Annotated in this window: 107 protein-coding genes and 1 pseudogene (1 of these 108 running past the window's edge); 27 read left to right on the forward strand and 81 right to left on the reverse strand. The window is 44.4% G+C overall.

Annotated elements, in window-relative coordinates:
• Positions 1–71: 71 nt before the first annotated feature.
• The 5 genes from MKY44_RS16690 to MKY44_RS16710 all read right to left on the reverse strand — a co-directional run bounded on the left by MKY44_RS16690 (position 72) and on the right by MKY44_RS16710 (position 3,721).
• Positions 72–293 carry a hypothetical protein gene (locus tag MKY44_RS16690; RefSeq protein WP_062328309.1) on the reverse strand — a complete coding sequence of 74 codons (222 nt, stop codon included), beginning with the start codon at positions 291–293 and terminating at the stop codon, positions 72–74.
• 18 nt (positions 294–311) lie between these two features.
• Entirely contained in the window at positions 312–1,577 is a 1,266-nt protein-coding gene (locus MKY44_RS16695; RefSeq protein ID WP_341007923.1) for a YncE family protein, read from the reverse strand.
• 174 nt (positions 1,578–1,751) lie between these two features.
• Positions 1,752–2,609: a Cof-type HAD-IIB family hydrolase gene (locus MKY44_RS16700; protein WP_036613500.1), complete on the reverse strand. Its 858-nt coding sequence runs from the start codon at positions 2,607–2,609 to the stop codon at positions 1,752–1,754.
• 74 nt (positions 2,610–2,683) lie between these two features.
• Positions 2,684–3,142: an SMI1/KNR4 family protein gene (locus MKY44_RS16705; RefSeq protein WP_036613499.1), complete on the reverse strand. Its 459-nt coding sequence runs from the start codon at positions 3,140–3,142 to the stop codon at positions 2,684–2,686.
• A 57-nt stretch (positions 3,143–3,199) separates the two neighbouring features.
• A complete protein-coding gene (locus tag MKY44_RS16710; protein WP_341007924.1) occupies positions 3,200–3,721 on the reverse strand; it encodes a GNAT family N-acetyltransferase in 522 nt (173 codons plus the stop codon).
• Between the two features lie 220 nt (positions 3,722–3,941).
• On the opposite strand from MKY44_RS16710, the gene MKY44_RS16715 reads away from it, so the two are divergent.
• Entirely contained in the window at positions 3,942–5,099 is a 1,158-nt protein-coding gene (locus tag MKY44_RS16715; protein ID WP_341007925.1) for a S8 family peptidase, read from the forward strand.
• A gap of 120 nt (positions 5,100–5,219) precedes the next feature.
• On the opposite strand, the gene MKY44_RS16720 is transcribed toward MKY44_RS16715, so the two are convergent.
• The 11 genes from MKY44_RS16720 to MKY44_RS16770 form a co-directional block, all read right to left on the reverse strand.
• The gene (locus MKY44_RS16720; protein ID WP_341007926.1) at positions 5,220–5,618 is read right to left on the reverse strand and encodes a RidA family protein; all 399 of its coding nucleotides are present in this window, start codon (positions 5,616–5,618) and stop codon (positions 5,220–5,222) included.
• A 314-nt stretch (positions 5,619–5,932) separates the two neighbouring features.
• Positions 5,933–7,375, reverse strand: a complete 1,443-nt coding sequence (locus MKY44_RS16725; RefSeq protein WP_341007927.1) for a 6-phospho-beta-glucosidase — start codon at positions 7,373–7,375, stop codon at positions 5,933–5,935.
• A 34-nt stretch (positions 7,376–7,409) separates the two neighbouring features.
• Positions 7,410–9,323, reverse strand: coding sequence for a beta-glucoside-specific PTS transporter subunit IIABC (locus MKY44_RS16730; protein ID WP_341007928.1), 1,914 nt, complete (start codon positions 9,321–9,323; stop codon positions 7,410–7,412).
• A 445-nt stretch (positions 9,324–9,768) separates the two neighbouring features.
• Positions 9,769–11,664, reverse strand: a complete 1,896-nt coding sequence (locus tag MKY44_RS16735; RefSeq protein WP_341007929.1) for a beta-glucoside-specific PTS transporter subunit IIABC — start codon at positions 11,662–11,664, stop codon at positions 9,769–9,771.
• 167 nt (positions 11,665–11,831) lie between these two features.
• Complete coding sequence (licT, locus tag MKY44_RS16740) at positions 11,832–12,674, reverse strand: BglG family transcription antiterminator LicT (protein WP_074095537.1); 843 nt, start codon at positions 12,672–12,674, stop codon at positions 11,832–11,834.
• Positions 12,675–12,898: 224 nt separating this feature from the next.
• A complete protein-coding gene (locus MKY44_RS16745) occupies positions 12,899–13,201 on the reverse strand; it encodes a hypothetical protein (RefSeq protein WP_341007930.1) in 303 nt (100 codons plus the stop codon).
• Positions 13,202–13,260: 59 nt separating this feature from the next.
• Positions 13,261–13,821, reverse strand: coding sequence for an AAA family ATPase (locus MKY44_RS16750; protein ID WP_341007931.1), 561 nt, complete (start codon positions 13,819–13,821; stop codon positions 13,261–13,263).
• Positions 13,822–13,986: 165 nt separating this feature from the next.
• The gene (locus MKY44_RS16755; RefSeq protein ID WP_341007932.1) at positions 13,987–15,075 is read right to left on the reverse strand and encodes an acyltransferase; all 1,089 of its coding nucleotides are present in this window, start codon (positions 15,073–15,075) and stop codon (positions 13,987–13,989) included.
• Between the two features lie 140 nt (positions 15,076–15,215).
• A complete protein-coding gene (locus MKY44_RS16760) occupies positions 15,216–15,755 on the reverse strand; it encodes a GNAT family N-acetyltransferase (RefSeq protein ID WP_341007933.1) in 540 nt (179 codons plus the stop codon).
• A complete protein-coding gene (locus tag MKY44_RS16765; protein ID WP_341007934.1) occupies positions 15,730–16,203 on the reverse strand; it encodes a putative immunity protein in 474 nt (157 codons plus the stop codon). The genes MKY44_RS16760 and MKY44_RS16765 overlap by 26 nt, the downstream gene beginning before the upstream one ends.
• Positions 16,204–16,318: 115 nt before the next feature.
• Complete coding sequence (locus tag MKY44_RS16770; RefSeq protein WP_341007935.1) at positions 16,319–19,039, reverse strand: family 78 glycoside hydrolase catalytic domain; 2,721 nt, start codon at positions 19,037–19,039, stop codon at positions 16,319–16,321.
• A gap of 134 nt (positions 19,040–19,173) precedes the next feature.
• Here MKY44_RS16770 and MKY44_RS16775 point away from each other — a divergent pair, with 134 nt between their 5' ends.
• Entirely contained in the window at positions 19,174–20,058 is an 885-nt protein-coding gene (locus MKY44_RS16775; protein ID WP_341007936.1) for an AraC family transcriptional regulator, read from the forward strand.
• A 9-nt stretch (positions 20,059–20,067) separates the two neighbouring features.
• On the opposite strand, the gene MKY44_RS16780 is transcribed toward MKY44_RS16775, so the two are convergent.
• The 8 genes from MKY44_RS16780 to zwf all read right to left on the reverse strand — a co-directional run bounded on the left by MKY44_RS16780 (position 20,068) and on the right by zwf (position 30,609).
• Complete coding sequence (locus MKY44_RS16780) at positions 20,068–20,634, reverse strand: 5' nucleotidase, NT5C type (protein WP_341007937.1); 567 nt, start codon at positions 20,632–20,634, stop codon at positions 20,068–20,070.
• 168 nt (positions 20,635–20,802) lie between these two features.
• A complete protein-coding gene (locus tag MKY44_RS16785) occupies positions 20,803–22,266 on the reverse strand; it encodes a glycoside hydrolase family 1 protein (protein ID WP_341007938.1) in 1,464 nt (487 codons plus the stop codon).
• A 49-nt stretch (positions 22,267–22,315) separates the two neighbouring features.
• Positions 22,316–24,235 carry a beta-glucoside-specific PTS transporter subunit IIABC gene (locus tag MKY44_RS16790; RefSeq protein WP_341007939.1) on the reverse strand — a complete coding sequence of 640 codons (1,920 nt, stop codon included), beginning with the start codon at positions 24,233–24,235 and terminating at the stop codon, positions 22,316–22,318.
• Positions 24,236–24,367: 132 nt separating this feature from the next.
• Positions 24,368–25,222 carry a BglG family transcription antiterminator LicT gene (gene licT / locus MKY44_RS16795; RefSeq protein WP_036613466.1) on the reverse strand — a complete coding sequence of 285 codons (855 nt, stop codon included), beginning with the start codon at positions 25,220–25,222 and terminating at the stop codon, positions 24,368–24,370.
• A 324-nt stretch (positions 25,223–25,546) separates the two neighbouring features.
• Positions 25,547–26,650 carry a metallophosphoesterase gene (locus MKY44_RS16800; RefSeq protein ID WP_341007940.1) on the reverse strand — a complete coding sequence of 368 codons (1,104 nt, stop codon included), beginning with the start codon at positions 26,648–26,650 and terminating at the stop codon, positions 25,547–25,549.
• A gap of 246 nt (positions 26,651–26,896) precedes the next feature.
• The gene (gndA, locus tag MKY44_RS16805; RefSeq protein WP_341007941.1) at positions 26,897–28,315 is read right to left on the reverse strand and encodes an NADP-dependent phosphogluconate dehydrogenase; all 1,419 of its coding nucleotides are present in this window, start codon (positions 28,313–28,315) and stop codon (positions 26,897–26,899) included.
• Positions 28,316–28,383: 68 nt separating this feature from the next.
• Positions 28,384–29,049, reverse strand: a complete 666-nt coding sequence (fsa, locus tag MKY44_RS16810; RefSeq protein ID WP_341007942.1) for a fructose-6-phosphate aldolase — start codon at positions 29,047–29,049, stop codon at positions 28,384–28,386.
• 36 nt (positions 29,050–29,085) lie between these two features.
• Positions 29,086–30,609: a glucose-6-phosphate dehydrogenase gene (gene zwf, locus MKY44_RS16815; RefSeq protein ID WP_341007943.1), complete on the reverse strand. Its 1,524-nt coding sequence runs from the start codon at positions 30,607–30,609 to the stop codon at positions 29,086–29,088.
• Positions 30,610–30,721: 112 nt separating this feature from the next.
• On the opposite strand from zwf, the gene MKY44_RS16820 reads away from it, so the two are divergent.
• On the forward strand, positions 30,722–31,606 hold the full coding sequence (locus MKY44_RS16820; RefSeq protein WP_341007944.1) for a LysR family transcriptional regulator: 885 nt from the start codon (positions 30,722–30,724) through the stop codon (positions 31,604–31,606).
• 96 nt (positions 31,607–31,702) lie between these two features.
• On the opposite strand, the gene MKY44_RS16825 is transcribed toward MKY44_RS16820, so the two are convergent.
• The 7 genes from MKY44_RS16825 to MKY44_RS16855 form a co-directional block, all read right to left on the reverse strand.
• Positions 31,703–33,715: a chemotaxis protein CheA gene (locus tag MKY44_RS16825; RefSeq protein ID WP_341007945.1), complete on the reverse strand. Its 2,013-nt coding sequence runs from the start codon at positions 33,713–33,715 to the stop codon at positions 31,703–31,705.
• Positions 33,716–33,729: 14 nt separating this feature from the next.
• Complete coding sequence (locus MKY44_RS16830; RefSeq protein ID WP_017687852.1) at positions 33,730–34,155, reverse strand: chemotaxis protein CheW; 426 nt, start codon at positions 34,153–34,155, stop codon at positions 33,730–33,732.
• Positions 34,156–34,179: 24 nt separating this feature from the next.
• On the reverse strand, positions 34,180–35,769 hold the full coding sequence (locus MKY44_RS16835) for a methyl-accepting chemotaxis protein (RefSeq protein ID WP_341007946.1): 1,590 nt from the start codon (positions 35,767–35,769) through the stop codon (positions 34,180–34,182).
• A 548-nt stretch (positions 35,770–36,317) separates the two neighbouring features.
• The gene (locus MKY44_RS16840) at positions 36,318–36,998 is read right to left on the reverse strand and encodes a hypothetical protein (protein ID WP_341007947.1); all 681 of its coding nucleotides are present in this window, start codon (positions 36,996–36,998) and stop codon (positions 36,318–36,320) included.
• Positions 36,999–37,205: 207 nt separating this feature from the next.
• On the reverse strand, positions 37,206–37,802 hold the full coding sequence (locus MKY44_RS16845; RefSeq protein WP_341007948.1) for a cupin domain-containing protein: 597 nt from the start codon (positions 37,800–37,802) through the stop codon (positions 37,206–37,208).
• Positions 37,803–37,940: 138 nt separating this feature from the next.
• The gene (locus tag MKY44_RS16850) at positions 37,941–38,897 is read right to left on the reverse strand and encodes an aldo/keto reductase (RefSeq protein WP_341007949.1); all 957 of its coding nucleotides are present in this window, start codon (positions 38,895–38,897) and stop codon (positions 37,941–37,943) included.
• Positions 38,898–39,032: 135 nt separating this feature from the next.
• Positions 39,033–39,839: a helix-turn-helix transcriptional regulator gene (locus MKY44_RS16855; protein WP_341007950.1), complete on the reverse strand. Its 807-nt coding sequence runs from the start codon at positions 39,837–39,839 to the stop codon at positions 39,033–39,035.
• A 161-nt stretch (positions 39,840–40,000) separates the two neighbouring features.
• On the opposite strand from MKY44_RS16855, the gene MKY44_RS16860 reads away from it, so the two are divergent.
• The 3 genes from MKY44_RS16860 (at position 40,001) to MKY44_RS16870 (ending at position 43,189) form a co-directional block, all read left to right on the forward strand.
• Positions 40,001–41,539 carry a hypothetical protein gene (locus tag MKY44_RS16860; protein WP_341007951.1) on the forward strand — a complete coding sequence of 513 codons (1,539 nt, stop codon included), beginning with the start codon at positions 40,001–40,003 and terminating at the stop codon, positions 41,537–41,539.
• Positions 41,540–41,810: 271 nt separating this feature from the next.
• Positions 41,811–42,419: a CPBP family intramembrane glutamic endopeptidase gene (locus MKY44_RS16865; RefSeq protein ID WP_341007952.1), complete on the forward strand. Its 609-nt coding sequence runs from the start codon at positions 41,811–41,813 to the stop codon at positions 42,417–42,419.
• Between the two features lie 23 nt (positions 42,420–42,442).
• The gene (locus MKY44_RS16870) at positions 42,443–43,189 is read left to right on the forward strand and encodes a MerR family transcriptional regulator (RefSeq protein ID WP_341007953.1); all 747 of its coding nucleotides are present in this window, start codon (positions 42,443–42,445) and stop codon (positions 43,187–43,189) included.
• 243 nt (positions 43,190–43,432) lie between these two features.
• Here MKY44_RS16870 and MKY44_RS16875 read toward each other — a convergent pair whose 3' ends face one another.
• The 7 genes from MKY44_RS16875 to MKY44_RS16905 all read right to left on the reverse strand — a co-directional run bounded on the left by MKY44_RS16875 (position 43,433) and on the right by MKY44_RS16905 (position 49,112).
• Positions 43,433–44,785: a glucoamylase family protein gene (locus MKY44_RS16875; RefSeq protein WP_341007954.1), complete on the reverse strand. Its 1,353-nt coding sequence runs from the start codon at positions 44,783–44,785 to the stop codon at positions 43,433–43,435.
• 289 nt (positions 44,786–45,074) lie between these two features.
• Positions 45,075–45,566 (reverse strand): hypothetical protein, encoded by a 492-nt coding sequence (locus tag MKY44_RS16880; RefSeq protein ID WP_341007955.1) that lies wholly within the window; start codon positions 45,564–45,566, stop codon positions 45,075–45,077.
• Positions 45,567–45,653: 87 nt separating this feature from the next.
• Positions 45,654–46,025, reverse strand: coding sequence for a hypothetical protein (locus MKY44_RS16885; RefSeq protein ID WP_341007956.1), 372 nt, complete (start codon positions 46,023–46,025; stop codon positions 45,654–45,656).
• A gap of 84 nt (positions 46,026–46,109) precedes the next feature.
• Complete coding sequence (locus MKY44_RS16890) at positions 46,110–46,490, reverse strand: hypothetical protein (protein WP_278294514.1); 381 nt, start codon at positions 46,488–46,490, stop codon at positions 46,110–46,112.
• 18 nt (positions 46,491–46,508) lie between these two features.
• Positions 46,509–47,252 (reverse strand): hypothetical protein, encoded by a 744-nt coding sequence (locus MKY44_RS16895; protein WP_341007957.1) that lies wholly within the window; start codon positions 47,250–47,252, stop codon positions 46,509–46,511.
• Positions 47,252–48,559, reverse strand: a complete 1,308-nt coding sequence (locus tag MKY44_RS16900; RefSeq protein WP_341007958.1) for an SPFH domain-containing protein — start codon at positions 48,557–48,559, stop codon at positions 47,252–47,254. The genes MKY44_RS16895 and MKY44_RS16900 overlap by 1 nt, the downstream gene beginning before the upstream one ends.
• A gap of 283 nt (positions 48,560–48,842) precedes the next feature.
• Positions 48,843–49,112 carry a DUF6809 family protein gene (locus MKY44_RS16905; RefSeq protein ID WP_341007959.1) on the reverse strand — a complete coding sequence of 90 codons (270 nt, stop codon included), beginning with the start codon at positions 49,110–49,112 and terminating at the stop codon, positions 48,843–48,845.
• A gap of 253 nt (positions 49,113–49,365) precedes the next feature.
• Here MKY44_RS16905 and MKY44_RS16910 point away from each other — a divergent pair, with 253 nt between their 5' ends.
• Positions 49,366–50,346, forward strand: a complete 981-nt coding sequence (locus MKY44_RS16910; RefSeq protein WP_341007960.1) for a serine hydrolase domain-containing protein — start codon at positions 49,366–49,368, stop codon at positions 50,344–50,346.
• 86 nt (positions 50,347–50,432) lie between these two features.
• Here the strand turns inward: MKY44_RS16910 and MKY44_RS16915 are convergent, their stop codons facing one another.
• Both MKY44_RS16915 and MKY44_RS16920 read right to left on the reverse strand, forming a co-directional pair.
• On the reverse strand, positions 50,433–51,455 hold the full coding sequence (locus MKY44_RS16915) for a serine hydrolase domain-containing protein (RefSeq protein WP_341007961.1): 1,023 nt from the start codon (positions 51,453–51,455) through the stop codon (positions 50,433–50,435).
• Positions 51,456–51,598: 143 nt separating this feature from the next.
• Positions 51,599–52,192, reverse strand: coding sequence for a TetR/AcrR family transcriptional regulator (locus MKY44_RS16920; protein ID WP_341007962.1), 594 nt, complete (start codon positions 52,190–52,192; stop codon positions 51,599–51,601).
• Between the two features lie 184 nt (positions 52,193–52,376).
• On the opposite strand from MKY44_RS16920, the gene MKY44_RS16925 reads away from it, so the two are divergent.
• On the forward strand, positions 52,377–53,315 hold the full coding sequence (locus MKY44_RS16925) for an alpha/beta fold hydrolase (protein ID WP_341007963.1): 939 nt from the start codon (positions 52,377–52,379) through the stop codon (positions 53,313–53,315).
• Between the two features lie 141 nt (positions 53,316–53,456).
• Here the strand turns inward: MKY44_RS16925 and MKY44_RS16930 are convergent, their stop codons facing one another.
• Positions 53,457–54,185: a DUF1361 domain-containing protein gene (locus tag MKY44_RS16930; RefSeq protein WP_341007964.1), complete on the reverse strand. Its 729-nt coding sequence runs from the start codon at positions 54,183–54,185 to the stop codon at positions 53,457–53,459.
• Positions 54,186–54,214: 29 nt separating this feature from the next.
• Entirely contained in the window at positions 54,215–54,751 is a 537-nt protein-coding gene (locus tag MKY44_RS16935; RefSeq protein ID WP_341007965.1) for a hypothetical protein, read from the reverse strand.
• A 361-nt stretch (positions 54,752–55,112) separates the two neighbouring features.
• On the opposite strand from MKY44_RS16935, the gene MKY44_RS16940 reads away from it, so the two are divergent.
• Entirely contained in the window at positions 55,113–55,754 is a 642-nt protein-coding gene (locus tag MKY44_RS16940; RefSeq protein WP_445670691.1) for a spore coat protein, read from the forward strand.
• Positions 55,755–55,995: 241 nt separating this feature from the next.
• A complete protein-coding gene (locus tag MKY44_RS16945; protein ID WP_341007966.1) occupies positions 55,996–56,949 on the forward strand; it encodes a hypothetical protein in 954 nt (317 codons plus the stop codon).
• Positions 56,950–57,049: 100 nt separating this feature from the next.
• On the opposite strand, the gene MKY44_RS16950 is transcribed toward MKY44_RS16945, so the two are convergent.
• The gene (locus MKY44_RS16950; protein WP_341007967.1) at positions 57,050–57,985 is read right to left on the reverse strand and encodes a sigma-70 family RNA polymerase sigma factor; all 936 of its coding nucleotides are present in this window, start codon (positions 57,983–57,985) and stop codon (positions 57,050–57,052) included.
• Positions 57,986–58,019: 34 nt separating this feature from the next.
• Positions 58,020–58,466, reverse strand: coding sequence for a carboxymuconolactone decarboxylase family protein (locus tag MKY44_RS16955; protein WP_017687833.1), 447 nt, complete (start codon positions 58,464–58,466; stop codon positions 58,020–58,022).
• Between the two features lie 409 nt (positions 58,467–58,875).
• Between MKY44_RS16955 and MKY44_RS16960 the strand changes: the two genes are divergently transcribed.
• A complete protein-coding gene (locus MKY44_RS16960) occupies positions 58,876–59,922 on the forward strand; it encodes an aromatic ring-hydroxylating dioxygenase subunit alpha (protein WP_341007968.1) in 1,047 nt (348 codons plus the stop codon).
• A gap of 466 nt (positions 59,923–60,388) precedes the next feature.
• Here the strand turns inward: MKY44_RS16960 and MKY44_RS16965 are convergent, their stop codons facing one another.
• Together MKY44_RS16965 and MKY44_RS16970 are read right to left on the reverse strand one after the other, a co-directional pair.
• Entirely contained in the window at positions 60,389–61,234 is an 846-nt protein-coding gene (locus tag MKY44_RS16965) for a cupin domain-containing protein (protein WP_341007969.1), read from the reverse strand.
• A 149-nt stretch (positions 61,235–61,383) separates the two neighbouring features.
• A complete protein-coding gene (locus tag MKY44_RS16970; protein WP_341007970.1) occupies positions 61,384–62,436 on the reverse strand; it encodes a leucine-rich repeat domain-containing protein in 1,053 nt (350 codons plus the stop codon).
• A gap of 102 nt (positions 62,437–62,538) precedes the next feature.
• Here MKY44_RS16970 and MKY44_RS16975 point away from each other — a divergent pair, with 102 nt between their 5' ends.
• Positions 62,539–62,898, forward strand: a complete 360-nt coding sequence (locus MKY44_RS16975; protein WP_341007971.1) for a hypothetical protein — start codon at positions 62,539–62,541, stop codon at positions 62,896–62,898.
• Positions 62,899–63,000: 102 nt separating this feature from the next.
• On the opposite strand, the gene MKY44_RS16980 is transcribed toward MKY44_RS16975, so the two are convergent.
• The 7 genes from MKY44_RS16980 to MKY44_RS17010 are packed head-to-tail and all read right to left on the reverse strand — an operon-like array spanning position 63,001 to position 68,048.
• The gene (locus MKY44_RS16980; RefSeq protein WP_341007972.1) at positions 63,001–63,606 is read right to left on the reverse strand and encodes an SMI1/KNR4 family protein; all 606 of its coding nucleotides are present in this window, start codon (positions 63,604–63,606) and stop codon (positions 63,001–63,003) included.
• 21 nt (positions 63,607–63,627) lie between these two features.
• Positions 63,628–64,050, reverse strand: coding sequence for a hypothetical protein (locus MKY44_RS16985; RefSeq protein ID WP_341009880.1), 423 nt, complete (start codon positions 64,048–64,050; stop codon positions 63,628–63,630).
• Positions 64,051–64,082: 32 nt separating this feature from the next.
• Entirely contained in the window at positions 64,083–65,384 is a 1,302-nt protein-coding gene (locus MKY44_RS16990; protein ID WP_341007973.1) for a hypothetical protein, read from the reverse strand.
• A gap of 21 nt (positions 65,385–65,405) precedes the next feature.
• On the reverse strand, positions 65,406–66,140 hold the full coding sequence (locus MKY44_RS16995) for an SMI1/KNR4 family protein (RefSeq protein WP_341007974.1): 735 nt from the start codon (positions 66,138–66,140) through the stop codon (positions 65,406–65,408).
• Positions 66,141–66,185: 45 nt separating this feature from the next.
• Positions 66,186–66,746, reverse strand: coding sequence for a hypothetical protein (locus tag MKY44_RS17000; RefSeq protein ID WP_341007975.1), 561 nt, complete (start codon positions 66,744–66,746; stop codon positions 66,186–66,188).
• On the reverse strand, positions 66,743–67,393 hold the full coding sequence (locus MKY44_RS17005) for a hypothetical protein (protein WP_341007976.1): 651 nt from the start codon (positions 67,391–67,393) through the stop codon (positions 66,743–66,745). Before MKY44_RS17005 ends, MKY44_RS17000 begins: the two co-directional genes overlap by 4 nt.
• Positions 67,394–67,439: 46 nt before the next feature.
• Positions 67,440–68,048 (reverse strand): hypothetical protein, encoded by a 609-nt coding sequence (locus MKY44_RS17010; RefSeq protein WP_341007977.1) that lies wholly within the window; start codon positions 68,046–68,048, stop codon positions 67,440–67,442.
• Between the two features lie 277 nt (positions 68,049–68,325).
• Between MKY44_RS17010 and MKY44_RS17015 the strand changes: the two are divergent.
• Positions 68,326–69,318, forward strand: a pseudogene (locus MKY44_RS17015) (multicopper oxidase domain-containing protein).
• A gap of 56 nt (positions 69,319–69,374) precedes the next feature.
• Positions 69,375–70,037, forward strand: coding sequence for a Crp/Fnr family transcriptional regulator (locus tag MKY44_RS17020; protein WP_341007978.1), 663 nt, complete (start codon positions 69,375–69,377; stop codon positions 70,035–70,037).
• A 153-nt stretch (positions 70,038–70,190) separates the two neighbouring features.
• Here the strand turns inward: MKY44_RS17020 and MKY44_RS17025 are convergent, their stop codons facing one another.
• On the reverse strand, positions 70,191–70,913 hold the full coding sequence (locus MKY44_RS17025; RefSeq protein ID WP_017687819.1) for a ZIP family metal transporter: 723 nt from the start codon (positions 70,911–70,913) through the stop codon (positions 70,191–70,193).
• A 177-nt stretch (positions 70,914–71,090) separates the two neighbouring features.
• Here MKY44_RS17025 and MKY44_RS17030 point away from each other — a divergent pair, with 177 nt between their 5' ends.
• The 6 genes from MKY44_RS17030 to MKY44_RS17055 all read left to right on the forward strand — a co-directional run bounded on the left by MKY44_RS17030 (position 71,091) and on the right by MKY44_RS17055 (position 74,888).
• Positions 71,091–71,792, forward strand: a complete 702-nt coding sequence (locus MKY44_RS17030; protein ID WP_341007979.1) for a Crp/Fnr family transcriptional regulator — start codon at positions 71,091–71,093, stop codon at positions 71,790–71,792.
• A 301-nt stretch (positions 71,793–72,093) separates the two neighbouring features.
• Positions 72,094–72,327 (forward strand): DUF2249 domain-containing protein, encoded by a 234-nt coding sequence (locus MKY44_RS17035; protein ID WP_036613358.1) that lies wholly within the window; start codon positions 72,094–72,096, stop codon positions 72,325–72,327.
• A gap of 17 nt (positions 72,328–72,344) precedes the next feature.
• Positions 72,345–72,719 carry a hypothetical protein gene (locus MKY44_RS17040; protein WP_341007980.1) on the forward strand — a complete coding sequence of 125 codons (375 nt, stop codon included), beginning with the start codon at positions 72,345–72,347 and terminating at the stop codon, positions 72,717–72,719.
• Positions 72,706–73,311: a DUF2249 domain-containing protein gene (locus MKY44_RS17045; RefSeq protein ID WP_341007981.1), complete on the forward strand. Its 606-nt coding sequence runs from the start codon at positions 72,706–72,708 to the stop codon at positions 73,309–73,311. Before MKY44_RS17040 ends, MKY44_RS17045 begins: the two co-directional genes overlap by 14 nt.
• Positions 73,312–73,324: 13 nt before the next feature.
• The gene (locus tag MKY44_RS17050) at positions 73,325–74,557 is read left to right on the forward strand and encodes a hypothetical protein (RefSeq protein ID WP_341007982.1); all 1,233 of its coding nucleotides are present in this window, start codon (positions 73,325–73,327) and stop codon (positions 74,555–74,557) included.
• Between the two features lie 31 nt (positions 74,558–74,588).
• Positions 74,589–74,888 carry a metal-sulfur cluster assembly factor gene (locus MKY44_RS17055; protein WP_036613395.1) on the forward strand — a complete coding sequence of 100 codons (300 nt, stop codon included), beginning with the start codon at positions 74,589–74,591 and terminating at the stop codon, positions 74,886–74,888.
• A gap of 228 nt (positions 74,889–75,116) precedes the next feature.
• Here the strand turns inward: MKY44_RS17055 and MKY44_RS17060 are convergent, their stop codons facing one another.
• The 9 genes from MKY44_RS17060 to MKY44_RS17100 form a co-directional block, all read right to left on the reverse strand.
• Positions 75,117–75,458, reverse strand: a complete 342-nt coding sequence (locus tag MKY44_RS17060) for a cupin domain-containing protein (RefSeq protein WP_341007983.1) — start codon at positions 75,456–75,458, stop codon at positions 75,117–75,119.
• A gap of 143 nt (positions 75,459–75,601) precedes the next feature.
• Positions 75,602–77,560, reverse strand: a complete 1,959-nt coding sequence (locus MKY44_RS17065; protein ID WP_341007984.1) for an ABC transporter permease — start codon at positions 77,558–77,560, stop codon at positions 75,602–75,604.
• Positions 77,535–78,305 (reverse strand): ABC transporter ATP-binding protein, encoded by a 771-nt coding sequence (locus MKY44_RS17070; protein WP_341007985.1) that lies wholly within the window; start codon positions 78,303–78,305, stop codon positions 77,535–77,537. Before MKY44_RS17070 ends, MKY44_RS17065 begins: the two co-directional genes overlap by 26 nt.
• Positions 78,306–78,494: 189 nt before the next feature.
• Positions 78,495–79,493 carry a sensor histidine kinase gene (locus tag MKY44_RS17075; RefSeq protein WP_341007986.1) on the reverse strand — a complete coding sequence of 333 codons (999 nt, stop codon included), beginning with the start codon at positions 79,491–79,493 and terminating at the stop codon, positions 78,495–78,497.
• Positions 79,490–80,203: a response regulator transcription factor gene (locus MKY44_RS17080; RefSeq protein WP_341007987.1), complete on the reverse strand. Its 714-nt coding sequence runs from the start codon at positions 80,201–80,203 to the stop codon at positions 79,490–79,492. The genes MKY44_RS17075 and MKY44_RS17080 overlap by 4 nt, the downstream gene beginning before the upstream one ends.
• A gap of 83 nt (positions 80,204–80,286) precedes the next feature.
• The gene (locus MKY44_RS17085; protein WP_341009882.1) at positions 80,287–81,261 is read right to left on the reverse strand and encodes a sugar kinase; all 975 of its coding nucleotides are present in this window, start codon (positions 81,259–81,261) and stop codon (positions 80,287–80,289) included.
• Between the two features lie 71 nt (positions 81,262–81,332).
• Positions 81,333–82,376, reverse strand: a complete 1,044-nt coding sequence (locus MKY44_RS17090; RefSeq protein WP_017687811.1) for an SPFH domain-containing protein — start codon at positions 82,374–82,376, stop codon at positions 81,333–81,335.
• 456 nt (positions 82,377–82,832) lie between these two features.
• Positions 82,833–87,209, reverse strand: a complete 4,377-nt coding sequence (locus MKY44_RS17095) for a glycosyl hydrolase 53 family protein (protein WP_341007988.1) — start codon at positions 87,207–87,209, stop codon at positions 82,833–82,835.
• A gap of 256 nt (positions 87,210–87,465) precedes the next feature.
• Positions 87,466–88,182 carry a YceI family protein gene (locus tag MKY44_RS17100; protein ID WP_341007989.1) on the reverse strand — a complete coding sequence of 239 codons (717 nt, stop codon included), beginning with the start codon at positions 88,180–88,182 and terminating at the stop codon, positions 87,466–87,468.
• Positions 88,183–88,374: 192 nt separating this feature from the next.
• On the opposite strand from MKY44_RS17100, the gene MKY44_RS17105 reads away from it, so the two are divergent.
• The gene (locus MKY44_RS17105) at positions 88,375–89,061 is read left to right on the forward strand and encodes a response regulator transcription factor (protein WP_076250048.1); all 687 of its coding nucleotides are present in this window, start codon (positions 88,375–88,377) and stop codon (positions 89,059–89,061) included.
• Positions 89,046–90,512 (forward strand): HAMP domain-containing sensor histidine kinase, encoded by a 1,467-nt coding sequence (locus MKY44_RS17110; RefSeq protein ID WP_341007990.1) that lies wholly within the window; start codon positions 89,046–89,048, stop codon positions 90,510–90,512. Before MKY44_RS17105 ends, MKY44_RS17110 begins: the two co-directional genes overlap by 16 nt.
• 105 nt (positions 90,513–90,617) lie before the next feature.
• Here MKY44_RS17110 and MKY44_RS17115 read toward each other — a convergent pair whose 3' ends face one another.
• A complete protein-coding gene (locus MKY44_RS17115; RefSeq protein WP_341007991.1) occupies positions 90,618–91,430 on the reverse strand; it encodes an AAA family ATPase in 813 nt (270 codons plus the stop codon).
• A 346-nt stretch (positions 91,431–91,776) separates the two neighbouring features.
• Between MKY44_RS17115 and MKY44_RS17120 the strand changes: the two genes are divergently transcribed.
• Together MKY44_RS17120 and MKY44_RS17125 are read left to right on the forward strand one after the other, a co-directional pair.
• A complete protein-coding gene (locus MKY44_RS17120) occupies positions 91,777–91,929 on the forward strand; it encodes a DUF1540 domain-containing protein (protein ID WP_076209985.1) in 153 nt (50 codons plus the stop codon).
• Positions 91,930–92,131: 202 nt separating this feature from the next.
• Positions 92,132–93,589, forward strand: coding sequence for a 4-hydroxyphenylacetate 3-hydroxylase family protein (locus MKY44_RS17125; protein WP_341007992.1), 1,458 nt, complete (start codon positions 92,132–92,134; stop codon positions 93,587–93,589).
• Between the two features lie 20 nt (positions 93,590–93,609).
• On the opposite strand, the gene MKY44_RS17130 is transcribed toward MKY44_RS17125, so the two are convergent.
• Genes MKY44_RS17130 through MKY44_RS17140 form a run of 3 tightly spaced genes read right to left on the reverse strand, consistent with a single transcriptional unit; the run spans position 93,610 to position 95,493 of the window.
• Positions 93,610–94,176, reverse strand: coding sequence for a nitroreductase family protein (locus tag MKY44_RS17130; protein ID WP_341007993.1), 567 nt, complete (start codon positions 94,174–94,176; stop codon positions 93,610–93,612).
• Positions 94,177–94,228: 52 nt separating this feature from the next.
• On the reverse strand, positions 94,229–95,035 hold the full coding sequence (locus tag MKY44_RS17135) for a hypothetical protein (RefSeq protein WP_341007994.1): 807 nt from the start codon (positions 95,033–95,035) through the stop codon (positions 94,229–94,231).
• 5 nt (positions 95,036–95,040) lie between these two features.
• Positions 95,041–95,493 (reverse strand): flavodoxin, encoded by a 453-nt coding sequence (locus tag MKY44_RS17140; RefSeq protein WP_017687802.1) that lies wholly within the window; start codon positions 95,491–95,493, stop codon positions 95,041–95,043.
• A gap of 294 nt (positions 95,494–95,787) precedes the next feature.
• On the opposite strand from MKY44_RS17140, the gene MKY44_RS17145 reads away from it, so the two are divergent.
• From MKY44_RS17145 to MKY44_RS17155, 3 genes are all read left to right on the forward strand, one after another.
• The gene (locus MKY44_RS17145; protein WP_017687801.1) at positions 95,788–96,651 is read left to right on the forward strand and encodes a class I SAM-dependent methyltransferase; all 864 of its coding nucleotides are present in this window, start codon (positions 95,788–95,790) and stop codon (positions 96,649–96,651) included.
• Between the two features lie 2 nt (positions 96,652–96,653).
• Positions 96,654–97,385 (forward strand): RluA family pseudouridine synthase, encoded by a 732-nt coding sequence (locus MKY44_RS17150; protein WP_341007995.1) that lies wholly within the window; start codon positions 96,654–96,656, stop codon positions 97,383–97,385.
• A gap of 193 nt (positions 97,386–97,578) precedes the next feature.
• On the forward strand, positions 97,579–97,923 hold the full coding sequence (locus tag MKY44_RS17155) for an MGMT family protein (protein ID WP_341009883.1): 345 nt from the start codon (positions 97,579–97,581) through the stop codon (positions 97,921–97,923).
• Positions 97,924–98,032: 109 nt separating this feature from the next.
• Here MKY44_RS17155 and MKY44_RS17160 read toward each other — a convergent pair whose 3' ends face one another.
• From MKY44_RS17160 to MKY44_RS17225, 14 genes are all read right to left on the reverse strand, one after another.
• Positions 98,033–99,544 (reverse strand): DHA2 family efflux MFS transporter permease subunit, encoded by a 1,512-nt coding sequence (locus MKY44_RS17160; protein WP_341007996.1) that lies wholly within the window; start codon positions 99,542–99,544, stop codon positions 98,033–98,035.
• Positions 99,541–99,987, reverse strand: coding sequence for a MarR family winged helix-turn-helix transcriptional regulator (locus tag MKY44_RS17165; protein ID WP_036613308.1), 447 nt, complete (start codon positions 99,985–99,987; stop codon positions 99,541–99,543). The genes MKY44_RS17160 and MKY44_RS17165 overlap by 4 nt, the downstream gene beginning before the upstream one ends.
• Before the next feature lie 275 nt (positions 99,988–100,262).
• Positions 100,263–100,703: a MarR family winged helix-turn-helix transcriptional regulator gene (locus tag MKY44_RS17170; RefSeq protein ID WP_036613306.1), complete on the reverse strand. Its 441-nt coding sequence runs from the start codon at positions 100,701–100,703 to the stop codon at positions 100,263–100,265.
• 228 nt (positions 100,704–100,931) lie between these two features.
• Positions 100,932–103,394 (reverse strand): DNA gyrase subunit A, encoded by a 2,463-nt coding sequence (gene gyrA, locus MKY44_RS17175; protein ID WP_341007997.1) that lies wholly within the window; start codon positions 103,392–103,394, stop codon positions 100,932–100,934.
• Positions 103,395–103,406: 12 nt separating this feature from the next.
• A complete protein-coding gene (parE, locus tag MKY44_RS17180; protein ID WP_221820406.1) occupies positions 103,407–105,386 on the reverse strand; it encodes a DNA topoisomerase IV subunit B in 1,980 nt (659 codons plus the stop codon).
• A gap of 76 nt (positions 105,387–105,462) precedes the next feature.
• On the reverse strand, positions 105,463–106,452 hold the full coding sequence (locus MKY44_RS17185; RefSeq protein WP_036613298.1) for an ABC transporter permease: 990 nt from the start codon (positions 106,450–106,452) through the stop codon (positions 105,463–105,465).
• Positions 106,445–107,410 (reverse strand): ABC transporter ATP-binding protein, encoded by a 966-nt coding sequence (locus MKY44_RS17190; protein WP_105599344.1) that lies wholly within the window; start codon positions 107,408–107,410, stop codon positions 106,445–106,447. The genes MKY44_RS17185 and MKY44_RS17190 overlap by 8 nt, the downstream gene beginning before the upstream one ends.
• Positions 107,411–108,280, reverse strand: coding sequence for a GDSL-type esterase/lipase family protein (locus tag MKY44_RS17195; protein ID WP_341007998.1), 870 nt, complete (start codon positions 108,278–108,280; stop codon positions 107,411–107,413).
• 293 nt (positions 108,281–108,573) lie between these two features.
• The gene (locus MKY44_RS17200) at positions 108,574–109,389 is read right to left on the reverse strand and encodes a CAP domain-containing protein (protein WP_341007999.1); all 816 of its coding nucleotides are present in this window, start codon (positions 109,387–109,389) and stop codon (positions 108,574–108,576) included.
• A 259-nt stretch (positions 109,390–109,648) separates the two neighbouring features.
• The gene (locus MKY44_RS17205) at positions 109,649–110,107 is read right to left on the reverse strand and encodes a GNAT family N-acetyltransferase (protein ID WP_017687788.1); all 459 of its coding nucleotides are present in this window, start codon (positions 110,105–110,107) and stop codon (positions 109,649–109,651) included.
• Positions 110,097–111,284, reverse strand: coding sequence for a formate-dependent phosphoribosylglycinamide formyltransferase (gene purT, locus MKY44_RS17210; protein WP_047843517.1), 1,188 nt, complete (start codon positions 111,282–111,284; stop codon positions 110,097–110,099). The genes MKY44_RS17205 and purT overlap by 11 nt, the downstream gene beginning before the upstream one ends.
• 252 nt (positions 111,285–111,536) lie before the next feature.
• Entirely contained in the window at positions 111,537–112,559 is a 1,023-nt protein-coding gene (locus tag MKY44_RS17215) for an NAD(P)/FAD-dependent oxidoreductase (RefSeq protein ID WP_341008000.1), read from the reverse strand.
• Positions 112,560–112,621: 62 nt separating this feature from the next.
• Positions 112,622–113,611, reverse strand: coding sequence for an ABC transporter substrate-binding protein (locus MKY44_RS17220; RefSeq protein ID WP_341008001.1), 990 nt, complete (start codon positions 113,609–113,611; stop codon positions 112,622–112,624).
• Between the two features lie 131 nt (positions 113,612–113,742).
• Positions 113,743–115,343: the 3' portion of an AraC family transcriptional regulator gene (locus MKY44_RS17225; RefSeq protein ID WP_341008002.1), read on the reverse strand. 40 nt of this gene lie beyond the right edge of the window; 1,601 of the gene's 1,641 nt are visible here — the last part of the coding sequence; its start codon lies beyond the right edge, outside the window — the gene reads right to left on this strand; its stop codon occupies positions 113,743–113,745.

Consider the following 115,343-nt stretch of genomic DNA (forward strand, 5'->3'; position numbering starts at 1 on the left):
AGACACCTCCATTGAGGAGATGCCTGTTCCATTCTGATCTGATCATTCAAGACTCACGATTCTCCTTATCCTCAGAGAAACGGATTCCTCTTTATTTCAGATCCAATTTTTTCGCTCACTTCGTTCTCTGTGTCACTCAACATCTGATCTGAAGATGGCACAGTTGAATAATCGTCCTGTAATACAATTACATACATCCCCTTACCTGGAATCCTAACTTGGCATACAGAATTTTCTTTGTTCATGGTGATCAGCTGCTCCATTAAGTCTGATGCCGTTATAACTTCTTTCATCCGAATCCCCTCACCTTTCTACGGATTTACACCTACTGCGAACGGACGTGCCCCCACCGGAATAGTAGCAATCACCGTATTTGTTTCGCCATCGATCACAGAAATGGTATTGTCATCTTGATTGCTTATATAAACTCGATTGGTTAACGGATTGGCGCCCGCTCCGTTTGGATTAATTCCGACAGGAACAGTAGCAATCACCGTATTGGTTAATCCACTAATTACTGAAACATTATCCGTATCTCGATTTGGTACGTAAATGGCGTTTGTGGAGGTATTAACCGCTACTTCAGCTGGCGTAACGCCGACCGGAATGGTATCAATTACGGTATTCGTCACACCATCAATAACGGAAACCGTATTACTGGTAAAATTCGATACATAAATACGGTTGGTGGCTGGATTGACCCCTACACGGAATGGATTAACCTGAACGGGTATCGTAGCAATCACTGTATTGGTTACTCCATCGATCACAGACACAGCATCAGAATTAAAATTTACTGCATAGATCCGATTGGTTAAGGAATTGACGCCTATACCCGTTAAAAAATTGAGTCCCGGAATAGTAATAGTATCAATCACCGTGTTGGTCAATCCATCAATAACGGTTACATCTTCAGTTGTATCCAATGAATTAAAATTTGCCGTATAAATAGCATTGGTCGCTATATCGACCCCTACGTCACCTGCCTCACTCCCAACCGGAACAGAGGCAATCACAGCGTTGGTTAAACTATTAATGACGGAAATGGTATTGCTGCTTCTGTTTGCGACATAAACACGACTCGTTAATGGATTGACATCAATCCCTGCAGGATTCGTCCCCACAGGAATGGTAGCAATCACCGTATTCGTAGCGCCATTAATGACGGAAACATCATTACTATTAAAATTGGCTACATATATGCGGTTGACTGACGTAGTATTCCCCTCTATTTCAAGTTCGGAAGAAACTAATCGATGTGCGGCAATAAGCTGGCCGGTTTCATTTTTGCCCCACACTGAAATCTCCGTCTGCTCTATAGCTACACCTTCAACTGTAAAGACAAACTCAAACGCATCAAGATTGGCAAAATAAGTTCTTGTAACTACCTGATCCGGATCAATTGAAATCTGCTCGCTGACATATAAAGTTCTCGTAGTGGTCAAATTATACCCTTGTATCAAAACAACGGATCCATCCAGAGAATTTCTGTTATCAATTTTAACTGTAACTTGTTGTGTTGGCCTTACATCACTGACAGCATTATTCTCGATAGGTCCGGTTGACAGAATGGCCATTTCGATTCTCTCCTTCACTTAGATGTTATGGTTTGATTACAACCCTTTTGTGAAAATATAAATTGATCTGTTTAAACAAAAAAAGACCCTGCAATAATATATGCAGGGTCTAAAATAAGGTTTGGGACAAAGGGTGTACGTATTAACTGTTTTCCAGATTGCCTCATTTCTTTATCAAGTGATCAATCCATACTTCACAAAACTATGATACAATCCATCTTCCTCGACTGTTCCAGTAATATCATCTGCAATGGCTTTGAGACCTGGCTTCGCATTACCCATGGCAATTCCGATGTTACAAAATTCCAACATCTCGGCATCATTCATGCCATCACCGATGGCAAATGTATCTTCTTGGGACATGCCCAGATGCTTCAGCAGATCAGCGATCGCAATGGCTTTATGAATGCCAGGGATCATCAGTTCACCACTTCCTTCACCAAAGATTGGCACAGTGCACTGAATGACTTCGAATTTCCCTTCAAACTCTTGCTTGATCCGCTCAAACGGGATGGCTGAGCTCTCCAAGAAACATACTTTGTTCACATCATCCTTGTACAGGTCGGCCTCTCCATACGTTAATCCGGCAATAAATGGATGCGGCTTCAACTCTTTCTTCTCTCTGGCTACAGGGTCATTCTCCACATCACCATAGATACGGCGTTCCAGATGAGGTTGAAGATTGCTACTCGCATACAATGCCGAATTGGATTCAAGGTAGAAGTCAATGCCGTTTTCATTGAAAAAATCGACCATATGTCGAACATCTTCCGCTGTTACCCTTTTGTGATATAACACATCCTTGCCAAACTCCACATAACCTCCACCTGCACCAATCAGACCATCGAATCCGACATCCCAGATGGAATCATAAATTTCTGCTTTGGATCGGCCTGTACATAAATAGAGCAGATGTCCGTTCTCTCTGGCCTGTTTACAAGCCTTCTGTGCTGACAACGGAATGTTTCCATCATCGTCGACCAATGTGCCATCAATATCAATAAAAACAATTTTTCGCTTCGTTTCGTTCATCTGCCTAGCCCCCATCATGTATGTTGTTTATGTCTAACCGAGCGAGTGCCGACAGGCATTTTCCTTTTACAAAATTACCTATTCCGTGGTGTTCGCTGATCGATCAACTTCTCCAAAAATTCGGCAAAAGAATCCGCGTATACTTCAGGTTCCCCATTAAAGTAATCCAAACGCATCACTTTGTACTCTCCAAGGTGATCTGCCGTCCGCGTATCAAAATAGTAATATTCATCTTCGTCCGGTACAAACAGTTCCAGCTTCCCTTCCTTCTTCGCGTCTTCGTCGGCAAGTCGGTATCTATACAAAATATCAGTGTCCGCATACTCTCGGTGTTCTGGAGGCGATATGGTCAGAATTCCGGTTCCACTTAACATCGCTATACCATAATTCAGAAGCCACCAGCGATAGGACGGAGGTAAAGGAAAGCCCAACTCCTGTTCAATTTCGGTAATCCAGCTCTCTTGAACTTGATGATTCGGGAACCAGCGTATAACCTCGGTATGCTCCAGTTTCTCAATCAGACTTGAATACATGGATAGATCTCCCCCATTACCATCATAATGTCATTTTCCTTCAATAAATTCCAATGGTTACTTACATGCCAACTTGTCCATATGTACGGTTTGCCAGTCATCATCCTGCTCAGCAATAACCGTAAACCCTTGGCGTTTCCAAAAATCTACGGCTCCTGGCAAGAAGCGATGTGTATGCAAATACAGCGTCGTATAGTGCATATCCTTTACCACGCTCTCCAGTTCGTTCATCAACATCGAGCCAATGCCAAACCTACGATACGCGGGATCTACATAACATTTTACTATTTCGGCAGCCGATTGAGCTGCATATCGACCTTCCACAGCTTCAATACGTCCATCATATGGTAATATCCCAATAGAACCGACGATCCCCGCATCCCCCATCATTGCAACAAGAAAGATCGAACCATCTGAGTCCAGATAATGTTCTCTGAACTGCTCGAAGTCCACAGGCAATTTCGTATGATCCATCATCGGAAACACTTCTTTGCGTACACGCATGGCAAAATCAATGGCATCCTCAATCTGGTGTACCTGAACTGGTGTGACTGTCGGTATATTCTGAAGTTGTGTCAATGAAACCACATTCCTTATCCTCTGTATTAGGAGCCACCTCTCGGCCCTGCCTTAAATCTTGTTCATGCCAAAGCGGCTCTCTTCATATCATCTTACCGAATTTATCCCTTCCTATCAATCTATCTACACTACTATCCAAATTGCAAGAGTGCCCGCGCAGTCTAATAGAGTTCGCATACGATAAGGCGTGTCACAATTCATATTGGAGGGATAAACGCTCATGTGGTTATGGTTAGGTGTTTTTGCTTTCATTTTGCTAGTAATCGGGTTCGTGTATCGTTATCTGGACCAACTTGCCGAGAGCAAGTTTCACCCTCACGCTCCCAAGCAGCTCTTAGTCAAATTCAAGGAAGGGACAACCGAGGATGAGATGCACACCCTTCACAAAAAAGGGAGATGTAAAGTCGCTGAGACCTATGAAGATTTAGGCTGGTACCGTGTGGAATCCCGCAAAAAAATGCACAGAATGCTGAAACATTACAAAGATCATGAGCTTATTGAACATGCAGAGCCGAATTACCTCGTTGAAGCATCCTTCACTCCTAATGACCCTTTCTTTCCTTATCAGTATAACCTGTCCAAAATCAATGCACCCGCTGCATGGGATATTACTCAGAGTAACAGCTCTGTCAAAATCGCCATTATCGACACCGGTGTACAGCTAAACCACCCAGAATTGGCTTCCAAGCTCCTCCCCGGTTATGATTATGTTGATTATGATAACATCCCTGAGGATGGGAACGGCCACGGCACCCATGTAGCCGGGATCGCTGCCTCCGTTACCAACAATGGTGTGGGCATCGCAGGCGCTGCACCACTCGCATCCATCGTTCCGCTCCGGGTACTGGATAACAACGGACAAGGAACGATAGGTAATGTCGGTAACGGGCTTGTCTTTGCTGCCAATAACGGTGTACAGGTTGTTAACCTGAGCCTTGGTGGGCCGATGGGAAATGCTTTCCTTCAAGCTGCCGTACAGTATGCTTGGGATCGTGGAGCTGTGATTATTGCCGCAGCTGGTAACGACAACACTTCATTCCCAATCGTACCCGCCTCGTATCCCAACGTGATTGCTGTCGCTTCAACCAATCCCTCCGATCTCAAATCCAATTTCTCCAACTATGGCTCTTGGGTGGATATGGCCGCACCGGGTGATACCATTCTATCCACATACGTGGGTGGTTCCTATGCCTACCTTAGCGGTACGTCCATGGCTGCCCCTCATGTGGCTGGAGTAGCTGCACTTCTTGCTGCACAAGGAAAAACAAATGCTCAGATTCGGGATGCGCTGTGTTTCGCTTCTGATCCGGTATCAGGCTCCGGGATCTACTGGACATATGGTCGACTGAATGCTTATCAGAGCTTGCAGGTGCCATAATACACCTACTATCGCTCATAATTGCACACATGGCATATCCTTTCCATTTTTCACAAATAAAAAAACGAAGGGGCATCTGTAAGTGAGATGCTCCTTCGTTTGGTTAGAAAGTATTCGATGTTACACTTTTGCTGCCCAAAGCTCTATTTCAATTTTAATCTCTGGTAGACCTAATGCCGTAATATATCCAATCGTCATTGCAGGATAATCCGTACTAAATAATTGTCCCCACTCGGCATATAAGAAATCCCAATCGATTTCCTCGGTTGCCCATACGTTCACTTTGATAATATGTTCAGCATCTAAGCGCTCAGATTCGAGCACTGTTTTAATATTATTAAATGTATTAATGACTTGCTCATTCAGACTCTCTGGAAAGAGTCCATTATGATCTGCTCCAATTTGACCCGAAGTCACAAATAATTCTGCATTCCTCGGGATTCTTGTAATATGCGTGTACTGACCTACAGGAGCTGGCATATTTTCTGGATTTGTTCTAGTAATTTTGTCAATATTCATCTGGATTACCTCATCATTCTTAAGATTTTTCTGCGTTATTTCCTAGTTTTCCTCCGATTTTGGGCAGACTTCACCCTTGGAATAGATTCTAGAAAAAGACAGCAGTGGAGTATCCATATCCCGAAGATATAAACGCAAGTGATTTTTTCTTCATGAGTGGATGCTCCTCCCTTCTTAAGTGACAAGATTCTCTTAATCTCTTTATTATATCTGAAAGCCACATCATGGGTCAAATTCATCCCCTCATAAACAAAGAGCAATCCCGTAATAACGAGACTGCTCTTTGTCTATTCTATAGCGCCGGAGACCTTGTATCAGAAATATTGTGCGCCATTACTCGCAATGACATCTTTGTACCAGTGAAAACTCTTCTTTTTCACTCTGCGAAGTGTGCCCGTACCATCATTATTTCGGTCTACATAGATATAGCCATAACGTTTCTTCATCTCTCCGGTACCCGCACTGACCAGGTCAATCGGTCCCCAGCTTGTGTAACCTATGAGCTCTACACCGTCTTGAATCGCTTCAGCCATCTCGGCAAAATGACTATTCAAATATTCGATGCGATAGTCATCTTCAACAGAGTCATTATCTAACAACACATCTGTTGCCCCAAGTCCATTTTCTACGATAAACAAAGGTTTTCCATAGCGGTCATGAAGCTGATTACACGTAATCCGAAGCCCCTTCGGATCAATGGTCCATCCCCACTCGGAAGCTTGCAGATAAGGGTTCTTCACCGAACCAAATACATTGCCTTCTGTCGAATCTTTCAAAATCTCAGGGTCCGTACTGGTGCACCGGCTTGCGTAATAGCTAAAACCGATATAGTCGACCGTGTTCTGCATCAAAATATCTGCATCTTCCGGTTGCATGTCAATCCAAATGTCATTTTCTCTGAAAAATCTTTTTGTATAACCCGGATATGCTCCCTTCGATTGTACGTCGATGAAGAAGAACGATTCACGATCTTTCTCCATAGCCTTCCACACGTCATCCGGGTTAGAGCTGTATGGATACACCATTCCAGCGGCTAACATACAACCAATCTGTGCACCCGGAATGATCTCATGACAAGCCTTAACAGCAAGCGCACTCGCTACCAATTCATGATGTGCTGCCTGATACAGGACCTGATCTTTGTTTTCACCATCCTGCAGAACAATACCCGCTCCAATGTACGGGAGATGCAGCAACATATTGATCTCATTAAACGTCATCCAGTACTTCACTTTATTCTTGTATCGATTGAATAGCGTCGTCGCATATTTCTCAAAGAAACCAATCATCTTGCGATTCTTCCAACCGCCGTAAGTCTCGACCAGATGTACAGGTACATCGAAATGGCAGATCGTTACCACAGGTTCAATGTTGTATTTTAATAACTCATCAAAGACATCATCATAAAATTGCAAGCCTGCTTCGTTTGGCTCCGCTTCATCACCATTAGGGAAAATCCGTGCCCAGGCTATGGAAAGCCTGAGGCACTTAAATCCCATTTCTGCAAATAACGCAATATCTTCCTTATATCGATGATAGAAGTCAATGGCTTCATGTGAAGGATAGAATTCCCCTGTTTTTGGTTCATACGAATCCAGGTTACCCAGAGCAATATTCCATCGATTGGCACCAATCGGAATCAGATCTACCGTTGTTAAACCTTTGCCACCTTCCAGATAAGCACCTTCCAATTGATTCGCTGCGGTTGCTCCTCCCCAGAGAAAATTCTCCGGGAAGGCTGTAAACTTTTCATTCATTGAGGAGTTCCTCCTTAACCATCCTTAGTTTCAATTAGCTTAATACCGTGATCAATTTATCTTTCTCATGAACGGATGCATCTTTTGTTCCTACAACGTCCAGATAATTTGAAGTATTAGTAACAATGATCGGTGTAACCGTCTCATACCCTGCATCCTTAATGGCTTGCAGATCAAACTCAACAATCAGGTCACCTGCGTTAACACGGTCTCCATCTTTCACATGGGTTGTAAAATGTTGACCTTTCAGCTTGACCGTATCCTGTCCAATATGGATCAGCATCTCTACACCATCATCGCTTACAAGACCAATGGCGTGTTTGGTACGATATACGGTTTGAACAACACCTGTGATTGGAGATACCACTCTACCACTGGTTGGACGAATTGCAATCCCTTTACCCATGTGCTCTCCTGCAAACGTTACGTCATTAATTTCGTTCAGTGCAACAACTTCACCAGCCATCGGGCTTACAATTTCGTATCTGCTGTTCGGATTTGGATCAAGTACTGGAGCTGGAGCTGGTGTAGCTTCTACTTTGTCTTTAAATCCAAACACGTACGTCAAGACAAAACCAACGATGAATGCTACCAATACTGCAACGATGGACATATAGAATCCGGAATCAGGACCTGCTTCTTTGTTGATAAAGCTTGGAATACCGAAGATACCCAGTCCACCAAAGACGTAAAGCTTTGAGCCCGCCCATCCTAAAATACCACCACCGACAGCACCACCAATACAACTCATGATAAACGGCTTTTTCAATGGAAGAGTTACGCCATAGATTGCCGGCTCAGTTACTCCGAATATACCGGAAATAAACGCTGGAATGCTTAATGATTTCAACTTGGAATTTTTTGTTTTGAGCAGAACTGCAAGTACTGCACCCGTTTGGGCAAAGGAAGCGCCGAAGGACATTGCAAGAACTGGATCAGCCCCCGATGTACTTAAGTTAAGAAGCATAACTGGTACAAGTCCCCAGTGAAGTCCAAACAGTACTAGCACTTGCCAGAATCCGCCGAGAACCAAACCTGTAATAATCGGACTCAATTCATAGATACTTGTTGTACCTGCACCAACCAATTGACCAGCCCATGTGGCTATTGGACCAATTACAATGAAGGTTACCGGAACAATCACGAGCAAAGTGAAGAATGGAACCAAGAATGTGCTAACGACTTTAGGAATGATGTTTTTGAAGAATCTTTCAATCTTAACAGCGAAGAACGTAGCAATAATGATCGGAATAACCGATGTTGAGTACGTCATCAATATAACCGGAATACCTAAGAACGTAATGTGAATCGGTGATTCAAACAATGTACCTGTGAACAAAGTGTATAGTGGATCTCCTGCAGTCAAACCGGACAGCGTAGGATACACTAACGAAGCACCTATCGCCATACCCAGGAACGGTGAACCCCCAAATTTCTTGATAGCCGTGTATCCAAGGAAGATCGGGAAGAAGTAGAACAGTGAATCACCAAGTGCATTCAGCAAATGGTATGTTCCTGATGTATTTTCGACCCATCCAAATGCTACAAACATGGCTGTGAAACCTTTGATCATACCTGTAGCAGCAAGCAAACCGAGCAGTGGTGTGAACACACCGGAGATCATGTCGATAAATCGGCTGAACAATCCTACTTTTTTGCCTGAGTTGTCCGTTTCCTCTTCAACTTGTCCTTCACTCGGGAAATTCCCTACTTTAACGACTGCTTTATATACATCCGGCACTTCGTTGCCGATAACGACCTGATATTGTCCACCACTTTGCATAACGGTAATAACACCTGGCAGATTTTTAAGTTCTTCTGTTTTGGCTACGCTTTCATTTTTCAGTTTAAACCGCAGTCTTGTTACGCAATGGAATACACTATTTACGTTCTCGCGACCACCTACACGTGCCAGAATGTCCTTAGCCAATTGATCGTAGTTGCTCATTGTAATTCTCCCTCTCTAAGTAGACTCCCCATGACTTTTGAAACAAATAAAACCTGAACCACTGAACATACACAACATACCGGATCGTCCGGAAATCAGTCGTGTTATTCAGCAATTCAGGTTTTGCCCTTAACGGTTGCAACCCTGTAAGGCTGTACACATTGGTATTTAATTATTTGGATAACGAAAGTAAGTTACATTCCATACCCTCTGAACTGAGGATGGTCGGCATTGCCTGATTGAACAGTTACAATCCGATTGATGTATGCGCTTACTTCTCGAACTCATCATAGTACATCTGAACTACGTTTGCAACACTTATTTTTATTTATTTCACAAATACATTTGAGTGACCGAAAATGAAAAAAAGAGACCACTCCGAAAACATCAAAGTGGTCTCTATAAAGCTAATGTTCAGATTAATAAAATACGCACTAAAGCAGAATTAACCTATAACCGTAACCAATTTATCCTTTTCTTGCACTTCCCGATTTGTTGTAGCAACCACGTCCAAATAATCTGCCGTATTAGTTACAATAATCGGTGTTACGGTCTCATATCCCGCCTCAATAATGGCCTGCAGATCAAATTCAACGATCAGATCGCCAACACTCACACGATCTCCATCTTTCACATGTGTAGTGAAATGTTGACCTTTGAGTTGTACCGTATCCTGACCGATATGGATCAGAATCTCTACACCTTGATCATCTACAAGACCAATTGCATGTTTGGTACGATAAATCGTCTGCACCACACCATTAATCGGGGATACAACTCTCCCACTGGTTGGGCGAATAGCGATCCCTTTACCCATATGTTCACCAGCAAATGTAGCATCATTAATTTCTTGCAAAGGAACCACCTCACCCGTCATCGGGCTGGCAATTTCGTAGCGATTGTCTGGAGCCTGTTTGGCAGCCTCCGGATTAGCAGGATCTTTGAATCCTACAAAATAAACGAGAACAAAGCCTAGTACAAAAGCAATGATAGTGGCAATCATGGCCATCCAGAATTCATAGTTGATCCCCTCTGTGGGACTAATCAGCGCTGGAACACCAAAGATGCCTGAAGCAAATACAAACATTTTGGAACCTGCAAATCCAATAATACCACCAGCGGTTGCAGAAGCAATACAACTCATAATAAATGGTTTTTTCAATGGCAAAGTAAGTCCATAAATAGCAGGCTCAGTTACACCAAAAATCCCGGACACAAAGGCAGGAACACCCAGTGATTTGAGTTTGGTATTTTTCGTTTTAAGCATAACGCCAAGAACGGCACCAATCTGAGCAAAGGAAGCAGCAAACATCATCGCCAGAATCGGATCTGCTTTCAGAGTGGACAGATTAAGCAGCATGATTGGTACGATACCCCAGTGTAACCCGAAGATAACCAATACTTGCCATAATCCACCAACAACAATACCGGTTACCAACGGACTTAAGTCATAGATGCCCGATACCCCGGCACCAATCAGCTGACTTGCCCATGTTGCGATTGGACCAATCAAGAGGAATGTTACAGGTACAACAATCAGAATTGTAAAGAATGGCGTGAGGAATGTTCTCACAACAGAAGGAATGATCTTTTTAAAGAACGCTTCTACCTTTGCTCCAAAATAAGCAGCAATAATAATCGGAATGACGGATGAGGAATAACTCATCAAGATAACGGGAATACCCAGGAACGTGATATGAATCGGTGATTCAAACAATGTGCCTGCAAACAGCGTATAAAGCGGTTCCCCACCACTAAGACCGGATAAGGTCGGATATACTAGTGATGCTCCGATGGCCATCCCGAGGAATGGAGATCCACCGAATTTTTTCATAGCTGTGTAACCCAGGAAGATCGGGAAGAAGTAGAACAGACAGTCTCCTGCAGCATTCAACAATTGATATGTTCCTGAAGCCGGGTCCAACCATTCGAGAGAAGTAAACATGGACAGGAAACCTTTGATCATTCCTGTTGCAGCTAGCAATCCGAGAATTGGTGTAAATACACCTGAGATCAAGTCGATAAACTGACCCAAGAGACTCTCTTTTTTACCGGAAGATTCTGAATCATCACTTGAGACCGGTTCATCCGCATTCATATTACCCACCTGTAACAAGGCTTTATACACATCAGACACTTCGTTACCCACAACTACCTGGTATTGCCCCCCACTTTGCATTACTGTTATGACTCCAGGCAGATTTTTGAGTTCGTCTGTTTTGGCATTATTGTCATTTTTTAATTTGAAACGAAGTCTGGTCGCGCAGTGCACCACGCTGTTAATGTTCTGTTTTCCACCAACACCAGACAGAATGTCTTTGGCTAATTGCTCGTGTTTCATGAAGTCTTTTCTTCCTTTCTGGCTAGACACGGATTCAAAGCATATTGGAGAGAATAAAAAAACCTGAACATCTGAATGTATGGAACATCCGGTTAACGGTATGTTCTGTCATTCAAGCGTTCAGGTTTTGCCCTAGTGGTTGCAACCCTGCAAGCTGATCTATGGGATTATTCAGAAGTTGCATTCACAACTCTCTCAATATGAATCGTTAAGTACATCAATTCTTCGTCAGTTAGTTGATACGTGTAGTTGCTTTCAATGAATTTCTTAATTTTCTCCGAGCATTTGTGCGCTGCTGGATACTTTTTCTGAATCATCAGGAACAGTTCATCATCGTTGTTGCTCTTGTAATGTTTTCCCTTCACCAAACGTTGGGCGAAAAACTTCAAATGCGTCACAAAACGATAAAAAGTCAGTGAGTTTTCATCAAAATCAATCTTGAAATGATACTTGATGATTGTCAAGATTTCCTGCATGACCTGCGTCATACTCTTGATGTTGGGCATTTCTTCGTTCAAAGCTGCATTGACAAAATGAAGTGCCATAAAACCGGCTTCGTCCTCGGGCAAGATCACACCAAACTGATCACAGATCATATTGAGCGCTTCCATTCCGACTTCATATTCCTCTTTGTATAACTGCTTTGTCTCCCAGATTAACCCGTTGCGTATGGGCAGATTCTTGCGATACCGCTCAATGGCAAAGTGAATATGGTCTGTGAGATGTAAGTAAATGCTCTCATTTAATTTCTTGCCAAGTTTTAATTTGGCGTAAGCGATGATTTCCTCGGATACTTTCATGTATTCCAGAGGAATGCTTGAGATTAATGCCTTGAAGTTTTCCTGAATATCTTCATTCTGTAAAGTAAATATCTTGTCGATATGCTGCTCGGAAACCATATCACCCGCCCGCTTCTGATAAGCAATCCCCCGGCCAATGATAATAACTTCCTGTTGTTCGTCATTCATCGCAACTACAGCATTATTGTTCAGCACCTTCTCGATTTTCACTTTATCACTCCAATATACAGAAAAAGACAAACCAATCCCTTTTCTCAAGGTATACGGCTTTGCCTGATTCAACAGTTACAACCCGATATGTTGTACGCGCTTCCCTCATATTATTACAAATTTCTACACAGTGCAACAAAAAGTTAATATCGTATTAGCATGACTCCCGATCTAGGTAAATATACTCACAGGAGTGAGCAAATCAAGAATTATTTTACAGGAATTCACGGTTTATTGTTTTTGCTTTCTTTCTCCAGTTCCGCTTCAATCCTTCGATTAATCATGTCCATTTGTTCTGAATCCAAACGATCAACTTGAGTGTATTCTTTATCCAACTCGTACTCTTGCGCCTCGCCTTTGTTCATTAGCCCCAGATGATTCTTGATGTCTCGAATATCTTCACGCATATGTATCGTCTGACGGTATTGGTCTACAACAAGTGCAAAAATAATGCCCCCGGCCACTATTGGACCAAATGGGATCAGATAACATAAAACAAGTCCTATGAGAAAAATATAACAAAGCACATGATGTAGTGCCCCTCTCATATAAAGTATCTACTTTGCTAAGTTAGACGTTTCTCAGATTACAAATTAAAGCGTTCCTGGATAAACTGTGCCACTTCATCCGGGCTCTTGTGTGTGTTATCAATCCGTATGTAGTGCTCATGCATGATTTCCCCCGGTTCCGAATTCAATCGATAAAGCTTCATCGTATCAAGCAAATCTCGCTCAGACCACGCGATGTCTCGCTTTGTTGGCTTATGTAACAGGCGATGCGGACTTTTATTGCGCTCCAATCTTTCCGATGCATCGGCTTCCAGTTCCACATAACAGACCTGACCCCCATTAGATTCGAATAACTCGCTGATCTTACGGATGTACTCTCCGTCTTGCTTCAGGTCAAAAGCCCATACAAACGTAAAAATCAGACCCGGTAGGTCACTCTTCGCCACTTCTTCAAAAATCTCCTGACGGAACAGATTAACCAGTCTTTTTCCCTGTGGTGTACCATAGCTGAAATAAGGAGACACCAATTCAATGGTCATATGGTTATGAAACAATTTAAGCTTTGTTATCTTCTCCAGTTCTTGCCCAACCGTCATTTTGCCCACAGCCTGCGGACCAAAAATAATCACCAATTTCATTTGATCACTCCTGACAAGGTAGTGTTCATTCCATTAATTCAATTTTATGGACATTAAACTCTATAATACCTTCTTTAGGGCAAATAAAAAAGAGGTTTCAAGTGATTCCCTCAACGCGTGAGGGCTTGAAATCTCTTATCTTTAATTAAATAAATTTATTTTAACTTAACGTCCGATCAGTACCCATCCCCACTTCATCCGCCGCAATCCCATCGCGCAGATCCATGAGATCAGAAGCGCCACAACATAAGATAGAATGATACCTACGCTGAAGTGCCGAGCCAATTCATCAGTGAATTCACGTCTCCAGAAGAGCAATACAAGTGGGTGCATTAAAAATACTCCGAACGCAACTGTACCCAAGGAGTCCAAAATACGCGTAGCTTTCCGAACCTCGGTATGTTTTCCAGTGCCGATTCGTTCACTAAAGATCAGTAGGAGCAGGCAGGCTGATAAGGTGAACAGATTTCGGAACAGGAACAGCATAGTATAGGTTACCACCGGGTATGCAGCAAAAGCGGTTTTGATATAAGCATTACCATATATAAAAATGGCACCTCCACCTAACAACGCAGCTATGAGCACATAACGGTGAGTATACAGTTTGTTCAATGCCCACTCAAAGTTCAACCCAACCCATGCGCCAAATCCAATCACGATCAGATAACTGGGTAACAAACTTCCTGTCCGTTCGAAGTGAAACTGCAAATGTAGTGCATAGAAGATCGCTTGGCCAGCAATAAAGAATAATGGCAAGTACCGATTAAACAAACGATGGCGTGTAAGGGACAGAAGCCACGGAAAAACGATATAGAATTGAAGAATAATCAGAAAAAAGTACAAGTGCGTATGAGCGGTTCCCATCACTAATTGTTTGGCAAATTGAACACCATGGGTCAAAGGTTCTTTGCCCGCAAGCAACTGTTTAATGGCAAAGTAGATAAGGGACCACACCACATAGGGTACAAATACATTAAATAAACGCTTCTTATAAAAAGTGAGCATCCAACCCTTCTCATTCACCTTGGAGCTGTAGTTGTAGAACAAGACCAGGGAGGACAGAAACAGAAACGCTGGAACGGCAAATTGCAAAAACGTGTTCCAGAAATAATACACATCATGATCTAATGTATGCTTGGGGTAATGCGCGACTGCTGTTGAAGTTGCATGAATAGCTACCACTGCCATGATGGCAAAAGCACGATAGAGATCCAGATACTCAATTCGCCGGGGCCGATTAACCGGTTGATTCATAAAGATAACCTCACTTGTGCCTGATATGGGATGATAGTTTCCGGCCGCAATCCAGATTCTATGCTTCATTTTAATCAGCACACGAGGGTAATACAATCATAATCCATATTATTTTCGTTATATTACATCATTATTCTGCATTATTCGACATTTTCTATCCAGAATCGTTCAACAATGTTGCCATTGGACTCCACATAGTCTTCATCCCGAATGCCACCATTTCGAAGGATAACCCTTCTGGAAGGCTCATTAACCGCATCGCATACGACCAATACTTTGGAAATTCCAAGCTCTCTCGTTTTCTCCAAAGAAAGCCTGAGAATTTCGGAACCATAGCCATTGTGCCGCTCTCCTGGACGAATACCATATCCAATATGCCCTCCACTGTTGAACAATTTATCGTTAAGCTCATGCCTTATATTCACGGCACCCACGATTTGTTGACTCTCCGTGACCAGCCAATATGTACTGTCTTTGACCCAGCCCTCCGGGATGTCGATCCCTTGTTCATTACGCTGCAAAAATGCCAACATCTCATCGAACGCATAAGGATCTTTGGAAATGACCCAAGGAACCATCAATTCTCCACTTCTGACCCAGTCTTCATAAAATGCCAAATACGCATCCTTATAGGCTTTTGATGGTTTAATTAATCTAACGTGTTCTTTCCCCATGATCATTACATCCTCCCAACAGATATTGATACTGCCACGTTTTCTCTTCTAGGACACGACGTTCTTGCTCTTCCATCAAACAGTCATAAAAGACAGCTTTCACTGCATACGTTGCGGCATGCACCGCATGGCCTTTCACATGTGCCGTTGCTGCTGCGTGCCCCGCCGCACGAGATGCAGCAGAGGCAGCGACATGATCGGCTTCCCGTGCAGCAGCATGAGCTGCAAAAGCCGCCTTTCGAGCATCAACCATGGCAATCTCTCCACGGATCCAACCTCTTCCTGCGTCAATGGCATCACGGGCGCGGAGATCATCCGTCTTCTTCTCAAATATATACAAGACACGTGCCGCACACTCCGCAGCCCAACAGGCCAATGTATGGTGATCCTGTTGCTTAGCCAAATCCTCTATTTCCCGGCGCAAAGGCGCATCTTTAAATGCAGGTTTTGCCATGGTCATGCTCCTTTCATTGTTCAAATACTACAAATTCACTCTCAGACAAGTTCGAAAAAGGACCTGCGTGTGTGCAGATCCTCTTCAAGTGTACATCTTCCCGCTTATTCTATCATTATACGGACTCTGTCAATGTAGCCTCCTGAACATCCCGACCCTTTTTCGCATCCGTGTCTTTGTACGTAAATTGGTAACTCCCAGATCCAAGTGTAACTTCAACATCGTCTCCAATGTTTTGAATATCCTGAACTCCACTTATCTGTTCCAACGGTTTCCCTTGCTCCAGAACAATCTGTGCACCTGCTCCAGGAAGACGTACCGTACCTCTCGTGTTAGCGGGAATATGCACCCGAATCTCCATTTCACCCTCCGCCAACCGGTGCCAGCTTGAAGCAACTTGACCATACATCGTCTCCAGACTCGCTTCCACCCAATCCAGTCCAGGTCCGGGTTGCGGCTCGATATGCACCATTCGGAATCCTGGCTGATGTTCATCGGACCGAATGCCGGCAACATAACGATACAACCATTCCCCAATCGCACCGTACGCATAGTGGTTAAATGAGTTCATATCAGCACTCCAGAGACTGCCATCCTCTTTGATCCCATCCCAATGTTCCCAGACAGTCGTTGCGCCTTGAGTCACCTGATACAGCCAGGACGGATAATCCTCTTGAAAAAGTAATGTATAAGCCAGGTCGTGAAGACCCGCATCACTCAGCACCGGATTCAGATAAGGTGTACCCACGAAGCCTGTGGTAAGATGATTTCCCGCCTCTTTCACGAGTTTCGCCAATTGTTCAACTGCACGAGTTCGGGCAGTGGCGTCCAGCAGGTCAAACTGGAGTGCAAGAACATGCGCTGTTTGCGTAGGAACAGCAATTTTTCCAGCTGGAGTCACGAATTCATTGTGAAACGCATGAACAATGTTTGTATGCAACTGCTTGTAATATTCAGCATCGTCTGTCTTTCCAAGTGCCTCAGCTGCCTTTTGAGTTAACGACACCGAATAGGCATAGAATGATGTTGCCACATAATCCGTGTCCGTTGCGCCGACATAACTATTGGGCTTGGAATCCAGTCCCAGCCAATCGCCAAAGTGGAATCCCGTGTTCCACAGATATGGATTGTCACCCTGTACGTGAATGTATTCAATCCACCGCTTCATACTCTCATATTGCTCGGCCAGTAACCTGGCATCTCCATACATCTCATAGATGGTCCATGGACAGATGACTGCTGCATCCCCCCAAGCCGCAGAAGAATGACTGGTGTCTCCCCATCCTTCTGACGTGGAACTTCTCAGATCCGGAACGAAGAATGGAATACCGCCATCTTCTCCCTGATCCGCTTCCAGATCCCGCAACCATTTGGTGAAGAAGGGCGCCGTGTTCATCAGGTAGGAAGACGTGCGGACAAACATCTGTGCATCCCCGGTCCATCCGAGTCGTTCATCTCTCTGTGGACAGTCTGTCGGCACGTCAAGAAAATTCCCCTTTTGCCCCCACAATATATTGTGATGCAGTTGGTTCACCAGTGGACTGGAGCATGAAAACTGACCTGTTGGCTCCATATTCGAGTGCAGCACTATTCCGGTGAATTCATCCAGACGAATGTGTTCCGGGAAGCCAACCAGCTTCACATAACGGAACCCTTGGAACGTAAAATGCGGTTCAAAAGTTTCCACGCCATCCCCCTTGCAGGTGTAGCGAATACACTGCTTGGCGGCGCGAAGATTATCGGTGTAGAAGTTGCCTTGATGATCCAATATCTCAGCATGGTGCAGCTCAACCGTCTGACCTGCCTCACCTTGAATGCTGAATCTCACCCATCCCACCATATTCTGCCCCATATCTATTACACGATCTCCCTGTGGGGTTGTTAACAAGGCGATTGGCTGAAGCTGTTCTACTTGGGTGACGGGTACGTTCTCCTGTGCAACGATGATATCTTTGGGATGCTCCAGTACATTCACGGGTGACCAATTCGTCTGAGATGAATCCGACCAATCGGACTCCATTCGTGCATCATACGTCTCCCCCATATAGATATCCGACATACGAATGGCACTTGGAGCAGCCGTCCACTCTCCATTGGATAAAATACATTCCTCCGATCCATCTGCGTATTTCATATGCAGTTCCAGCAGCAATGCGGACGTTGAACCAAATATCTCCCGTTCTTTGTTCCAGCCAAGATACCCTCGGTACCAGCCATCACCCAGATTAGCACCTAAAGTATTCTGTCCATCCTGAAGCAGGTGGGTAACATCATAAGTTTGATATTGTAATCGCTTACGATAAGAGGTCCAACCAGGTGTAAAATAATCTTTTCCTATTCTTGTGTTGTTCATATGCAACTCGTATAATCCAAGTGCTGTAACATATATGCGGGCAGAAGTAACATGTTGTTTCACATTAAACTGTTTGCGCATACGCGGGCATGACGTATCTCCATCATCTGATGGTTGAGCTGTGATCCATTCTGCTTGCCACTTGTTATGACGATCCATAAGTCCCATCTCGAAATAAGCCGATTCGGACCAGCCTGAATCATTTCCTGCATCATCCCATGCCTGAATACGGTAGTAGTATCGCGTCCGCGGAGAAGGCTGAAAATGGTTTAATTCCACATGTATGGATTGATCCGTGCTTATCTTGCCAGAATCCCATGCAATCTCATCAAAATCTTCTGACATGGATAGCTGGATCTGGTATGCGGATTGCATGCAGTTTCGACGATCAGACTGCAACTGCCAGCTTAATCTCGGTGATTTGACATCAAGGCCTATCGGATTGATTCTATACTCACAGCGAAGGTGACTAACGTTGAACATTAGCAGATCGTCCTTTCCATCTTGGCTTCCCATTCGGGGTTACGATATAATTATATCGATCCTGTTGCCCTAAATACCCGGTAATCAGGACTATTTCATCCGGTGATTCAGCCATCTGTGCGAGGAGGTTGCTTGTGAATTCATCTGTACAACTCATGAAAAGCGAATACTTTCTGCATAATCATCTTCAACTTTTTGTCAATCGTTGCTCTGAAGATTTTATGCTTCCTTTTCACGCACATGATTTTATTGAGTATAGCTATGTTGCCGAAGGAAGGGGCTTTCATCATATCGGTGAAGATGTCATTCCGGTGACAAAGGGGATGCTGTTTGTTATTCCTGTCGGCGTTCCTCATGTCTTTCGTCCTGTGAGTACAAACGTAACCGAACATCCGTTAATTCTATATAATTGCTTATTTAATGCTGAATTGATCAACACGCTGACAGCGATCATTCAAGAAAAAGAAATCATTCAACATCTGATGGATCTGGCACAAAATCAGGTTCCTTATATTTCCGTTGTGGATCACAACGATCGGATTGAAGAACTAATTGTAAAGCTGTACCGTGAATCCTCTGTTCCGGGAATCGGTTCGTCTACCATGTTATACACCTTGGTAAGCCAGTTGGTATTGATGACCTACAGACAACTTTATCAAAAGGAACATGATGAAGAGAATCATTCCACCGGTTTTGATTACATCCTTCACTATATTAAGGAACACGTAAGCAATCGTATTCGGATGTCTGATCTGGTCCGTGTATCGGGCTGTAGTGAAAAACAGATTGGCCGAATGTTTCTGCGACATACCGGACAGACCTTTAGCAGCCACCTGCAACACCTCCGTATACAAAAAAGCTGCGAACTTCTAAAGAGTTCACAGCACAAAGTCAGTCTGATTGCAGAGCTGATTGGATATCGGGATATGGATTCATTCTATGCTGCATTCAAAAAAATAACAGGTAAAACACCTCTCGCCTATCGCAAAAAATCCAGAGCACAGCACTCTGGACAATAAGGTTAACTTTCAGACAGCAACAACCTGTAACACTTCATCTATGTAAGCCTTAGCCTCTTTCCATGAAGACATCAACGGAAAGTTGTATCGCTCACGCTCCTGTATATTCCACGGATGTGGGATACAAATGACCTTTTTGCCGTCCTCATGCGCTGGAATCAGGTTATGTGCTCCATCATCAATAAGCAGATCGAAACCGAGCAAGTTTTTTCTTTTGCATGTAATAAACTGTTCTGCGGTTATAAAAGGCATATGCTGCTGGAGCCAGTTCCACTTCTCAACGACTGTTCTTGGTTCTGCTGCCGTTACAACAATGACATCATAAGCATCGTTCAGCTTTCGCATCTCATCTACAACATACTCGTCGTATAATTCCAATTCCTCGAACAGACCCGGCCGACCATAAAATACATCATGCGTGCTCTCTGGATGACGCAAATGGGATGTATCCCAATGAATCATATCCTCATAGCGCAACGGATGGGTCGGGAAGTTGAGGTTGTTGTGATATATAGCCCGCTTGACCAGATGACATATCGTGTCATCCATATCTACAGCAATAATAGGCTTCTTCATGGTTATCCCTCCCCCAATACGATCACAGTATACCATCCAGTATGTTATGTAGTCATCTTTTTTACCTTGAAATGCCAATAGCGTTGATGAGAATTCTACCTGATTATATTAAAAAGGCACCCCGGCGCCGTAATACCAGCTACGCCCGGGGTGCCTTTATAGATTAATCTATTTCAAGTTCTCGCCATTCGAGGCAATGACTTTTTGGTACCAGCCAAAGCTCTTTTTCTTATACCGATTCAATGTGCCTTGTCCGTTGTCATCCTGATCCACGTAGATCACACCATAACGCTTGGACATTTCCGAAGTGGATGCACTGATGATATCAATCGCTCCCCAGTTGGTATATCCCATCAGGTCCACACCATCCATAACGGCTTCTTTCATTTGTGTAATATGTTTTCTCAGATAATCAATCCGGTAATCATCGTTGATGGAACCGTCTGCTTCAACGGTATCTTTGGCACCAAGGCCGTTCTCTACAACAAACAATGGCAGTTGATAACGGTCATACAGCTCTTTCAATGCCACACGCAGACCGATCGGGTCAAGCTGCCAGCCCCATTCCGTACGCTCCAGATTCGGGTTCTTAATCGTACTGTACAGGTTTCCTCCAGTTACTCCATATTCCTCTGGGTTCACTGCGGAAACCAAGGATGTGTAATAACTGAACGAGATGAAATCAACCGTGTGCTCACGCAGGATCTGCTCATCTCCTGGTTCCATGGCAATCGTAATCCCGTTCTCTGCCCAATACCGAGCCATAAACGTTGGATAACTACCACGAACTTGTACATCTGTATGCAGCAGGTTCAACTGATTATCGATCTGTGCTTGCAGTACATCCTCTGGCTTCGATGTCGCCGGGTAGTGGATCATACGTGCAAGCATACATCCGATCTGGAAGTTCGGGTTAATCTGACGTGCTTTCTCTGTCACCAGGCTGCTGGCTACAAATTGATGATGAAGTGCCTGATAAGAAGCCTGCATCGTGTTCTCAACTCGGTCTTCAATAATACCGCCGCCTGTGAACGGTTCAATAATGGTTGTATTAATCTCATTAAACGTCAACCAGTATTTTACTTTATCCTTGTATCGGTTCATCACGGTTTCCGCATATCTTACAAAATGTCCAATCACTTCGCGCCCAGCCCAGCCGTTGTATTTCAGAACAAGTGCCATAGGCATCTCATAATGCGAGAGGGTTACAAGTGGTTCGATATCGTATTTCCGGAGTTCATCGAACACTTCGTCATAGAAACGCAATCCCTCTTCATTTGGCTCGGCATCATAACCATTCGGGAAAATACGCGGCCAGTTGATGGACAGTCGGAATGTCTTGAAGCCCAGCTCGGCGAAGAGCGCAATATCCTCTTTGAAACGATGGTAAAAGTCAATCCCGTAACGCTTCGGATAACCTTCTGCACTGTGATGTGCCATTGCTTTCTCAACCGTTGCACTAGTAACATGCATCAGTTCTCTAAGGTTGGTGTAGTCCTTTTTCTCAAAATAAGGAACCATGTCGGCTGTTGACCACCCTTTGCCGCCAGCGTCGAATCCACCTTCAGCCTGGTTGGCGGCAATAGCGCCGCCCCATAGAAAATCTTCCGGAAACCCTTGTCGATTAATCATTCGAATCTCTCCTTCTTTTGTTGATATTGTTAGTCCTAAGACGGACCGTTTAGATCTCAGCTTTCAAGACGTCTTCACCCATCGTGATTTCGCCCAATTTCACAGGTAAAACCTGCTTGTAATCAGCCGTATTGGTAACAACCATAGCGGTTGTGATGTCGTATTCTTTTGCAATCTCGGCCAGTTCAAACGTGAGTAACTTGTCTCCAGCCTGTACACGTGCTCCAGTAGCAACATGTGAATCAAAATACTGTCCACGAAGCTTCACCGTGTTAATTCCAACATGAATCAACAATTCCATTCCGTTATCACTGCGGACAACGATCGCATGTTTTGTTTTGAACACATTCATGATGGTACCTGTCACTGGAGATACCAATTCGCCCACCGTTGGAACAAATGCCACACCTTTACCCATCAATTCATCACCAAATGTTGGATCGTTGACTTCTTTGAGCGGGATGGATTTACCTGTCATCGGTGCAACAGCTACTGCATCACTCGTTGGTGTTGGATCGCCCATGTCGTCTACATTTACGGTTGCAGCATCGTTGGAAGTTACTTTCGCTGGTGCTGTAGAAGCACCCGGTGAGAATTGAGCCAACGCCTCTGCGTCTCCTTCTTCTTCCTTGATACCAAATATCGTAGACATGATTGCACCCACGATAAAGGCCAAAATCATACCCCCAAAGGAATACCAGAAGGTCTGTCCGATCAGGGAAGGAAGTCCTGGGAGACCACCGTTACCCGCAAGTACATACGCTTTCGCGCCAAAAGCAAGTGCAAATCCGCCACCCACTGCACTACCAATCATCGCTGCGGCAAATGGTTTTTTGTATTTCATGTTTACACCGTACATAGCTGGCTCCGTTACACCCATCAGAGCTGTAAAGCTCGTGGACAATGCCACCGTTTTGAGTTTTTTATCTTTTGCCCGGAAGAATACGCCGAGTGTTGCACCAGCCTGACCCATATTGGAGATAAAGGTCAATGGCAAGAATTTATCAAAGCCCAGTGTAGCGATATTACTCAGGATGATCGGCACAAGTGCATAGTGCATTCCTGTCATAATAATGAGTGCCATCGCGCCGCCAAGAACAATACCTGCAATCAATCCGCCTTCATTCAGCAGCCAGTTGATACCGCCAGACAATCCGCTACCTACAAATGTACCCAATGGACCGATCGCAATCAGCGTTACCGGAACCATTACAAGCAAGGTAATCAGTGGCACAAGCAATAGCTTGAGCGCAGCAGGGATAACACGGTCAACCCATTTCTCAACATAGGACATCAACCATACTGCAAGAAGAATCGGGATAACCGATGAAGCATAACTTACTGCTGTAACCGGGATTCCCAAAAATCCAACCGATTCACCGCTTGATAACAATGCTGTCATGTCTGGATACATGAGTGCCGTACCTAGTGCAATCGCAACAAACGGGTTACTGCCGAATTTACGAGCAGCGCTGACTGCAATCAGTAAAGGCAGGTAGTGGAATACGCCGTCACCGATGGCTGATAGAATACGATACGTATCGGTTCCAGCTGACATCCAACCTAAGGATACGAACAAAGCGAGTAATCCTTTAAGCATACCTGCCGCAGTAATCGCTGGAAGCATCGGGGCAAAGACACCTGCGATTGTTTCAAAAATTTTCAGCACGACATTTTGTTTTTTATCCGACTTTGGCTCTTTCTTTTCTGTAGTTTGCTGGATTGCCGGATTTTCCTTCACCATGGCATCGAACACTTTTGCCACATCATTACCGATAATGACTTGGAATTGATCGCCGGAAATATTTGTTCCCATGACCTTATCCAATTTCTTGAGTGAGCCGTTATCAACTTTCTCGTTGTCTTTCAGATCAAAGCGCAAACGTGTTACGCAGTGATACACCGAGTTAATATTGTTTGTTCCCCCAACGGCTTTGATGATTTCCTGTGCCGTTTCCTGATGTTTCATGATGTTTTCCTCCTCATTTTTCCAATAAAAAATACCCGAACGAATCTAGCGCACATTGATGGCGCCATCTCATTCGGGTATTGCCTGATTGAACAGTAACAAGCCCATAGGATATCCAGTTGTAATTTGATTCTATTGCGTGGACTTCTCGTCCCGCTTGGTTTTCATCAAACGTTCCAGATGGAGCGTTAGATATAACTGCTCAGAGTGAGTCATGTCATACTGATAGTTCTTATGGATAAAAGTCTCGATCTTGCCAATACATTTGAATGTCTCCGGATAGTTTTTCCGAACCACTTCATATAAATACTCCTCAGCATCATCATGTGAAGAATGAGTAATGACACGCTGACAGAAATATTTCAAATGGGTGATGAAGCGGAAATAATTGACGCTATCTTCATCCAATTCGACGTTGAAGTGATATTTGATAATATTCATGATCTCCTGCAACAGCTGCATCAGATGGGTGACATCGTTCATGGAATCATTCACTTCCGCATTGATGAAATGTAAGGCAATATTACAGATTTCATCTTTGGGAAACTCAATATCCAGTCTTTCTTTCAGCAAGGTCAGTGCTTCTCTGGCCACATCGTACTCCGCCTTATAGAAATGCTGAACTTCCCAAGAAAGTGGATTTCGAGTAATCATTCCTTTTTCCAAGCGTTGAACAGCAAAGTGAATGTGATCAGACAGCGAGACATAGATCCCGTCACTGATGGTTTTGTTCAGTTGCGTTCGTGCCAGTGTCACAATATCATCTGTTGCCTGCAGAATCTCAATCGGCACTTCAGCTACGATGGATTTGAATTTCTCATAGATCGATGCATCCTGAAGACGAAATACCTTTTCAATCCGCTCTTCATCAATCTCATCGCCTGCTTTGAACTTAAATCCGATACCCCGGCCGAGGATCAGTAGTTCCTGATTTTTGTCATCCACGGTACTGACAATATTGTTATTAAATATCTGTTTAATAATCATTACGGACCCACCTGGTTTTTTTTGAGGAATAAAAAAGGGCAAAACCAAAACAGAAATAATAAAATCATTTCCATAGTGGTTTTGCCCGCATTACCGGTAACAAGCCTCGGATCTAATTTATCATAACCTGAAAACGGTGTCAACCAAAAAATACTACTACTGCGATTCCACTTCATTCCCTTACTTGAGTCATTTCCCTATGCTTCCACGTTTAAGGGCACATATGTTTAAGTATTCACATGTTGAAGCAGTTTCAAACGGCGTCATCCAACATCTAACACTTGCTTTGACAAAAAAGACCCTTCTCTCGAAGGGCCCTCTATATTATTGTTGGAAGGTCACATTAATCTGCACAATCTCCGAACGACTGCTTGTGCGAATCGGAGGTCCCCAGAATCCAAATCCTGACGTTACGATGGAGTGCATGGAGCCTTTTTGCAGATAACCCCAATCATTCTCGTAGATCGCTTGTGTGATGAACTGAGCCGGTGCAATCTGTCCACGGTGGGTGTGACCGGATACGACCAGATCTACATTGTTTTGCTCCGCAATATCCAGATCATACGGCTGGTGATCCATCATAAGTACCGGTTGGCTCAAGTCAGTACCTTGCATTAAAGTAGCTACTTCTGCACGATCCTTCTCTGTGCGATCTTTCCGACCAATGAGGGTGATCTTGTCATTCAGCACGATCTTGTCATCGTACAGAACTTGCATGTTGCTCTTCTCCAGCGCAGCAATCAGATCTTCAATCGGACCATCGAACTTATCGTGATTCCCGAGTGAAGCATAGACGCCGTATGGAGCCTGAATGTCACTGATAATATCGGCAATTCCGCTATTGAGGTACATATCCAGATTGTCATCAATAATATCTCCAGGATACAGCACCAGATCCGGCTTCAGCGCATTAATTTCCTCCACCATGCGTTTCGCATGTGCAGTGCCAGACAGAAGTCCAAAGTGCATATCGGCAGCCATGACAATGTTGAGCTTGTCTACACCTTCTACTTTTTTATCAATCTGGATATTATATGTTCTCACTACCGGGCTGTAGGCGTTAAAAATTCCGTAACCCATTGTGGACACTAACAGCACCAGCGTAACGACCCCCGCCCATTTATGTGTGTGATGTCTAGGAATACGGGTTACTCTCAACAACCACATCGTGAGGTGAACGACGGGTAGGATCAACAATAACAACGAGAAGATTGCCAGCCAGTAAGAACCGATGATACCGAGGAACGAGATGCTTCCAAATACCCGTGCCAAAATGAAGGAAACGGCAAGGAATACAAGCGCTATAATATAAAACCATCGAAATCTGGCGGACACAACTGGTTTCATCCAACTCCAACCGCTCCAGCCTATGTAGAACACTAATAAACCGTATACGACCAAAAACAATATACCTGCTAATACAAACATGCCCGGTCTAACCTCCACATCAATAAGTTGTATTCTGAATTTTCATTACGGACACAGGTCCGTCTGAACAAGTATAACGTAGTTGATGAGTCAGATCATCTGTTTGCCAAACCCAGATTCGTACATTTTATTACAATTTGATAATATTTAAATTTGAACCATTAACCAGAAAAAGCATTCCCGCAGCCGCCCTGAATAGTTAAATTCAAGGACAACTGCAGGAATGCTATAATTTCGGAATTAAAATTACTCGTTTGTGTCCATCCACTGGAAGTGGAATGAACCTTCTTTGTCCACACGTTTGAATGTGTGAGCACCGAAGTAGTCACGTTGAGCTTGCAGCAAGTTTGCTGGCAAACGCTCTGTACGGTAGCTGTCGTAGTAAGAAAGAGCGCTGGAGAAACCAGGTACTGGAATACCTTGTTTTACAGCAGCCGCTATAACTTCACGCCATGCGCCTTGGTAAGACTCAACGATGTTTTGGAAGTAAGGATCCAAGAGCAGGTTTTTGAGTTCTGCATCTTTGTCATATGCTTCTTTAATGTTTTGCAAGAACTGCGAACGGATGATGCAGCCGCCACGGAAGATCATGGCAATGTTACCGTATTTCAGATCCCAGCCGTATTCATCGGAAGCTGCACGCATTTGTGCAAATCCTTGTGCATAGGATACGATTTTACTTGCAAACAATGCTTTACGCACGTTCTCGATGAACGCTTTTTTGTCGCCAGAGAATGCTTCAGTTGCTGGTCCACTCAGGATTTTGCTAGCTGCTACACGCTCGTCCTTCATCGCAGACAGGAAACGGGAGAATACGGATTCCGTAATCATGGACAATGGTACGCCGAGATCCAGCGCACTTTGGCTTGTCCATTTTCCTGTTCCTTTTTGTCCAGCCGCATCCAGAATAACGTCAACCATTGGTTTTCCTGTTTCTGGATCGTATTTGGAGAAGATATCAGCCGTGATTTCGATCAGGTAGCTGTCCAGCTCCCCTTGATTCCACTCGGTGAAGATCTCATGCAACTCTTCAACGGGAACGTTCAATACGGATTTGAGCAAGTGGTACGCTTCACCAATCAACTGCATATCTCCGTACTCGATACCGTTATGCACCATTTTCACATAGTGTCCGGCACCGTCTGGTCCGATATATGTGCTACAAGCGTCATCGCCAACTTTAGCGGAGATCGCTGTCAGGATCGGTTCTACCAACTGATAAGCACTTTCCTGACCACCTGGCATGATTGCCGGGCCTTTCAGTGCGCCTTCTTCACCACCGGATACACCTGCTCCGATGAAGCGGAAACCTTTTTCTTCCAGTTCTTTACTGCGACGTTGTGTGTCAGGGAAGTAAGCATTACCTCCATCGATAATAATGTCGCCTTGATCCAGATGAGGAAGCAGTTGCTCGATCGTTGCATCTGTTGCTTTACCTGCTTGCACCATGATCAGAATTTTACGCGGAGATTCCAGGGATTCCACGAATTCTTCAATAGTGAATGCACCTGTCAGGTTTTTACCTTCTGCTTCTTTCAGAAGATCGTTCGTTTTCTCCGGGGAACGGTTAAATACCGCTACCGAGAAACCTTTGCTTTCAATATTCAAAGCCAGGTTTTTACCCATTACTGCCAATCCAATAACACCAATCTGTTGTTTACTCATTATGTCCTCCCAATGCTCCATGATTTATATAGTTTTATTGTAAGTTGAAACGAATATATGTTCAGTGATTATTGTACTGTTTTTTTCCAGTCCGCTGCAAATTTGTCCATACCTTGATCTGTCAGCGGGTGTTTGGAGATCTGTTCAATGACGGAGAATGGAACAGTAGCAATATGTGCTCCCGCCATCGCTACACGTGTAACGTGATCCGGATGTCTTACAGAAGCCGCAATAATCTGTGCATCCAGGTTATGTGTACGGAACAATTCAGCAATTTTGGTAACCAATTGTACGCCATCTTCGGAGATATCATCAAGACGTCCCAGGAATGGAGATACATATGTTGCACCAGCACGAGCAGCTAGAAGCGCCTGGTTCACAGTGAAGATCAACGTTACGTTGGTTTTGACGCCTTTTTTGGTCAAGTAACGGCAAGCTTCAAGTCCTGCAAGTGTCATTGGCAATTTGATCGTAATGTTTTTGTCACTGTTGTTAATTTTGATCAATTCGTTCGCTTGCGCGATCATTTCTTCAGCAGTAAGGGCATCTGGTGTCACTTCCGCAGAAACGGACTCCACTTCTGGTACCAAACGCAAGATTTCTTCGATACGATCTTCGAATTTCACGCCCTCTTTGGCTACCAAAGATGGGTTTGTTGTTACGCCAGACAATACGCCGATTTTGTATGCTTTTTGGATATCTTCCACGTTAGCTGTATCGATAAAAAATTTCATGATTTAATTACCTCCAGATATATTTTTTATTTTGGTTTAGAGATTCGCATTAACCGCCAAGGGTATGCTATTTGTAACTACAGACTCCTGATCCGCCGGCTCATCAAACCACCAGTGGTGACCTTCTTCTTCAAGCATAACATCTGATTCAGCCGGTCCATAGCTACCCGCAGGATACAGGTGAAGTGGCAACAGATTTTCCTGGAATGCATCCAGAATTGGCTGCACCCACGCCCATGACAATTCTACTTCATCCCAGTGGGCAAAGAATGTTGGATCACCCAGCAAAGCATCACGAATCAGATTCTCGTAAGCTTCTGCGAGGTCACCTTTATCCGGAGAAAGATCGATGTGAACCGGTTTGAATTCACCTTTATTCTCAGGATCACTTGCATTCAGTTGCAATGTCATACTCTGATCCGGACTCATCTCAATGACGAGCAGGTTTGGCTTGGAACCCTTGTTTTTCAGCACATTTGTCTGTCCTGAAGGTTCTTTGAATTCAATCACGATACGTGTTGATTTCTCCTTCATTCTTTTACCCGTGCGAATGTAAAACGGAACACCACGCCAGAAGAAATCATCAATTTGCAACTTGGCAGCAATGAATGTGTCATTCATCGTATTCTCGGCTACACCCGGTTCAGCCGTATAAGCATTTACCGGTTTACCTTGAATATTGCCTTCTGCATACTGTCCACGGATGATGTTTGCGCCCACAGTTTGTTTTTGTAACGGCTGGATCGATTCCATAATGTGTTTTTTCTTCAATCCAACTTTTTCGGAAGTACTGTTGTATGGAAGCTGGATCGCCATCATCATGAGCAATTGCAACATATGATTCTGGAACATGTCTCGCACTGCACCAACATGATCATAATAGGATGCACGTTCTTCGACACCTACAGTCTCATTCGCCGTAATTTGCACATTGGAGATGTAACGGTTGTTCCATAACGCCTTCATGATTGGGTTACTCTGATGCAACGTCTCCAGACGCTGTACCATCGGTTTGCCCAAATAGTGGTCAATCCGATAAATCTCTTCCTCCGTGAACGATTCGCTTAATTTGCGATTAAGGTCTCTCGCAGACTGTAGATCGTGACCAAATGGCTTCTCGATAACGAGGCGTTTCCATCCCTGTGTGGAACCCAGTCCACTTTCTTGAATGTTCTCGGCAATCGGTTCGAAAAATTCCGGACCAACCGAGAGATAAAACAAGCGATTGGACGGAATGCCAAGCTCAGCTTCTCTTTGTTCAACTAATCCCAACAGCTTTATATAATCTTCCTTATGGCTTATATTCAATACACTGTAGCGGAAAGCTTTCACAAATGACTTCACAACTTCAGGATCAGCTTGGCGTCTGGAAAATTCATTTAATGATTTTTCCACTTGTGCCTGAAAGAATTCATCAGACCACTCTCTACGCCCCAGACCAATCAATGAGAAGGTTTCAGGAAGCTTCTGCTCAAGATATAAGTTATATAAGGCAGGATATATTTTTCTTTTGGCTAAATCGCCAGTTGCACCAAATAAAACAATGGTAGTTGGTTCCATCTTACCGTTCTCCTTCCAAGTAACTCTGGTTTCTTTGTTGTAGTTACACTATAATACGTTTTATAGCTATACAAGTAATTAATATATTTCACAGGAGCTATAGACCACATCTATGACAACAAATTACGAACTATATAAAGTCTTTTACTGGGCCGCCAAAACGGGAAGTTTGACACAGGCTGCGAAAGCACTGTATATCACTCAACCCAGCGTCAGTCATGCCATTAAGCAATTGGAAGAGAGCTTTGGTCTGACCTTGTTTTATCGAAATTCCAAGGGTGTAGCGCTGACACAGGAAGGTGCCAGTCTGTACTCCTATATTGAACAATCCCAGATTCTGATCTCTCTTGCGGAAGAAAAAATGGCCGCACTGAAGAATCTCGACAATGGTGAATTGAGAATTGGTGGCAGTGACTCCCTGTTCAAGCATTACATGCTGGCGTATCTAGAGGAATTCCACACCTTGTACCCTAACATCAAGCTACATCTGAGTCATGGAACTACGCCGGAAGTCATCACCTTTCTGAAAGAAGGCAAGATTGATCTTGGTGTTGTTCGCATGCCCATTGTTGATCCACAGCTCGAAGTGAGAGAAAGCATTCAGTTGAAGGACTGTTTTGTAGCTGGGGAACGTTATGCTCAGTTGAAGGGTAAAGTCATGACACTTGAGATGCTTCTGGAGCATCAACTGATCCTCTTCTCCCGGAACAGCCGGGTTCGGATGGCTATAACCGAGTTGTTTAACAGCTATAGTTACACGTTGAAACCTGAGATTGAGGTTGGTAGCGTTGATCTGTTGATTGAGTTTGCGCGTCGAGGACTGGGGATTTCCTATGTCACACGTGAATTTATATCCAAAGAGCTGGAGGAAGGTTCTCTCTTCGAAATTCAGCTTGATGTCCCGCTCCCCCCTTCCCATGTGGGGATTATGACCAAACGCAATATGCCGATTTCTCTGGCTGCCAACCGGTTTATGGATCTCATTTTCAAATCCTAAGTGGTCATAATGCCAAAAGGTACAATGAAGAGCCCCACCGTCCAGTTATGGATGATGAGGCTCTTTGGCCTGCCTAAAGTTTGTGTTATCTAACGATTAAAGACTCACCAGATAGGACGCGTCCAATATAAGAGCAACTTTACCATTGCCGAGGATCGTTGCTCCAGATAGATGGTTCATCGCTCCCAGATACGTACCGAGTGTCTTAATAACGACTTCCTGATTTCCTGTAATCTCATCTACTGCGTAAGCTGCAATTTTATCAACGGAACGCACGATCACCAGTGGAATGGTCTTGGATTTGCGGTCTGTTCGTGGATAGTTGAGTCTGTCGCACAGTCGGTGAAAAGGTACAATTCGTCCATGATTCAGGATCGCTTGTTGCCCCTGGATCATCTGAATATCTTCAGGTGAAATTCGAACAATCTCAGCAACATTATACATTGGCAAGATCAGCACACGACCTGATACTTTGACTAACAGACCTTTAATAATCGCCAGTGTGAGCGGTAGACGAATCGTAAACGTGGTACCCACACCAACCTCCGTATCAATATCAATTATACCGTTGAGTCGCCCGATCTGACTACGCACGATGTCCATTCCAACACCGCGTCCTGATACTTCACTGACAGAAGAAGCCGTCGAGAAGCCAGGTTCAAATATGAGATGTACAGCTTCCTGTGTTGTTAGGCGTGCAGCCTGTTCTTCACTAATGATACCTTTGCCCAAGGCTGAAGCTTTGATCTTCTCACCATCGATACCTTTGCCATCATCCGAATAACGAATGACGACATGGTTTTCTTCATGAAATGAAGTTAAGGTAATACGTCCTTTGGACGGCTTACCGTTCTCCGCCCGAACCTCTGCACTTTCAATGCCATGATCTGCACTGTTGCGGATGAGATGGATCAGCGGGTCACTCAGTTCTTCAATAATCATCCGGTCAAGCTCAGTCTCTCCACCTTGAATAACCAGTTCCAGATCCTTACCCAGCTTCTGTGATAGGTCACGAACCAATCTCGGGAAGCGACTGAATAGTTGATCAATGGGTAACATCCGTGTCTTCATTACACCTTCTTGGAGTTCCTTGATTACCCTGCCCATATGATCGGATACACCACTAATACTCCGGATGAGTGTTGAAGACTCCTTACGCGCACCCGATCCACTCAGATCTGCAAGGGATGTTTGATCAATTAACAGTTCACCGACCAAATTCATCAAATGGTCCAGACGCTCAACACTCACACGAACTGTAGGTTGAGCAGCTTTCACTTTCTCATCCGGCCCAGTTGTATTCACGGTAGGCAAGCTTTGTTTCGATTGCTCTGTTTCAGAGAATTCAAGTGGTGCAGACGTCGCTGCAACCTCATTGGATTCCAGCAGATATGGATCAATGTCCAGCATATGAATATCCGAGTCTGAAGACAGCTCTGCCTTAAGCTGCTGTGGGTCCTTCGACGTTGCTACGATGATGATGAACTGACCATAATGATCATCTTCATTTTGCGCGCCCGGTTGACTCTCCATGAGCGAAGTAGCGACAACCGTACCACAGATTTCCTCGATACGTTGTCGTAAAATATGATATCTGGCCGCTTTCATCATGCACTTCTGCTCCAGCACGATATGAATGGACAATAACTGCTTGCCTGACACTATAGCCACCTGTGCCATAATCGATTCTGCTGGTTGCAATTGAGGTACTTTAAGTTGCCCGACTACTGCCGGGGTCTGAATTAAATCCTTTATTTCTCGTACTACCGCTCGAAAGTCTGCATAGGCTTCCCCACGGATGTACTGATCACGAAGCACCTTCATGGCGTCCAAAGAGCGGAACAACGTATCAATTAGCTCCGAAGTCATCTCCGGTTTTTTCTCCCGGACCCATTCAAGAGCATACTCCACTTCATGCGTGAGGTCGCTTAATTCTCGGAAATCCATAGTGGATGCCGATCCCTTGATGGTATGAGCTGCCCGAAACAACGTCTGAACTAGTTCTACAGAAGGCGAAAGCTCCAATGCCAATAAAGACTGATCCATACGTTCCAGTTGATCATTCAGTTCTTCGATAAAGATGTCACGGTAGGCAGACAAATCCATCATTCGTATATACCTCCCTAACCGCCCAATATTTCGTCCAGTTTCAAAATGCCCACAAGCTTGTCTTCCTGTTGACCCACACCATGGAATAAACCTTCACGGTTACGACCATATCCGCCTGTTGGCGGATGTATTTCCGAATATGTGGTTACCTTGTTCACGCGATCCACGATCAAGCCAATATATTCTTCCTGATGCCGAACTACGATAATTCGAGTCGCTCTGGTGTCCGGTTCATCCGGCATACCCAGCAGGTTCCGCAGACTCATCACACATACAACCTTGCCACGCAGATTAACTACCCCTTTGATCTCTGGGCGGCTGAATGGGATATCTGTAATGCTAAGCATTTTAATAATTTCGTGAATTTCTTCGATTCGAATGGCGCAAGTCTCTGCACCTACAGACAGTTCAATATATTGTTCCTTCTGAAGTGAAGACATCAATTCACCCTCAATTCAATTTTATTAATTTGTTTTGAAGGCCGCTGCCGAATTCGCCAGTTCTTCCGCCAGATGTGCCAAAGACTGGCATGTTGCCGCTGTCTCTTCAGACGCTGCAGCGGATTCCTCACTGGAAGCCGAGATGGATTCAACAGAGCTCATCACCTCTGCAGCTTGGGCTGCTTCTTCTTCACATGCAGCAGCAATTTCGTTTACTTTCTGTGAAGAGTTATTGACCATATCAATGATCTGATCAAACGCCTGTCCAGTCATGGAAGACTGCTCAACACTGGCTGCTACGGCTTGCACACTTTGTCTCGTATTTTCCTGCATTGCTTTGATGATGGCTGTAATTTCTTTGGTCGCCTCGCCACTTCGTTCAGCAAGCTTCCGGACTTCATCTGCTACTACGGCGAATCCTCGTCCTTGTTCTCCGGCACGTGCCGCTTCAATTGCAGCATTCAGCGCGAGCAGATTGGTCTGCTCAGCGATATCGTCAATCACTTCAATGATGTCACCGATTTTACGAGAATCATCTTCAAGCTTGGTCATTTTTGTATTAACAGCTTGCATACCTTCCAATGAAGTCTGTACAACAAGTCCACCTTCACGAGCAGTCTTCACCGTATCGTTGGACAGTTCAGCCGCTTCTTCCGCACTTGCAGCGACGGAGTTGATGGCAAGTGAAAGCTCCTTGAACAATTCGGAGATATTTCCCGCCTCACTGGATTGGCTTGTGCTGGTGCTCGCAATTTCCTGTGTGCTGGCTGAGATCTGTTCCGAAGAAGCAGCAACACTTTGGGAGTTCATCACGATATTGTTAATTAACTCTTTCAGATTATCGACCATCCGATTCAGTGCCGCGGCTAGTTGACCCACTTCATCTTTGCTGGAGATGTTTGATTTAAGGGTCAAATTTCCGTTGGCAACTTCCGTAGCTAGACCCAGCATGGCCATGAGTGGCTTCGAAATGGAGCGAGAGATGATATATCCAATGAGAATACTGAAGAGTACGGACAGAACCACAAGAATTATCGTTACTTTAAATGCTTGTGAATAGGCAGCCTGAGATTGTATATTCGCCTGTTCAGCCAAACTTTCATTAACGTCGATCAAATTGGTAAGGAGCTCAACAATCTTGTCCCCTTGTGGTTTAAGCTCAGATTTAAGGTAGGTATTAAAGGCGCTTTGGTCATCTGCGAGAGCCAGATTAGTTGCTCGTTCAAACAACGTTAAATATCCTGGATATTCCGCATCAAAATTACGGAGTAATTCTATTTCTTCAGGGGTTGTTGCAAGCGGACGATAGATGGTCAGGCGATCATTCACACTCTGGCGAATCGAAGCGATGTTCTCCGTGATCCGAGTTTTTTCGGTTTCGACGGTTTCGAAGCTCAAATCACGCACGTTCACACGCATTCTTTGATAATCAATCTGAGCAGAGGATAATTCTTTCACAGAGATTAGATTGTTGTTATACATCTCTTGCATTCGTTCATTCGTACTTCTCAATGTTACTACAGAGTAGACGCCAAGCGCCGCAAGGATTATCGACACAACTAAAAACGCTGAGATAATCTTTGTTGCTGTTTTCAAATTTCCAAACCACTTCATGTAATCTCCTCCTAGGCATCGTAGTGTCCAGTTATGTATATAACGCTTGGTAAACCCTTCTCTTGGTCGCGCTCCAGACAACTTACGATCTATTTCGACATAAATATATTAAAACTGAATAGGAGATTTTTATTTCTATAAATTTGCACTATTACGAATTTTTATTTCAGATATAAAGGATCTTCTTTTAAATATAATTTATACTTTTTACCTATTAAATTGTTATTTTCATTTACATATATACGTATATTGAATATTCTGCATTGATTTCCACATACATTCTCCATACAAATTTTCATGTGACATGGTTTTCTTATATTTACATAAGAAGTTGTATAGTTCTTACGTCTAACACATATCATTTTCATGCAAAAAAATTATGTATTTTTCTGTACACGCTCCACATTTCAAGACTTAAGTCTAATAAATGTTTAGCTATACTGAGTCCATTTTCCCATTAAAAAAACCAAACCCGAATCAACAAAGTTTGGTTATGAAGCGAAAAAATACACTTTAAATTAACACAAAATCCATTTAAAACTAATCACTTATGTGTTATATAACTGCTCCAGTTCCATTAAGCGGTCCTTAATCCTGAGTGGAATAATACTAAACAGGTTATTCCACGTCATGAACATCTCCGGTTTTAGTAAATATTCTTCGAACTCCATGGTAGGTACAAACGCTTTGGTCTGCAGATAACGCTCCACCTGAGCATCGATCTGTTCATTCGTTTCAAAATAATCTTGAAACAACTCATTCACAAGTAGCCCATCACATCCAGCTTCGGCACCTGCTGCACTATACAGGTTTGGCAATAACTCAAATACAACCGGAAGTGGTGAGAAAGCATGTTTGCCAGGCTGTGAGTACAGACATACATGATGTCCAACCACATTGACCCGTTCCTTCAATAATCCACGCAGCACCTTCCCATGAAAGCTGGCTTCACAGTCTACTACCTCTCCGTCATGACCCACATAAACCCATACATGCTCCATTTCATACAGATGTCCAATCTCATAATCCCACCAGATTGCATATTCAATTACATATTGTACTACCTCGGTCGGAAACTTAATGTCCCTTCTGAACGATGGTGAAGGCCCAGTTTGATGCAACACAGAAATGCCAATAAAATCAGGATAAAAGGGTTCGGCTCTGTCAAACATCAAAATAGGTGCATAACTCATTGCAGTTTCAAGCGTTTTCATTTCTGACATGTTCATTCATGAGTCCTCCGTTTTGGTTGGATGTTCATACTATACTAACAGAGAACGTAACACACTGACTCAGGCATTTTGAATTTTTTTCTAATATAATACCAACCCCTCCATGGACTTCATAAGATTATTACATCGACACATCAAAAAGCCTGCAACTGATATTCTCCAGTTACAGGCTGTGTACTTTGATAATAAATAAGGAATCTTAAATTAAGATTTCAGCTTATTGGATGGTGACACGGACGTCTTGGAAGGTGAAGTCGATTGATCAGAAACCTGCGTATCACACCCTATTGGAGGGCCCAGAATCGCATCATTTTTAATGGAAGCAACAGCTCTCGCATATGCCTCTTCATCCAAACAATACGCGCGGTGAGCCACCTCCGGCGGTGTAGCTGCCAAGAAATCCGCTCCAAATACAATATCAGGCGTTGGTTGATCAAAGATTGTTAAGACATATACATCATCTGTCTCAGCGACAAACCAGTGAAACCAGCCTTTCGGAAATACCACAACCTGACCTGGTTTCAGACGATATGTCAATCGTTCACGCGTAAACGGATTGAAGACTGACGCTGTAATTTCACCGGTGATAACCACAACCATCTCCGTGACATTGGTGTGCCAGTGCGGCTGCACAATGATTCCTTTGCTTAAGTGCACGTTGAAGAAACCATTCGCAATGGTCGGCAGCTGTTCTCCAAACAACTGGGTTACATAGTTGCGTGAATCCCTCTGATAATTGACAACCGCATTGGAATCGGCTGCCAGCGGAACATTCGGGGCTTGTAAAATCGGATTCATCATACGATCATTTCTCCTCCTTGGGCATACATCTCATTGTTGTACTGTATGCCGGAGAATAGAAAGATAATACCGTTGACACATGTTATATATTGTTTTTAATCCTGAACTTTAGGTTTCTTAGAATCATGTATAAACAAACTAGACTTGACCAGGGAATCTGCCTCCGGCTGCGATGCCTTTAGGTGATATGCGATCGATCTGGTTCATCTCATCATCCGTAAGCGAAACCTGTAGCGCTCCCAAGTTCTCGTGAACTCTTTCCAGATTGCGAGTCCCCGGGATCGGAACGATATGTTCTCCCTTTCCAAGCAACCAAGCCAGAGCAAGTTGAGAGACCGTACACCCTTTTTGCTTAGCCATCTCTTGGATCAATCCAACAACCTCCAGATTTTTCTGAAAGTTCTCACCTTGGAAACGCGGATAGTGACGACGATAATCATCTTCCGGCAGATCGTCTATAGATCGGATCTGACCAGTCAGGAAGCCCCGCCCCAAAGGGCTGTATGGAACCAATCCAATGTTCAATTCATGCAGGACAGGCATAATCTCATCCTCAAGCTCTCGACTCCATAATGAATATTCGGTCTGCAACGCTGTAATCGGATGAACAGCATGTGCACGCCGAATGATCTCTACTGGCGCTTCGGACAAACCAATATATCGAATCTTCCCCTGTTGAACCAGATCGGCAAGTGTGCCTACGGTCTCTTCAATGGGTGTATTCGGATCAGGACGATGTTGATAATACAGATCGATATAATCCATTCCCAGGTTGTAGAGACTCGCATCTACTGATTTTTTGATGTAGGCTGGATCTCCCTTGGGGCCCTGCGTGTGTGTTATACCAAATTTGGTGGCAACGATTGCCTTGGATCTTCGACCCTTAAGCGCGCGTCCAAGCAGCTTTTCATTCCCTCCAAATCGCTGTTTTTCATACTCTCCGTACAGATCCGCCGTATCAAACATGGTAACTCCTGCATCCAGCGCACCCTGAATGGTATGTACCGATTCGTCATTATCCGGCATCATCATCACACCCAAGCCAAGCGCAGATATTCGTAATTTATCATTTCCCAGTGTTCTTGTTTTGAGCATGTGGCTCCCTCTTTTCATCTTGAAATAGAAACGTTAATTAGATACGTATGAACTTGAGTTCATTCTATTTCACTTCCGAGACCCCAACCACACTCTGTTTATGCTAGTAAAGAAATTACCAGTTTGATTAACTTTCTATATGGCAACAGGAACGTAAATACAACAATGAATGCCTGATTGGCTGTTCAGATTATTCATGGAAAAGATATCGTATGCATGCACAACACCATCTGCCCGATCCGTCGTTTCAAGCAGGACACGATTGACTTGTTTGAATTCAACTTGGTGCAGATTCCAGATCGTTCGGAAGTCTATACTTTCTTCACTCAATTGTTTCACGATTCTGCTGAATTCGGGGTCACTCGGATACTTGTCATAATACGTACGGAATACGGCTACCGAGTGCCGCGCGAATTCCTCCCAATTGTGCATACGCTCCCTGAGCGTTGCATCCAAGAATAGAATCCGCATCATTAGACGCTCATTCATATTCATCGACGAGAAGTTAAAGATGTTCGTATCAGCTGCTTCATTCCAGGCAAGAACCTCAGAACGTTCATTGGTAATAAAGGAAGGATGCGTCAACTGCCCAATAATACTCTGCCAACCTGGCTCCAGTTGTGAATACGAAGCAAGGAATTCATGTTCCGTATTAGGGTCCCATAAGTCAAACAGATGACTCTTCTCTTCCAGTGTTAAACGGAGCGCATTCGCTATACTCTGCATCACTTCTCGTGAAGCCGCCAACTCCCTCCCCTGTTCGAGCCACGTGTAATACGTTGCACTGACACCAGCCAATACCGCTACTTCTTCCCGCCGTAGACCAGGTGTTCTTCGCTGTCCATAAGATCCTGACAATCCAACTTGTTCCGGTTGAATGCGGCTTCTCCGCGATTTCAAAAACTCACCCAGTTTTTTGTTACGGCTCATACTTGTATCCATAGACATCGTTCCTTTTTATAAAAGTATTCAAGCCTATTCGACTCTATCCAAAATGGTAGTCTCTGAATGACTCTGATATAATCCATCTATTATTAGTTCTACAGAATACTTGGTTTACAAGTAGCTTAGCATCGATTGATACAGAGCGAAAGGAGCATAACATGATTCCCAATGTTGGAGATGTGTACTGCGTGTACGTCGAAAAATTACAACAATATACAGCCTGCCAGGTAACTGGACTGAAAGAAACAGAGGGTAAAACTTCTGACACGCTTGCCTCCGTCCTTCAGTTGGATTGGACTGGTGATCAACTGCCTAATGAAATGCAGCTTCATCAGATGAAACCACTGATCTGTAATTTTTATTTCTGGAATGATCGACTTGCCCATAGTTTCGTGAGTGCTAATGTTCCTTCACAGTATGTGCTTGCAGGCAATATCCTTCCGCTCTACACCGAGGAAACGAATACGTATGGCGGAGGCTGGCCGATCGGAGAAAGTCTCTATCTCCAGCGTGAATGGGAAGGTATCGATGCGATCCGAAGAGCGCAGTTCAAACAAGCTGCGGATGATGACGAAGAAGTCATGGTTGGCAATCGTGTAGTGCGGCGCAGTACGAGTACACTCCGCAATTTCAGCCCTAAATCTTCTGAAGATGTAGTCGAACTCGCAAAGCTACCTTGTCTGACACATATTGAAATGGATGGTTATACGGAATCAATCTTTCCATTTATAGAGGACAACCCGTTCATTAATGAACTTCATATCTTACATCATGGTCAAACGATGCTCGATATCAGCAAGAGTCGCCTGACCAAACTTATCGTGGATGTCAGCGGGTTGAAGGAGTTAGTTTTAAACACAAAGATGAAAAGTCTGAATTTCACAGGAGAGTTGTCTCCTGATCTACGTATCGTGGCTTATGAAGACGGTAAATACATCACTCTCAATGTTCCATCGGGCCTGCCACAGGTTACGGGTATCTCACGACTTGAAGGTCTGTATATCAGAGATATCACGGAGCTCAATCTGGAGCCACTTGTGCAGTATTATCCTGAGCTTTCAGAGTTGCGACTGTGGGGTAAACCCGGCAATGTATCCCATATAGAGTCGATTCAGCATTTGGCAAATTTGCAAACCTTCACTACATATGACCTGTTCGGCTTCAAAGGTGAACAATTCCCTGATCCAGAGCAACTTCCAAAATTGGCTAGGCTGTGGCTAACCAGCCTGCCTGTCGATGCAGCCAAATCGATCAAAACAAGATATAAGAAATTCGCCGCTGCCGGACTTGATATAGAAATCACCAAAGCACGCAAACCGGAATGGCTTGCGGAGAACCTGAACAATCCGTTTCGGGATTGGGATGGGCGGGACCACATCAAGGCAGCACATGCCAAAAAAGCAGCTCAATTGTACAAGCAGTGCTTGAAGGAAATCCGCCAATTAAGTCAAGATTTTAACAATCAGGAAGCTATGCACAAACAGCTCGTCTCCATGGTTGAGAACTACACACAGACCTTCAACAAGATGGATGCCAAGACCGGCTTTATTGAAACTGTTGAGCGGGAAGAGATTTATGTTGTGCTAACGGAGTTACTGAATCAGTTACAGGAGAATTTGGAACTGCGTCAAGATGATTTGATTAAGGTCAATCACGAGGATTTATATGAGATATTTGATCGTTTGAGGGATTTCTAGGTTACTCAAAAAGGGTCCTGTTATGAAAATGACAGGACCCTCTTTTGCATGAATAGAATTTCTTACACTCTATTTTCCCCTTAATTCAAATTTAATAAGATATCAACGAGTATAAAGCAGTGCTAGGAAGTGGAAATTTTAAATGCAGTCTAGTCTGTTGCACGATATGTCTAAGTAACTGCTGATCAATATTCTGATAAAAAAAAGCTGTTGCGGGGGACGCTGCGTCACAATCTATAATGAAAAAAATATGATAGAAGGAGTTTTCATTATGTCTGAGCCCCATGCAAAGGAACAGTATAAAATACTGTTGATCGCATTACTAACGCAATCAGCTTTTCTATTTATTGGATTGATTTTTATTGGGTTATTTAAGTGGGGAGGAATGTTACCATTCATAGCTTCCTTATTCATGCCAAACGAGATTAGTATGTTACCCACAATCATCATTGGTCTTATTTTTAGTTTTTTTATTACTACAATAGCTCTAATTACATTCATCAGAACAAGAACAGAACTCCCTACGACCGAGGGGTCAGATATGATTAAAAAAATAATGATCAGACCAAGTGGTATAGCTTTAACCGCGATAGGTGGTATGTTTGAAGAATTCTTTTTTAGAGGTGTCCTGATCGGATTATTTATTGGATATTCTTTCGTCGTGGATTGGCTCGTCATTCTAATAAGCACTTTTCTATTCTGGATAATACATGTTCCTCAATATAAAGGAGCTACGGGTATCCTTATCGTTGTGTTTGTGAATGGTTTGATTTTTGCACTACTCTTTTATTTTACGGGGTCGTTAATTCCACCAATCCTTGCTCATGTGATTTATAATATTTCTATTGGAATTTTTCTGGAAAGAAAGTACAAGAACTGATTATTTGAAAAGAGGGACGTTAGATGCAATTAACCGTGAGTAAGTTTGCTAAGCTGGCGGGCACAACAGTTCGTACGTTAAGACATTATCGACAACTTGGCATATTGGTTCCCTCACAAAAGAACGAAAATGATCATCATGTATATATAAATGAAGATTTTAAAAGGCTGCATGAAATTCAATTATTGCAGAGTCTAGGACTTTCATTAAACGAGATTAAAGCCAGCTTGGATAATCCGCAATATTCTTTTGATGAAATAGTTAGAGTTCAAGAACAATCGCTTAAACATAGGAGAAAAGCTATTGATTGTTCTTTAGCATTAATTAAACGAATAAAATGGTTAAAGGAAAAAGATCAATTCAATGAATTAAACTCAGAATTGCTCATGTTACTTATGAACTCGATGCGTGTTGAGGAGGACCAAAAAAAGCTGCTTCAAAAGTATGTTTCTACGGATATTATTGAGAAGGTGTTCCCAGAGGATATCTCTAAGCAAACTTACTTGGATGAACAATTATTCAATTTGGTATTGCTTGTCCATCGAGCTACCATACACGATCTTAAACCAGATCATCCTTCCATACAGCAACAGTTGAAGGTTATCATTGCAAATACCCAATTAAATCACCTGATTCTCCATGACGAAGAAAAGAACGAAGAACTTTATAAAAACGTAAAACCCTATGAATCGTTGATACCTAAGCATACCATAGATTTTTTGACAGAAGCATTTGAGGTATTAAATACGAAGAAGCAATCTTCCATATAGGATCGATAACTACCATTAAAAATCTGGAGGTCACGGACACCATTCATGAGAAAAACCACTCCTTTCACCTAGCCTAAACATCTCACGTTTACCGGGAGGCTCTTGGTGGTTCTCGCTACGGATACGAGGTTTGATCTCTTGAGCTGTACCTAAGAGGCGGTTCGTTAAACGCAAATGGAACGAAGCAGAAAACACGCTGCTTCGTTCCGGTAAAACAATCGATATGGCAATTTTTTCTCCCCTTCATTGAATAGAAAACACTTCTTTTTTCAATAATTCTTCTGGCGTCTGCCCTATCACATCACTGTGAAAATAATCGCGTATAACGCCATCTTGAAGATAGTTGGCGATCGATACCATAATCATCCCTTGATCCAGTGCCAGATAAGCTTTTGCGAGTTCTCCCGTTTCAACATTGACTGAGTCATAGAACCCATACTTGCCAAACATTTTGAAGTTCTTTAAAGCTTTAATGTTCTTTCGAACAGCTTCAGGGGCATAATCCAGGGCAAGGAATGTTGCGTGTGCTGTTACCGTTGCTCCATCTTTGTAACCTGAGGTCCCTAACGGCGTTGCTGCAAACTCACTGTAACCTGTCGGAGTTGCAGAAGGTGAAAAGCCCCATGCGGCATACCCTTTTTCTTTGGCATATTCGATTTGCAATTCAACATGACGCTGGTTGTTCAATCCCAAAGCTTGAGTACCCAGGTCTTTTTCCTTTATGACCATACCGGGCATAAGAGCTTCAAACATACTGCCTCCCCAGCTTGGCACGAACTTTTTATCCTTGTATACATAACTTCCTTCAAACACATCCACTCCATCGTACTTAACGGATTTGCCTTGAGGAATCTGAGCTTGCCAATCCCATTCTTGAGGTAATGTGCGATACATCTTCCACCAATGATCTTGGGGAACGTCACCTTTCCCAATAGCAATATAGCTACCTACACGTGGTTCTGTATAAAACATCCCATAATGGTGATCCGTCAGCGCGCCTTTAGCCACATCATAACCTCCGCGGAATTGGCCGACTTCAGGATCATATAGCGGAGTATAATTCATATTTTTAACCAGCTTGCTTGTTTCCCCATGAAGTTCTTCATAGGCTTGCCCAACAACAATTAAACCAGCGGATAACCAGCCATTATCGACTTGGGAAATAAATTGTCCCCAATCTTTCTTCACTGAACCGTCATCCGTGTTATACCAGTTATAAAATAGGCCGTTCCACTTTTCTAACTTTTCGAGGGAATGTATAGTCGTTTGCAGGCGTTGTACAGCTTCTTTCTTTGAAATAATGCCCAATTGTTGCGCTGAAACGGTGCTCATCATATACATTGCGATGTTCGTGGGCGAGGTACGTTTAGCTTCTTCTATCCCGTTTTCAGTATGCCGTACTTCATCGTAAGTCAAGCCAGTGTTCTGATCCGTATAGTCCTCAAAAAACGTATAGGTCTTATATGCAATCGCTTTCAATTCTGCTCGAAATCCAATTAAATTGCTTGAGTCACCTGCTGAAGCCATAGGAGTTAAAGCTAGATTAGCTAACAGACAAAAAGTTAAAATAAAGCTGAGTTGTTTTACTTTTTTCATGATTTTCTCCCTTCAAATGGATTCGAAACGTTTCGTGTATATGTTATCATAAATTTCCCATTTCCGTAAACAAGAAAATGAAACGCTTACAAATTCTATATATATTATGGATCAACGATAGATATTAACTCGAAACGTTTCATTATTGAGGCAACATGAGAGTAGCACACGCAGGATAATATGACGTATTAGTCCGTATGAAGGTCTGTTATATTCTAAATTGAAAAGAAAAAAGCCTGACTCCATAGGAATCAGGCCTAATCCTTTCTCGTACCCATTCTGAACCGTCCTATGTTGCTACAACTATTGTTCCACAATACTCGCAGTCCGTTGATTGCTTGGGAAGCACTTTTACCTTCGCCCCACACCCCGGGCAACTTACTGAAATAGGCCTTTGTGGCTCTTCTACTTTTTCTTCGACCTTCTCTTCAGCGTCTTGCTTATCTGAAAAATTAATCTCTGTATAGTTAATGGTATTATGACTACTGTAACTCACGGTGTTGCTATTGTAGCTTGAATAAGTATGCGGATTCGCATTCTCGCGATCAAGATGACCGCCATAATCTCCCCCATAAAACTTTCGTTCAGGGACATGCTTTTTCTTAACACGTTTTTTCCTAAGCAATTTAATGCCAAAAAACACAAATAAAAATTCAACGATTAAAATTTCAACGACAAGAACTATATTCAATTGATCTACGAGATTATCTTCCATAAGTAATCGTATAGGGATCGCAATGGCATAAAACATAAAAAACAGTCCGAAAAACTTCCTTAACAACACATTTCCTCCTTAAAACATCACACTCTACCTAGCAGTGTATATTACAACTATCCGTAAAAGAAGTCATTTAGTCAGCTACACGGTTTACGAGATCCTCATCGTTGTTCCGCAATATTCACAATCCGCAGACGAAGTAGGATATACCCTTACCTTGGCTCCACATCCTGAACAATTCACGGCTACAGATTCGTGAGGTGCCTCGTCATATTTCACACGATGCTGATCTTCCTGATCTTGCTTATCATTAGAATCGTAATGCTGGTATGGATTAGTCTTAGAATGAGATTTAGGTCGACCACACATTTTAATGCCTGTAACAAGTACGATAACACCAGGGATAAAAAGAATAATTGTACTGATAATGGCCGTTTCTGTTCCTTCGGATATTAATATTAAAGATAACAGGATCGTCACGGACGAAAGGATAATGAATAAAATGCCAAAAAATTTCTTCACCGCGTTTCCTCCTTAAAACATCACACTCTACCTAGTAGTGTATATTACAAGCATCCGTAAAAGACATTTAGTCAGCTACACAATTTACGAGATTCTCATCGTTGTTCCGCAATATTCACAATCCGCAGACGAAGTAGGATATACCTTTACTCTAGCTCCACACCCTGAACATATTAAGGATAAAGGTTCTTGAGATTCCTCGACTTCTTCATACTCCTCGTGATAGTTACCTCGGTCATATTGCACATTACTACTAGAATCGTCATCATAATGTTGATCGGCTTTAGGTTGAAATTTAGGTCGACCACACATTTTAATTCCTATTACAAGCAAAACAATTCCACTAACAAAAAGTACAAATGCATTAATAATTGCCACATCAGTTCCCTCAGATAGTTCAAATAAAGAGAACATAATTGTTATACATGAAATTATAATAAATATAATCCCAATTTTCTTTTTCAAAGTTTATCCTCCTGCAATTTATGATTTACTTATCAAGATCTGTTGATTGCGCTCTTTCAAACGGTATCTTAATTGGGATAGTTGCGAAGCAAAACGTTCACTATTTACCAATTCCCCTGCTTCGTACTGATTTGCAAGTTCACTGTTCATCAATTCAATGTCCAGCAAGATCTGGCGGTCATTTTTCTCAAGTGAATCCGGAGTGATTGGGTCACTATACTTTACAAGTTCAATTAATGATTGAACGGTTTTGCGCTCCTCTTCCGCAGTTAGGACGGGTTGTTGCACCATGGTATGAAGCAATTGCTGTAAAGCTTTTTCGATTAATTGTAAGTTTGCGATTTTTGTATGTTCATCTGCTTCATGACGGCGCGCACTCTGAATATAGATCATAATGATTCCGCACAAAATAATTGCGATCGCAATCGTTACCGTGTGTAACAATAAGAACCAACGAAGCGCATGATCTGCTGAACCTGTTAACAACGTGTAGATCATCACACAAATCAGATAAATAACCAATACTACTCCTAACGCTGTGTAACCTGGAACAAACCGTTTAAACCGATCCATATTTTGCATGATGAACCGTGCGTAGATCCAAATAGCCGTAATCGCTACATAAGAAGCAACGAGATTCATCCAAAAAGAAAACGATAGAAGCGCATGATTAAACAGCGTAAAAGAAACGATTGACGATACTAACATGCATATTAAATAGACGACATCCAAAATCAAGAGATTGCTCCGTTTTACCATCACTATGCCTGTCCTCCTTCTTGCAGATTGTTTCCGCAATCGAGACAGAACTTCTGGCCGGGTTTTACTTCATGTTGGCAACGACTGCATTTCAAGCTTAAACCTGTGCCACAGTTGCCACAGAATTTTGTATGACCGGAATTCATATGGTTACAATTTGGGCATGGGCTAGGCATCGGTTGATGACATTGGATACATTCCAATGCGTTCTCCGCATTATCCGCCCCACATGAAGGACATGCATGGTATTTGTCACCACAGTTAGGACAGAATTTGGTTCCCTTTGGCAAGGCATGTCCACAATTGTTGCAATCTGTTGTTGCTACCGATTTTTCGGCTAATGGATTGCCACATTTGCTGCAAAAAGAGCTGTTCTCCTGGTTAGGATGATGACACTGCTTACATATACTTACTGCAGGCGTTTCCTTAGTAGACATCACTTTAGACATCTGGGACATCTCGCTACTGAAAGAACCCCCCAGACCAACCCCCATGCCCATACCAAGCCCTGCGCCCATGATGTCTGACTGCATGCTTCCTTCATTCTTCGCTGCACCTTCAAGCGTATCAAACGAACGTTCTTGCTGATATGTGTAGCCAATGATATCCATCTCAGCTTTGCGTGCCAACGCTTCTCTTAATCGAATGACGGAAGGGTCTTCTTCGGGCAGATTGACATTGTGAATATACAGGTTAATTAACTCAATACCAAATTCTTCAAAAGTAGAAGCTACCGTATCTGCAAAATGTCGTGATATCTCGGCGATATAGGCATTGATCTCCAAAACACTTACTTTTCTATGTATTAGATATGATGACAACATGGAGTTAATATTCATGATAATCAACCCACGGAAGTAATTAATCATATTAACTTGGTTAAACTCAGGCAGTGTTCCCACAAGCTTGACCAAAAATTTTCGTGAATCCGAAATTTTAATTCCCATTTGTCCAAATGTTCTTACGGGAACAATAATATTATACTTGGGATCTTGGATCTGAATTGGATTCGCCGTTCCCCATTTAACATCCAATGCACTTACTTGATTGACATACCAGACTTCTGCTGCAAAAGGTGACTTTCCTCCGAACGGAAGGTTAACAAGTCGGTTCAAGATTGGGATATTCGCAGTACTCAACGTATGCCTTCCTGGTCCAAACATATCAAGCGCTCTTCCATCCTTAAAAAGAATTGCTTGTTGAGATTGATTCACAATTAACTGTGTCCATGTTCCCAGTTCAGTCTCGGGATGTTTCCATGCAAACACATCAGGTGAGCCATCATACTTAATTACGTCAATAATCGCCATGTTTAATTCCTCAATTCAGTATTAGATTACTATAATTTACTAAAAAGTTCTTTTGCTAAAACACTGATTCTACAATATTTCCTATATTTAATTATCTTTCATCTACTTGTTCCATGTTTAGGCATTGATATTTTACCATTTCTAACCTTAATACGCACTAACATAGTTCATTTTTCATATGATATTTTTCCTATTTCGACATGTTTATATTAGTAAAAACCTCTTCCATATGTTCATAGGAAAGAGGTTAACTATATAACTACAAGTTGTGAAAATCAAAATATTAGCTTGAGTATCCACTCTCGATCATAATCAACGTCCCAATTTTGAAACCACTCGCAAAAGCCTCTTTTGAATGTATAGAGTGAACTTGATCCATCATATCAAACAATACCTCGAGTTGTTTAAAGTCTTCCTCCGAAAGCTTTTTCTGAAATTTTTCGATATTAGCTGTAATCTCCTTATTAATAGATCGATACGCCGAATCTTTAGGAACAATATTTTCCTCTGGTCTCAGGTTACCGTAATATAATTCTTCTATTATATTTCCCACATCACAGCCCCCTTTCTCTTATACATGTCTGGTACTCTTCTCCTGACAATTATATAAGATTGACAGACAATACTGGGGATTTATGCGATATTCGCATGGGTTTCTTATCGCTTTCATCGAAAATCGCATTTTACATGCTTGCTGTAACATAATAATGTAGCGCTTGTTGAGCCCTACCTCGGGAGTATGCTAAGATAATGGACACCTATTTCTACAAAATCCTATAACAAATCAACCGTATAGAAAGGACACTATGAATCCTTCATCACTGTCATCCAAGTTACAACAGATCGTTCCGCAGCTGGATCTGCGAAGCTGCCTCGTCAGCGTACGCGGTGAGATCATATACGAACACTACCGCAACCAAGAGGCTGCGACCGATATTGCAAAAATCAATTCATGTACCAAGAGTGTGCTGTCCGCGCTCATCTGTATAGCGATGGATAAAGGCTTGTTGCCAGAGGCATCAACCCCAATCTCCACCTTTTTTCCACAGTTGACATCCGATCCTGACCCGCGCAAACCAGCGATCACACTGGAACAACTGCTCACCATGACAGCCGGATTCAACTGGGATGAGTTCGGCGGGCAAAATTCATTCCCTCGCATGACCCGCACCGATCATTGGGTGGATTTTGCGTTGGAACAACGCCTAAGCCATGTACCCGGTACATATATGGAGTACAACTCAGGAGTATCACAGATTCTATCCGCCATCCTGATGCAAAATGCAGGTATGAACGTAGCCGAGTTCGCAGAACGTTATCTTTTTGACCCGCTGGGAATTAAGGATTATGAATGGGAAAGTGACCCTCAAGGTGTACATACTGGCGGATTTGGTCTTAAGATGTTACCCGTAGATTTGCTGAAATTCGGTCAGCTCTTTCTACAACAAGGGATGTGGGAAGGGCAGTCTCTCATTTCAAGTGATCTCGTATCCCGTTCTACGCAGCCTTTCATTACGGTCACTCCACCAAATCACGGCAGTTATGCTTGGCATTGGTGGGTGGATGTCTATCCAAATGAAAAGTCTGCCGCTGAAGATATTGCTGCTGTAGACGACAAACCCAATCTCCATTATTATTACGCGCGAGGGTTTGGTGGGCAGTATGTATATATTGTCCCTGAGTTCGAACTTGTTACGGTGTTAACCAATGACAAACGAAAGAAAGAGAAACCTCCGCTGGATGTTTTCCCTCGATTACTCGCCCCTGAGCTATGGAAAATGTTATAAACGCAGGCAGTCCTTCTATCCTGTCCGACCAATGAACCCCCAACCTTATGTAGGCATAACTAGCCCATAGGTTGAGGGTTTAATCGTCATGCCAAAGCTTCTTCGATGGCAATCGTTATTGGATATGGACCAGACTCTTGATTAGAGGCCACAACCAGTTGTAGATCATAGTCCGGATACACGGAAGACATGAACGACACCCCTGGATCAAACCCCATGACATGGAACTTGAAAATGTCTTCCTCCTTGCGGTCAATCCAGATCCCCTGCCCATAGTACTCTTCATCCTCTTGATGAGCATGTGGAGTTAATAACTGCTGTGTCGTCTCTGCATTCAACAATTGGTGACCCAGCAAAGCATCCCAAAACCGAATCATATCCGGTGCCGTAACATAGGCTCCACCATCTGATCCACCTTTTACAGGAATAGAGAAAATATTAGTATTCCAAGAGCCGTCTTCATGATCGATATACCCTAAAGCTGTGTTACGCGGGAGCTTATCTGTTAAGAAATAACCGGAGTCCTTCATGCCACACCGTTTGAAAATGTGCTCTTCCACATAATCTGTAAACGACCTTCCTGAATGCTGTTCCACGATAAGCCCCAGCACAATGAAACCCGCATTGTTGTAGTGAAAACGTTCACCCGGAGCAGACTTCATCGGCAGATGCTGAAACATGGGCAGAAAGTCACTTAATCGCCGCATCTCGTAGACGGGTCTGTCTTTCCATAATTCTGAAAAGTCTTCCATCACTTCTTCATCGAAATAATCTGGGATACCTGACGTGTGTGTTAACAACTGATGGATGGTGATTTCTTCGTCCCATAGTGGAAAATCCACATCCAACACATCGTTCAGCTTGGAATCAGCAGATAACTTGCCCGCTTCTATGAGTTGGCATATACTCACTGCCGTGAAGATTTTACATCCTGATGCAATTCCGAAGCGTGTATCCACCTGATTAGCAAGCTCTTCACTACGATTCGCATAACCACGTTTCATATTCAAAAGGGTTTTCCCGGCTTGCTGGAGTAATACAACACCCGAAAAATTCACACGCTCCATGACTTCTTCTACTTTTGTTGTCAGCTCTAATACATTCAACATCTTGTTGTTCACCTACTTGTCTATGTATTCTTAATACTCTCATTTTTAATTCTTCGTCATATCCTGCATACCTGCCAAATTTTCATAAAAAGAAGGATTACCCCCTTATAAAAGGAAATAACCCTTCTTCATACAACGTAAGATTAAGTTGGACAAAGTGTGCTCAAATGCTGTTCAATCACTTGTTCCACTCGTTTTGCTGTAAGTCTATCTGGCTGCATTAATGTATGAATGGCGAGTCCATCCACAAGAGCATATAACTTCTCGATCTCATTCTCGGCATCCAGTTCAGGATGTGTCATCCCCTGCTTCTGCAACTCCTGTATTACCCACTGAACAGACAGATACATCCCCTGATGCATCTGATCACTTAACTTTTTTAATTCGGGGTACACCAATAATTTGGCTGTAAACGAAAACCAGACCTCCATTTCCATCATTCTATCTTCGTCCAACGGGAGAAATTGCAAGAGCAGATTCTTCATATCCTGCAGTACAGATCCACTCATCTGTAACGCCTCCACCCTTTTCTGTACCCGCTCTGCAAAAAGATTCATGCAAAAGGTGAACAATTCGGCCTGTGTGGCAAAATAATGCCGCATGGACCCTACAGATAGTCCCGCTTCCTTCGCTATATTCCGAACTGTAGCATGCTCCAGTCCGTGCTCTTGTATGACCCGGATTGCTGCATCAGCAACGATTTTCCTTTGAGCTTCATGATCTACGATTTTTGGCATGACAACATTATACACCAAACTTCTCTTTTAGTAATACACTGTGCTATAATACTTTTTAATACATTGTACTAAATAAAAAAACAGCTGTAGGAGAGGAATTCATAAGATCATGCATACAACTATCCCCGCCTCAAAACGTAAGAAATTCAAATTTTCCATCTTCATAATAAGGCTGTTCTGCACAATGCTACTACTGATAGGTGCCGCTTTCCTCTATGAGTGGTTTGCTTCATCACAGGCCAAAAAGGACTTTCCACCTCCGGGTACGTTAGTTCAAGTCGACGGTTACCAACTACACATGCATAAACAAGGCAATGGTTCACCGACCATACTCATGGAGGCTGGAAGTGGTGAGACCAGTTTGTCGTGGAGGGACATTCCTGCGGAACTAGCCCAACATGCAACGGTAGTCACGTATGATCGCGCAGGATATGCCTGGAGTGAATCTGCACCCACAGAACGTACAGGTGCAAATATCGTCAAAGATTTACATGCAGCTCTGGAGAAGGAGAATATCCGCGGCCCTTACATTATGGTAGGTCATTCCCTTGGGGGTATGTATGCCAGACTCTTCGCACAGACTTATGCAAATGAGGTTCAGAGCCTTGTCCTCATTGATGCGAGACCTGAGGATGATGAACGGAATACAAAGGTTTTGTTGGAACAGGCTCAGTTTCAGGGAAACCCGCCTGCCTCCTTGTTATCTTTACTGAAGGTATCTGGAGCTTTCAGATTATTTTCAGACTTTATGCTTGATGGTCTGGTTGCCAAGCCAGATCGGGATACTTTTGTTAATGTGATTGCTACCCCTTCCTATTTTCACGCCAAAGAAGAAGAAGCCCTCCACGCCCATTCAACAGAAGATGCCATTCGTGGCCAACGTCTTGGATCAATCCCTGTACGTATCATTGCACGCGGACGTCCTCAAAACTATGCTAGTGCAGGGATTCCGGTTGAAATTGGGCAGAGGCTCGAATCCATATGGCAATCGGGACAACGGAACATGTTGAATATATCGAAGGATAGTCAGCTCATTGTGGCCACCCGCAGTGGGCATATGATTATTCACGATGAACCTGAACTGGTTGTGAAAACAATCCTTGAGCTAATCTCTGATAAGTAGAGGTATTTTTCTTCAGAACATCCTCCGCTCGATCCAATGTTAAAGGGCTGTTCCGATAGCCATGGGTATGACTTGGAACAGCCCTTTAAGCAGTATACATTAGGATTAGATCTAATGAGTTCGGCCTTAAGAAAACATGAATTAGCGTAACGCTTGCAGGTCCGACTCGGGACTTCCTGCACTCTTCTTCGTTTCACGGGTAGCCCTCGTATTGATCAGATAATACAATGTGGCATAGATTGTAGTGATAAACGTACCAAAAAACAGGCAAAATGCCAGAGACGGACGGCTTACACTTTCATGCATCAGTTCAATCAACGTCTCGCGATTCGTCAGTGCATCCCAGCTATTCAGTCGATATACACGTCCAAGCAATACCCCGTAACTTCCCAAAGCACAACCTGCCAGTACAAAGATCCAGGATGCCCAGCGTCCAATTCGGTGATAGATCACTTCCTGAAGCTGATACATCGACAGGAATCCAAGCAGGAGTCCAGTCCAGACAAACATTAATACAACACTTAAGTCGTACCAATACGTGTAGTCCACCCCGTTCCCACCATAATACCGGGAACTTCTCGCTGTCAGATGAACCAAATCCGTAACAATGTAAGAAGAGTTCGGGAAAAATAACAACCACAGCAGACCACTTGCCACTGCTAGCCATGCGGCACCTTTCCATTTTACATCACTTAGAAGATAGGCTGCATAAGAGAACACAAAAGGAATCCAGCCCAAGAACAGATTCCAGATCAGGAAGCGGAAATAACGCTGATCCAGCCAATCTGCGGCTACATAGTACAATCCAAGTGTTACTATTGTGACCACACTAAGGAAAATAAATATGCGAATATAATTCAGTTTTCTCAATGTTTCTGACCTCACTTGATAAAATTCAATTAGTTTCGAAAATATCGGATGATTTCTTCCTTATTCTTTTCAACACGCAAATTCAATCCTCGTTTATCCTTTAATCCATTCTGCTGTAATTCATGGCCTGGATCAAGCACCAACGGTTTAGTCGCCACATCAACCAGCAAGTCCATCGTCAGTTGATAGGTTTCCCGTAACTTGTCCATCGGCAGAGAGGATTCATACCGTTTGATCAGCTCAATCAGACGTTCAGCATACACAAGACGAACCATACTGTCCGCACTCTTCAATTGTCTTGAAGCAAATGCTGTAATGCCCTTAATTATACTTGGTTCTGTCCGATGTTTGGCAATCAACGCAAGTTCATCCACCGCATCCCAATTCATGATAGACAGCTCGGAACTTAATTGTTGAATCCGCTCCCCTATCCATTGTTCCTCTAACTCTTGGGGTACGTCCCATCGCTTATAGTCGGCATACACGCCTTCTCGATGCATCTGTATAGCGCTCCCGTAATGTTTGACGAACAAATCCTTTGCTACATCCCAATTGGTCTCTTCCATCTTAACCACCACCATACCTGTTCCTATTTGTGCTTATATTCCTAACATATTACATAAATTCACTGCTCTCCAAGCATACTATAGAAGTTGAACTATACATTTGCACGAGAACGCAGAGGACAGAAAAAACCTGAAGAAGTGAAACGTTCGCTAAAAGCTTTCTACAAGAAAGCTACTTCGGAAGCATAAGCTTATCACCAGATTTTCACCTTTGTAAAATCGAATTAAAAATCTGGGGATAACAGCGATCGGAAGGTTGTTCTGTCATCGGAGTGGCAAGTGCAAATATTCTTTCGTTCAGCTTATATAGAATCATACCATTTACCAAAGGAGAATCAAATTTACAATGAATCCAAATTCCATGAACCCTCAGAATGCAGTACAACCCACATTGAACACCAATCCAAATATCAGTCCTAACATGAATCATGGTGGCCATGAGATGTTCGATGTGCATGAGATTCTGTCCTCCACCATTAACGTGCTGGACCAATATATGATCTTTCGTACATTTGTGCAGAGCCAGGAACTGATTGGTATTCTGGACCGGCAGTACAATTTCATATTATCCCAGTACAATCTTACAGCAGAGTGTTTTGCATCCGGACAGAAGCCTCATCAAGAGACGGCAACCTATATGATCCCCAACATCGTACCACCGGTATATGGCCTTAAGCCATCAGCACCGAAAAAGCCAAACCAGAGCTTGGCTGATGTAAAGGATGCCGGGATTAGCGCTCATATGCTGGGACTGATCAAGTCACATGCGAGTCTGCTCGGCATGTCCTGTAGCGAGATCACAAATGGAACGGTTCGCCGGGTCATCGCTTCGCAGATCCAACATTTTATCGAGATGGCCTATGAAATTTTCATGTTCCAGAATAAAAATGCCTATTATCAAGTACCTCAACTCACGCCAAGTGATACACAACAGATGCTTCAGGCATACATTCCTGCAACCGGAGCACCTCAAATGCCTATCAGCAATAAACCACTTCATTAACTTAGAAAATATAGAGTCCGATTCCCCAGAGAACAGTCTCTTCAACCCATGCGGGTTTTAGGGGCTGTTCTTTGGTTATTTATAATCTTTTCCTGCTTAAGACTCTTGATTTGGTTACCAGAAACTGGTTTAATCAAAGACAGAACTCATATTCAACATACGGATCATACATATAAAATACGGTAAAATGCGGTTATACGAGAATTCAAATGGCTTTTTCTTCATTATGGGAGGTATACAAATGAGATGGAAGCAACCTGCTAAACTTGGTTTACTTGCTATGGCTTTGGGCTGTACTGCCATTGGCTCAACACTTACGACCTCAGTAACACTGGCTGCACCTGTCCCCGATTCCAAAGCGGTGTATCATCAATTCCAAACCTATCGAACAGAAGCAGTGAAGTCCACAGAAAGTCTGGTTAAAGCACGTAAATACCTGATGAATCATATCGATAAAGTCGGCCCTTGGCAGGCCACACTAATGACGCTGCAACTGGAGAACATGCAGAACTTGAAGCTGGCTGATATGGATCAGAAAATGTATACGGAACAGTTTCAACAAGCCTTGTCTCAAGCCCATGAACAACTTGGTTACGAACAAAAGCTTACATTTAGTCATCTGCTGAAAGAAATTAAAGATTCGACCGTGAAGAAACTTCTGCAGGAAGCATCAGATCTCGGGTTCAAACTGGAAACCAGTGAAGGCTTGTATTACCCCATCATCAATTATGAGATATACCAAAAGTTCAAGCCCTTCGTCCAGGCAGACATTGCTGCCTACATTAAAATAATGGCTACCGAGTCCAACCAAATGACAACTTCAGATGGTGGCATTATCATCCCTTGGAACGAATTAATCCAGCGTGCATTGGAGAAAGAAGCCTTTTTGAACAACTTCCCGAATTCCAATCGCACATCAGCAGTGAAGCAAGGGTTATTTGTGGATTATCTGTTTTACGGAAGTGACAACACGCCTGCATATGATTGGTACACTGACGAAGAAATCCGCACCATGGACCCTGAGGTGAAAAAGGCTTACGAGAAAGCTTTGGCTAAGCGCGAGCCCAATACGGAGAGTGTTCTTCTGGACACTATGGAAAAGATTTTACTGGTTCTCAATCAGAACAATGATGAGCTTACACCTGAAGTCAGAGCAATCATTGAACCTGTTCAACAACAATTTGCCCGTGAATAATCGGATGCTTGATAGCAAAATGTGAATGCAAAAAAAAGCGGCAGTCCTCAAGACAGAGGTTGTCGCTTTTAAATTTACATATCAAGTCCTTACGTTTGAATCAAAGAGTTGAAGCGACTATTGATGTAAGTTTGTTCGGATTTACGACGAGATACACGCCCTCAATCCGCTCTCCAGAAGCGTCCAACTCCAAACAGAGTACCTCAGACAACTGCCCTTCTTTCAGCAATGCGAGTTGAAGCTCGCCATTGATCCACATGGGCACCCATTCTCTCTCACGCAATCGCGTAAGGACTCGCCGTGAGGTCAGGAGTGCAAGCACACCTTTGTGAACGTTCATTGTTCTCATAACCGTATGCACAACGCCACCGCCATCTGCTGTAAATACAGGCTGATCTGCCAGTAACTCCAGCATGACAGAGACGTCATAACGAAGGAATGCCGTTGTAAAACGGCTCAGCAATTCACCTTTGGCTATCATATCCGCATCACTCTGCTCGATCGGCGGAAGTCTTTCGGGCAGATTTCGTCTGGCGCGGCTAAAGATTTGACGGCAGTTACTCTCCGTTTTACCCAGCCAATCCGATATTTCGGAATAATCATATCGGAACGCTTCACGAAGGACAAAAACAGCCCGTTCCATGGGCGATAGACGCTCCAACATGACCAGATAGGCGTAGGAGATCAACTCTTTTTTCTCCATCGTTTCCTCTGGCATGTTCGCCTCTTCACTGTCACCCATCGGCTCTGGCAGCCACTCACCAACATAACTTTCCCTCTGATTACGGGCGGAATTTAGCAGATTCAAACTTCGATTCACAACCAATCTGGCGATGTAGGATTTGGGATTACGAATATCCTGAGCAGACGTGCTCTGAATCCCCGCAAAACAATCCTGCACAATATCTTCAGCTTCTACCACACTGCCCAACATGCGGTAAGCTATTGAAAATGCATATTTTTTATAACGAATATACAACTCACCAACATCCAGAGAAGACACATCTGGCTCATTGGCGTGGAGATTGGAATTCATAAGAATGGCCCCCTCTGGCATGGTGCGTGTATTTTTAGTTAAAGCAACCCGGATACATTCCAGTTGTGATCGCAATCCGGTTCCAGTTATTAATCGTGTTAATGGCCAGGATCAGATCCACCAGTTCGGATTCACTGAAATGTTCACGGACCTTATCGTACAGCGCAAGGGGTACACCGTGCTCCGAGATTCGGGTCACCGCTTCAGCCAGCTCCAGCATAACACGTTCTTGATCCGTGAAGAAAGCCACTTCACGCCATACACTTAGCAAAAGAATATGATCCGCGTAATCTCCCAGTTTCATCAGATCTTTGGCATGCATATCGAGACAAAAGGCACAGCCATTGATCTGGGACACGCGGATTTTCAACAACTCGTATAAAACTTTATTTTCAAATTGCCCGGATATATATTGCTCCATCGCCATCATCGCTTTAAATGCGCCTGGACTCGCTACTCTGTAATTCGTTCTTAAATTCATTTCTCATTCGCCTCCGTCATTTGGTTTACATACTGTAGACAAACGACGGCCGGGATCTGTGACATTCTTTGCGAAAATCTTTTTATGCCCACAAGAATGGTTGCTCAACTAACGAGTATTCACACTGAGATTCTGATGTCAGGACAACCTCCATGGAGTCAATAATCAGTAATGGAAAAACATACTGAAAGGTTATTCTCTTTTCTACAATTAACATCTAACGTAAGAAAAATCCGCGTTTTTCCGTATTCATGTACGGTTTTTGCTGTACCGTTTGTGATTTCAACCAAAATTAGATTGGATATATTGATACTTTGACCAAAAGAGTAGTAACATACGGCTATTCAAGTTAACTTTTCTGACATAAAAAAAGCGAATCGTTCATCCATATCAGCAAGGAGTGTTTCCTATGATAACTTCCAACGCAAACCATAATGTGACGTCCGAATTGCCTAGAGGCTGTACGTTCACCGCTGAAGACTGGCATGTTTTATCCCAATATTGGTATCCGATAGCCCAAGCAACCGAAGTAACAGACAAACCACTTGCTGCTCAATTACTCGATGTGAAGCTGGTTCTCTATCGCAGTAATGATCAGGTTGTGGTAGCCAAGGATCTTTGTTTTCACCGCGGGGCTCCACTTAGCAAAGGCTGGGTAGAAAATGGCGAGATTGTCTGCCCTTATCACGGTTTCCGTTATAATTGTGAAGGAAAATGTACCGCAGTACCTGCGCACCCAAGCTCCAAGATCTCGCCTAAGCTCAAACTTATCATGTACCCGGCAGTTGAACGTTATGGCCTGATCTGGACCACTTTAGCGGGAACGGAAGAACAGATCCCCTCCTTCCCTGGATGGGATGATCCCGATTATATCAATATTTTGCCACCCAACTTTGACATTGCTGGTTCCTCTGGACGACAAATGGAGGGTTTCCTGGATGTATCCCATTTTGCCTATGTGCATACCGAAACGTTTGGTGACCGAAACAACACAGAAGTCCCCCAATACAAAGTGAAACGCGAAGGTAATGAGTTACTGGCCGAGTATTGGAGTACAGTGAGTAACTATGGCAAAGGGCAAGATCTTGTTGCACCTGAAGGTTTCCAATGGCTGCGCGAGTTTCGAGTGTTCCCACCTTTTGCGGCTTCTCTGACGGTACATTTCCCAGGAGACGACAAGTTGAATATTTTGAATTGTGCTTCGCCGATCTCTGCCCGTTATACACGTCTATTCTGTCCAATCACACGCAACTTTGACAAAGACGCGCCGATTGAAGACACAATCAAGTTCAACTTGCAGGTTTTTGAAGAAGACCGTGAGATGGTCGAGTCACAGAAACCGGAGGATCTCCCCCTTGATCTGCATGCCGAGGCCCATATTCCCGCAGACCGTACTTCGATTGCTTATCGTCAATTGTTAACGGAGCTTGGCTTGGGACGAAATTACACATCGTAAATTAAATAGTTGTTCTTCTTCAACCTCAGGCAAGCTATCGATGATGGATGTCAGCGCCTAAAAAGTCTGGAAGCACCATCCTGTGGACTCTAGAGAAGGGTAGGCCATTTTCTAAGGAACACAGGGAGTCTTATTAGGCCGTCATGTTCTCTTTTTAAATTGTAAGGAACCTCAGACATTTTATTTCCCAAAACCCCCCGATAAAAACACTTCATACGGCTGTTTATTCTGATATAACGTGTCTCAGATTCTTTAGATTTCTGGGCACGCCTTAAATCCTTGATTAAGACGCCTACGATTCGTTAGCACTCCATGCTCCGGACTCGTTCAGGTATGCATCGGCTTTCAGCAGATTTGAAGACACCTTTAATCAACAAAAGAAGCGTTCCTTTGCGGACGCTTCTTTTGCTATACCTAATTTAACTGAAGTACCTATGTGTATTAGATAAACCTTGCCTCATAAACGTCATCTTTCCTCTTGATTATTCGTATTCACAGGAAGCTCTCTATAATACGGACAGCCCGGCTCATGAATAATACGTGGATCAACCCAAGTGCCCCAGTACGGAAGACGGTTTACGTAAGGTTGCATGTTTAGTTGGTTGTTCGGCTGTGAGTTGGGCTGCATGTTTGGTTGTACATTGGGTTGTGTGTTTGGCTGTGTGTTGGGTTGCATGTTGGGTTGCATGTTGGGTTGCATGTTTGGCTGTACATTAGGCATTACGTAAGGCTGATGATTCACATTTGGAGCACTGTTAGAGGCAGGAGCAGTTGAAGGCTGGCAATCTGCCGGTGGGCCAATAATCACTGTTTTTTGAATGGGTGCCAGCGCTTCTTGAACTTTTTTCTCATCCAGACAGTACGTATAAGCCAAAAGTTTTGCAGGTGTAAGACGTAAGGTGTCTGAGCCAAATATCGCCTCAGGAACAGGAGCATCAAAGATTGCGAGTAAGTGCGTATGATCAGCAGTAGCCACTTCATAGTGCCACCAGCCTTGAGGAACGTTAGCCACCTGCCCCGGAGTAATCGGGAAATGAAGCAGCTCGTTGGTAAACGGATTAATAAGGGAAACAACCGCCGAACCGCTGATGCAGTATACCAACTCCGTTGCATTCTGATGCGTATGTGGTTCAACCACATTGCCAGTGTTGAGGAAAATATCCAGTAAAGAAGTATTGCCCAATGTGTTTAATTGCTTGATGGAAAGAGAGTTAATATAGTTGTTCTCATCCTTCTTGAATAACGGGTTATTGCTCAAATCGTAAGTAAATTCGGTGGTTGGTAAAGTGTAATCCATGTATGAGGTTGCCAAAATAAAACGCCTGCCCTTCGCTCTCGGTTTAGGTCATAACCTATATACCAGCTTATGCCCAGCGCCCAGATCCGTGAGCCCATTTCCGCCAAGTTTTCATCGCATAACAAATATCCCTGACTCGGACATCCCGAGCAGGGCTCTATTTGTTACATGTTCTTTTTCATTTCCCAGACTTCTTCCCAATGGGTTCCAAATGGAATATTCATTAAGTCTACATACTCCAGCCAGTGCATTCTTGTGACAACATCCGGAGTTCCCTCAATTAGTGCATTCGTCACCAGTAAAGCACGCAAATTCTTCAGTCTTTCCAACTCGGGAGGGAGTTCACGTATCCCAGAATATACTATCTCCAGATACTTCAGCTCACTTAATTCACCAATCTCAGGCGGAATACAATTTAATCCCAACTCAGTTTGTGGTTTGGGCCTCCAACCAGGTGCAGATTCAAAAGGGCTGCCACAATAAATTCTTAACTCTTGAAGTTGCTTCAATTTCCCGATTTCTGCCGGAATACACTCCAGATCCAGCGTTGTAATGACCAATCTTTCCAATGAAGTAAGTTCAAACAGACTTGCAGGGAGTGAGTACAGATTCTGCTCAAAAATCGTCAACTCCTTCAAGTGCTTCAACTCCCGAATTCGTTCGGGAAGCTCACTTAAACCATGTAAGCTGATATCCAGTTTATCGGTCTGATGTCTGATCGCATCGTCCAGAAGATGATCAATTTCCTTATGACGGTCCAATTCAAAGAACAACCCTGGAATCCGCTCCATAAGTTCACTCGCTTCTTTGTATGTAATCCTCATGCCATACATATGCTCATGGGCCACAGAGAAAAAATAATCATTTCCGTCTTCTGTCATAAAGCAAAGATCGTCCGGCAATGACGGATAACACCAATCGTGAAAACGATTGGCTTCTTCTTTGAGCACGTGACCCGATTCCGGCGTACAGCGATATGTATAATAGGTACCTTCGGAATAATAGGCTCCGCTTTTCAGCATCATCTCTTCCATCGTAGCACGTTCCACAAGATAGGGCTTCAATCTCTCTAACACACGAACTACTTCCGGTATCTCATTCTCTTCGTACCTTTGTCTGTCTACCAGCACAAAACGATCTGCCTTCTCGATCAATTCGTCAATCAACAGTTCATAGGCCGTTCCTCTTGGATCGGTGTGAAAAGCTACGGCTACCATATGTTCCCCCCTCATTACTCATTATTCTTCAATCTGCTGTATCACCTGAAACCATTGTGGCATAGGCTGATATCATCAATCCAGTTATTGGAGGCTTGTTACATGGCATACGGCCCTGGTTCAGTATCATCCCCGCAACCTGCGGGTTATCCTTACCCTTATTATCCACCACCTCCGCCACCCTCACCGTATCCTTACCCTTATCCGTATCCATACCCGCCCATCGTTCCTGTTCCACTGCCATATCCGATCGGTGGTCCTTGGTGGCATGGTGGCTATCCAGGAGGCGGTTATCCGGGCGGTGGCTATCCAGGTGGGCACCATGGTCCTTTCCCTGGAGGTGGCTATCCCGGCGGACCTCACGGCGGTGGACCCGGCGGTCCGGGTGGTCCCGGTGGACACGGAGGACACGGAGGACCTCCAGGCGGCGGATTTCACGGACATCGTTTCTTCCACTGGTAATCCGTAATCATTAGACTTCTTCAAAGTACTGGTTCATATCAGATAAAGGAGCTGCTTCGGCAGCTTCTTTATTATTGAAAGAATTGTCTAATCGTGTGGGATTTAATACGTGATCTCATCCATCATCTTCAGATTACGGTTCGACATGCTGAGGAGATCCGTGAAGGTAGGTGTAAGGTAATAGACAAAGTCCGGATCGTGAACGTACATAATAATCTGCCCATACGTCCCTTCATCCGTTGGATCAAAATCGAGCATCAGATACAGTGAACCTCCCGCGATCGTTGCAAAAGGAATCCATGGTTTATGGAACAGGTATGGCTTGATCTCCGGGTCCAGCTGCTTAATTTCCTCCGCAGAATAATACTCTTCAAGCTTCTCATCCACTTCACAGAAGTATTGTTTGGTCTCTCGAATCTCTTCCAATGACATCAGATAAAAGGGTGTACATCGGCCCTTCTCGGCATCACCGGGGTAAAGCACATGCAACCCGTAACCACTGCCATCTTTGCTTTGATAAAAGGTACGAAAATCGCCAGGTAGCCTGATGCCATAATCCTTTTCGAATAGATCCAGACTTTCCTCGGATGCACCTTCCAGATGTTGATATTCTTCAAACAATTGCCGAATCTCGTGATCCTGTATTCTCTCACCCAGCAAGCGATTCAGCTCGTCCATTAGCACGTTTAATGATACATTTGGCTCCAATCTCACCACACCTCCCCTAACTCAGTTCTTCTCTTCTTGTAGATATTGATGATATTCCCAAAACGCTTCTTCCTCTCCGCCGCCTTCAAGCAGAGTCATGACTGCATAAGATAACAAATTAAGCCATTGTTCCATCAACGCCACCTGTTCGTCCGAAATGAGGTTGTTGCTGCGAAGCATACCCTCAGGTTCAACGGCCCAGGCACGTGCCATATGAGTAATTCCCCATAGACATGCCATGACTTCCCGATCCAATGAAGGCCGTGCAAGTTCTGGTGCCAGAACCCGCAGTATCTCCATCAACTCATGAAAATTCTCCTCAATTAAATATCCACGAAAGGGTCGCAGACTGCCAATAAAACCGTTCTCCATCTTGGGATGACTCAGATCATCATAGGAAAAGGAATGACATTTTAATAACGTTACAGCCTCTTCACGTTCCATTCCTTCACCCCTTTGCAGGTTGTAATACGAACTTACCAGCGCAGAGGTTCTTCTCCACGCCACAACACATATCGCTCCAACTCCCGAAGAGTGCCTGTACCGATCCCGTACTCGTCCATTTCTTTGGAACGAAGATCAAGCACATGCAGCATGCCACCATATGTACCAACTGTCAGCTTGGACTGCTCTGGTGATACGGCGAGAGAATAGATCGTACTACCTACAAAATGACGCCATACTTCCTCACCCTCGCCATTCACACAATACAGATAACCATATGCATCCCCAAGCACCATGCCTGCCTCTATTTCCACCGCTGCATACACACGTGCATTCTCATCCATCACTGGCCAATCTTCCTTCGCTTCGTTGCCTGCAATTGATTCCAGCGGGACCTGTATCGTGACCCCGTTATAGAAATGACATGCGTTAAACCAGACGTTCTGGTTATCACCGGTGAATGCTGCATAATGAGGGTAGCTCGATTCTGGATAGAGAGAGTATGTCTTGTTCAGCCGACGGTCCATCACCATATGATTGCTTCCTTGGCTGCCATAGGCAATCCATCTACCATCCCTTGATACAGCTGCATGTCCCATATCTATCTGTGTATCCTCTAGCTCATACTCTTCGATCTCTGCCAGATCGGGATGAAGCAAGGTCACCTGGGCTTGTGTGACGAGATATATCCCGTATCTTGAATGTATGAGTAGTGCTTTGCCTTCATCGATAGGTATAAGTCCTTCAAGTGTCCGTTCGGGATGCTCACAGTCCGCAAGTGATTCAATCCGAGGTAATGCCGACTGTATCCGGGCTTGAATATCTTCCCATTGATATGTCGCTATCTCCTGTCCTTCCAACTTGCGATCTGGCTGACGAATGATACGAATCCCATCCGGTCCTGCAAGCGCATAGTCAAGTCCATCCGATGAGCAACCTGCAAAAGTATATGGAGAGATCAACTGCCATCCGTGCTGATCCATCGTATATATCTGACTATTCTCCGTGAAAATCCCCGTATGACATACAATCGTTTCCTCGTTCAGATAACCTACAACTTTGACAGCCTGCATAGAAGCCTGAAATGCCTCGCTCAATGGCCACGTCGCTGCTGGCAGCTCACGTCGGAGCATCTCCAAGTCACCGTGGAGATTGGCCTGTCTCACCATATGGAATACTTCAGTACTCATACCGCTTCTGGAATCTTCCTTCAGCTCGGATTCATCTGGTTGCTCTCCCTCCATGCCTTTCCGTACAAATGCATTGACATCCCTTGCATAACGCCTGCCTTCATTGCGCCATTGTTCCGCGATGTCTTCCTTTAACCAACTCATCTGTTCCCCTCCACTCTGCCTCTATTCATATGCCGTACAATGATGTGCCTGCAAGAACATACTGATTTCGTTATCCGTCGCCTCCTCCGCACCATTCTTTTCTTCATAGAACAGGGCAACTTCTCTCCCAGCTGCATAGTTAAATCGTAAATATCCTCCCATCGACACCATGAACATCTTGCACATGTACTCATTCTCCAACACAGCGTCCCACTTAAATTCTGTTTTGCATGTATCGGCGAGTTCCTTCATGGAGCTTCCCTGTTCCGTCCCTGAAAAATGGTAAAACGTATGTTTCCGCAACTCATTCCACGGTTCAAAGTATAGTGGCGTTATTGGTTTATCCTGATGGTAATAACCACAATAGATCCGGTCCAGCGTTTCGCCAAATTCAGTCTCCGAGCATGTCCATAAGGTGATATTCTCATCATGACGCGGTAGCCACAACAGCCCCTCAACTTCCGGATGAACAGCAAGGAAATCTCCATCTACAGAACTGCCGATGGAGATGCACTGTTCAAGTTGCTGCTGACTTATAGGCGAATCATCCGTATGTATCCAAAAATCATATTCCACAAAAGGCTTCAACACTTCCGGGTCCGGTCTCTGCACATTCATCCATCCCGTGTATGTACCTTCCCCATATTGTTCAATCCAAGTACGGTATGATAAAGGTAGCGAGATGGCGTGCTGTTGTTCAAAGTGATCCAGTTCCTCCGCTGGAACCGGCTTAAGTACACGGGATACAATATACATTTTTCGACATCTCCCATCTCAGTTTGGTTCATTCGTTTTCAGAATCTAAGCCAATTCTTCCTGCACAATTTCAGTCCATACTCCTTTACGATTCAGAATGCGAATGGCAAAGGCATCATATCCATCACGCTTGACCTGATCAAAATGCATGCGCTCTCCCGTAATCAGTTCATATGCACCATTTTCATCTACATCTTCGCCAAACTCTTCATCCCAAGGCACATTGTAGTAAGCCGTCAACTCTACTTCAAAGATGTCCTCTCCTTCAACATCCAGATAAGGGCGAAGGGGTCTGTCATGTAGTGCTTCTTCCGAATAAGTCTCACATAACATGGCATCATATCCGTGCTTAGCGGCATCAATGATCAGGTAGCGTTCACCCGTGACAGTATGCTCCGCATATACAAGAAGCGGTGTCGAATCATGCCAGGTAATCAGATCATCTTCCGTCAAGTCACCATAATAAAAGATATGGAATTTATCATGTCCGTCACTCGATTGAAGTTTGCCTTTCCACTCCACTTCATCGGATTTAATGACTTCTTCCTTCCTAATTAATCCTTCCAGATAAGCAGGTCCGTGTTGTACACCATACGCATTCATCATCTCGCCTCCGATTTGTTCATTCGAATGGTAACCACTTTGTGTTCCTCATCCACCGTCAGTTTCACATCAATGTTAAGCTTGTCGCGAAATAACGCCGTAATATTGATATACGGATCGCGGGCAGCTTCGCTACTACCGCCACTATTACGGCTCATTCCCTGATGAATGATGGATTCTACCAGCTGTTTATCTCCCTTGCCGGTATTATCGTAGGTGTAGATCACCTGCCCATCCTGATCATACAGATTTAAGACCGTTGCAAAATCATTGGCGTTCTCATACTTTCTTTCAGTCTGCACATAGTTGTGATCCGTATGTTGATAGTTTACAGTACCAGCCAGATACGGATTGTCCCCGCCTGGCTTCACATCGTACTTCTTATAAGCCAGATTAAACAGGTATTGGATATGATTCATATCAATCCGGTAATAAAACTGACGGTTATCTTCCTCTTTGTCCATCGCTGCAAAACTGTTAATCAGCGGCCAAGCCCCATAGGACTTCCCATTAACATCAACGGCCAGAGCATAGTCAGATAATACTGTCTCTTTTTGAAATACACCATAAGTCTGTAAAATAAAATAAGCTGGAATCATCAACATACCCAGAATGATTGCAAAAATGCTAAGTTTAACTCGTAGTTTCATGTCTTCTCTCCCTTGCAGCTTTAATGCTTCATCTTCGCTTTCAGTCTCATCCAGTCTTATGCTGAAGCTTCGACAGTGTACGCACAACCATATCCCTGTTCTTCGCATCCTTAATATAAGCCGGAATACTATGTGAAGCCGTTCGTATAGGCATATTTCCGTATTTTACACGCAGATCTGCGGAGACATAAGCAATGAGATAATTCAGGTGCTCCCGATTCACAGCCCATATGATTTTTCCTCTGAACTCATCCAGGAAGTATAGCTCCAACCCGAATACAGGATCTTTCCCTGCACGAATCTCGGAAAAACACCTTCCGTATGTCGGCTTGGCATGTAATTCAACCTGATTAACCGCACCACAATGCGGACATTCCACATGCGTTGATCGGTGAGAAGTCTTCTTCCCGTCTGTGACTTCCACGTTAAACCAACGTTCACATACAGCACAATTCCCCTTGGCCTTATATTGATACACCGGTTCTTCAAGCGCTTGAGCGTAACAATCGAAACATTTCCATCCCAGTTGATCTTTCCGTTTTTCAATAGAAGCGTGTCCACCGCATTTTGGACATTTCACATCAACCCTATCACCCCGACGAAGTACCGAATAGAAACTATACTTATATGCACCTTCATCTTCGAAACGTTTCATCCTGCATTCACCCCTTTCCTGAAACTACAACACACCGCGTCATAATACTCAACATTTACCAATCCATCTCTCTAAAATTATATGAAACTCCGTTCCTCAGCACAAGAATTGAAGACAGATTGTTGGAAATGCCTCTAATACGACATACCCAAGTGTGTGCCTCATCACACCCGTCCCCACCTCAATAACGTAATCTATAACTAAATAACTACTGAAATGAAAGAAAACCTGCTTTTTAGATTGTGAAAAACATCACTTGAGTAAAGGTTGTGCATCTATGTTTTCCTTACTGAATGTATATAAATGGTCACTCGTATTCGCCATATTTACAGCAACTCTCTCTCACTGTAGTTCAACCGATTCGGTTAAACCTGTTCACCACGATGTAGTCTCCTCCTCCTCTGCGGTCAATCAACCCCCGGTGGACCCGATCATTCGCAGAGAAGGTACTACGGTATATATTGAAATGACGGCCCAGGTTACAGATGTCGAAATCTCCGAAGGAGTGATCTATAACGCTTGGACATTTAATGGTACTGTACCCGGACCCGTCCTACGAGTGACAGAAGGAGATACGTTGGTGTTCACGTAAAAAAATAAAGATTCCAGCCTGCCTCACTCCATGGATTTTCACGCTGTACATGCTGCTCCAAGCAGCAAATTTATTGATGTGATGCCAGGCGAGGAAGGCACGTTCACCTATCCAACCTCCTCACCCGGTGTATTCATGTATCACTGTGGAACCAAACCGGTCCTTGCCCATATCGCAAACGGGATGTACGGCATGATTATTGTGGAACCCAAAGCAGGTTACCCTTCTGATCACTTGGTTGACCGTGAGTATACCCTTGTTCAGAGTGAATGGTACAAAGAACATGATTATGAAGCTTTTTTGAATGGGGAACCGGATTATGTTGTATTTAACGGTAATGATTATGGATTAGTAAAACATCCCCTGTTAGCCAAAGTAGGAGATACGGTGCGGATCCATGTCAGTAATGCCGGACCCAATGAAGTCTCATCCTTCCACGTTGTGGGTACCATTATGGACCGTGTGTATACCGATGGGAATCCACGCAACATCCAGTATGGAATACAGACAGTTATGCTTCCCGCAAGTGGTGGAGCTGTCGTAGAGTTCACCGTGACCGAAGAAGGTGATTATGCGATTGTAACCCATCAGTTCAACCATGTAGCCAAAGGAGCTGCCGCTGTTCTGCGTGTGACCAAGAATGGTACGGATCATGGTGGACCCGCGATGTCTCACTGAGACATGACAATAGATAATGGCTATACCTATCCTGAACAATTCGAGGTGATTAAACGATGATTTGTACACACGAAGCGAAGGATGCCTGTTTCTCCAAAGTATCTCTGTTCCAGCATCTTGATCCATCCGAAGCTGCCTTGTTGATCTCCCTTTTGCAAACCCGCAAATATAACAAAGGCGAAGTTGTCGTCCAGGAGGGAGAACGCTCCGATACGCTTTATGTGGTTCATCAGGGATGTGTGAAGTTATCCAAATACAATGAAAATGGCAAGGAACATATTATCCGGTTTCTGTTTCCCGGAGATTTCTTCGGACAAGATTCTCTGTTACACCAAAAACCACATGCCGCAAACGCCGAAGTTCTGGAGCCTTCGGCCATTTGCTCTATCAGCAAGCATGACTTTGATCAGTTACTTGAACATGATCCGAAGATTGCTTATCATTTCCTGCTGGCCATTTCCAATCTTCTCCGTGAAACCGATGAATGGAATAGCTCGCTCAGTGCGATGACAACGGAACAGAAGATTGCCAAGTTGCTTTTGTATTTTCATACTCGAAATCATGCAAAACATGAGATCCGCTTGCCTGTTTTCAAAAAAGATATGGCTCCGCTGCTCGGTATCACACCAGAGACGCTTAGTCGTAAACTCGCCATGATGCAAACTCAGGGACTGCTGCAGGCTACAGGGAACTGTATCCTTATTCTGCGAAAGAATTGAACCGCCTGCCCGAATTCAATAAATTAGGTAAGGAAAATTGCGAAAGCGGAGGAAGCTGTTTTGGCAAAAAAAGAGTATCCGATCAGAAACCACTCTTTTCGGATACTCTTTTTATATAAATTCAACTCAGCGATCGGAAGCTTGTTCTGTCATCTACAGATCCAACAACAGCGACACAAGCAATCCCATGGATGCAATCAAACCCACTACAGGTCCGCCTTCTTCAAATGCCTCCGGCATCATCGTCGAGCAGATCATGGCAATGATTCCACCACCTGCAAATGCACCAATCGCTGCACCCATCTCCTCTGGAAGCTGCTCCAGAAACAGATATCCACCCAGTGCTGCAATCGCGGAGATCAACAGTACACTCAGCCACATTAATATGATTTTGCCACGACTGTACTTGCCCTGTAGTCCAACCGTACTGGACAGACCTTCAGGAATGTTGCTGACAAAGATCGATACTACCAGCACCACACTGACACCGTTACCGGCCAGCAAGCTGGCACCAAGCATGATGGATTCCGGGATAGCATCCATTACTGTTCCTGCAAAGATCCCAAGTCCGCTTTGGTTCGAGTCTCCCGACTTTGCTGAACGTTTACGCCCTGCGCCTCCCTTTGCCGAAACAAGCAGGTCAAACAGGGTATACACGACGGCACCTGCCGTAAATCCAATGGCGGTAGGTATAATTCCTCCATCATTCAGCGCATCTCCGAGAAGTTCAAAAGTCGCTGCACCAATTAATGTTCCTGTACCAAACGCCATGATCCAGCCAATAACTCGTTTGGGAATCTTCAGAAACAATGCTGCGAGTGCGCCAATGACTACCGCTGAGGCAGAGATGCCGCCCCACATGAATGCAGTCCACATCCGGGCCGACCCCTCTCTTGTTTAATCATATTCTATCATTCCATTAACCCATGTTGAGTAATCAAAAACAGTGATGTGGCTTTACGGTGATCTATATCACCTGATGTGTTTAAAAATCACGTTATGATGAAATAATGTCGTCGTTCAGATCTATGAACACAGAGAGGAGAGATTCTCATGAGTAGGGTAAACAAAGATACAACAGCGGAGTTTCTACAACAGTTCCCCATCTTTCAGGACCTTAGCCCCGAGGAATTAAAACAAGTCGAAGATATCGCCATTTCCAGAAGCATTCAGAAGAAATCGGTTATTTTCAGCGAAGGAAGCGAAAAAGAAGCTGTCTTTTTTATCCGTACGGGCATTGTAAAGGCCTATAAAACCGATGAGAACGGGCATGAACAGATCGTCTCTTTCCTCAAAACAGGAGATATGTTCCCACACACCGGCTTTTTTAATGCGCACCCTTACCCGGCTACCGCAGAAGCCATTACCCCTACCGAACTACTAGCCATACCTGTCCGACTTTTCGAACGATTAATGCTGAGCACACCATCGATTGCGATCAAAATTATGCGTGTGCTCGGTGACAAAATAAGAGAATTACAGGATAAATTGCAGGTGCTCTCTGGTCAGGATGTACGCAATCGTGTACTTTCCTTCCTTCTCATGCTCGCAGATCAGCACGGACAAATGCATGGAGACCAGATTATCATCAACCTGCCCATGACTCATCAGGAGTTTGCCAACTCCATTGGTACAACAAGGGAAACAGCGAATCGGCTTTTAAACCAGCTTACAAAAGAGAATATGCTCGAAGTGGATCGCAGCCGGATCATCATTCATGATTTGCAAGCTTTGAAGGAACAAAGGGCTACGTGACCACCCTGCACCCAGCTACACTGTTTTCTCCCGCGTTATTACATTAAACTGTGTGTGCACAAAGAGACCTTAACGCCCGTAATCGATGTTAAGGTCTCTTTTGCATGCACAATTAGCAATATACGTATCAGGATATTGTGAGCTTTGGCTTGCCCATGGCACTTTTTCCATACAGGATTCTGACTCAAATAAGGCGAGACTATGACATTAAAAAAGGTGTGAGCAGGCTCACACAGCCCCCTCCTCACGTTTTCTATAATCAAATTGCAACACCACACTATCCCATTTGGAGGAATGACACATGAACACATACGCAGCAACCATTAATGCCACGGAGTATCCACCGCATTTGAAACATAAAGTTATTTTCGAAACGTTTGATCAGTTGCAACCACAGGAATCCATGTTGCTTATTAACGATCACGATCCTAAGCCACTTCGATTCCAATTCCAGTCCACACATCCCGATGGCTTCAACTGGGAGTATATTGAGCAGGGTCCTACAACCTTCCAGGTCAAAATCAGTAAATTATAGATTGGAGCTGAACGGCTATGTCGCACGTTGAAATCATTGACGATACTACACTTCGCATCACGCTGCGGCTGGAAGACGCCACAACCATGGTTCAATTGGCACAGCGTGAGCAAGCAGAATATGCGCAAGAGATTATCACCATTTACGAAAAAATGCCTGTGTTCGAATACACTCATTTCTGTTTTTACGCCTATGACAGTGCAAGACTTTTTGAGCGTGTGCTCGGGATGGACCCCAAAGCCTATCTGTCCTTCTCCCTCGATGCGCCGGAGTCATTCTTCTATGCGCTGTACGGTGGAATGGCAGCCCTGTATGAATCATCTCTGCAGTTGGTACAGCAGGCGGATGTAGCTAGTGCAGGATCGGATGTGAACGCACATGTCTGCATCTGATGTCCATATTGTTGAATTGGATGTGCGTCCTCATCTGAGTAAAAAGTTGGAGCCGTTTCAACTGATCATGGACACGGTCAAAAGCCTTCAACATGAAGATGTGTTTGTACTACATGCTCCATTCAAACCAACGCCCCTGCTCGGTATTCTCAAGATGAAAGGATACTCCAGCACATCGGAACGAAAAGGTTCAGATCACTGGGTTACCACGTTTGTGCACAAAAAAAACAAAACCGGTGCCAAAGCATGTTCTGCAATGGTTTTATCTGGATCGGAAGTCGATTCTGAGCCCGGTTCAGACGAAGAATCAGCTTCATGCAAAGGACATCCAGAGGAGCAAGCTGTCGCGATTGAAAACTTTGAATCCCTACAGGCGCCCACCGTTATACTGGACAATCGCAGATTGGAACCGCCACAACCCATGATGCGAACACTTGCCGCACTGGAACGTTGCAAACCTGGAGAAGTCGTACTGATTCATAATGACCGTGTGCCAGTCTTCTTGATTGAAGAGTTAAACAATCTCGGTTGCCCCTTCACGGTTGAGGATCAAGCCGATGGTACGGCCAAAGTGAGAATTGAAAAAGGGTAAGGAGGCAAAGGCCATGTCCAGGTTGCCGTTTCTTTTTATCATCACGGGCATCTTTGGATTTGTAATGTATCACGCATTCTCCCTGCTCTCGCTGACAGGCTGGCTTGGTGATGAACTCAGAGGACCCGAAGGCTGGTTTCATGCCCATCTGTTTGTACTCGGTTGGGCAACCATGCTGGCTATGGGTGCAGTTTATCAGTTGATACATGTTATTTTGCAATCCAATATCTACAGTCTGTTTCTTGGTTATTGTCATTATTTCTTGTTCAGTATCGGAATCGTGGGCATGTTATACGGCTTCATCCGTGCAGATGTCATCTGGATTGCGGGTTCTGCTACACTCGCGCTCTCTGGCATTCTGTTGTTCGGATGGAATATGGCCGTTACCCTTCTCCGTGCCTCACAGTGGAATCCGGTAACGATCAGTGCAGCGTGTTCCTGTCTTTATCTGGTTTTAACCGGGCTTTCCGGTATGCTGATGGGTCTGAATTTTGCCTTTGGTGATTGGAATGGTCTGCATGAACGCTTATTCGGAGCACATATCTGGATGGGAACACTCGGCTGGTTTGGCATGTTAATTACCGGCTTCAGTTACAAAATGCTTCCCATGTTCTACTTATCCCACGATTATTCCATTCGACTGCAAAAAGTGGTCCTGGTTCTGTGGAATGCAGCTGTAATCACAGGCGTTGTCGCATTTCTGACTGGGTTCAAGGGAGGATTGCTCTGGCTTGCGCTCTTACTTCTAACCGCCGCCCTTCTCTTCTATGTGTATCACTTGGAGCAAATTCAGGAGAAACGGCACAAAAGTAACCCAGGTCCGGGTATCCGCTGGTCTGTGTATGTAAGTCGTGCGTTTGCTGTATATGCTGTTGCCCTATTGATCTATTCCTCGCAAGGGACTGAACTGCTGCTCCATCCACGTGTTGTTCTGCTGTCTGGATGGGTATATCTCGGGGGTTGGGTGTCTCTCACCATACTTGGTTATGCCTCCAAAATCGTGCCTTTTCTATGGTGGACCCACAAATATGGCAAGAAGGCAGGCAGACCCGGAACTCCGCTGATGGCAGGTATGCTGAGTGAACGGTATGTCAATTGGGGTATGCTCGCCATGGTCGCTGGAAGCCTTCTGCTTGTCAGTGGAATTCTGATTAATCTGGCTGAGGTCATGATGGTTGGAGGGACGATCTTGTCTCTTGTCTCCATCGTTTATATAACAAATATTGCTTTGGTATTCCGACGTTAATATTAATAAGGTGGACTGGAGAGTGAACATGATGGAACAAACCACGCATTTGCTAGAATGTCTCAAGGAAGTGTATGACCCTGAATTAGGTGTCAATATCGTTGACCTGGGTCTGGTGTATGAAGTAAGGGAAGAGCCCGAACGGGTACATGTACGGATGACGCTGACTACACCAGGTTGTCCGCTGCATGATACAATTGTCGGTGCGGTGAAATGGGTTTTGCAGGAAAATACGAATAAAACCGATATTGATGTACAAGTGGTGTGGGAGCCACAATGGTCTCCACAGCTGATGTCGAATGAAGCCAAGGAAATGCTGGGATACTTCTAGGCAGAATGAACAGTGACCGGATGAATGAACAAATTGCTGCCGGAATACGAAAAAGCGTACTTAAGATCTGATACTCTCAGACATAGGTATGCTTTTTGTTTTGCGATGGGAACATACTCTTGATCAAGATATTCTTGAATAAAAATAAATAAGGAAACTCCAGAATAGAGTTTCCCTTATATTAGTGCCTATCAGTGAATCATTACATCGATTCCTTGATATCAGATGTTAGATGTCCTTTGCATAGGATGCTGCTGGTACGTTATTTAACACCACGAACAAACGAACCTCCTGATCTCCTGTATTATGGAATGCGAACTCTACTTCACCGCCGCAATGGATCACATCCTCTTGTTTCACCGCTTGTTCTTTTCCATCCAGCATAAGTGTGCCTGTGCCTTCAAGTACCAGCAAAATAACGTCTGTGCCCGGATGTTTATGAACGGGAAGCTGCTGACCTGGCAGAAAATGAAGGACAAAGGTCACTCCACCACCCTGTTGGAATAAAACACGTTTCGTGAAACGGTCCTCGCTGAACGTTTTGACTTCTTGCAATGACGTAATACTCATGATAATCGTCCTCCTCGATAATATAATCTGTGAATACATTCATCTTATCGCAAGAAAACCCGCATTTCCTTGATCTGAATCAAGAAAATGCGGGCAATAAACAAATCATGGTCGGTCCCAATGACCGTTTGTTTCTAAGATGGTTACACCATCATTTTGCGCAGAGAAGCGATATATCTCGAACGTATAATGATGAAATAAAACGTCTGTGCAAGTACAAAGGCACCAAATACAGTCAATACCGGCATCGTATAATTGGTAATACCGAATTCAGTAAGAAATGGCTTAACTACGACCAAAGTTTCAATGATAGCTACTCCGATCGGTAAAAAGAACAGGATAGCAATCTGAACGGTGGATGATCGTTTCATCTCCTGGAAACTGAGACCCATTTTCGAAAGAGAATGCACCATCTTTCCATCCGCTTCAAGATCGGTATGCAGTCTGAAATACAAAAAGCTTGCGGAAGAGATGGAGAAGATTAATCCGATAAATATACCCAGAAAGGTAAAGAGTGCTGTGCCCTGTCTGTATCTCTCAAAATCTCCATATCGAGTGGTCAGAAATCCGGAGTAATTCTCATCCGAAGCATTATCGCTTCGAATGGTATCTGCGGACGACAGTAGCTGATCGCTAACCATGGCTTCTGAGGAGTGCCGGTCAGGTACAGCATGACCCCATGCCGGAATCTGATACAGAACTTTGCCTGATAACCTATTTGCATTGATCTGTTGTGTGATCTCTTCAAACTTCTCATCTGGGAGAACGACTACACCTGTAGAATAGATCAAGGTTGCGAAACGTGGTTCTACATCCGTAGCTGTAACTCTTGCTTGCAATGAGCCATCCTCCAGATTCAGAGTCAAGGTGTCTCCTTCCGCATAATTGCGAAACCTGTTTCGATCGATCTGATCCTGATCCTTCTCATTACGCGAATCTACGAATAACGCTGATGCTGAATCCAATTGGAACGTCTTTTTTCCTTGGATCGCATTGAATCGGTTGTAATGACTGAGCGGCATAACCGAGACAGCACTCTGATCCGCATCAGACCAAAAGTACTCCAGATACACTTGCTGATAATTTAAGCCTGCTGCTTCAAGTGTCGAATCAATATAGCTCATATCCATTTGATCGGAAGGAGTGTACACATTGTATTTGACTGGAAAATCGTTGTTTGTAAACTGCTCCCGGTTCTCCTGATCCAGTGACAAAATTACAACTGCACTCATTGAAGCAATCGCAATCACCACGGTCACCATAAAGAGCATGCGGGCATTATCCTTCATTTTATAGCTCATCTCTGAGATCCATAACAGACGTGTACCATGCCATACCGTTTTACGATTACGCTTCAATAAACGGATGATGAGCACGGAAAGTTGTGAGTAGAAGAAATACGTCCCGGCTATCCCTGTTACTGCTGCAAGCATGATTGTTCCGCCATTTAACCCGTTACGGAGTACCACAAAACCTACTGTAAGTAATGCAAAACCCAGAAGTGAGAAGAACCATGAAGCTTTGGGCTCTTTTTTAGGTTTGCTGGTCCCCGTCAAAAGTTCTAACGTCCGTTTGTTTCCGATAAAAACCAATGTGAAGAGTGAAATGCAGAAAAATAATAACAGAAAGGCCCCGATCGTAATCAGAATCGCTTTCACGGGAAAATAAAAAGGCAGATCATCCATCCCTATAAAACGAGTGGTTAACATCAGGAACAACTTGGACAACAACATGCCTCCGCCGATACCGGCAATAATGGACAGGCAGCCGATCAACATGTTTTCCAAAATGACCAATCTCCGAATCTGTGCGGGTTCTGCACCAAGTATGGTCAGAATGCCAAACTCCTTGTTCCGTGATTTGAGGAAAGCACTGATGGAATACATAACAAAGAAAAATGCAAACACATACACGATAATCGAAGCGATCTGCATGCCCGTAGCGGTTGTGTCACCCATTGGCAACTCTGCCACATATGGATGATAGATAAATACCGCATAAGCGAAGAAGATCATGACCATAAACACACTACTTAGAAAAAAAGCAATATACGCTCGCCCATTACGGCGGATGTTATTAAACGCGAACTGAGGAAAGCTCATGTGAATTCCCTCCCCAGAAGGATAAAGTATCAATGATCCGTTGGAAAAACGTCTGTCGATTATCTCCGCGGTGTACCTCGGCTGCCAGTTTTCCGTCCTTGATGAACACGATGCGGTTGCAATAACTTGCCGCAAGCGGGTCATGTGTGACCAACATAATGGTCGTTTTCTCCTGCTGATTCATCTGTTCAAGTGACTCCATGACCGCCTGAGATGAGGTAGAATCCAGCGCGCCGGTTGGTTCATCCGCCAATACAATTGAAGGCATATTGATCATGGATCTCGCAATGGCTGTGCGCTGTCGCTGTCCGCCCGAGATTTCGTAGACTCGTTTATCCAGAATGTGATCAATCCCGAGCTTGGCTGTAATGCGTTGTAGTCTACTCTCCATCTCCTTCAGTTTGACCTTGTCCAGTGTCAATGGAAGTACAATATTCTCAGCAACAGTCAGCGTGTCCAACAGATTGAAATCCTGAAAGACAAATCCGAGTTCCCGACGTCGGAACATGGCAAGTTCTTTCTTTTTCATATCAAACGGATTCATGCCATTAATCAGCACCTTGCCTGAGCTGGGTTCATCAATGGTGGAGACCATGTTTAACAATGTGGTTTTACCACTGCCCGACGGGCCCATAATACCCACAAACTCACCTTGTTTGATTGTCAGATGAATATCACTAAGGGCTTGAGTCTGCACTTTGCCCTGATATACTTTGTTCAGTCCTGATACCTGTAACATTTCCATGCGTAATTCCCTCCTGATCCATCATTCTTCATACGTTATTTCTATTCTTATCCTAACTGACCTCCCGTAACGGTGCTATCGAATTACCTTAAACTTCCCTTACAACGCATTTAAGGTTCTGTTCCCCTGCCTTCTCTATCACACTTCTGTCCATTAAAAAAAGCACCTCGCCCATGGGCAAAGCACTTTTCACTTCGGATATTTCGTATGAACCCAGCTGAATCTGACCAACGTTCCCTCATTGGGTTCCGAAAACAACTCCACACGGTTATCCAGGCGGGCACTGATCTCACGGACTAGATATAATCCCATTCCCGTAGATTCATGGTATTGTCTGCCCCGTTCACCTGTAAAATAGGGATTAAACACGCGATGAATATCCTCGGACGAGATGCCGATTCCCTCATCCTGAATGTCCAGGATTGTACGTTCTTCCTGTTTATAGCCGGTAATGATGACTTTTTTGCCTGATTTGCTATCGGAATAGTTCACGGCATTGGTCAGGATCTGGGTGAACATGAACCGCAGCCACTTGGAATCACTGTATATCTGAAGGTCGCCCTCCATACGGATATCCGGCGTAATGCCTCTGCGAATAAACAAACGTCGGTTCTCCGCTATACTGCTCCGAAGTACCTCATGCAGAGACAGCAGCTCTACACGAAAATCCCCTTCAAATTGTTCAAGTCGTGATGAATGCAAGACCATTTCAAGTCCTTTGCGCATTTTATCCAGCTCATCCTGAATGCTGCCAGCTGTCTCATCTTCCACATCTTCCAAGGTCAGTTGAATAATAGACAACGGTGTCTTCATCTGATGAACCCAGCGATTCATGAATACCACCTGCTGTTCCTTGCTAGTACGTAACTGACCCATCTCGTTCTGCCGATTACGCTCCAGTTCATGTAACAATTCCTGGATGGCTTCCGCCACGACCGAATTTCCAAGCGTTTGAATAGGCTCGTTTACCCGTTTACGTGGTTGTTCAAGGAGATGATAATATGCTCGTAGCTGGAAGTAACGAGTGACCAGATAAACCATCAATACCACGGTACTGATCAGCATGCCATAAAGGACAATCTTCATCGGACGGCCCTCACCAGAGAGCCAGTAGACACACGGAACCAGCAGCATCTGTAACACATAAAATCCGACTAACATCAGGTGGTCTTTCAGGAAAAGTCTCATTTCCCTTTCCCCTGTGCGGACGAATCCAGTTCCAGCACACGATAACCCGCTCCGCGAACCGTCTCCAAAATCTCTTCTGCACCCAGTTCCTTCAACTTTCGGCGTACACGTGTAATATATACATTCAACGTATTATCATCGATAAAATGCTGATCTTCCCACATCTGTTCAAGTAATTTTTCCCGGCTGACCACTCGCCCTGCCTTCGCCATCAGCGCTTCCACCAGTATGGCTTCCTTCTGTGTCAGCTCTGTTAAGCGTTCATCATATTCCAATACGAATCGCTCAGGATAGAGGATCATGGGACCGTTCTGCACCTTTGCTTCCTGCTGCACAGCAGCGTAAGAACCATAGGCTCGGCGCAGCTGACTACGCACTTTGGCAAGAACGACTTCATATTGAAAAGGTTTCGTAATATAATCATCCGCGCCATGTTCCAACGCCATAATCTGATCCATACCACTATCACGAGCCGATATGAATAAAATGGGACATATGGAGTGTGTGCGTATCTGTCTGCACCAATAGTAGCCATCGTATTGAGGCAAATTCACATCCATCAGCACCAGATCCGGTTCCATCTTCACAAATTCATCCAATACATGACGGAAATCATCTGTGACCTGTACCTGAAATCCATTTCGGGTCAGATAAGCCGCCAGCAATCCTGCAAGCTTGGCATCATCTTCAACCAACAATATCGACTGCATCGTTAACCCTCTTTCCGTTTCCTGACGTCAGTGTATCACATCTAGTTACCCATTCTAGTCGGAAACGGCTTGAAAATAAAGGTTTAGACCACGAGACGCCCCCTCTTCTCTGCCAAACCAATGATAGCTTCCACCCCTGAATTAAACTCAAGAAAATCCTGCTCGACCCCATCACTGAAAATCACACCATCCTCTGGCATCTGGGATACAATGTGCAATGGCTGCTTCGAATGAATCTGTCCAAACACCAGATTGGCCGCTGTCGTTCGGCTCGGAAACGGTTCACGTACTGAAAAATATAAGTAAGGCGCATCCCAGTTAAAATGATTCAACTCTTGCCTGCTTCCATGAATGGATGCGGATGCTGTAGCTACCTCAGCTTCGGAATTCATGTTCTGCCATGCAGCTGACCCAACAATCCCGGTGGCTCCCGCCAGCACACTTTTGAACCAGCCTGTTGATCCCATGCCTGTGGATACAATGATACCACTGGAGGATTGTTGTTCTGCGGATGAACCCAAACGCACTTCATAACGGGCCGATACATGCGTCTTCCGACCAATGAACAGATCGTTCACACCATATAGATACTGCCCATCATTGAGTTCCACTTTGGCGAGAGTGACTTCTTTCAAGGTTCGTTGCTTTCGAATGACATCAGGAACAATGAAGCTCAGATCCTCCACGGTAAAAGGTAATAACACGCCATCCCACCGCATCGGGTCCGGGTTCACCCCGATGAGCGGCTGCTCGGTTACGTATTTGAGGGTGTTGGCTACAAGCCCATCCTGTCCAACCACGACCACGATATCTTGCTCTCCAAAGATAAAATTGGGCACATGTTCTCGATCAATCGTCTGAACCCGTCCCAATTGCCCTAGTTGCTGCTGCGCCTGCTGCACAGATAGCCGATAACGACGGTCTTCCTCCATATAATCACTGAAGTCAGCGCCCAGACGTTCAATATAGAACTGCGCTTGCTGCACCGTGTTATATCGAACCACCAACTCTTCCAGTCTGGTCCGGCGCTTCACCAGAATCAGTTTATGTTCGCTCATTCGATCATCTGCCGCAGTCTGCTGACGTACAGATTTCCCTGCCTGCTCTGCTTGCTCTCTTCTTCCTAATCTCATCTCGCTCGACCTCCCTGATCTCTGCCCTGCACAGGAGACATCAATCCCTGCAACAGATCTGGCGAGATATTAAGTTGCCCAATCTTGCCTGCATTTTCAGCCAGTTCCTGGAACGCTAGTGCGATCAGCTTATCAGAATTCATGCCCATATTCGCCATTGCTTGCAGTACATTTGGCTGTACATTTTGCAATGAGTTCATCACGGCAGCAATCTCATACGCTTTAGCATCTGCTTCGGCATTGTGATTGGCAATGGTTAACTCAATCAGTTGCTGCTTACGTTCCTCCATCGCTGTATTAAACTGAAGCTGCTCCTGCTCCATCTCATTTTGTTTCTGTTTCACCGAGCGTTCTGTCTGCAATTGGGTCTCACGAATTTGCTGTTTTTTTGTCTCTACGGCAATTTCGGTGTTAAGTTCGTTCTCTTTCACTCGTCTTTCCTGTTCAATGGAGGCATTGCGACGCACATAGAGCGCTTCATCTGCCTGACGCAAAATCTCTTCCCGCGCTTGTGCTTCCAATGCACGCATCGTCTCTTTATTAGGCAGAATGGCAAGTATCGATAGACTCATCAACTCAACGCCCAGTTTCTCCAACTCTTCACTTTGCACAACTTCGCGTTTCATGCTGCTCGCCAGCCGTTCACTGGATTGAATAGCTTCTTTCAGCGGCATTTGTTCCAGATGTTTCTTGGTCAGTACTTTGGCTGTGGTGATCACCCGTTGATCCAGCTTGCCGGGGTCGTCGGAAATATACCGATTCTTGCGCAAATTGTACGTGTAATTCAGGCTCTGGGTTATTTTCAAATAATCCACTATTCGATAGCTTAACTGCCCTTGCACAGTAACGGTCTGATAATCCGCTGTAATCTCTTCGAACATGAATGGTACATCCACCGAGGACACGGGTAGAACCACTACCGATGTGGTCGGCTCATAATAATAGAAGGACAATCCGACACCTTGACGTTGTACCTCACCATTTTTCACTTTCATGACATACTCACTGGGTTGAAATTTCGCAAATCGGAATCCAAACATGGCTCATTCCCCATTTCTTAATATTGTCGTTTTGATATTATCGAAATGATAACAAATGAATTCGATATTGTCAATACGACATTAATGAAATGTTTAGATGCCTATTTAAAGAAAGCGGGTCCGTTCTATATAAGTTGAACTAAAGATTATTTACATTGACACTCCGATGACAGAATAACCTTCTAATCGCTGTTATCCCCAGATTTTTTCGATTCCCTTTTCTAAAGGTAAAATCCGGTGATAAAGGCGAACGCTTCGCTTTTTCAGTTTTTTCTGTCCTCTCCGTTATCGTGTAAATCAATAGTTAAACTTATATAATCTCTTTTCACAAAAAATAAAGAGACCGAATCCTATGATCCGATCTCTTTACCTGCTTCGTTATTTTCTATTCATGAGTGTTGATAATGCCATCAAGCATCACCCTTCATAATTAAAAGCGGGCTTTTTGAACTACCTCTAATACAGTTGTTCCATCAGCCTGGCGACTGCAACAGCTCCCTGTGCACGGTTCGCTGTTTCTTTCGGAGCAAACTTGCCATCAGGCATGCCATTTAGCAGTCCAAGTTGTTGCATCGAGGCTACAGCTTCTTTTGCATATCCGGCGATCTCAGCATTGTCTACAAACACGATATTTCCTTGTGCAGAATTGGTCGCATCCTCACGCTGCACAACCTTCAGTGCTCTGTTCAGCATAACGGCCATATCTTCTCGTGAAATACGTTCATTCGCTCCAAAGCTTCCATCTGCTCGGCCTTGAATAATGTTCATTTCAATTCCAAGTCGTACTGAATCGGCATACCACTGCCCTTCCTTCACATCTGTTGAGATCGAAATAGATGGATCCGGCTGGCGTGTATCACCAATACCTTTAATAATCATTTGCAAAAATTGTGCTCTGGTCAGTTCACCTTGTGGGGCAAAACGTGTTGCACTCATCCCCGTAATAATTCCCTTCCCGTAGAGGTTCTGCACTTCTTGGAGAGCCCAATTGTAATTTTGCAGATCATGTAATGGCACTTCAACTTCTGCAATGACATAACTGCCCGATTCCAGCGGTTTAAACGCCATCATTTTGGTCTTATCATCGTACTTGGAATACGTAACAGGTTTCATTTCTCCACTTGGAGATATGGAATGTACAACCATAACTACATCATTCTTCTTAGGTTGCTCCACATTGGATAGAGCAACTTCAACTGCTCTGTTTGTCCATTGCAATGGCTTATTGTTCATTAACAAATTCACATCAACAATTGCATGATTACCGATCGCTGCTTTTTGCGATGTGGACAATGTATCTGTCGATCCTTTTGCTACTATGATGTCGAACGTTCCCTCAGTCTCCGCAATAGTTAGCGGGAGTGATTTTAGAGGAACACGAACGGTAGTCTGTCCTACGACTACATCCAGGGATTTCACTTCCTCGGAACGAATCCATGCCGCCAGTTGACTTGCAGCCAACTGGAATGTGACTGTCTTGGCTGTGTCGGGTACATCTGCAAGCAGTTTCAACGTACGATTTCCTGCATCCATGGATTGCAGTGCCTGAGTTAATTGAGATGCATCCGGACGAATAGAATACTTGTCATCCCCGGTTGCTGTTCCTTTTACCGTGATCGATCCTTTCTCCGGTGCAGTACCCGCTCCAACGGGTGGGGTTACATCCGGATTCCCTGGCGTTGGAGCTGTTCCCGGGTTGGAAGGTTGTGATGGTACACTTGGTTGGGATGGCTGGCCAGGGCCAGGTGTTACATCTTGACGTACAAGTTTACTCACAGCATCTTGTAACGCACGATCCGCATTGCTCACATCTTGCGTTGAAGATTCAACATCCAGAATGAATGCCTTCGCTTCAGAAAGCGCCTTACTGAACACATTCCAGCTTGAAGTCGTGTATTCGGTTTGCTTTAATTTCTCAGCGCTAACTACAGTAGCTTGCAGTGCAGATTTGTCCGCCGGGAACGTACCGTATGCTTCAAATTCCATGAATCCTACCCATGTGGGACCTGTTTTAATCGTTACCCGAATATAACGTCCCTCCGTGCCTTCTGGAAGTACATGACTAGGTGCGGTCGATACAACAACATCACTTGTGGTGTCCACTACTTTCACAAATTTTTTGTTATCATTGGACACTTCGATCGTATATTTGATGCCACCACTCCACATCGACATTTCGATTTTGCGGAGGTTAGCAACCTGACCCAAATCCACTTGCCACCAGCTATCCTTACTCTGGTCTGTTCCCCATGAAGTGTTCGGGTTGTTGTCAATTGCACCTTCAGGAGAGTTGGCTTGATTGCCTCCAGTCCCTGCACTGCTTGAAGCCGTTGCCGTTTTTCCCGTCGTTAAAGCCTCCAGAGAGACCAGACTAGTAAAGGCTTGTTTCAACGTATTCAGTGCTGAATTCACCTCAGACTGAACAACAGCATTGTTATCTCGGACCTGAATCGCTGCCTGCAAAGACTGTTCCAATACAGACCAGCTCCGGCGTGTATAGGAAGATTTAGTCTGCTGCTGCATTTGTTGAATGTACTGGTGCAGTTGTGTTTTGTCCACATTGGATAGACCATCAATGGCATCATCCAAACGTTTAACCGCTGTATTCGCATCCGTCTGTGTTGCTCTTGGATCATTCAAGACCTGCTCAGCGCCTTCCAGCGCTTTGGTCAATACCGCCCAAGTGGCCGCAGACCAGTCAGCCTGCTGATACGTACGCGCTTCCGCTATTTTGGCTCGAAGCTCGTCAAGTTGCGGAGCGATAACTTGCATCTGCTGCATCACACGTTCCAATGCTGTTGTCGCTGCATCTGTATCCGCTTGAGTCACCCCACCCGGCGTGTATGCCTGTTGGTATACATCTTTCGCTGCCGAGATTGCCGGAGCCAGAGTCACCCAGCTTTCCGGAGTAAAATCAGTCTGTACCAATGATTTGGCTCGTGTAAGTGCCGCATCCAGTTGCTGGCGGTCTGCGGGCAGAAGACTCAATCCACGTTTGTACACATCAAGGGACCATAATGCTCTGCCTTCATACGAATACCCGCCGTTAGCCGGAAATTCATCGTAGTCAAACATCGCTTGGTTCTCCCAAGCATTCCCTTCGGATGCAATCCAGCCTACACCGGCCGGAATCCACGCTGGCTCCCAGTAGAAGAAACCTGCACCATGATTATTCGGCACGTTCGCAATCATGTCCATAATGCCGGCGATGGCATCATATTGACCTTGAACGGTTGCGGGAAAGTCTGCTCCACCGACATGAAGCGCTTCATCCGATCCGATGATATTGCCATGAGCATCCCCGTTTTTATAGGAAAATGGATAGGACGTTTCAGCGATAATAACATCTTTGCCAAACTCGACTGACACTTCGTTCATCGTTTTCTGTACATCCGCAAACGTCCCATGCCAGAACGGGTAATACGACAGTCCGATAATGTCATAGTCCAGTCCGCCATCACTTAACTCTTTAAAGTACCATTTGAACGTATCCACCTTGCCACCTTCAGCCAGATGGATCATAATCTTCACCTTATCCGCGTTATCGGTCATCTCTCCTTCTACTGCACGTACAGCATCGACTCCGCTTTTCAGCAAGGCAACATTTTCGTTGAAATCCACGTCACTGCTCAAGCCGTTCAGAAGACCACTGTTGATTTCGTTACCGATCTGCACCATATCAGGCATAGCGTCTTCGGCTTTCATCTCACTTACAACTTCATACGTATAATCATATACAGCTTGTTTCAATTGATCGAAAGTATAACTTTCCCAAGCTTTAGGACGAAGTTGCTGTCCCGGATGAGCCCACTCGTCAGAATAATGGAAATCAAGCAGCACTTTCATTCCTTTTGCTTTCACCCGTGCGGCTAGCTCAATTACATCTTTCTTATCGTTATAGCCCCCGGATTTCTGCGGGTCATTCCATAGACGAAGGCGTACGTAATTGACACCACGATCCTTGAGAATATCGAGCAAATCACGCTGTGTACCGTTGCTGTCCACATATTTTCCGCCTTTAGCCTCAATGGCGGTTAACGTGGAAATATCGACACCTCTAACATAGTCTTCACGATATCCCTCAACGATCACCTTAGCTTTAAGCTGAGGCTCTGGAGGCGCACCATATACCGCACCTGTCACGGTAAAGCTGCCCGCATGTGCGTACTCTGAAGGGTCAATACTGTCCCATTCCACTGGAACCATTCCTGATTTTCCATTCTGGTACCATGCTTTTACCAGATTAGGCAGAATTGGCGCACTTCTTGTCACCGTTCTCACTTCGATCTCATCATATCCTTTAATATTGGCTGGTTCAGTTCCTTCTGCTTCTCCCCACACTTTGAACTCCAATATTTCTGGCCAGACTCCCTCACCCTTGTAAAAGGAGATGTTCAGTCTGATGTATCGTACATCATTCTGCTCGAACGTCAGATCAGCGATCTGTTTGGCATCTGCATTTTCACTTTGATCAGCAACGTTGGTCCATGCCTGCTGGTCAGCAGATGTTTCTACCATATATTTCACAACCGTGTTTTCTCTCCACGTTATTTCCGCTCCGGACAGATTGTAGTCCTCACCCAGATCAATCATGACCCACTGTGGTTGTTCCGTTGTCACTCCCGCCGTAGCAGCCCAATGCGTGTCACTTTTACCATCAACCAAGTGCTCCTTCTTACTTCCCCACTCCAAATATTCTGTGCTTACCTTAACGGCCTTGTTAAGTGCCACGTTCACTTTTGCATCTTCTGCAGCCGCTGGACGAACCATCAGTCCCAGATCACAGAATAGCATCAGTAACACCAGACACCCGCTTATGTACCTTTTGTTCACTCTTGATCTCCCCCTTTTTGTGTTTGATTGTGCATGGATCAATGAATGTTATGAATCCTCCTCATTGTAAGCGCTTAATAGTGATAGGCGACACGGCATAATCCAAAGGAAACAGCAGTTATTTTAACAATATGCTCCTGTGACAGTTACATTTGAGCTATTAATCACACTATCTTGCTACAGAAAGCAAAAAAATCTGTCCGTCCACCGGAAGGTAGAACAGAACAGATTTTTAGGTATATGAACGTTACTACACTTATTTGGTAAGTTTCAATTCAAGCTGTACCTGAATGTCATTTTCAGTCGAGAGCACCACGGAGTGTGGATTTTCCATTCCGAAATCTTCGAACGTTACCATGGATGTTGCCGACAACAACACTTCGTTATTCTCATAAGCGGCTTTTGCATCGAATGTCACTTCTTTTTCAATACCTTTAACCTTAATGGTACCATTCATTTTGATATCAACCGTTTGACCGACAGGCCATTCCGCAGGAACCCCTTCAAATGAAGTTGCTGTAAATGTAGCTTGTGGATATGTAGCAACGTCGAAGAAATCGGCTTGCTTCACGTGACCATCACGCTGTCCATTCCCGGAATCAATTCCGTCCATCTCGATCTGTCCTTCTGCCTTCATCTGAGCAGCATCGTCTACATTAATTGTCCAATTCCCTGTTACCTGATCGTCCACAAAATTAACCGTCTCCTGTGAAGTGGTTACGGAGAAGTATACTTTGGAACCTTCGCTGATGCTCCAGTCTCCGTTCAGTTGCTCTGCTCCAGCAGTTTCATTGGCTACAGGCGTTCCTGTGCTATCTACAGCTGTTGTGGATGTCGCTGTGCTCGCAGGGAGCACCTGCTCAATCTCCACGTTGTTCCCCAAGTAACTGTTTGTGATATAGTAACCACCGCCACCGATTACGGCAACCGCCGCTACACCTGTAATAAGCCATGCTTTTGCTTTCTTGTTCATCTCTATGTTTCCTCCAGTACATGATTGTTTAGGTTGCTTCTTGGAGTGAATCATATCAATTGAATGTGTCAGGAAGAAGTCAAGATAAGACAAGTCACATATTTTTTTCAAATCCGTAATACAGGATTGGCTTTACGCTCTGGCTCATGTAAAATCAGTACAAGTTTACAAAGCGAAAGGAGAACGCTTTTCTTGAAATCCATACTTATCGTCGAGGATGAGCAAGCTATTGCACGAGTATTGGCTGCTTATCTGAGAAAAGCAGAATTTGAAGTTCATCATGCAGCAGATGGCCCGACTGCACTTACCCTTTTTGATACCGTAACGCCTTCCCTTGTATTACTTGATGTGATGCTGCCAGGAATGGACGGATGGGATCTGCTGCGGATTATTCGTGAAAAAAGTGCTTGTCCCGTGATCATGCTAACTGCACTGGATGACATTTCAGACCGTCTCAACGGACTAAATGCCGGTGCTGACGATTATATGAGCAAACCTTTTGTACCGGAAGAAGTGGTCGCCAGAGTTAATGCGGTGTTGCGCCGTAATCCACATTGGACCTCTGGTGGCGAAGAGAAGCGTTCCTTTGGAAATCTCGTCATTGATCTTGCTGCCAAGCAGGTGCTGCTGAACGGTGCAGAGGTTGCACTCACACCTCGTGACCTGTCGTTACTGTTCTTCCTGTCCGATTATCCGAATCGTACATTTACCAGAGATCATCTTATTGAACAGGTATGGGGGATGGACTACGATGGCAGTGATCGTGCTGTGGATCTTTCGATTAAACGACTACGTCAAGCCCTCTCCCACTGGTCGCCAGATACGGGAGAAATTCGGACGTTGCGAGGAATGGGGTATCAATTTTGGATCGCCAACTGAAACAGAAAAAAAACAAACGGACGATATCCATTCTGTCACACTGGACACTGCGATATTTTCTCATTTTGTGCATTGGTTTCACGATTATTGCGGCAGGGGCACTCTACTGGATTCGAACAACTTCTATTGAAAAAAGCCTCAAAACCGCAGAACTGCTTGGTCTGGAGATTGCCGATCATGTGACCAGTGAAAATAATATGCTTCGGGTTCCACCCGATCTTGACAGACTGGTAACCAAGCGAGAGAAATTATTTAATACAGATCATTATTTTTGTGTCATGATCTTGGACAATAACAATCAATTAATCTTTTCCCAGCCTAAAATGGAGCAAAAAGATGTACATTATCGACTGTCAGACGACTATCTTGAACCTCGAAACAACAAATATGCAGGTGTAACGGTCAACATATCCGAGGGCGATCAAACCTTGGGTAAAGTGTGGGTCATGCAGTCCAAACAATCCATTACATTTGGTCCAGAGACGATATGGCTCGTAGCTCTAATCCTCGGAGGACTAATCCTCTGTGGATGGTTTACAATCTATCTCCTGTCCAATAAGTTATCCAGACCGATTCGTCAGGTCGCCTATGCCGCTGAGCAGATTCGAGGTGGCAATTATGATGTGAGCCTTGACTTGAATACACGAGAACGTGAGATCAATGAACTTGTAAATTCATTTCGAGATATGGCGACTCGTCTCCGACAACTCGAAGAATGGCGTACACTCTCGCTGGCAGGGGTCAGTCATGAACTCAAGACACCGGTAACTTCCATCAAGGGGCTCGTTATGGCAGTACGTGACGATGTCGTGAGTCCACAGGAAGGGAAAGAATTTTTGGATATCGCTTTGAAGGAGTCTGAACGTATGGAGCGTATGGTCGCAGATTTACTTGACTATAACGCCATGGCTGCAGGAAGTGTTGCTGTTCGCAAGGAACGGACGGATCTGAAGCTGTTGGTCGGTGAGATCATCTATCAGTGGAAGATTGCCTATGAGGACAAAATGCCAGAGGTTCAGCTGCACTCCCCTCCAGTCAACTTCTTTACCATGGGGGATGCTCTCCGCATTCAGCAGATCATTGTTAATCTGCTCAATAATGCACTTCATGCCACAGCTCCTGAACAAAAGGCTGTCTTCGATATTTATCTACATGCAGAAGAACAGATGCTGTACGTTGATGTCAAGGACAACGGCACAGGTATCGCAGCTGAAGACCAACCCAAAATCTTCGAACGCTTCTATCGTGGGGAGCTCAAGAAACGTCGTAACCGTGGCCTGGGCCTAGGATTAACATATAGCCGCCTACTCGCTCAGGAACAGGGCGGTGAACTGACACTTGTCTCCAGCAGCCCGGAAGGCAGCATGTTCAGATTAAGCCTGCCACGCTGGACTGCAACACAAGAAGCCATGAATACAGAAAAAGCATACGGAGCAGCCGTTAAAGTGTAACGCAACATGCTAACATGACAAATAGCCCAGGATTCCATTCAGGAGACTGGGCTATTTCAGCGTTGTTCCTTGATGCTTTATCCAAACTATCCAAAACGGAAGCAGTCAACACTCTAAGACACGTGGCCTGTATTCATCATAAGCATCCGAGATCAGTTGCTTATGAAGTGTACTACTGGCAATGATCGCTTTCCGCTTTGCTTTCAAAACAATCTGCTCTATATCCGCATAACTGCACCCTGCCAAGCGTTCACATATGTAATCTTCCAGCCGAGTCTCCTGTTCAAATGATCCCACCAACTTGCTGATATACAATCTGCGACTTGCATCATCTGGCATACCATAGGTCATCTTCGTATCAAACCGCCGCCAGATGGCGTGATCCAGTTGGGTTTCCAGATTCGTTGCAGCTACCAGAATGCTGTTCCCATCGAATTCGTCCAGACATTGCAATAACGTATTGACGACACGCGCCATCTCCTTCACTTCATCATTGCTCTCACGTGTCCGGCCTATGGCATCAAATTCGTCCAGAAATAACACACAGGGATTCATTCGTGCATATTCGAATAACTTACGTACGTTACTCCCCGTCTCCCCAAGATGGCTATGAATGATTGCATCTAATCTCACGAGAACCAATGGCAGATCCAGACGCTCCGCCAGATATGAAGCTGTTAATGTTTTTCCCGTACCGGGTGGCCCGAACATGACCATTTTGTTGGGGATTGATACATCATGCTCTCTGAACTTCTCTTTCATGCCCAGAATGGTGACAAATTCATTAATGATGCGTTCATTTTCAGCAAAAAATACAATATGCTGGGCTTTGCGCCTACACTCTTTTGGCGTGTAAAAAGCAGCCATATCGATCCCTTTCGCGCGGGGAATCCGGTTCATATGGTTTATTTTGCTCATGTAAACACATGCTCCTTCATTTATGGTTTCGTGTAAATGTTTAGTTCAAGTTATATAGAATCAATCAGACTTTTAATCGTAATTATTACTATTAAATAATAACATACTACTGCCTTTTTGCAAATATAACCACAGCACGTACACTATTTTGCCACAGAAGGAAGTCATTTGGTTGCAAGCTTCAATAAAATTTGCTATTCTAAATATGCATCGTTGTGTATAACGCAAAAAAGCCCTCCGAATTTCGTGAGAGAGCAAAAATTTTCCAGATTCGCAAGCGGCAACTTGTTATATCCGGATTCTTTATACCAACGACTGTAATCCAATTAAAGTGAGGTTAACAATCATGGCAAAAGACGTATTGTGTGAAGTTAATTCCTGTCGTCACTGGGCTCAAGAGAACAAATGTAACGCTTCTTCGATCTACATCGTGAGTCACAGTAACAAAGAAGCAAGTCAGTCTGCTGAAACAGACTGTAAGACTTTTGAAGTAAAATAAGTAAACTCATGTGATCCACTTAAAGGAGCCCTTACCGGTTCCTTTTTTCTTTGTCTATTGTAACAAGAATGATAATTATTATCAAGCCCTATTCTGTAAAAATCCTTCTCACCTCTTCAATGCACATTGGACAGATGACCTACGTACACTACGTAAGAAGTCAGTATGCCCATGAACGATTAGAACCAAGAGGTGAATAATAATGCCTGTTAAAAGTGGCACACAGTATCGCGAACGAATTGATGCACAGTCCGTCCCTTGCTGGTACAAAGGTAATCTTATTACTGGAAAACGCTCTGAACATGTAGCATTTGCTGGTTTGATGGAGACTCAAATGTACATGTATGATCTGCAATCTGATCCTAAATTTGCAGAAACGATGACGTATGCCTCCCCGGCAGACGGCAAACCTGTGGGCATATCCTTCCTGCCTCCAACCAGTGCCGACGACCTCCGTAAACGACGGGAAGGGATGAATATCTGGGCAAATGTGCATCATGGTTTTCTTGGTCGCTCACCCGATTACATGAATACAGCCATAATGTCCTTTTACACAGGTGCCGATCTCCTGAACGAACTATCTCCCCAATATGCAGAAAATCTCAAGAATTATTATGCCTACTGCCGCGATCATGATATTACGCTATCCCATGCCTTCATTCAGCCATATGCCAGCAAAATGTCAGGGCAATTGGATGCCACTGAGGATGCTATTGCCGCAAAGGTCGTCGATCGTACCGAAGAAGGTCTCATTATTAGCGGAGCATTCATGATGGCTACACAAGCGGCCACTTCGGATGAGATTTTTGTCTATCCGTCACCTTCTCCTGCCCCATTTGATGACGAAAATCCATTTGCATTCTCTTTTGCTGTCCCCAATGATCTCCCAGGAATCAGTCTGGTATGCAGGGATACCTACGCAGCCGAATCTCACACCAACTATCCTCTGAGTTCCAGATATGAAGAAATGGACAATATCGTCATCTTTGACCGGGTGCTTGTTCCGCATGAACGGATATTTTTTGCAGGAAGTGAGGAAATGTCCTCGCGTCTCTTCAGTGGTAGCAACTTTCATATTCACGCAGGTCATCAGGTATTGTGTCGTTATATTGCCAAGACGGAATTTGTTCTCGGTACAATCCAGCTTCTCACGGATACGCTGGATCTGAATACGGAAGCACATGTTATAGAGAAATCTGCACGTGTGTTCGCAGGTCTTGAATCGTTAAAAGCATTGGCATTGGCGGCGGAGGCAGGTGCCATACCTGACGGAAGAGGATTTGTATTACCTGCACCCAAACCGTTGATGGCAGCCAATCTCCTCTTTCCGAAACTTTATCCTGAGATGATTGAAATTCTGCAACTCTTGGGTTCAAGCGGGGTTATTATGATCCCTCAGGAAGAAGAGTTCCAATCCGATATCGCTCCTTCACTGAATATATATTTGAAAGGGAACGATATGGTTTCTCACGAACGCAACGCTCTGTTCCGCCTGATCTGGGAGCTTGGGTCTGGTTCATTCGGGGGCAGACAGACCCAATTCGAACGATTCTTTTTTGGCAATGTCCTTACGGTATCCAATCGGTTGTTCTCTGTCTACAACAAAGATCAGACGAATCGTCAGCTCGTTCGTGATTTTCTATTTAACACCAGCAAATAAGAGAACTAATGAATCTTTTTTTATACCAGATGGTCATAAACCGTCATCAGTTCAGAGGCTGGTCTGCTTGCATCCATATCCCGCAATGCAGGCTGGTCTCCGTAACCGATATGGAATACCCCCAGCACCTTCTCTTCACTTGTCAAACCCATCAAATTCATAAACACAGGATGTTGTTGATAATCATTGATCTTCCAGACAGCATTCAACCCCTGTTCCGCAGCCAGAATACTAAAGCGTTTGCTCCAGGCTTTGGCCGGCAGAAGATCATCCTCACGGGCATTTCTAGGCGCCACGACAACCAGATGGGTTGGAATTGCTTCCGTGTATTGATATGTAGCCCAATCGCCGTAGCGATCAGCCAGATGGGGTGGATAGCTCTGTCTGACCGCTTCCAGATAAAGCTGTCGTCCTTCGCCTGCAAACAACATAAACCTCCAAGGTTCTGAACACATTACATATAATGAAGGATCTGCTTCATCAAGCAACTTTCGTATAACCGACTGGGGTACTGGCAACGGACTGAATTCGCAAGTTCCTGCACGTCTCTTGCCGCTGCTTATATCTTGACTTAGACCGGTAGACATGGCAACTTCCCCTCCTCTATGTGTATGATTTATCATTATCCTTCGACTGTCTTCACATCAACCATGTTTTCTTAGGTTCAATGGCTTCCGTTCTCCAGCGATCCACCTCTTCGTGGATGCGCGCTTTATCACGCGTCGTAAACTGTTCTGACTCCACCACTTCTGCTTGCGGCATGCTGTCACGTATCAAGCGAATGTAATCCATGGAACGTATCAGAGACTGGCGTCCAGGGATGTACCTAATTTTACGTCCTTCCAACAAGCAGTATATCTCGATCATACCCGGTAATTTTCCGAAGGCTTCCCAGCAGAATGCACTGACCATATGCTGAAATGCCTCAACTACGTTTGGATCATGGACAACCATATATTTCTGAATAAGCAACGAATCCCAGCCTTCTGGTTGCCAAGCCGCCTGAAATATCATCGATAAATGCATGGATAATGAAGGTAACTCCGTTCTCCACTGTTCAAAAAGAATGGCTGGATGCTTCAGATCATCGTTCATTGCAATGGCGAGTGACAATTCATCCGTAATCTTGTTCTTCACATCCCAGTAATGGAGAACAGATTCGAAACCATCCGTCTTTCTGGGCCACCACTTCTCAAGTAAATACTGTATGGGTACCTCTTTGCGAACATCGGGGTCGAGACTGTAAAAGGCATTGACCGCATGGCTCACCGCATATTGTACACGGTGCCTCCATTGCAGTGGAAGACGCTGCTCAGACACTGGTTCAGGGCGGATGAATCGGTGTGGGCTGCGCAGCATTTCTTCCAATCTGTAATCTTCAAGCAGACGTCCAGGAAGATCATTCCTTCCGACTGGCATCGCTGCCTGAACATTATGTCTTAACATGATTTTTAGGACACCTGTAATCCGGCAGCAGCGAAGCGTTTGCCAAAGTCACGGCATGTTTCTTTCTCCTGCTCAAGAGGACTATATTCAATTTTCAACATCTCTGGAGATACCTCCGCCCCACGCTCTTGCAGCTTGGCAGCCGCGAGATCAACTGCACCGCAGAACTGCTCATACGAGGTGTCACCACTACCAAACACCGCAGCCCTCTTACCACTCAGGTCAAGCTCATCCAGCTCCTCATAGAAATCAAGGAATTCATCTGGCAACTCCCCGTCTCCCCAGGTGTACACACCGATCATGAATCCGTCATAGTCCAATACATCGGATGCATTACAATCCGTTACGGATTTCAGGTCTGCCTCGTGGCCTCCCTGTGTAATTCCTTCCACAATCAGTTCTGCAATTTCTTCTGTATTTCCTGTCATGCTCGCATAAGCCACTAACAATTTAGCCATCTATTTTTCCCTCACTTTATTTGATCATGTTATATTCTCTCTATGAAGAAAGAATGAATTTTTGATTAACAAAATCATATGTGATAATGATTATCATTGTCAAATTAATTTTTTGGTTATCTTTGTTTTTCAGTATATGGCGCACATTGTCTTTCAACACAGCTAAACATACTTCACCCTTTAAAGGTCAGATGTAATACCATCCTCCAATGATCCCGTCCCCCAACTGGCGTCCAAGCCCTTTTTTGTTGTACAATAGTATCCAAATGACTTTTGAAGGATGGATAAATCATTATGTACGTAGCTAAGAATTGGAAGGACTATGAAGTAATCGATACAGGAGGCGGCGAGAAACTGGAGCGTTGGGGAGATGTGATTTTACGCAGACCCGATCCACAGATTATCTGGCCCCTTGAGCAAGAAACCAATGAATGGCGTCAGGTGCATGGTCACTATCATCGCAGCTCTTCCGGTGGCGGTAACTGGGATATGAAAAAGCCCATTCCCGAGCGATGGACGATCGGATACGAAAACCTGAAATTCCACATTAAACCTACCAGCTTTAAGCACACTGGCCTGTTCCCTGAACAAGCTGCCAACTGGAGCTGGATGATGGATAAAATCTCCAATGCTGGACGCCCTATTTCTGTCTTGAACCTGTTTGCCTATACAGGCGGAGCAACGGTAGCCGCAGCTTACGCAGGCGCTTCTGTTGTGCATGTGGATGCAGCTAAAGGCATGGTTCAATGGGCCAAGGAAAATGTTCAATTATCCGGACTGGCTGATCGCCCTGTTCGTTTTATTACAGATGATGTATTCAAATTCGTACAACGGGAACAACGTCGCGGAAATCGTTACGACGCTATTATAATGGACCCTCCTTCATATGGCCGTGGCCCTAATGGAGAGACATGGAAACTGGAAGAGAACCTATATCCTTTCTTGAAGTCGTGTATGACGATCTTGTCGGATAATCCATTATTCATGCTGGTTAACTCCTACACTACGGGCATTTCCTCTACGGTTCTGCGCAACATGTTGACCATGACGATGTCTGCTCAGTACGGTGGTGACATTACTGCAGGTGAAATTGGTCTGCCAATCACACGTAGTGGTCTGGATCTGCCTTGTGGTATTCTGGGCCGTTGGGAGTCTTAATCATGTCAGAACATCGGCATGATCACGATGCAATTCCTATTCTATTCGAAGACAACCATCTGTTAGGTATTACAAAGCCGGTCAATGTACCTACCCAGGAAGATGCATCAGGTGATCCGGATTTGCTTACATTGCTGAAGCAGGATCTGAAAGAACGATACAACAAACCTGGCAATGTTTATCTCGGGTTAGTACACCGACTTGATCGTCCTGTTGGAGGGGCAATGATTTTTGCCAAGACTTCCAAAGCAGCTTCGAGATTGTCCGAGACTGTGCGGGGACGCCATTTCCGTAAAATATATGCGGCTGTTGTACACGGCAAGTTGCCTGCACAGCAGGGAACGTTAAAACACACACTCCTGAAAGATGCACGTACAAATACCGTTACTGTTGTCCCTAAAGGTACGGCTGGCGGTAAGGATGCCGTTCTGGATTACCGTGTTATCGGCGAGACAGACCGTTACAGCCTCGTCCATATCGAACTGCACACCGGCAGATCTCATCAGATTCGGGTGCAAATGAAAGAAATCGGCTGCCCTCTGTACGGGGATCAGAAGTACGGCGCAAGCGTGAATAAACCCGGGCAACAGATTGCTCTATGGTCTGCGATTGCTGCTTTTCCTCATCCAGTTACCAAGGAAGAAGTTATTCTGCAATCTTTGCCTGCAAGAGAATTCCCCTGGGCAGAATGGCCCGCTGCCGTGTACCAAAAAGCTTTTGGACAATCTCTATAAGTACGTGTTCAAAAAGACTGGTTTTCAGTACCGAGAAGATCGGATCACAAGCATTTTTATCGAACAACCTCTATAAGTGCACAGGATCAGGTTACATCTGTCCATACAACGTGTCGTTCAGATTCTGTATCTGAACGACGCGTTTTCTTATGTTTTCAGCTATATACCTAAGATACAGAGAGGAGACATCATGATGACCCCGTTTACCAAACAAGTCGTTGCGATCATCGCGGCGATTCCTGAAGGTAAAGTGATGACTTACGGTCAGATTGCAGCCCATGCCGGAAGTCCAAGAGCCGCGAGACAAGTCGTACGTATTCTGCACTCGATGAGCCGCAAGGAACGTCTGCCCTGGCACCGTGTCGTCAATGCAAAAGGAGAAATCTCCATACCGGACGAACACTCGCGCATGATGCAGGAAACAGAACTGATCAGCGAAGGTGTGGAGTTTCAACTAAATGGAACCATTAATCTCAAACAGTTCGGTCATGAGCCCGCTCCTATATTTCTTATCGATCCAACGATCCAGCCCGAATAATAAGAGCACTCTCCTCCCATCGCGCACACCAAAAAAAGAGAACTCAGGCAGTAAGGGTTACCCCTTTTCAACTGCTAGAGTTCTCTTTTTTGGTTTTTACTGATATTCGTTACGCTGTAGCCGTCGTTTTTTCCTGTTCTACAGTAACAGGCTCAACAGCTGGTTTTGTTTTCCGAATAAAGAACGCCATAATCAAAGCAACCACGGTCATTCCGGTAGCCACGATGAATGCATAGTTAACACCGTAAATCGTTGCATCTGCTGTAGCAGCTATCATTGCTGTCTTATCACTAGGGTCAACTTGGCCAGCAGCCACTGCATCCGCCAGATGTGTTTTGAGCTTACTACTCATGATAGTAACCAGAATAGCTGTACCGATCGCCCCGGCAACTGTACGCAATGTATTAGACATCGCAGTACCATGTGCGTTCAGACGTTGAGGCAGTTGATTCAGACCTGCTGTCTGGATTGGCATCATCAGCATCGACATACCGAACATACGAGCCGTGTAGATAAACATCATGTAGCCGTAGGTAGTATCGATTGCCAGACGACTCAGTCCAAAAGTTGTAATCGCCGTAATGGCAAGACCTGCAACTGAAAGCCAGCGTGCGCCCACTTTATCAAATATGCGACCTGTAATTGGAGACATAATCCCCATCAATATCGCACCAGGCATCATCAGAAGTCCTGATTCAATCGGTGAGAATCCACGAATGTTTTGCAGGAAAATAGGAAGCAGGATCATACCTGCAAACATCGCCATTGTCACGAGCATGTTGATAATCGTTGTTAATGTATACATGTTGTACTTGAAAATACGGAACTCAAGGAGCGGATGATCTGTTGTCAGTTGACGAATAACGAACAGAATCAGGGATATCGCACCTACGACGAGACATCCAATGACAATTGCACTGCCCCATCCATCGGTCCCCGCATCACTGAATCCGTAAAGCAAACTACCAAAACCTAGTGTAGATAAAATAACGCCTGGATAATCCAGTTTAGGTCTGGATTGACGTGTTACGTTTTTGACAAAAGCAATACCAATTGCCGTTGCAATAATAGAGAATGGCAAGATGATGTAGAACAACAATCTCCAGGAATAATGCTCAACCACATAACCTGAAAGTGTAGGCCCAATCGCAGGAGCCAGAATCATCGCAATCCCCATGGTTCCCATGGCCTGACCGCGTTTCTCAATCGGGAAGATGGTCAAGAATACAACGGTCATGAGAGGCATCAGGATACCTGCACCTGCCGCTTGAATAACACGACCTACCATCAGAATGGTGAAGGTTGGACTAAGACCACAGACTAATGTACCTATGGTAAATAGAGTCATGGCTGTAATGAAAATTTGACGCGTTGAAAATTTGGCAATCAGATATGCCGTAATCGGAATCAGTACACCGTTGACAAGCATATAACCCGTGGTTAACCATTGGGCTTTGTTTGCATTGATCGCGAGGTCATCCATAATTTTTGGAAGCGCTACGTTCATCAGGGTTTGGTTCAGGAATGCCACAAAGGCACCAATTAACAATGCCGCTACAATCGGGCCTTTCTTGATGTTGTCCATCGCTGAGGATGGAGCTGCAGCAGTAGTCGTACTCATATGTTGTTCATCTCTCTTCCTTCTAACTTTTCAATCATTTGACTATGAATTCTAAGTAGGTGCTCAAGGTCTTCCTTCGATATATCCAGAATGGGTGACACTCTTTCCATCCACAAATGGTGCGTTTCCTGTTGGGCCTGTTCCCCTTTATCCGTAATCTGAAGCTTAACGGATCGGCGGTCAGCATCCGAACGAGTCCGAACGATATACTCGCCTTTGACCAGTCGCTCCACAACAGCGCTCATGGAACTGCTGCCCATATGACATAGCTCAGCCACTTCATTGATGCCAATGGAAGGACGCTCCCTCAGGATGGATAACACCATAAACTGGATCGAAGTCAGCTCGATCTCCTTGTTTTCATTCCAAAATGCTCGAAAAAGCATTTGATTCACTTGGCGGAACGAATTAATAATATAGAATACTTCATACGTATCAGTCATTGATTCACCCTTTTACTTTTGGAATATAATATTTCGTACACGAAATATCAGGGGAACAATTATTTATTATAACAAAAATATTTACATAGTCAACTCTTTACATATGAATTCACAAAAATAATATTAGGACATACTAACTGTGTTACATCCATGCCTTTACTCAACTAACCTGGACACAGTGTGTAGCATATGTAATTTGTAAATAAAATAACCATAGGGCTCCTGCATGAAACGAGCAGGCACTCCTATGGTTATTCAGAAGAATCAGGATGGTATCATACCGAAGTAGATAAGGCAGGCTCCTTGGTCTTGGGTGTTGTCATTTTGCCTAACAGATATACCAGCAATTGTTGATTGTGCATCGAAATGTTACTGAGAACAGAGTTCATGAATTCATTACGGATGGTGATTCCCCGCTCTGTCTCCATTCTTCCTTTCTCTGACAGAGATACCCACACAATGCGTCGATCCTGATTATCCCGATTCCTGCGAATCAGATCATTCTTCTCCATTCGATCGAGCAGCATGGTTACAGCAGCTGGTGTAGTCGACAGATAAGGAATCAGATCCGAAGGTTTCATTTTCTGATGATCTTCAAGTACCTCCAGAACAGCCAGCTGAGCCTCCGTTAATGAGGGTGCCAGCTCTTGATCCATATGCAATTTATAATCTTTGGTCAACCTGGACCAGCACTTGGCAAAATCGGAATTATACATCTTCCATCGCTCCTCTCTGCAACCGGTTATCACTTCACCTGCTTAAGTTTTCGCGCTCCAAAGCCGCATTCCTGCTGCCTTTTTTCAATTTCCTAGCGATCGACCGTAATCGACGAAGGTTGTTAAACTTCGCATGAATGCCCTCTTCTAATCCGCCTTCGAACAACAAAAAAAGACTCCTCACATGACAGGGTTAGCTGTTCTGCGAAAAGTCTCGTTTGTTTGTTTTTATGAAGATGCTGCTGGTTGATTCTCATTGAAGTCCCTTAGAAGTTCAACGATCTCGTCCTGTTTGTCCACATGAACGATCAGTTTGCCAATATGTTTGCGCTCTGTAATCGGAGCACCTTCCGAAGAGATCGGGAACACTTGGCCTTCTTTGGTCATTACAGTGATCTTACGTTGCTCTTTGCAATAAAACGATCCAACAATACGGCTACCATTCGGTTTCACACGTTTGCCTTCTTTGAACTCGAATGTGGCAAGCCCCTTGCCTCCACGGCTCTGTATAGCGTAATCCAGAAGTAATGATCGTTTACCATATCCCAGATCGGACAACACGGCAACTTCACCTTCATCTCCTTCTACCCATAGAGCCGATACAACTTCATCTGTATCTCTTAACTGAATACCACGAACACCACCGGATACACGTCCCATTGGATTAACCTCATCCTCTCGGAAACGAATGGCCATGGCTTCTTTTGTAATCAGCATAATATCTTGACCACCTGTACTCAGATGTACAGATAACACTTCATCGTCCTTGCCCACTTTACAAGCCGCAACTGCACCGGAACGCTTGGTAACGTAATCCTTCAGCTCCGTTCGTTTCACCTGTCCTCTTCGCGTAACGAAGACCAGACTGTGATTTGGCTCTTCAAAGGATTTCACAGCAAGCACACTTGCAATACGGTCATCTTTCGCAAGGGGAATGACATTCACAATGGCTGTGCCTGGATCTTTCCACTTGAATTCAGGTACCTGGTGAACAGGTAACAGGAAGTACTGACCTTTCCTCGTAAAGACAAGCAAGTTCTCAAGCGTATTTACTTCCAGAACCTGAGCGATATAATCGCCGTCTTTTACACCACTTCCGCTCCGTTCACCACCAGAACGCGTAAAGGACTGCATACCTGTACGTTTCACATATCCCTCTTTGGATAACGTAACAAATACATCTTCCGCATTCACAAGTACTTCGAGATTAACCTTAAGTTCTTCCACTTCACCCTGGATCGCAGAACGACGGTCTATGCCGTATTTCTCACGAATCTCCATCAATTCCTTGCGGATGACTCCGATGAGCTTGCGGTCACTATCCAGAATGGATTGTAACTGTGCAATCTTTTTCATCAGTTCACCGAGTTCCTTCTCCAGAGAATTGATCTCCAGATTTGTCAAACGGTACAATTGCAACGTAAGGATGGAATCCGCTTGGCGTTCCGTGAATCCAAACATCCACATCAGGTTATTTTGAGCATCTTGACGGTTCTTCGACGCTTTGATAGCGGCAATGACCTCGTCAAGGATGTTAAGTGCTTTTACCAAGCCCTCGAGCACATGCGCACGGTCTTGCGCCTTCTCCAGCTCAAACCGGGTACGGAATGTTACAACCTCACGCTGATGGGCAATGTAAGCCTCGAGGATCGATTTCAATCCTAATTGGTGAGGTGCTTTATTCACAATCGCAACCATATTGAAATTATAGGTGACTTGCAGGTCGGTTTTCTTCAGCAAATAAGCCAAAATACCTTGTGCGTCTGCTTCTTTTTTCAACTCAACCACGATTCGCAGACCTTCACGTCCGCTCTCATCACGCACTTCGGCAATACCTTCAACCTTCTTCTCAAGTCGGATGTTCTCCATCGCTGTAACCAGACGAGATTTCACGACCTGATAAGGAATTTCAGTAATGACGATCTGCTGTTTGCCACCGCGCATATTTTCAATCTCGGTTTTGGACCGGATATAGATCCGTCCCTTACCTGTGCGATAAGCATCCAGAATGCCGTCACCGCCCATAATCAATCCGCCTGTTGGAAAGTCAGGACCCTTCATAAACATCATGATTTCGTCCAGCTCAATCGACGGTTTCTCCATCACAGCGATTGAAGCATCAATGACTTCACGCAAATTGTGTGGAGGAATCTCCGTTGCAAATCCGGAGGAAATACCGCTGACACCATTAACCAGCAAGTTCGGATAACGGGATGGCAATACAACCGGTTCTTTGGCCGTATTATCAAAATTATCCTTAAACAGAACCGTCCGTTTCTCGATATCGCGAAGCATCTCCATCGCGATGGGCGACAAACGGGCCTCCGTATACCGCATCGCCGCTGCCGGGTCATCATCCTGTGATCCCCAGTTACCATGACCATCCACGAGCATATGGCCCATTTTCCAAGGCTGAGCCATCCGCACCATACCCTCATAGATGGAGGAGTCACCATGTGGATGATAATTACCCATTACGTCCCCAACGGTTTTGGCAGACTTGCGGTAAGTCTTGTCAGGCGTATTACCTGAATCGTACATGGCGTACAGAATACGCCGTTGTACTGGCTTCAACCCATCCCGGACATCCGGAATGGCTCGATCCTGAATAATATATTTGGAGTAGCGACCGAAACGGTCCCCAACGACCTCTTCAAGAAAGGCCGGCATAAATTGTTCTGATGGACTCATTCCAAGCACCTTCTATTCTTCGTACTCTGTAAAGTCGACGTTCTCTACAATCCAACGTTTCCGCGGATCAACCTTATCACCCATGAGCGTAGATACACGACGTTCTGCTTTTGCTGCATCAACAATCTGTACCTTCAGCATCGCACGAGTTTCCGGATTCATTGTTGTCTCCCACAGTTGATCCGGATTCATCTCACCAAGACCTTTATAACGTTGAAGCTCAACATTATTACCGAATTCCTTCATATAATTCGCCAGTTCTTCATCCGTCCATGCATATCGAACAGTCGCGAGCTTACCAGACTTACGAGTAAGTTTGTACAATGGCGGCTGAGCAATATATACTTTGCCTGCATCAATTAAAGGCTTCATATAACGATAAAAGAAGGTTAACAGCAGCACCTGAATATGTGCTCCGTCCGTATCCGCATCGGTCATAATGATAATTTTGGAATAATTGCTGTCTTCAACTGCAAATTCGGTTCCTATGCCCGCCCCGATCGCCGCGGTAATGGCACGGTATTCTTCATTTTTGAGAATGTCGGCCAGCTTTGATTTTTCCGGATTGAGCGGTTTTCCCTTGAGTGGCAGAATAGCCTGAATCTTCGAGTCACGTCCCTGTTTGGCAGAACCACCTGCGGAATCCCCTTCGACAATAAATAACTCATTTCGGGTAAAATCCTTGGATTGCGCCGGCGTTAGTTTGCCGTTCAGGTTGGAACTCTCACTGCGTTTCTTGCCTGTACGCATATCATCACGTGCTTTGCGAGCTGCTTCTCTGGCTCTGGAGGCTTGAACCGCTTTGCGAATTAACGTTTGAGCTACCTGCGGGTTTTCTTCCAGAAACCTTTGAATATTTTCGGACACGACCGAATCCACTGCACTTCGAGCGGAAGCGCTGCCGAGCTGATCCTTCGTCTGACCTACGAACTCAACATCTGACATTTTGACACTGATGACGGCCATCATACCTTCACGCAGGTCATTACCTTCCAGGTTTTTGTCTTTTTCCTTAATCATGCTGGTACGCCGTGCGTAATCATTCATAACACGGGTATACGCAGCCCTGAATCCGGTCTCATGAGTACCGCCGCCCCGAGTAGGGATCGAGTTCACAAATGAAGCAAGTGTTTCCGTATAACCCGCGTTATACTGGATTGCCACCTCGACTTCAATGTCATCCTTCTCCGCATAGAAGTGAATAACATCATGCAGCACATCTTTATTTTCGTTAAGAAAAGCAACAAACTGGCTTGCTCCGCCTTCATACATGTATTCATCCTGATTGCCCGAACGTTCGTCCTTGAGCACAATTCTCAGACCCGAATTCAGAAAAGCAATCTCCTGAAGACGTTCTGCCAATGTATCATAATTAAATTGAATACCGCTCTGGAACACCCGAATATCCGGTTTAAATGTAACTTTTGTACCTGTTCGATTGGTATTGCCCAACACTTCGAGACCGGAGACCGGTTCACCGACATGTTCAATCCCTTTTTTGTCCTTCCAATACTCGAATCGCTGACGATGAATCTTGCCATCACGGAAAATCTCGACTTCAAGCCACTCGGACAATGCGTTTGTAACTGACGCACCTACACCGTGCAAACCGCCTGATTTTTTGTATCCTGATCCACCGAACTTTCCGCCTGCGTGCAAAATCGTAAACACGACCTGGGGAGTAGGAATCCCTGTTTTATGTATACCTGTCGGAATTCCCCTTCCGTTATCCTGAACCGTAATAGAACCGTCCTTATGCAGCGTGATATCGATTTTGGAGCAGAATTTGGCGAGATGTTCGTCGACAGCGTTGTCGACAATTTCCCATACCAAATGATGTAAACCTGAAGTGCTGGTGCTGCCGATGTACATCCCCGGCCGTTTCCGTACCGCTACCAACCCTTCAAGTACTTGAATGTCGTCCGCGTCGTAGCCTGAAGACCCCTGTCCTCCGCCTGTCGAACCTGCCGACATATCGATTTGCTCGACCATTCATGCTCCCCCTTCTTAACTTGCAACTAAAAAAATGCCTAAAATGCAAACAGATGTTTTCTTATCCTTGTCCATTTTAATTCAAGATATCCCGTTTCGTAAAGACAAGGAATGACACAATGAGTGATGCAATGCCCCAAACACTAAGCACAATAAGGGAAAAACCCAAATTCATACCTTCGATTGGAGGTAACCCGCCAGACAAATAATTCGGAAGTTCGAGGTTAACCATGAACAAATACTTCGCGGTCTGCCAAGATGCTGCCATACTGGTCAAGATTGTTCCTGCAATCAAAGCGGCCATCATGATAACAATACTTGCAGCAGTACTGCGCACAAGCACAGATACCATAAATGCAAGCATAGCCACAATTACACTCACAAACCAGATCAGTCCTGCCTGCATGAGCATATACAGCCACTGGTCTACAGCATGCACTGCCGACATATCGACATCTGTTCCCACAACTTTGAATCCTGTGAAGATTGGCATGTTGAAGCCTTTATAACCAAAGACTGCACCCGATATGACATAACATATAATGTAGGCTGATACCACTATGATCGAAACAAACATAATCAGCGTAATTAATTTACTCAGAAGCACTTTCCAGCGTCTAACCGGACGCGTTAAAAGCATTTTAATCGTCCCTGTCGTACGTTCACCAGAAACAAGATCTGAAGCAATAGCCATGATTAACAGTGGAATAAACAATCCAACCGCGTTGTTCATGAACTCCCGCGTAAAGGTAACACCACCCGGTTCTTTGGGATTGATGTCATTTTCAAGATAATACTGCATCTGTTGGATATATACTGTTCTATATTTTTTGTACTCTTCAGGTACCCGATCGCTACCGAGCGAATTTTGATTGTCTGTGATGGCCTGTTGCAGTTCAAGACGCCAATCGCCGCCAAACTTGTCGCGATTATTCTCCGCAGATTTCATCTGGGCATACGTAAACATCGGTACGAGGACCGCAAGTACAATAAATATAATATAAAGCCGTTTTTTCTTCACCATCTTAATCGTTTCATTGCGGATCAGCGGCATGATATTACTCAATGGATTCACCTTCTGTCATTTTTAAGAATAGTTGTTCAAGCGTAGGCTGAATCCGCTGTACCCCTTCAACCTGAATACCTGCTTGAACCATCTGCTGCACCAGATCAGGGATTCGATCTTCATGCATCTCGGCAACCACAGCGTTGGGACCAAGTCCCGCAACAATGGTATCATCCATCACATCCGCAGGTCGACCTACCAGAGCAATGCCTGCATCCTGTAACATCTTTTTGCCTTGCTCCAGTGGTGAAACATGCCATATGGCCAACTTGGAATGATCTTCAATCAGTTCGCTTACACCTCCAACGGCAAGCACACGTCCAGCACTGATAATGGCTACTCTGTCACAGAGAAGCTGGATCTCACTTAACAAGTGACTGCTGACAAATACAGCCATACCTTCACTGGCAAGTTGCTTAATAAAGACACGAAGTTCCTTAATACCTTTTGGATCAAGGCCATTTGTCGGTTCATCCAGAATGAGCAGACGCGGTCGCCCAAGCAGCGCTTGTGCAATACCGAGCCGCTGACGCATACCCAATGAGTATGTTCTGACTTTATCGTGAATGCGCTGATCCAGACGCACAATATCCACAACTTCCTGAATGCGCTCGTTGTCCACACCTGGTTGCATGCGGGCAAAATGCTCCAGGTTCTCCCACCCTGTCAGATATGTATATACCTCCGGATTTTCAACAATGGAGCCTACATACTTTAAAGCTCGCTCAGGGTCCCGATTCACATCATAACCACAGACTTTAATTTTTCCTTCTGTCGGTTTGATCAGATCCACCAGCATCCGTATCGTTGTTGTTTTTCCGGCACCGTTGGGACCGAGAAATCCGAAGATTTCACCAGGTTTTACGTCAAATGTAACGTCTTTAATGATCCACTTGCGTCCGATCCGCTTTTTCAGATTCTGTACAGATAGGACGGAATCATACTGCTGCTCTGCCATTTAATTTCCGCTCCCTTCTGCCGGTGTATCTGCCTGGAATTCCTGTGCAATCCGAACTGCAATTTGTTCATAACCTTGTCCGTTGGGATGGAAATGATCTGACGAGAGATACTCCCCCAGATGATTTTCAAACAAATCGAATGTAGGGACCAGTGTCATCTTGTCCTCATTGTTCAAAATAGCCAGTGCAGCATCGTTCCATGCAGCCACCACTGCATTACCCGGCTTCTCCAGTTCCTTCACATCGCCAAACGGATTGTACAACCCTATGTACGCAATCTGTGCATCGGGATTAATTTCTTTGACTTTCTTCAATATCTCTTGAAGGCGCTTCGACGTTTCCGGCAAAGCCGCTGCCAGCTGCTCTGCTGTTGGCGGATCTTCCCCCTGGAGAACTTGTCCTCCCTGGAACAAATCATTTGCGCCGATCGAGAGCAAAATAAAATTGGATTGTTGCAGGACGTAACGCACGCCTTGCTCATCGAGTTTTTCCAATAAAGCATCTGTTCTCAAACCGTTCACACCCAGATTATTAAGAACCTGAACGTCATATCCTTTATCTTTAAGCAGGTTCCCTGCACGTCTCACAAAACCAAGTCCTTCATCATCCCCCGTGCCTCTTGCCAGGGAATCACCGATGACGGCCATCCGAATCTTGCCATCTTCCACGACAGCCGGTTCCCCCTCGATCTCCTTAGATGGAGCAGTTGCCTCCTGGCCTGTCGTTAATGCGGAATCTCCCTCGGGGAAAATCACGTCTTTTATGGCGTATCCAAATCCAAATAACAACAACAAAGTTGCCAAGATGGATACTGTGCTGACAGTTCTCCAGATCCAGGGTGCTGAATCAAGGCTTTTTTTCTTTTTCATCTTCACATCTCCGCTCATGTACACCAATCCGGGTGCTTTATAATTTATAATGACTTTATATTAAGGCGTGTCTGAAAATCCGCTTCCTTCGGAGTTTTCAGACACGCCCTGATGATGCTATTCCTAAATAACATAAATGTTCTGTCGTTAATTTGCAAATTTTGGCGCTATATTCGCAGAATTCATTTTTCTTATGTCATTTTACGGAAAAAAGGTTATACCATACACAGATTTGAACTGTGCTGGCATAACCTTGTGGAAAAGAAAATCATACTTTCTTCATTATAAATCGATTACTTACCGATAAACTCTTGTGCCCAGTATCCGTTATAGAAACCTACACCGATATGCGTAAAGTTTTTGCTCAGGATATTGGCACGGTGACCTTCACTATTCATCCAAGCTGTAACCACTTCCTGTGGTGTTTTTTGTCCTTGGGCAATGTTCTCACCTGCATAGCTGTAAGTTACTCCGAATTGTTTCATCATATCAAACGGAGAACCATACGTAGGTGACTGGTGATCAAAATAGTTATTGTTACTCATGTCTTTTACTTTAGCAACAGCTACTTTGTCCAGAAGTGCATCTGAAGTCAGGGCGTTCAGACCTGCTTTAGCACGCTCAGCGTTCACAAGTTTTACAACTTGAGTAGCAAAGTCGGATTGTGTGCTTTCGCTACCATTATTACTTGTATTGTTACCTGTATTACCTGTGTTACCCGTGTTTGAAGGATCTTTAGCCGGTGTAGTTTCCGGTTTTTCTTCTTGAGCTGGTTGTTTAGGTTTAGTCGGTTGCTCAGGCTTAGTTGTAGGCTCAGCAGGTTTTGTTGTTGGTTGAGTTGGTTTTGTTGTCGGCTCAGCAGGTTTCGTCGTTTGATCAGGCTGCGTAGCAGGTTTCTCTACAATTTGCCCCTCGGATACGGTGTATCCATTTTGTTTGAGCCATTTCTCAATATAAGCTTTCAAGCTGTCTGTGCTTGTAATTTTGTACGTTGTGACAGTCTTATATGTTGAATCTGCAGCAGACGCGGAAGCAGGAAGCATTACCCCTACGGCCAGTACGGCTGTCAGACTACTCGTTACGACAGTTTTCATCCATTTCTTTTTCAAATTCATTCATCTCCTTAAGATTAGTTATTACAACTTTGTAATTAATACTCTAGCAGTATATCAATTCAACAGGAGATTGTGAACCTATAAAATATGGAAAAGTAACTTTTTTGTCATTTTTTAGCCATAAAAAAAAGACATTCGAACTAAAAATGCTAGTCGAATGTCGCTTCACCATCTATTTATCATTCACCACACCAGAATGTGCAGATCAGGATATCATGAGAATTTCCATGCAATAGAAGAAACTTTTTTTATACTATAGAAGAACTTTACTGAACCGATAACCTCTCTTCTGAAAACCAATGTGCTCATAAAAAGAGTACGTTGTTGAAGTCACTTCACGGTTTGCACCCGTGACAAACAGTTGTTTACCACCTTGCTGTCTGCCCCAATCTTCGGCACGAGCCATCAGACGACGGCCAATCCCACCACCACGATGTTCTTGACCTACAATCAGGGAAGTAATTTGTGCGGCAGGTTCTGGATAGGCGTGACTTTGCACACATTGCAAGCCAATCACACCAATAATTTGTTCATCCACTTCGGCAACAAGCATGCATGCGTTTGGATTGGTTTCCAAACATTCAATACGTTCTTTCATGACATTGGTTGTTGTCGGATAGCTGACCTCTCGCATCAGTCCCGTTACCGCTTCAGCATCTCGTAGCTCACACTCTCGGATCATCAGTACAGGGGCCTCAACATTATTGGACATGATTTACCTCCACTTTCAGCATATTAGCGGCTTGCACCGCTGTTTTACGAGCTTCTTCCACATCTTGACCAGCACTTAAGGCTACAGCCATTCGGCGTCCTACTTTGGTCTCAGGTTTGCCAAATACACGAATCTGAGTACGAGGAAGAGCCAGTGCTTCTTCAATCCCGCCTACAGTAAAGTCAGATGTTTCATCATTAGCCTTCAGCGTTGCTGAAGCTCCCGGTGTCAACAGATGTACACCTGTGACCGGAAAACCAAGAATTGCACGTACATGCAGCGCAAACTCGGAACTGTCTTGCGTCACCATTGTAACCATACCTGTGTCATGTGGACGAGGAGATACCTCGCTGAACACAACACCATCCGATGTGAGGAACAATTCCACTCCAAACAGTCCATACCCGCCAAGTTCATCTGTGACGGATTTGGCAATATGACAAGCTTGCTGCCATTGCTCAGGAGTCATTGCATGAGGCTGCCAGGATTCGACATAATCCCCATCCTTCTGAATATGACCAATCGGAGGACAAAATACGGTGCCTGATACAGACCTAACGGTAAGTAATGTAATCTCACTGTCAAATTGCACAAAGCTCTCCACAATAACACGAACGGATTTGCCACGAGCCCCCGAAAGAGCAATGTTCCAGCAATCCTCCACGTCGCCCGGTGTTCGGCATACACTCTGCCCTTTGCCGGAAGAACTCATTAATGGTTTAATGACACAAGGTGTGCCAAGCTCACGTACGGCTTCCTGAAGTTGTTCCAGGTTGTCCGCAAAAAGGTAATCAGCTGTCGGAAGTTTCAATTGTTCGGCTGCAAGCCGACGGATGCCTTCGCGATCCATCGTTAGACGTGCAGCTCGGGCAGTAGGTACTACACAAAATCCCTCTTCCTCAAGCTCCAGTAAAGCTTCTGTTGCAATAGCTTCAATCTCAGGTACGATGTAATGAGGTTTTTCTTTACGGATCAATTGTTTCAAAGCTTCGGCATCCAGCATGTCGATGCAGTAAGACCGGTGCGCGACCTGCATTGCAGGTGCGTTCTCATAACGATCAACAGCGATCGTCTCTACTCCCAGTCGTTGGGCCTCAATAACGACCTCTTTTCCCAATTCTCCACTGCCTAGTAGCAGCATTTTTTTGGCTTGAGCCGTAAAAGGAGCACCCCACATGTTCTTTCCAATCCTCCCAAAGAGAAATCTTCTATATCTGTCTCTCTATTTTCGGGGTTTTGGTTAAAGATTGCAAGAGTACTCCCTATTTTTCTTGTGAATTTTACAAGATTTTTTGTGTTTTTTCGATCAAATTTTACAATTACCGCTTACAGATTCGATACTCCTTCCATTCCTCCCAAAATTAAGGAAATGTTAAAAGATCAGACTTTAATACTCCAACGAATCGAAATACGCAAACAAATCCCAAGTTTAAAGACTTGGAATTTGTCGATTTTTTTCTCTGAAGATTTCATTATGGGAAGAAACGTAAGCCATCTGGGGTGCGTCTGGCGTCATATATTGTTTCGCACTATTAACTGCCACGATCGCATCATTGAAGGCACCTGCAATGAGTCTAACTTTGCTCTCGTGGGTCGCACAGTCCCCTGCTGCAAAAACACCCGGAAGACTCGTCTGTGCATGGTGTGTCATTAGAACCATTCCATCGTCCATTTCTAAGCCACAACTGGCAATATCACTTAAATTGCTTTTATATCCATGACTAATGACGACTTCATCTACTTCCAACACTACATTGTCCTGACTTTTCATATGCGTGATCACAACCTGCTGGATTCGATTTCCATTATTATGAAGCTGCGTGATGCTGTATGGTGTTCTCACATCCGTTATGTTGTTCATCTCACTGACATTTCGTTCCATCGCGCGGAACTCATTATTCCGGTGGATTACAACTACACTGCGAGCAAGTTGAGCAAGTTCAATTGCCCAGTCTACAGCACTGTTGCCTCCACCCGAAATGAGTACACGCTTCCCAGCGAAATGTTCTGGATTTTGAACGGTGTAATGAAGGTTCTCTTGCTCATATTCAATCGGCTCCTGAAGCTCCAGCTTCTGAATCTCTGCGATACCGCGGCCTACTGCAACAATGATCGTGCGCGTATGGTGTATCTCCCCTTCAGCGGTATACATACTCCATATTCCGTTATCCAGTCGGGAAAACCTTTCTACCTGGCATTTCAATACAACCGTTGGATTAAACGTATTTGCTTGCTGAACAAGCCATTCGATCAACTTCGAACATTTCATAGGTGGCAGGCCACCAACATCCCAAATTGTTTTTTCCGCATAGGTATGCAGAAAACCACCAAGTTGGTCCTTCCCTTCAATGATTTTGACTTTCATATCACGCATCCCTGCATAAAAAGCCGCATACATGCCAGCAGGGCCGCCTCCAATGATGGTTACATCATAGATATCCTCTTCATTCATTTTAAACACACCTTGTTTATTTAGTTATGAATTCGAGATACAAGTAACATTCCCAGTTTGCTTTATTTGTTTTTTGCTTCAAAAGCAGCAACAATATCATCAATGACATATTCATCGGCAAGTGGAGACATTCCCAGATTGAACCATTCCTTGCCACCCACCATGTAGACGTGGTCCTGCTTGACTGCTTTCAGATTTTTCCATAACGATGAAGATAACATTTCTTCAAATTTCTTTTTAATTTCCGGATTAGTCTCATCATCCAGCTGTACGATCAGATGATCTGCGTCGTATTCAGGCAGTACTTCCAAGGATACGGACATGGCCGTTTGATCTTTCGGGAAATTAGGAAGTGGATTCATTCCCAATCGTTTGTGGACAAAGTTTCCTCGGTCAAGGTTCTCCCCATGAAGTACGATTTCTTTTTCCATCACTCTAATGTAGAGAACAGTCTCCTCACCAATCAGCTTATCCAATTTGGCAGCAGCTACCTTCTCCTTATCCACCAAATCCTGGATCACCTTTTCTGCCTGTTCTTCTTTGTCCAAAACTTTGGCCATATCCCGCAGTTCATCGCGCCAATCATCACGCTGTGGCAAAAGTACGGTAGGTGCAATCAGAGTAAGCTGATCATAGTCCTTTTTGGACCACCAGTCAGGAGCGATAATTAAATCCGGAGCTGCCTCCATGAGGGCTTCAAAGTTAGGCGTTCTTCCTATTCCCATTTTCATCGTGTTTGCAAATGGCTCTTGCAAGTAAGAAGGAAAATCCTCATGGTAGTTCTGTACAGCAATGGGTACGATGCCAAGTGAATATAAAAATTCTGGATATACAACGGACAAACCAACTATTTTTTGTGGGTTCACCGGAATTTCAACTTCTCCCATTTCCGTGTTCACTTTTTTCACCTGACTGGCTTCTGTTGTTGAAGAATTGGCGGAACCCGCTTCTTGTCCCTTGCTCGAGGATGCTTCTTTGCCTGCTGCACCACAAGCCGAAATAACGAGCATCAACATCATTGTGCATATTACGGTTAACCTTCTGAATCTCATTCTGTATGTACCCCCTATAGGTCATTAATATATGACAATGTCTAATCAATAATAATTATCATTATCACTACGATATAGGAGTAGTATAATAAAATATGTTCAGGCATGATATTGACTATTCAGACTTTTTGCTATGGACGATCTTGCCATAACTTTAATATTTCATCCAACATAAGCTCATGGGTAAACGCAGTGTAGTCCAGCAGGACGCTCGACAACAGGATATCCATTCTGCCATTCTGTACCGCTAACAACGCAAGCCATTCTTCAGACTTACGCACAGCAGACCATGTCTGCCTGGATGTCTCATCATCACCCACAATCAGTAATATTCTTTCCACGTTGAGAACAGACAACTCCCTAATGGTTACTGTGCCCCGTTCCCAATAAGTCTCAACTCCTTCGGGACCCTCCATTTGCATATCAACGTAAAAAACGGAAGCAATGCTCCTTGGGCCTAACATCTGCAACGCTTCACCATAAACTTTGAGTACAACTAATCTGTCTTTTCGTATGAAATCCTCAAGCTGGTCCTTTATGGTCGTTGCCTTCTCTTCATATCTTTGAAGCCATACCTCTGCAATATCCGACCTGTCCAAAAAGCTTGCAACATATCTCAAATGTTCTCTCCAATCGCCTTTTTCCCACGGGAGGTCACACACAGGAGCAATGGATTGAAGCTGACTTTGCGAATCCTCAGACTCGGTCCCAATCGTAATAATATAATCAGGTTTAACTAATCGAAGCTGTTCCAGCCAAGTGGTCTCACTCTCTGCGAGTGGCATAACTTTGTCCGTTTCATATTTACGTCTATAATAGTACGTCCATGGATGACTTGCCGGCGCTGCACAGGGAATGATCTGCAATGCAAGCAGTATACCAATGCTCACAGAATGAATTGCAGCAATTTTTTGTTTGCTATTACGTATAAACGCTGCTGGTGCAATGCCAGAGATTTGCTTGAATTTACGCCGGAAATACGTCTCATCCTGATAACCCACGTACGATGCCACATCCTTGAGTCGATAACTGTGATCATTTCTCATTAAGATCTGGGCTTGTTTAATTCGGTATAGCGTTAAATAGTCCACTGGACTATAACCATACCTTTTCTTGAATAAACGCATGAAGTGTCGAGGGCTCATTCGTGCCACATTTGCTAGTTCCTCAATGGTTAATCTCTTCGAATAATTCTGCTCCATGTAACCTTTGACATGTTCAATTGGTGAAGCCAGGTCCGTTTTTTCGGTAAAGGCCACGTCGTAAAACATGGTATACAATAGTTCCTGAAAACGAATCTGACCATAGTACCTTTGCAAACCATCCTTCTTCAACGTGTGGTGGTAAATCATCTGACAGATCACGCCAACAGCAACGGGTGAAGATGAGCTGACCTCGCCATTTACTTCATTACGTAAAAGTTGCTTCATCATTTCAAGGGCTGTTCCACCCTCCTGCTCCAGTGCGTACATGACATCAAAACTCATGTGATACACGCCTCGTTCATCCAACGAATGCACATTTGCCTCAACCAGTTGCCCCGGGAAGCCTACATACAGTCCGCCCGCCTTTAATTCAATGAAACTGCCATCTATCTTTAACCACCCTTGCCCACTGGCTACAAATAATAACATGTATGTTTCAATGAAGTGTTTCCTCAGAAACCACTCCGTCGCAGGATCACTTGTATAATTCACGTGAAGGAGCCTAAAATTCATATGATCCAGATGAT

It is taken from the genome of Paenibacillus sp. FSL R7-0026 (assembly GCF_038004485.1).
Classification (GTDB): domain Bacteria; phylum Bacillota; class Bacilli; order Paenibacillales; family Paenibacillaceae; genus Paenibacillus; species Paenibacillus xylanexedens_A.

Bases quoted from the DNA above. Each gene is read 5' to 3' on its own strand.
- zwf (WP_341007943.1), bottom strand. From the start codon at position 30,609: ATGGAACCAACTACCATTGTTTTATTTGGTGCAACTGGCGATTTAGCC.
- MKY44_RS16790 (WP_341007939.1), bottom strand. From the start codon at position 24,235: ATGAAACATCAGGAAACGGCACAGGAAATCATCAAAGCCGTTGGGGGA.
- MKY44_RS17145 (WP_017687801.1), top strand. From the start codon at position 95,788: ATGTACGTAGCTAAGAATTGGAAGGACTATGAAGTAATCGATACAGGA.
- MKY44_RS17120 (WP_076209985.1), top strand. From the start codon at position 91,777: ATGGCAAAAGACGTATTGTGTGAAGTTAATTCCTGTCGTCACTGGGCT.
- MKY44_RS16925 (WP_341007963.1), top strand. From the start codon at position 52,377: ATGCTACTACTGATAGGTGCCGCTTTCCTCTATGAGTGGTTTGCTTCA.
- MKY44_RS17140 (WP_017687802.1), bottom strand. From the start codon at position 95,493: ATGGCTAAATTGTTAGTGGCTTATGCGAGCATGACAGGAAATACAGAA.
- MKY44_RS17000 (WP_341007975.1), bottom strand. From the start codon at position 66,746: ATGATGAATGCGTATGGTGTACAACACGGACCTGCTTATCTGGAAGGA.
- gndA (WP_341007941.1), bottom strand. From the start codon at position 28,315: ATGAGTAAACAACAGATTGGTGTTATTGGATTGGCAGTAATGGGTAAA.
- MKY44_RS17060 (WP_341007983.1), bottom strand. From the start codon at position 75,458: ATGAGTATTACGTCATTGCAAGAAGTCAAAACGTTCAGCGAGGACCGT.
- MKY44_RS16920 (WP_341007962.1), bottom strand. From the start codon at position 52,192: ATGCCAAAAATCGTAGATCATGAAGCTCAAAGGAAAATCGTTGCTGAT.
- MKY44_RS17075 (WP_341007986.1), bottom strand. From the start codon at position 79,493: ATGAGACTTTTCCTGAAAGACCACCTGATGTTAGTCGGATTTTATGTG.
- MKY44_RS17065 (WP_341007984.1), bottom strand. From the start codon at position 77,560: ATGAGCTTTCCTCAGTTCGCGTTTAATAACATCCGCCGTAATGGGCGA.
- MKY44_RS16985 (WP_341009880.1), bottom strand. From the start codon at position 64,050: ATGGAACGTGAAGAGGCTGTAACGTTATTAAAATGTCATTCCTTTTCC.
- MKY44_RS17165 (WP_036613308.1), bottom strand. From the start codon at position 99,987: ATGACTGATACGTATGAAGTATTCTATATTATTAATTCGTTCCGCCAA.
- MKY44_RS16695 (WP_341007923.1), bottom strand. From the start codon at position 1,577: ATGGCCATTCTGTCAACCGGACCTATCGAGAATAATGCTGTCAGTGAT.
- licT (WP_036613466.1), bottom strand. From the start codon at position 25,222: ATGATTATTAAACAGATATTTAATAACAATATTGTCAGTACCGTGGAT.
- MKY44_RS16900 (WP_341007958.1), bottom strand. From the start codon at position 48,559: ATGGCGATTATTGACGTAATTAAGTATGATGGCTCACCTGATGTGTTT.
- MKY44_RS16785 (WP_341007938.1), bottom strand. From the start codon at position 22,266: ATGATTAATCGACAAGGGTTTCCGGAAGATTTTCTATGGGGCGGCGCT.
- parE (WP_221820406.1), bottom strand. From the start codon at position 105,386: ATGGTCGAGCAAATCGATATGTCGGCAGGTTCGACAGGCGGAGGACAG.
- purT (WP_047843517.1), bottom strand. From the start codon at position 111,284: ATGTGGGGTGCTCCTTTTACGGCTCAAGCCAAAAAAATGCTGCTACTA.
- MKY44_RS16765 (WP_341007934.1), bottom strand. From the start codon at position 16,203: ATGGCAAAACCTGCATTTAAAGATGCGCCTTTGCGCCGGGAAATAGAG.
- MKY44_RS16950 (WP_341007967.1), bottom strand. From the start codon at position 57,985: ATGAATTCCAATCTCCACGCCAATGAGCCAGATGTGTCTTCTCTGGAT.
- MKY44_RS17030 (WP_341007979.1), top strand. From the start codon at position 71,091: ATGAGTAGGGTAAACAAAGATACAACAGCGGAGTTTCTACAACAGTTC.
- gyrA (WP_341007997.1), bottom strand. From the start codon at position 103,394: ATGAGTCCATCAGAACAATTTATGCCGGCCTTTCTTGAAGAGGTCGTT.
- MKY44_RS16770 (WP_341007935.1), bottom strand. From the start codon at position 19,039: ATGTTCAACGTTAGTCACCTTCGCTGTGAGTATAGAATCAATCCGATA.
- MKY44_RS17040 (WP_341007980.1), top strand. From the start codon at position 72,345: ATGTCGCACGTTGAAATCATTGACGATACTACACTTCGCATCACGCTG.
- MKY44_RS17130 (WP_341007993.1), bottom strand. From the start codon at position 94,176: ATGTCTACCGGTCTAAGTCAAGATATAAGCAGCGGCAAGAGACGTGCA.
- MKY44_RS16720 (WP_341007926.1), bottom strand. From the start codon at position 5,618: ATGAATATTGACAAAATTACTAGAACAAATCCAGAAAATATGCCAGCT.
- MKY44_RS16820 (WP_341007944.1), top strand. From the start codon at position 30,722: ATGACAACAAATTACGAACTATATAAAGTCTTTTACTGGGCCGCCAAA.
- MKY44_RS17155 (WP_341009883.1), top strand. From the start codon at position 97,579: ATGACCCCGTTTACCAAACAAGTCGTTGCGATCATCGCGGCGATTCCT.
- MKY44_RS16865 (WP_341007952.1), top strand. From the start codon at position 41,811: ATGTCTGAGCCCCATGCAAAGGAACAGTATAAAATACTGTTGATCGCA.
- MKY44_RS17220 (WP_341008001.1), bottom strand. From the start codon at position 113,611: ATGAGATTCAGAAGGTTAACCGTAATATGCACAATGATGTTGATGCTC.
- MKY44_RS16780 (WP_341007937.1), bottom strand. From the start codon at position 20,634: ATGAAGAAGCCTATTATTGCTGTAGATATGGATGACACGATATGTCAT.
- MKY44_RS16735 (WP_341007929.1), bottom strand. From the start codon at position 11,664: ATGAAACACGAGCAATTAGCCAAAGACATTCTGTCTGGTGTTGGTGGA.
- MKY44_RS17055 (WP_036613395.1), top strand. From the start codon at position 74,589: ATGGAACAAACCACGCATTTGCTAGAATGTCTCAAGGAAGTGTATGAC.
- MKY44_RS17150 (WP_341007995.1), top strand. From the start codon at position 96,654: ATGTCAGAACATCGGCATGATCACGATGCAATTCCTATTCTATTCGAA.
- MKY44_RS17010 (WP_341007977.1), bottom strand. From the start codon at position 68,048: ATGAAACGTTTCGAAGATGAAGGTGCATATAAGTATAGTTTCTATTCG.
- MKY44_RS16850 (WP_341007949.1), bottom strand. From the start codon at position 38,897: ATGCTCAAAACAAGAACACTGGGAAATGATAAATTACGAATATCTGCG.
- MKY44_RS16830 (WP_017687852.1), bottom strand. From the start codon at position 34,155: ATGTCTTCACTTCAGAAGGAACAATATATTGAACTGTCTGTAGGTGCA.
- MKY44_RS16750 (WP_341007931.1), bottom strand. From the start codon at position 13,821: ATGAAATTGGTGATTATTTTTGGTCCGCAGGCTGTGGGCAAAATGACG.
- MKY44_RS16940 (WP_445670691.1), top strand. From the start codon at position 55,113: ATGAACCCTCAGAATGCAGTACAACCCACATTGAACACCAATCCAAAT.
- MKY44_RS17205 (WP_017687788.1), bottom strand. From the start codon at position 110,107: ATGTCCAATAATGTTGAGGCCCCTGTACTGATGATCCGAGAGTGTGAG.
- MKY44_RS16760 (WP_341007933.1), bottom strand. From the start codon at position 15,755: ATGATCATGGGGAAAGAACACGTTAGATTAATTAAACCATCAAAAGCC.
- MKY44_RS16995 (WP_341007974.1), bottom strand. From the start codon at position 66,140: ATGTATATTGTATCCCGTGTACTTAAGCCGGTTCCAGCGGAGGAACTG.
- MKY44_RS17195 (WP_341007998.1), bottom strand. From the start codon at position 108,280: ATGAAAAAGAAAAAAAGCCTTGATTCAGCACCCTGGATCTGGAGAACT.
- MKY44_RS16915 (WP_341007961.1), bottom strand. From the start codon at position 51,455: ATGTTGAATGTATTAGAGCTGACAACAAAAGTAGAAGAAGTCATGGAG.
- MKY44_RS16945 (WP_341007966.1), top strand. From the start codon at position 55,996: ATGAGATGGAAGCAACCTGCTAAACTTGGTTTACTTGCTATGGCTTTG.
- MKY44_RS16975 (WP_341007971.1), top strand. From the start codon at position 62,539: ATGGCATACGGCCCTGGTTCAGTATCATCCCCGCAACCTGCGGGTTAT.
- MKY44_RS16845 (WP_341007948.1), bottom strand. From the start codon at position 37,802: ATGATGAATCCGATTTTACAAGCCCCGAATGTTCCGCTGGCAGCCGAT.
- MKY44_RS17215 (WP_341008000.1), bottom strand. From the start codon at position 112,559: ATGAATGAAGAGGATATCTATGATGTAACCATCATTGGAGGCGGCCCT.
- MKY44_RS16700 (WP_036613500.1), bottom strand. From the start codon at position 2,609: ATGAACGAAACGAAGCGAAAAATTGTTTTTATTGATATTGATGGCACA.
- MKY44_RS16690 (WP_062328309.1), bottom strand. From the start codon at position 293: ATGAAAGAAGTTATAACGGCATCAGACTTAATGGAGCAGCTGATCACC.
- MKY44_RS17050 (WP_341007982.1), top strand. From the start codon at position 73,325: ATGTCCAGGTTGCCGTTTCTTTTTATCATCACGGGCATCTTTGGATTT.
- MKY44_RS17125 (WP_341007992.1), top strand. From the start codon at position 92,132: ATGCCTGTTAAAAGTGGCACACAGTATCGCGAACGAATTGATGCACAG.
- MKY44_RS17190 (WP_105599344.1), bottom strand. From the start codon at position 107,410: ATGGCAGAGCAGCAGTATGATTCCGTCCTATCTGTACAGAATCTGAAA.
- MKY44_RS16755 (WP_341007932.1), bottom strand. From the start codon at position 15,075: ATGAATCAACCGGTTAATCGGCCCCGGCGAATTGAGTATCTGGATCTC.
- MKY44_RS17005 (WP_341007976.1), bottom strand. From the start codon at position 67,393: ATGAAACTACGAGTTAAACTTAGCATTTTTGCAATCATTCTGGGTATG.
- MKY44_RS16870 (WP_341007953.1), top strand. From the start codon at position 42,443: ATGCAATTAACCGTGAGTAAGTTTGCTAAGCTGGCGGGCACAACAGTT.
- MKY44_RS17045 (WP_341007981.1), top strand. From the start codon at position 72,706: ATGTCTGCATCTGATGTCCATATTGTTGAATTGGATGTGCGTCCTCAT.
- MKY44_RS16960 (WP_341007968.1), top strand. From the start codon at position 58,876: ATGATAACTTCCAACGCAAACCATAATGTGACGTCCGAATTGCCTAGA.
- MKY44_RS17070 (WP_341007985.1), bottom strand. From the start codon at position 78,305: ATGGAAATGTTACAGGTATCAGGACTGAACAAAGTATATCAGGGCAAA.
- MKY44_RS17020 (WP_341007978.1), top strand. From the start codon at position 69,375: ATGATTTGTACACACGAAGCGAAGGATGCCTGTTTCTCCAAAGTATCT.
- MKY44_RS16705 (WP_036613499.1), bottom strand. From the start codon at position 3,142: ATGTATTCAAGTCTGATTGAGAAACTGGAGCATACCGAGGTTATACGC.
- MKY44_RS16800 (WP_341007940.1), bottom strand. From the start codon at position 26,650: ATGTTTGTATTAGCAGGTATATTGTTTTTGGTCGTATACGGTTTATTA.
- MKY44_RS17080 (WP_341007987.1), bottom strand. From the start codon at position 80,203: ATGCAGTCGATATTGTTGGTTGAAGATGATGCCAAGCTTGCAGGATTG.
- MKY44_RS16725 (WP_341007927.1), bottom strand. From the start codon at position 7,375: ATGAATGAAAAGTTTACAGCCTTCCCGGAGAATTTTCTCTGGGGAGGA.
- MKY44_RS16955 (WP_017687833.1), bottom strand. From the start codon at position 58,466: ATGAATTTAAGAACGAATTACAGAGTAGCGAGTCCAGGCGCATTTAAA.
- MKY44_RS17085 (WP_341009882.1), bottom strand. From the start codon at position 81,261: ATGAGCGAACATAAACTGATTCTGGTGAAGCGCCGGACCAGACTGGAA.
- MKY44_RS16910 (WP_341007960.1), top strand. From the start codon at position 49,366: ATGAATCCTTCATCACTGTCATCCAAGTTACAACAGATCGTTCCGCAG.
- MKY44_RS16730 (WP_341007928.1), bottom strand. From the start codon at position 9,323: ATGAGCAACTACGATCAATTGGCTAAGGACATTCTGGCACGTGTAGGT.
- MKY44_RS16715 (WP_341007925.1), top strand. From the start codon at position 3,942: ATGTGGTTATGGTTAGGTGTTTTTGCTTTCATTTTGCTAGTAATCGGG.
- MKY44_RS16935 (WP_341007965.1), bottom strand. From the start codon at position 54,751: ATGGAAGAGACCAATTGGGATGTAGCAAAGGATTTGTTCGTCAAACAT.
- MKY44_RS16860 (WP_341007951.1), top strand. From the start codon at position 40,001: ATGATTCCCAATGTTGGAGATGTGTACTGCGTGTACGTCGAAAAATTA.
- MKY44_RS16990 (WP_341007973.1), bottom strand. From the start codon at position 65,384: ATGAGTTGGTTAAAGGAAGACATCGCGGAACAATGGCGCAATGAAGGC.
- MKY44_RS17100 (WP_341007989.1), bottom strand. From the start codon at position 88,182: ATGAACAAGAAAGCAAAAGCATGGCTTATTACAGGTGTAGCGGCGGTT.
- MKY44_RS17025 (WP_017687819.1), bottom strand. From the start codon at position 70,913: ATGTGGACTGCATTCATGTGGGGCGGCATCTCTGCCTCAGCGGTAGTC.
- MKY44_RS17170 (WP_036613306.1), bottom strand. From the start codon at position 100,703: ATGTATAATTCCGATTTTGCCAAGTGCTGGTCCAGGTTGACCAAAGAT.
- MKY44_RS16875 (WP_341007954.1), bottom strand. From the start codon at position 44,785: ATGAAAAAAGTAAAACAACTCAGCTTTATTTTAACTTTTTGTCTGTTA.
- MKY44_RS17135 (WP_341007994.1), bottom strand. From the start codon at position 95,035: ATGTTAAGACATAATGTTCAGGCAGCGATGCCAGTCGGAAGGAATGAT.
- MKY44_RS16835 (WP_341007946.1), bottom strand. From the start codon at position 35,769: ATGAAGTGGTTTGGAAATTTGAAAACAGCAACAAAGATTATCTCAGCG.
- fsa (WP_341007942.1), bottom strand. From the start codon at position 29,049: ATGAAATTTTTTATCGATACAGCTAACGTGGAAGATATCCAAAAAGCA.
- MKY44_RS17160 (WP_341007996.1), bottom strand. From the start codon at position 99,544: ATGAGTACGACTACTGCTGCAGCTCCATCCTCAGCGATGGACAACATC.
- MKY44_RS17115 (WP_341007991.1), bottom strand. From the start codon at position 91,430: ATGAGCAAAATAAACCATATGAACCGGATTCCCCGCGCGAAAGGGATC.
- MKY44_RS16825 (WP_341007945.1), bottom strand. From the start codon at position 33,715: ATGATGGATTTGTCTGCCTACCGTGACATCTTTATCGAAGAACTGAAT.
- MKY44_RS17090 (WP_017687811.1), bottom strand. From the start codon at position 82,376: ATGTTTGGATTCCGATTTGCGAAATTTCAACCCAGTGAGTATGTCATG.
- MKY44_RS16855 (WP_341007950.1), bottom strand. From the start codon at position 39,839: ATGGATACAAGTATGAGCCGTAACAAAAAACTGGGTGAGTTTTTGAAA.
- MKY44_RS17035 (WP_036613358.1), top strand. From the start codon at position 72,094: ATGAACACATACGCAGCAACCATTAATGCCACGGAGTATCCACCGCAT.
- MKY44_RS16840 (WP_341007947.1), bottom strand. From the start codon at position 36,998: ATGAACATGTCAGAAATGAAAACGCTTGAAACTGCAATGAGTTATGCA.
- MKY44_RS16970 (WP_341007970.1), bottom strand. From the start codon at position 62,436: ATGGTAGCCGTAGCTTTTCACACCGATCCAAGAGGAACGGCCTATGAA.